This is a genomic window from Paenibacillus sp. FSL R5-0473, from assembly GCF_038004565.1.
GTDB classification, from domain to species: domain Bacteria; phylum Bacillota; class Bacilli; order Paenibacillales; family Paenibacillaceae; genus Paenibacillus; species Paenibacillus amylolyticus.
In genome coordinates, this window is record NZ_JBBORL010000001.1 from 576,715 (window position 1) to 692,057 (window position 115,343).

94 protein-coding genes, 1 pseudogene and 2 riboswitches (2 of these 97 only partly in view) are annotated in these 115,343 nt (G+C 46.5%); of the genes and pseudogenes, 74 read left to right on the forward strand and 21 right to left on the reverse strand.

Annotation, left to right across the window (positions count from 1 at the left end):
- The 5 genes from mltG to MKY28_RS02710 all read left to right on the forward strand — a co-directional run.
- Positions 1-283, forward strand: the 3' portion of a protein-coding gene (gene mltG, locus MKY28_RS02690) for an endolytic transglycosylase MltG (protein ID WP_243391439.1). The gene continues 758 nt to the left of window position 1, outside the view; the window shows 283 of its 1,041 coding nt (coding positions 759-1,041); the start codon falls outside the window, past its left edge; the stop codon is at positions 281-283.
- A gap of 14 nt (positions 284-297) precedes the next feature.
- Positions 298-1,227 carry a peptidase U32 family protein gene (locus MKY28_RS02695; protein WP_222215759.1) on the forward strand — a complete coding sequence of 310 codons (930 nt, stop codon included), beginning with the start codon at positions 298-300 and terminating at the stop codon, positions 1,225-1,227.
- Positions 1,228-1,244: 17 nt separating this feature from the next.
- Entirely contained in the window at positions 1,245-2,573 is a 1,329-nt protein-coding gene (locus MKY28_RS02700; protein ID WP_100529071.1) for a peptidase U32 family protein, read from the forward strand.
- Between the two features lie 234 nt (positions 2,574-2,807).
- Complete coding sequence (locus tag MKY28_RS02705) at positions 2,808-5,096, forward strand: methyl-accepting chemotaxis protein (RefSeq protein WP_340934722.1); 2,289 nt, start codon at positions 2,808-2,810, stop codon at positions 5,094-5,096.
- Positions 5,097-5,218: 122 nt separating this feature from the next.
- Positions 5,219-7,030: a peptidoglycan D,D-transpeptidase FtsI family protein gene (locus tag MKY28_RS02710; RefSeq protein ID WP_340934725.1), complete on the forward strand. Its 1,812-nt coding sequence runs from the start codon at positions 5,219-5,221 to the stop codon at positions 7,028-7,030.
- On the opposite strand, the gene MKY28_RS02715 is transcribed toward MKY28_RS02710, so the two are convergent.
- On the reverse strand, positions 7,009-8,205 hold the full coding sequence (locus MKY28_RS02715) for an AI-2E family transporter (protein ID WP_076319863.1): 1,197 nt from the start codon (positions 8,203-8,205) through the stop codon (positions 7,009-7,011). The two genes, MKY28_RS02710 and MKY28_RS02715, sit on opposite strands and share 22 nt — an antisense overlap.
- Before the next feature lie 174 nt (positions 8,206-8,379).
- On the opposite strand from MKY28_RS02715, the gene MKY28_RS02720 reads away from it, so the two are divergent.
- A complete protein-coding gene (locus MKY28_RS02720; protein WP_340934727.1) occupies positions 8,380-9,783 on the forward strand; it encodes a polysaccharide deacetylase family protein in 1,404 nt (467 codons plus the stop codon).
- Between the two features lie 85 nt (positions 9,784-9,868).
- Here the strand turns inward: MKY28_RS02720 and ilvD are convergent, their stop codons facing one another.
- The 3 genes and pseudogenes from ilvD to MKY28_RS02735 form a co-directional block, all read right to left on the reverse strand.
- Complete coding sequence (gene ilvD / locus MKY28_RS02725; protein WP_036616973.1) at positions 9,869-11,554, reverse strand: dihydroxy-acid dehydratase; 1,686 nt, start codon at positions 11,552-11,554, stop codon at positions 9,869-9,871.
- A 317-nt stretch (positions 11,555-11,871) separates the two neighbouring features.
- A pseudogene (locus MKY28_RS02730) lies at positions 11,872-12,114 on the reverse strand (KGG domain-containing protein); the annotation flags it as partial.
- Between the two features lie 123 nt (positions 12,115-12,237).
- Positions 12,238-13,278: an acyltransferase family protein gene (locus tag MKY28_RS02735; protein ID WP_340934728.1), complete on the reverse strand. Its 1,041-nt coding sequence runs from the start codon at positions 13,276-13,278 to the stop codon at positions 12,238-12,240.
- A gap of 222 nt (positions 13,279-13,500) precedes the next feature.
- Between MKY28_RS02735 and MKY28_RS02740 the strand changes: the two genes are divergently transcribed.
- From MKY28_RS02740 to mgrA, 6 genes are all read left to right on the forward strand, one after another.
- Positions 13,501-14,466, forward strand: a complete 966-nt coding sequence (locus tag MKY28_RS02740; protein ID WP_340934730.1) for a sugar kinase — start codon at positions 13,501-13,503, stop codon at positions 14,464-14,466.
- An 86-nt stretch (positions 14,467-14,552) separates the two neighbouring features.
- Complete coding sequence (locus MKY28_RS02745; RefSeq protein WP_017686833.1) at positions 14,553-15,218, forward strand: bifunctional 2-keto-4-hydroxyglutarate aldolase/2-keto-3-deoxy-6-phosphogluconate aldolase; 666 nt, start codon at positions 14,553-14,555, stop codon at positions 15,216-15,218.
- 94 nt (positions 15,219-15,312) lie between these two features.
- Entirely contained in the window at positions 15,313-16,077 is a 765-nt protein-coding gene (locus MKY28_RS02750) for an alpha/beta fold hydrolase (protein ID WP_340934732.1), read from the forward strand.
- Positions 16,078-16,146: 69 nt separating this feature from the next.
- Complete coding sequence (locus MKY28_RS02755) at positions 16,147-16,914, forward strand: HAD family hydrolase (protein ID WP_340934734.1); 768 nt, start codon at positions 16,147-16,149, stop codon at positions 16,912-16,914.
- Positions 16,915-17,148: 234 nt separating this feature from the next.
- On the forward strand, positions 17,149-17,889 hold the full coding sequence (locus tag MKY28_RS02760) for an NAD-dependent protein deacylase (protein WP_101314546.1): 741 nt from the start codon (positions 17,149-17,151) through the stop codon (positions 17,887-17,889).
- Positions 17,890-17,967: 78 nt separating this feature from the next.
- Positions 17,968-18,975, forward strand: a complete 1,008-nt coding sequence (mgrA, locus tag MKY28_RS02765) for an L-glyceraldehyde 3-phosphate reductase (RefSeq protein WP_036616991.1) — start codon at positions 17,968-17,970, stop codon at positions 18,973-18,975.
- Between the two features lie 80 nt (positions 18,976-19,055).
- Here the strand turns inward: mgrA and MKY28_RS02770 are convergent, their stop codons facing one another.
- Positions 19,056-20,030, reverse strand: a complete 975-nt coding sequence (locus MKY28_RS02770) for an AraC family transcriptional regulator (RefSeq protein ID WP_340934736.1) — start codon at positions 20,028-20,030, stop codon at positions 19,056-19,058.
- 153 nt (positions 20,031-20,183) lie between these two features.
- Here MKY28_RS02770 and MKY28_RS02775 point away from each other — a divergent pair, with 153 nt between their 5' ends.
- From MKY28_RS02775 to MKY28_RS02785, 3 genes are read left to right on the forward strand one after another with little or no spacing between them, the layout of a single operon-like run.
- Positions 20,184-21,365, forward strand: coding sequence for a galactokinase (locus tag MKY28_RS02775; RefSeq protein ID WP_340934738.1), 1,182 nt, complete (start codon positions 20,184-20,186; stop codon positions 21,363-21,365).
- Position 21,366: 1 nt separating this feature from the next.
- Positions 21,367-22,356 (forward strand): UDP-glucose 4-epimerase GalE, encoded by a 990-nt coding sequence (galE, locus tag MKY28_RS02780; protein WP_340934739.1) that lies wholly within the window; start codon positions 21,367-21,369, stop codon positions 22,354-22,356.
- Between the two features lie 14 nt (positions 22,357-22,370).
- Complete coding sequence (locus MKY28_RS02785) at positions 22,371-23,969, forward strand: UDP-glucose--hexose-1-phosphate uridylyltransferase (protein WP_340934740.1); 1,599 nt, start codon at positions 22,371-22,373, stop codon at positions 23,967-23,969.
- A gap of 84 nt (positions 23,970-24,053) precedes the next feature.
- Here MKY28_RS02785 and MKY28_RS02790 read toward each other — a convergent pair whose 3' ends face one another.
- Positions 24,054-26,054, reverse strand: coding sequence for a leucine-rich repeat protein (locus tag MKY28_RS02790; protein ID WP_340934741.1), 2,001 nt, complete (start codon positions 26,052-26,054; stop codon positions 24,054-24,056).
- Positions 26,055-26,293: 239 nt separating this feature from the next.
- Between MKY28_RS02790 and MKY28_RS02795 the strand changes: the two genes are divergently transcribed.
- From MKY28_RS02795 to ptsP, 8 genes are all read left to right on the forward strand, one after another.
- Positions 26,294-26,881, forward strand: coding sequence for an MSMEG_1061 family FMN-dependent PPOX-type flavoprotein (locus tag MKY28_RS02795; protein WP_235431604.1), 588 nt, complete (start codon positions 26,294-26,296; stop codon positions 26,879-26,881).
- Positions 26,882-26,974: 93 nt separating this feature from the next.
- Complete coding sequence (locus tag MKY28_RS02800; RefSeq protein ID WP_047844049.1) at positions 26,975-28,138, forward strand: iron-containing alcohol dehydrogenase; 1,164 nt, start codon at positions 26,975-26,977, stop codon at positions 28,136-28,138.
- Between the two features lie 277 nt (positions 28,139-28,415).
- Complete coding sequence (locus MKY28_RS02805) at positions 28,416-28,952, forward strand: protease (protein WP_340934742.1); 537 nt, start codon at positions 28,416-28,418, stop codon at positions 28,950-28,952.
- A 63-nt stretch (positions 28,953-29,015) separates the two neighbouring features.
- Positions 29,016-30,566: a flotillin family protein gene (locus tag MKY28_RS02810; RefSeq protein WP_340387308.1), complete on the forward strand. Its 1,551-nt coding sequence runs from the start codon at positions 29,016-29,018 to the stop codon at positions 30,564-30,566.
- 165 nt (positions 30,567-30,731) lie between these two features.
- Positions 30,732-31,586 carry a glucose PTS transporter transcription antiterminator GlcT gene (gene glcT / locus MKY28_RS02815; protein ID WP_047844046.1) on the forward strand — a complete coding sequence of 285 codons (855 nt, stop codon included), beginning with the start codon at positions 30,732-30,734 and terminating at the stop codon, positions 31,584-31,586.
- 287 nt (positions 31,587-31,873) lie between these two features.
- Positions 31,874-33,925 (forward strand): glucose-specific PTS transporter subunit IIBC, encoded by a 2,052-nt coding sequence (gene ptsG, locus MKY28_RS02820; protein WP_074096186.1) that lies wholly within the window; start codon positions 31,874-31,876, stop codon positions 33,923-33,925.
- Between the two features lie 77 nt (positions 33,926-34,002).
- Positions 34,003-34,278, forward strand: a complete 276-nt coding sequence (locus tag MKY28_RS02825; RefSeq protein WP_024633102.1) for an HPr family phosphocarrier protein — start codon at positions 34,003-34,005, stop codon at positions 34,276-34,278.
- On the forward strand, positions 34,271-35,983 hold the full coding sequence (ptsP, locus tag MKY28_RS02830) for a phosphoenolpyruvate--protein phosphotransferase (protein ID WP_340934745.1): 1,713 nt from the start codon (positions 34,271-34,273) through the stop codon (positions 35,981-35,983). The genes MKY28_RS02825 and ptsP overlap by 8 nt, the downstream gene beginning before the upstream one ends.
- A gap of 246 nt (positions 35,984-36,229) precedes the next feature.
- On the opposite strand, the gene gcvPB is transcribed toward ptsP, so the two are convergent.
- The 3 genes from gcvPB to gcvT form a co-directional block, all read right to left on the reverse strand.
- Positions 36,230-37,669, reverse strand: coding sequence for an aminomethyl-transferring glycine dehydrogenase subunit GcvPB (gene gcvPB / locus MKY28_RS02835; protein ID WP_340937805.1), 1,440 nt, complete (start codon positions 37,667-37,669; stop codon positions 36,230-36,232).
- Between the two features lie 137 nt (positions 37,670-37,806).
- A complete protein-coding gene (gcvPA, locus tag MKY28_RS02840; RefSeq protein WP_340934747.1) occupies positions 37,807-39,162 on the reverse strand; it encodes an aminomethyl-transferring glycine dehydrogenase subunit GcvPA in 1,356 nt (451 codons plus the stop codon).
- Positions 39,159-40,295: a glycine cleavage system aminomethyltransferase GcvT gene (gene gcvT / locus MKY28_RS02845; protein WP_036617019.1), complete on the reverse strand. Its 1,137-nt coding sequence runs from the start codon at positions 40,293-40,295 to the stop codon at positions 39,159-39,161. The genes gcvPA and gcvT overlap by 4 nt, the downstream gene beginning before the upstream one ends.
- Positions 40,296-40,512: 217 nt before the next feature.
- Positions 40,513-40,613, reverse strand: a riboswitch (glycine riboswitch).
- 3 nt (positions 40,614-40,616) lie between these two features.
- Positions 40,617-40,739, reverse strand: a riboswitch (glycine riboswitch).
- A gap of 344 nt (positions 40,740-41,083) precedes the next feature.
- Between gcvT and gcvH the strand changes: the two genes are divergently transcribed.
- The 5 genes from gcvH (at position 41,084) to MKY28_RS02870 (ending at position 47,064) form a co-directional block, all read left to right on the forward strand.
- A complete protein-coding gene (gcvH, locus tag MKY28_RS02850; protein WP_340934749.1) occupies positions 41,084-41,476 on the forward strand; it encodes a glycine cleavage system protein GcvH in 393 nt (130 codons plus the stop codon).
- A gap of 419 nt (positions 41,477-41,895) precedes the next feature.
- A complete protein-coding gene (locus MKY28_RS02855) occupies positions 41,896-43,350 on the forward strand; it encodes a PTS mannitol transporter subunit IICB (RefSeq protein ID WP_076319876.1) in 1,455 nt (484 codons plus the stop codon).
- A gap of 38 nt (positions 43,351-43,388) precedes the next feature.
- Positions 43,389-45,491 carry a BglG family transcription antiterminator gene (locus tag MKY28_RS02860; protein ID WP_340934752.1) on the forward strand — a complete coding sequence of 701 codons (2,103 nt, stop codon included), beginning with the start codon at positions 43,389-43,391 and terminating at the stop codon, positions 45,489-45,491.
- Positions 45,488-45,922: a PTS sugar transporter subunit IIA gene (locus tag MKY28_RS02865; RefSeq protein ID WP_282320444.1), complete on the forward strand. Its 435-nt coding sequence runs from the start codon at positions 45,488-45,490 to the stop codon at positions 45,920-45,922. Before MKY28_RS02860 ends, MKY28_RS02865 begins: the two co-directional genes overlap by 4 nt.
- Positions 45,919-47,064 carry a mannitol-1-phosphate 5-dehydrogenase gene (locus MKY28_RS02870; protein ID WP_340934755.1) on the forward strand — a complete coding sequence of 382 codons (1,146 nt, stop codon included), beginning with the start codon at positions 45,919-45,921 and terminating at the stop codon, positions 47,062-47,064. Before MKY28_RS02865 ends, MKY28_RS02870 begins: the two co-directional genes overlap by 4 nt.
- 62 nt (positions 47,065-47,126) lie before the next feature.
- Here the strand turns inward: MKY28_RS02870 and MKY28_RS02875 are convergent, their stop codons facing one another.
- Positions 47,127-47,378 (reverse strand): cysteine-rich CWC family protein, encoded by a 252-nt coding sequence (locus MKY28_RS02875; RefSeq protein ID WP_338706872.1) that lies wholly within the window; start codon positions 47,376-47,378, stop codon positions 47,127-47,129.
- A 138-nt stretch (positions 47,379-47,516) separates the two neighbouring features.
- Positions 47,517-49,520 (reverse strand): endonuclease MutS2, encoded by a 2,004-nt coding sequence (locus MKY28_RS02880; protein ID WP_340934757.1) that lies wholly within the window; start codon positions 49,518-49,520, stop codon positions 47,517-47,519.
- Between the two features lie 527 nt (positions 49,521-50,047).
- On the opposite strand from MKY28_RS02880, the gene MKY28_RS02885 reads away from it, so the two are divergent.
- From MKY28_RS02885 to MKY28_RS02950, 14 genes are all read left to right on the forward strand, one after another.
- Positions 50,048-52,384 (forward strand): helix-turn-helix domain-containing protein, encoded by a 2,337-nt coding sequence (locus tag MKY28_RS02885; protein WP_340028576.1) that lies wholly within the window; start codon positions 50,048-50,050, stop codon positions 52,382-52,384.
- A gap of 282 nt (positions 52,385-52,666) precedes the next feature.
- The gene (locus tag MKY28_RS02890) at positions 52,667-53,620 is read left to right on the forward strand and encodes an ABC transporter permease (protein WP_017686861.1); all 954 of its coding nucleotides are present in this window, start codon (positions 52,667-52,669) and stop codon (positions 53,618-53,620) included.
- Positions 53,621-53,665: 45 nt separating this feature from the next.
- Entirely contained in the window at positions 53,666-54,538 is an 873-nt protein-coding gene (locus tag MKY28_RS02895) for a carbohydrate ABC transporter permease (RefSeq protein ID WP_036617041.1), read from the forward strand.
- 61 nt (positions 54,539-54,599) lie between these two features.
- Positions 54,600-56,099: an extracellular solute-binding protein gene (locus tag MKY28_RS02900; protein ID WP_036674498.1), complete on the forward strand. Its 1,500-nt coding sequence runs from the start codon at positions 54,600-54,602 to the stop codon at positions 56,097-56,099.
- Positions 56,100-56,123: 24 nt separating this feature from the next.
- Positions 56,124-57,227 carry a glycoside hydrolase family 88/105 protein gene (locus MKY28_RS02905; RefSeq protein WP_340934760.1) on the forward strand — a complete coding sequence of 368 codons (1,104 nt, stop codon included), beginning with the start codon at positions 56,124-56,126 and terminating at the stop codon, positions 57,225-57,227.
- Between the two features lie 108 nt (positions 57,228-57,335).
- A complete protein-coding gene (locus MKY28_RS02910; RefSeq protein WP_051447457.1) occupies positions 57,336-58,847 on the forward strand; it encodes an extracellular solute-binding protein in 1,512 nt (503 codons plus the stop codon).
- A 346-nt stretch (positions 58,848-59,193) separates the two neighbouring features.
- Entirely contained in the window at positions 59,194-60,453 is a 1,260-nt protein-coding gene (locus MKY28_RS02915) for an S-layer homology domain-containing protein (RefSeq protein ID WP_340934762.1), read from the forward strand.
- Between the two features lie 114 nt (positions 60,454-60,567).
- Complete coding sequence (locus tag MKY28_RS02920) at positions 60,568-64,152, forward strand: DUF5704 domain-containing protein (RefSeq protein ID WP_445670880.1); 3,585 nt, start codon at positions 60,568-60,570, stop codon at positions 64,150-64,152.
- Positions 64,153-64,324: 172 nt separating this feature from the next.
- Positions 64,325-66,373, forward strand: coding sequence for a type I pullulanase (pulA, locus tag MKY28_RS02925; RefSeq protein WP_340934765.1), 2,049 nt, complete (start codon positions 64,325-64,327; stop codon positions 66,371-66,373).
- 483 nt (positions 66,374-66,856) lie between these two features.
- Entirely contained in the window at positions 66,857-69,733 is a 2,877-nt protein-coding gene (gene pulA / locus MKY28_RS02930; protein WP_340934767.1) for a type I pullulanase, read from the forward strand.
- Between the two features lie 280 nt (positions 69,734-70,013).
- The gene (locus MKY28_RS02935) at positions 70,014-70,643 is read left to right on the forward strand and encodes a 50S ribosomal protein L25 (RefSeq protein WP_036674494.1); all 630 of its coding nucleotides are present in this window, start codon (positions 70,014-70,016) and stop codon (positions 70,641-70,643) included.
- A gap of 163 nt (positions 70,644-70,806) precedes the next feature.
- Positions 70,807-71,328 (forward strand): hypothetical protein, encoded by a 522-nt coding sequence (locus MKY28_RS02940; protein WP_339195077.1) that lies wholly within the window; start codon positions 70,807-70,809, stop codon positions 71,326-71,328.
- A gap of 271 nt (positions 71,329-71,599) precedes the next feature.
- On the forward strand, positions 71,600-72,571 hold the full coding sequence (locus tag MKY28_RS02945) for a helix-turn-helix transcriptional regulator (protein WP_076212352.1): 972 nt from the start codon (positions 71,600-71,602) through the stop codon (positions 72,569-72,571).
- A 42-nt stretch (positions 72,572-72,613) separates the two neighbouring features.
- Positions 72,614-72,976: an HIRAN domain-containing protein gene (locus MKY28_RS02950; protein WP_047844030.1), complete on the forward strand. Its 363-nt coding sequence runs from the start codon at positions 72,614-72,616 to the stop codon at positions 72,974-72,976.
- Positions 72,977-72,996: 20 nt separating this feature from the next.
- Here the strand turns inward: MKY28_RS02950 and MKY28_RS02955 are convergent, their stop codons facing one another.
- The gene (locus MKY28_RS02955; protein WP_340934776.1) at positions 72,997-74,100 is read right to left on the reverse strand and encodes a glycosyltransferase family 4 protein; all 1,104 of its coding nucleotides are present in this window, start codon (positions 74,098-74,100) and stop codon (positions 72,997-72,999) included.
- 215 nt (positions 74,101-74,315) lie between these two features.
- Here MKY28_RS02955 and MKY28_RS02960 point away from each other — a divergent pair, with 215 nt between their 5' ends.
- From MKY28_RS02960 to msrA, 6 genes are all read left to right on the forward strand, one after another.
- Positions 74,316-74,627, forward strand: coding sequence for a DUF3817 domain-containing protein (locus MKY28_RS02960; RefSeq protein ID WP_036617062.1), 312 nt, complete (start codon positions 74,316-74,318; stop codon positions 74,625-74,627).
- A gap of 277 nt (positions 74,628-74,904) precedes the next feature.
- Positions 74,905-75,723: a TerC family protein gene (locus MKY28_RS02965; RefSeq protein WP_036617064.1), complete on the forward strand. Its 819-nt coding sequence runs from the start codon at positions 74,905-74,907 to the stop codon at positions 75,721-75,723.
- 502 nt (positions 75,724-76,225) lie between these two features.
- Positions 76,226-77,689 carry an RtcB family protein gene (locus tag MKY28_RS02970; RefSeq protein WP_340934779.1) on the forward strand — a complete coding sequence of 488 codons (1,464 nt, stop codon included), beginning with the start codon at positions 76,226-76,228 and terminating at the stop codon, positions 77,687-77,689.
- Positions 77,689-78,993: an AAA family ATPase gene (locus MKY28_RS02975; RefSeq protein WP_339195067.1), complete on the forward strand. Its 1,305-nt coding sequence runs from the start codon at positions 77,689-77,691 to the stop codon at positions 78,991-78,993. The genes MKY28_RS02970 and MKY28_RS02975 overlap by 1 nt, the downstream gene beginning before the upstream one ends.
- 307 nt (positions 78,994-79,300) lie before the next feature.
- Complete coding sequence (locus MKY28_RS02980; protein ID WP_062835823.1) at positions 79,301-79,558, forward strand: GlsB/YeaQ/YmgE family stress response membrane protein; 258 nt, start codon at positions 79,301-79,303, stop codon at positions 79,556-79,558.
- 178 nt (positions 79,559-79,736) lie between these two features.
- Entirely contained in the window at positions 79,737-80,252 is a 516-nt protein-coding gene (msrA, locus tag MKY28_RS02985) for a peptide-methionine (S)-S-oxide reductase MsrA (protein WP_340387270.1), read from the forward strand.
- Between the two features lie 80 nt (positions 80,253-80,332).
- Here the strand turns inward: msrA and MKY28_RS02990 are convergent, their stop codons facing one another.
- Positions 80,333-81,595 (reverse strand): hypothetical protein, encoded by a 1,263-nt coding sequence (locus MKY28_RS02990; RefSeq protein ID WP_340934782.1) that lies wholly within the window; start codon positions 81,593-81,595, stop codon positions 80,333-80,335.
- 271 nt (positions 81,596-81,866) lie between these two features.
- Here MKY28_RS02990 and MKY28_RS02995 point away from each other — a divergent pair, with 271 nt between their 5' ends.
- The 3 genes from MKY28_RS02995 (at position 81,867) to MKY28_RS03005 (ending at position 84,178) form a co-directional block, all read left to right on the forward strand.
- The gene (locus tag MKY28_RS02995) at positions 81,867-82,463 is read left to right on the forward strand and encodes a restriction endonuclease (RefSeq protein WP_282320463.1); all 597 of its coding nucleotides are present in this window, start codon (positions 81,867-81,869) and stop codon (positions 82,461-82,463) included.
- A gap of 119 nt (positions 82,464-82,582) precedes the next feature.
- Complete coding sequence (locus MKY28_RS03000) at positions 82,583-82,810, forward strand: hypothetical protein (protein WP_036617079.1); 228 nt, start codon at positions 82,583-82,585, stop codon at positions 82,808-82,810.
- A 120-nt stretch (positions 82,811-82,930) separates the two neighbouring features.
- Complete coding sequence (locus tag MKY28_RS03005) at positions 82,931-84,178, forward strand: DNA glycosylase AlkZ-like family protein (RefSeq protein ID WP_340934786.1); 1,248 nt, start codon at positions 82,931-82,933, stop codon at positions 84,176-84,178.
- A gap of 125 nt (positions 84,179-84,303) precedes the next feature.
- Here the strand turns inward: MKY28_RS03005 and fabV are convergent, their stop codons facing one another.
- A complete protein-coding gene (gene fabV / locus MKY28_RS03010; protein WP_340934788.1) occupies positions 84,304-85,497 on the reverse strand; it encodes an enoyl-ACP reductase FabV in 1,194 nt (397 codons plus the stop codon).
- Positions 85,498-85,700: 203 nt separating this feature from the next.
- Between fabV and MKY28_RS03015 the strand changes: the two genes are divergently transcribed.
- From MKY28_RS03015 to MKY28_RS03025, 3 genes are all read left to right on the forward strand, one after another.
- Positions 85,701-86,981 (forward strand): XRE family transcriptional regulator, encoded by a 1,281-nt coding sequence (locus tag MKY28_RS03015; RefSeq protein ID WP_340934790.1) that lies wholly within the window; start codon positions 85,701-85,703, stop codon positions 86,979-86,981.
- 457 nt (positions 86,982-87,438) lie between these two features.
- Positions 87,439-87,855 carry a hypothetical protein gene (locus MKY28_RS03020; protein WP_340934792.1) on the forward strand — a complete coding sequence of 139 codons (417 nt, stop codon included), beginning with the start codon at positions 87,439-87,441 and terminating at the stop codon, positions 87,853-87,855.
- A gap of 111 nt (positions 87,856-87,966) precedes the next feature.
- Positions 87,967-88,761: a hypothetical protein gene (locus tag MKY28_RS03025; protein ID WP_340937807.1), complete on the forward strand. Its 795-nt coding sequence runs from the start codon at positions 87,967-87,969 to the stop codon at positions 88,759-88,761.
- A gap of 100 nt (positions 88,762-88,861) precedes the next feature.
- On the opposite strand, the gene MKY28_RS03030 is transcribed toward MKY28_RS03025, so the two are convergent.
- Together MKY28_RS03030 and MKY28_RS03035 are read right to left on the reverse strand one after the other, a co-directional pair.
- Positions 88,862-89,677, reverse strand: coding sequence for a class I SAM-dependent methyltransferase (locus MKY28_RS03030; RefSeq protein ID WP_340934795.1), 816 nt, complete (start codon positions 89,675-89,677; stop codon positions 88,862-88,864).
- 73 nt (positions 89,678-89,750) lie between these two features.
- A complete protein-coding gene (locus MKY28_RS03035; RefSeq protein ID WP_340934797.1) occupies positions 89,751-90,692 on the reverse strand; it encodes a helix-turn-helix transcriptional regulator in 942 nt (313 codons plus the stop codon).
- 345 nt (positions 90,693-91,037) lie between these two features.
- Here MKY28_RS03035 and MKY28_RS03040 point away from each other — a divergent pair, with 345 nt between their 5' ends.
- Entirely contained in the window at positions 91,038-92,471 is a 1,434-nt protein-coding gene (locus MKY28_RS03040; RefSeq protein WP_340934799.1) for a glycoside hydrolase family 1 protein, read from the forward strand.
- Between the two features lie 165 nt (positions 92,472-92,636).
- On the opposite strand, the gene MKY28_RS03045 is transcribed toward MKY28_RS03040, so the two are convergent.
- Entirely contained in the window at positions 92,637-93,305 is a 669-nt protein-coding gene (locus MKY28_RS03045; RefSeq protein WP_340934801.1) for a phosphatase PAP2 family protein, read from the reverse strand.
- Positions 93,306-93,474: 169 nt separating this feature from the next.
- Here MKY28_RS03045 and MKY28_RS03050 point away from each other — a divergent pair, with 169 nt between their 5' ends.
- A complete protein-coding gene (locus tag MKY28_RS03050; RefSeq protein WP_340934803.1) occupies positions 93,475-94,053 on the forward strand; it encodes a hypothetical protein in 579 nt (192 codons plus the stop codon).
- A gap of 132 nt (positions 94,054-94,185) precedes the next feature.
- Here MKY28_RS03050 and MKY28_RS03055 read toward each other — a convergent pair whose 3' ends face one another.
- Positions 94,186-94,962, reverse strand: a complete 777-nt coding sequence (locus tag MKY28_RS03055) for an AraC family transcriptional regulator (protein WP_047844007.1) — start codon at positions 94,960-94,962, stop codon at positions 94,186-94,188.
- A gap of 19 nt (positions 94,963-94,981) precedes the next feature.
- Positions 94,982-95,563 carry a LysE family translocator gene (locus MKY28_RS03060; protein ID WP_340934806.1) on the reverse strand — a complete coding sequence of 194 codons (582 nt, stop codon included), beginning with the start codon at positions 95,561-95,563 and terminating at the stop codon, positions 94,982-94,984.
- A gap of 206 nt (positions 95,564-95,769) precedes the next feature.
- Between MKY28_RS03060 and MKY28_RS03065 the strand changes: the two genes are divergently transcribed.
- The 6 genes from MKY28_RS03065 (at position 95,770) to mmsB (ending at position 104,212) form a co-directional block, all read left to right on the forward strand.
- Positions 95,770-96,777 (forward strand): substrate-binding domain-containing protein, encoded by a 1,008-nt coding sequence (locus MKY28_RS03065; protein ID WP_036674465.1) that lies wholly within the window; start codon positions 95,770-95,772, stop codon positions 96,775-96,777.
- Between the two features lie 91 nt (positions 96,778-96,868).
- Positions 96,869-98,737, forward strand: a complete 1,869-nt coding sequence (locus MKY28_RS03070; RefSeq protein ID WP_340934808.1) for a cache domain-containing sensor histidine kinase — start codon at positions 96,869-96,871, stop codon at positions 98,735-98,737.
- An 8-nt stretch (positions 98,738-98,745) separates the two neighbouring features.
- Positions 98,746-100,044, forward strand: coding sequence for a response regulator transcription factor (locus tag MKY28_RS03075; RefSeq protein ID WP_445670918.1), 1,299 nt, complete (start codon positions 98,746-98,748; stop codon positions 100,042-100,044).
- Between the two features lie 363 nt (positions 100,045-100,407).
- Positions 100,408-101,493, forward strand: a complete 1,086-nt coding sequence (gene chvE / locus MKY28_RS03080; RefSeq protein WP_340934809.1) for a multiple monosaccharide ABC transporter substrate-binding protein — start codon at positions 100,408-100,410, stop codon at positions 101,491-101,493.
- A 21-nt stretch (positions 101,494-101,514) separates the two neighbouring features.
- Complete coding sequence (mmsA, locus tag MKY28_RS03085; RefSeq protein WP_047844003.1) at positions 101,515-103,080, forward strand: multiple monosaccharide ABC transporter ATP-binding protein; 1,566 nt, start codon at positions 101,515-101,517, stop codon at positions 103,078-103,080.
- Complete coding sequence (gene mmsB, locus MKY28_RS03090) at positions 103,049-104,212, forward strand: multiple monosaccharide ABC transporter permease (RefSeq protein WP_036674453.1); 1,164 nt, start codon at positions 103,049-103,051, stop codon at positions 104,210-104,212. The genes mmsA and mmsB overlap by 32 nt, the downstream gene beginning before the upstream one ends.
- 69 nt (positions 104,213-104,281) lie before the next feature.
- Here mmsB and mgtE read toward each other — a convergent pair whose 3' ends face one another.
- Entirely contained in the window at positions 104,282-105,652 is a 1,371-nt protein-coding gene (gene mgtE / locus MKY28_RS03095) for a magnesium transporter (RefSeq protein ID WP_340934813.1), read from the reverse strand.
- A gap of 190 nt (positions 105,653-105,842) precedes the next feature.
- Here mgtE and MKY28_RS03100 point away from each other — a divergent pair, with 190 nt between their 5' ends.
- The 11 genes from MKY28_RS03100 (at position 105,843) to MKY28_RS03150 (ending at position 112,941) form a co-directional block, all read left to right on the forward strand.
- Entirely contained in the window at positions 105,843-106,547 is a 705-nt protein-coding gene (locus MKY28_RS03100; protein ID WP_340934815.1) for a DNA alkylation repair protein, read from the forward strand.
- 42 nt (positions 106,548-106,589) lie between these two features.
- A complete protein-coding gene (locus MKY28_RS03105; protein ID WP_340934817.1) occupies positions 106,590-107,144 on the forward strand; it encodes a methylated-DNA--[protein]-cysteine S-methyltransferase in 555 nt (184 codons plus the stop codon).
- Positions 107,145-107,360: 216 nt separating this feature from the next.
- Entirely contained in the window at positions 107,361-108,590 is a 1,230-nt protein-coding gene (locus tag MKY28_RS03110) for an amidohydrolase (RefSeq protein WP_340934820.1), read from the forward strand.
- A gap of 128 nt (positions 108,591-108,718) precedes the next feature.
- Positions 108,719-109,129, forward strand: coding sequence for a GNAT family N-acetyltransferase (locus tag MKY28_RS03115; protein ID WP_340934822.1), 411 nt, complete (start codon positions 108,719-108,721; stop codon positions 109,127-109,129).
- Positions 109,130-109,161: 32 nt separating this feature from the next.
- Positions 109,162-109,611: a GNAT family N-acetyltransferase gene (locus MKY28_RS03120; protein ID WP_340937811.1), complete on the forward strand. Its 450-nt coding sequence runs from the start codon at positions 109,162-109,164 to the stop codon at positions 109,609-109,611.
- A 17-nt stretch (positions 109,612-109,628) separates the two neighbouring features.
- Positions 109,629-110,057: a GNAT family N-acetyltransferase gene (locus MKY28_RS03125; protein ID WP_340934824.1), complete on the forward strand. Its 429-nt coding sequence runs from the start codon at positions 109,629-109,631 to the stop codon at positions 110,055-110,057.
- A 41-nt stretch (positions 110,058-110,098) separates the two neighbouring features.
- A complete protein-coding gene (locus tag MKY28_RS03130; protein WP_340934825.1) occupies positions 110,099-110,800 on the forward strand; it encodes a DUF1361 domain-containing protein in 702 nt (233 codons plus the stop codon).
- Between the two features lie 39 nt (positions 110,801-110,839).
- The gene (locus tag MKY28_RS03135; protein WP_340934827.1) at positions 110,840-111,469 is read left to right on the forward strand and encodes a hypothetical protein; all 630 of its coding nucleotides are present in this window, start codon (positions 110,840-110,842) and stop codon (positions 111,467-111,469) included.
- Positions 111,466-111,705: a hypothetical protein gene (locus MKY28_RS03140; RefSeq protein WP_340934829.1), complete on the forward strand. Its 240-nt coding sequence runs from the start codon at positions 111,466-111,468 to the stop codon at positions 111,703-111,705. The genes MKY28_RS03135 and MKY28_RS03140 overlap by 4 nt, the downstream gene beginning before the upstream one ends.
- 38 nt (positions 111,706-111,743) lie before the next feature.
- Positions 111,744-112,688 (forward strand): GNAT family N-acetyltransferase, encoded by a 945-nt coding sequence (locus MKY28_RS03145; RefSeq protein WP_340934830.1) that lies wholly within the window; start codon positions 111,744-111,746, stop codon positions 112,686-112,688.
- A gap of 28 nt (positions 112,689-112,716) precedes the next feature.
- Positions 112,717-112,941, forward strand: a complete 225-nt coding sequence (locus MKY28_RS03150) for a hypothetical protein (RefSeq protein WP_340934831.1) — start codon at positions 112,717-112,719, stop codon at positions 112,939-112,941.
- 110 nt (positions 112,942-113,051) lie between these two features.
- Here MKY28_RS03150 and MKY28_RS03155 read toward each other — a convergent pair whose 3' ends face one another.
- Positions 113,052-113,954, reverse strand: a complete 903-nt coding sequence (locus tag MKY28_RS03155) for an ArsR/SmtB family transcription factor (RefSeq protein ID WP_340934832.1) — start codon at positions 113,952-113,954, stop codon at positions 113,052-113,054.
- A gap of 180 nt (positions 113,955-114,134) precedes the next feature.
- On the opposite strand from MKY28_RS03155, the gene MKY28_RS03160 reads away from it, so the two are divergent.
- Positions 114,135-115,343, forward strand: the 5' portion of a protein-coding gene (locus MKY28_RS03160) for a glycoside hydrolase family 43 protein (protein WP_340934834.1). It continues 282 nt past the right edge of the window; only the first 1,209 of its 1,491 coding nucleotides appear in the window; it begins with the start codon at positions 114,135-114,137; its stop codon lies beyond the right edge, outside the window.

Consider the following 115,343-nt stretch of genomic DNA (forward strand, 5'->3'; position numbering starts at 1 on the left):
GGAGATTGATGCTACCGTGCAATATCTGCTCGACAGACCGAAGGAACGATTGTTTTTCAAGGATCTAAAGGTGAAAAGTCCCTATAATACGTATCTGAACAAAGGCTTGCCACCAGGTCCAATTGCCAGTCCAAGTCTTCCGTCCATTGAGGCAGCGCTAAATCCGGAAGCTTCGGAGTATCTGTTCTATGTGACAAAAAAGGATGGCTCGTCTGGACATCTATTTGCCAAAACGTATAAGGAACACCAGCAAAATATAGCCAAAAGTAAGGCTGCGCAATAAGCGGAGGGGATTATATGAGTAAGAAACATGAACTGCTCGTTACAGCAGCGAATGTGAAAGAGGCAGAAGTGCTTCTCCAGGCTGGAGCAGATGCTCTGGTCATTGGAGATGATCGATTCGGCATGCGTCTTCCAGGCAGCTTTAGCGTGGAAGAGACTGCAGAGGTGGTTGCCATTGCAGCCAAACATCAGGCGCGTGTGTATGTATCCATGACTAATCTGATGTCCAACGAACTGTTGAAAGAATTGCCTGAATATGTTCAAGCACTTGGCAGAATCGGTATTGATGGTGTGGAGTTTAATGATCCATCCGTGCTGGCTACCATGAAGGAATACGCGCCACATGTGAAGTTGCACTGGAATGCGGAGATGACTTCAACGAACTATGCGACGGCCAACTATTGGGGAACCAAGGGAGCGAGTCGCGTTGTACTTGCCCGAGAGCTGAATATGGACGAGTTGACGGAAATGGTTCCTTTTTTGAAGGTGGAAGCTCAGGTTCAGGTGCATGGCATGACGAATATTTATCATTCCAAGCGCAGTCTGGTACAAAGTTACATGGCTCATCAAGGGCGGCCGGTTGAGGGACATCTGGGCAAAGAACGGGGATTGTTCCTGATCGAGGCTGAACGTCGGGATGAGAAATTCCCGATCTACGAGGACATTAACGGTACACACATTATGAGCTCAGAGGATATATGTATCCTCGAAGATCTTCATCTGTTGATGGAGGCGGGTGTGCACAGTTTCAAAATTGAAGGTATGTTAAAATCACTCACCTACAATGAAGCTGTTGTACGTGCATATCGGACAGCGATTGACAGTTATATAGCCGATGCTGATGCATATGCGTTCTCTGAAGAGTGGCTCGCTGAGGTGCGGAAGTTACAGGACCCTGAACGTGAATTGTCGTTTGGATTTTTCTATAAAGAACAAGTGTATTAATAGACGAGGTGAACAGAATGGAAACAGTGGCGGTACAGCGGAAGTTTTCGGGGAAACGTAACCGTCTGGACAAACCGGAGCTGCTAGCTCCAGCGGGTAATCTGGAAAAACTGAAATTTGCAATCCATTACGGTGCAGATGCCGTATATATCGGTGGACAGGCCTATGGACTGCGTTCCAACGCGGATAACTTTAGCTTTGAAGAAATGCGTGAAGGTGTGGAGTTTGCCAAAAAGTATGGAGCCAAGGTGTTCGTAGCGACAAACATCTATGCACATAATGAGGATGTTGAAGGTATCGAAACGTACCTGCAAAACCTCTATAATGCGGGAATCTCTGCAATCATCGTAGCTGATCCAGCTATTATTGAAGTAGCGCTTCGTGCTGTGCCAGGCCTTGAGGTACATCTAAGTACTCAACAATCCACACTCAACTGGCAAGCCGTGAAGTTCTGGAAAGATGAAGGACTTCCACGTGTTGTTCTCGGACGTGAGACCAGCTTTGAAGAGATTGAAGAGATCAAGGCCAATGTGGATATCGAAATTGAAGCCTTTATTCATGGGGCGATGTGTTCCTCGTATTCCGGACGTTGTGTGCTCTCCAATCACTTTACGGATCGGGACTCCAACCGGGGCGGCTGTTGCCAGTCTTGCCGCTGGAAGTATGATCTGTTCGAGGATGCGAGAGAAGATACGGTGTGGGTCAGCGAAGAGGACATGCAGATGAAGGCCCCTGCGCCATTCAAACTGGGTGAGAACCAGCTTCCCCTGTTCGAGGAACAGGATAATTCATTCTCCATGGGATCAAAGGATCTGTGCATGATTGGCCATATTCCCGAGTTGATTGATGTGGGTGTGGACAGTTTCAAGATCGAAGGACGTATGAAATCGATCCACTACGTGGCAACCGTGGTTAACGTATACCGTCAAGCCATTGACGCCTATATGGCAGACCCGGAAAATTATGTTCTGAAACCTGAATGGGTTGAAGAAATGAACAAAGCGGCAAATCGCCCGCTGAATACCGGATTTTTCTATGATACACCAGATCATGAAGATCATATCTATGAACCGGAAGAAAAGGCTGTACCTTTTGACTTCGCTGGATTGGTTATGGGGTATGATGCTGAAACAGGAATGGCAACCATTCAACAGCGCAATCACTTCAAACCAGGGCAGGAAATCGAATTTTTCGGTCCGGGAGGTCACTTTTTCAAACAGGTGGTCGGCGAAATACAGGACGAAGAAGGCAATGTTCTAGATGCTGCTCGTCACCCGTTGCAACTGATTAAAATGAAGGTAGATCAACCGGTTTCGTACTTCGATATGATGAGAAAAAAGAAGTAGGCTCAAATACCTACAATGTGTCAATATTGTATTATGATTTAACAACATAGTGTTATGAAATTTACATGGGGACCTCCGTTTATCGGCAGATGGGGGTCTTTTTTTTATAGAAAAATAGGAATAAAGTTGTAAAATATTTCTGGAAAGTGAAAGGGGAACGAAGAAAGCTGTCGAATACTACATATTTATAGGGGAGAGAAAGAAAAATCCAACAAGTAAATAACTGGCAGGTGAATGGGAATGGTTCAAAAGAAGCAGAAAGACAGTGGGGAGCAAGTGATAAAATCCGAGCAGGTTAACCCTGAGCAGGTTCAGAAAGTGAAGAAAGAAAAAGTAGGTAAAAGTAAAATTACAGGGAATGGGAAAAAATTACTTAAGTTTGACCGTAGTAAATTGAAGCTGGGCTGGATCAAGACTGATTGGGTGAAGAAACAATTTAAAAACCGGGATTGGAAAAACCTTGGAGGGTCTTCTTTCCAACAGATTAAGAAGGCAAATCCGGTTAAATCCGTAGGGGTTAAACTGTTTTTAATCTTTTTTGCGGGAATTATGATTTTTGTAGTAAGTTTAGGTCTATTATCCTATTCGAAGGCGAAAGGTACGATAGAGAAAAATGCCTCGCGTGCCAATCAGGAGACCATTGATCAGACCAAACAAAAAATGGACATTATTCTGGAGAGATTTGTCGATACATCCACACAGATTTTCTTTGATCCGGAAATGCAGTCCTTGCTACAAAAAATGTCAGATACGAATTTGACTGCGTATGATACATTCGTGAACTCAAGTTCAATCAACAAGCAACTGTCCAATGTTGCATTTACAAATAAATCTATGGAAGCGATTTATTTGGTACCTACGGACGATACAAAGTCCATTATGGGTACCGGCAGCAACAGTTCATCCATGGGCAGCATTCGCCAGGAAGCATGGTACAGTGAGTTAATTGAGGCGGGCGGTTATCGCTGGCTTCCAACAGAGGTCAAAGAAGATGGCTCAACGCCAACGTTTAAAATTGCACGTTCCATGAAAAACTTGCAGGGGACTACTCAGTCGTATGTTCTGGTTATTGAACTGAAACTGGAAGTTTTGGAGGAACAATTGAAATCGCTTGATCTTGGGCCAGGAGCTATTCTTCAACTAATTGCTCCGGATAATAAAGTGGTTGCATCCTCCATCTCGGATCGTACAGGACAAGAAACAGAGCTTGCATTTGTCAAAGAGTTGACCGAACCAGCAGGTAGTACAAATACGGAGTATACGGTAGATGGCAAATCTACGGAAATGCTGGCTGTATACAGTACGATGGATACATCCAGTTGGAAACTGGTTGGTATGATACCTACCTCTGTTTTGGTTCAGGACGCAAAAGGCATTCTGACTCTGACCCTGTGGATGGCGCTGATTGATGCGGGGATTGCAGTATTGATCGGGATCTGGATGGTGCGTATGATCGCTCGTCCACTCGGCAAATTGAAAGACCTGATGCAGGAAGGTGCGAAAGGTAATCTTAAAGTTCGTACACCATATAGCTCCCAGGATGAAATTGGTCAGCTCTCGACCGCCTTCAATCTGATGATGGAGCAGATCACTAAGCTGGTTGAACAAACCAATCGTTCTGCGCAGGAAGTATTGGATACGGCCTCTGAGCTGAGCAGTGCATCCAAGAAAACGGCTGTGTCTGCTTCGGAGATTGCCGTAGCTACAGAAGAGATCGCAGGCGGTGCAGGCAGTTTGGCAACCGAAGCGGAACGTGGCAATGAATTAACTGACAATATCTCTCGTCAGATGCAGAGTGTAATCGCTGCTAATGAACAGATGGGTGATTCTGCTCGTCATGTAGAGAAGTCCAGTCAGACAGGAACACAACATCTGAATCAGTTGATGACCAAAACCCAGAAGACAGAAGAAATGATTGGTGCACTGGTGAATAAGGTTGATTCACTGAAAGAGAGTACGTCTTCTGTTCTGAAAGTGCTTGAAGTGCTGCAAAACATAACGAAACAGACAAATATCCTTTCCCTGAATGCAACCATTGAAGCAGCACGTGCCGGTGCAGCCGGACGCGGATTCATGGTGGTGGCTGATGAGGTTCGTCAGCTCGCGGCTCAATCCAGACAATCCATTGAGATGGTTGGAGAGATTACAGACAAAATCATGACTGAAATGAATGAGACCGTGGATGCTTTGTCTGCAGCCTATCCGTTATTCAAGGAACAGATGGATGCGGTTAAAGACACCAACGTCATCTTTGCTTCCGTGCAGGAACAGATGGGTGCATTTGTGGAACGTCTGGGTATGGTGACAGGTTCTATTGGAGATTTGAACAAATCTCAAGGTACGTTGTCTGAAGCCATGAGCAATGTCAGCGCTGTAGCTGAAGAATCTTCTGCAACGTCCCAAGAAGTAGCTTCCTTGAGCAGTGAACAGCAAAATATCAGTAACCAGCTGGTCAATCTGTCTGGCAAACTGGAGAATGTGTCTACTGAACTGAAAGAAACCTTGTCACGCTTTACGGTGTAACAAGTCAAGGTTGAAATGAGGAGAACCTGTCCCGCACATGGGACAGGTTTTCTTTTTGTTTACCGGATAATTCCAAGCCATATCAGCGATAATATGTCAAAACGACAAAAGGTGAGATTGGGATGCATCTCCTTGCGAAACGGCGAATCTATATAACTTGTATTCTTCTAACTCTTGTCTTTGGATTGCTTATATTACGATTGGGATGGGTCCAGATCGTTCAGGTGAATCAGACGATGCCTGGATTTCACCGAACGGTACGTGAAATGTCTGTATTGCAGCGTGAACGCGGGGTGATGCTTGACCCGGGGCGGGGGCAATTTACGGATTACAAGGGTGAGGCGTTGACCGGTAAGCTGCAATGGGGACTGGTTCTTTTTCCACAGACAAGTCCATTAGAGAGATTACGCAAGCAAGGGGCTTTAGAAGGCTCCGAGATGATACAGTTGGCAGCTATATTACATACCGATCCGGATCAATTGAAGAAGGAATGGAAGCAGGAAAGTATACCTCATTTCTGGACAGCAGGTACACATCAGCCTGTTCATTTGAACGCTGCTCAGGTGGAGCGCCTACGTAGTTTGCACCTGCAAGGAGCTGGCATCTATCCGATGATGACAAGGTACCTTCAGGGGCACACAGGAATGCAGTGGATGGGTTATCTGGCTGAACAGCCTGAGTCCTCCAAAGTTCTAACTGGGCATCAGGATGAAGTAAAACAGCCATTTGCCATGAAATCAGGGGCGGCTGGACTGGAGAGGACACTTGAACCGTTGTTAAGGGGAATTGGCCCTACGCTTGTATCACGCATGGTTTCGGGTGGTGGGGAGATTATCCCTGATATTCAGCCGCACGTCATTGCACCGACCAATAGCCATTATCCTTTACGAGTAGAAACCACTGTGGATGCTGAGTTACAGCGTGGGTTGGAGGAGTTGACGCAAGAATCTGGATTACAAGAAGGGGCTATTGTTGTGTTAGATGCCGCTAACGCAGATGTTCGCGCCATGATCTCCCGCCCTTTCTATCAGCCACAACATGTGGACCCCAAGCAATCGGCCTGGGGGAATCGTGCAGTACAGGGAGCCGTACCGGGTTCCATTTTCAAAATTGTCACTGCGGCTGCTGCTTTCGAGTATCATGCGGTTTCTAACGGAGAAGAATTCCATTGTGGTGGTGAGTACGGAAGATATGGGTTGTCTTGCTGGAAGGAGCATGGTCATGGAGACTTGAATCTGGAGCAAGGATTCGCTGAGTCTTGCAACATCGTATTCGCAGAAACGGCGCGCAGGCTGAGTATGGAACAACTGGAGAACACGGCTGATCGTCTGGGACTCGCGCGTCCAATTGGCTGGGAAGGGAAGCAGATGGCAGGAATGCCTGTGTTACGACACTTTGATCATGAGGATCACGGGCGTGTGAGAACAGAGGCTGTTTCTTCTGCTGATGAAGGTGCAAAAATACAGACAGCAATTGGTCAGCGAGATGTCTTGGTCACACCGCTGCAAGCTGCCAATCTGATCGTTACACTGTTACATGATGGAAAGGTTAGTGCCCCACGTCTCGTTAAGCGCATCCGATATGCGGATGGTGGCACCATGTTGGAAATGCCCTTGCATGATTCACCTTCAGCATCAGGACAGATTGCTCCCGCAACAGCGCATAAACTGTTATCCTGGATGAATAAGGTAGTTCGTGAGGGAACAGGAAAATCCCTGCAGCGTGCGCGGTGGCATGTTGCAGGGAAGTCAGGTACAGCTCAGGTACAGAAACATGGAGAGAAGCGCAACAATCAATGGTTCATTGGTTATGGACCGGTAGAACAACCCCAATATGCTGTAGCTGTTCTTGTTCAAAATGTCTCTCCTGACAGCCAACATCAGGCGACGGCTCTCTTCAGGAAGGTGATGGACTATTTGGCGGAGTCCTCATGATCCTTCGCAGGAACGGGACGTTGTACAGTAGATTCGGCAGAATTCGCTGAGGCCTTATTAACGGGTGGGTCCATGACCAATGGAGAGGATTCAAATTCATCTTTTGGCAGGTGAATCCACTTTTGCAGGTAGCCTTGTTGTAACAGTTCTTTCAGAAGGATCAGAAGCACTGGAGATAACACTACACCAGCCAGGCCAAAGATCGAAAGGGAGATCAGCATAAACGAAAGCATCAAGTACGCCGAAGATACACCAATCGAGTTACCCGATATTTTTGGTTCCAGCAATTGTCTTGTCAGCATCGTCACTGCCAGAATCACAATCAGGCCAATCGCCAGGCTACTATTGCCAATAATGAATAAGTAGACGATCCATGGAATAAATACAACAGGAACGCCAAGCAAGGGTACCAGATCAAAAACCGCACAGACTGCTGCAATGGTAAAGGCGTTAGAGGTTCCCAAAATCAACAGCCCTGCATAAATCAATACAAACGTAATGAGCATCATGATCATCTGTGCCTTCAGATACGAGCGGATTGTTTTGAACACGTGATTACGCATGAATTCAATAGCTAACTTTAATGTTTTGGGCGTTTTCGCACGGGCGAACTTGCGCCAGGATTCAATCTCGATACTGAGGAAAAATGCCAGAATAATCGCAATTCCGAAGTTCGTAATAAACGAAGAGAATGAACTGAGGAAACCTACTACGAATTGCGCTCCGCTAGTTACCCATTTGGACAGGAACCCGGTCAGTGTTGCAAAATAATCATTCGCTTTTTCCATAACTCCATCAGGGAGAGCGTCTGACTTGTCCTGAATGAATAACACCAGATTGGTGAATTCACGTTGTATCATTTCAATGTATACGGGGAAATTATCTTGAAGATTGGAAATTTGTGAAATGATAATCAAGCCTACCCCAAAAAAGGCAGCGACAATTAATGCAAGAAACAACAAGACGGAGATGGCGGCTCCAAGTGTCTTGGGCAATCCTTTGCGATGTAAAAATTTGGCCAGCGGTTCAATCATCCAATACACAATGAATGATAGAAAGACCGGTGCAGCCACATGGTATAATTGACTGAAACCGTACATGATCACATACACGGTTAATACGAGCAATGCGATGTCAAAGACAGTTCGCCCGTATTTTTTGTACAGCGGTAGCATGGACATGGCTCCTTTGATGGCAATAATTAGATTGTATTTATTGTACACGATAGCTATCTTTTTGGGAAAACAGGATTCAAGAAAAGTCTGAACTATGATAAAATTAAAGGCGGTTTATTTTAGATAGTGCCATAGTGCACCGTAATTCAGCAGGAGAAGTGGGGAGCTTGCAACATGACAACGATACTTCAGAGTATTCTACTGTGGTTATTGTATCTTTCATCTTTTTACGCCTTTATTCCAAGTTTGATCAGCAGGCTTTTTGGTTTTCGTGTATTTCGACGGGGAAGAAGTGATACACAATTTGCGTTAACGTTTGACGATGGACCAGATCCACATTATACGCCAAGACTGCTCGATCTGCTTCGTCAGCATCAAGCAAAAGCCACATTTTTTGTCGTTGGAGAACATGCAGCGAGTCATCCTGAACTCATACAGCGCATACATGAGGAAGGTCATCTTATTGGCATTCATAATTATATTCACAAGACGAACTGGCTCATGCGGCCACGTACCGTTCGAGATCAGATTCAGCGAACAGGTCAGATTATTCATGAAGTAACCGGCGTGAAGACTTGTTATTATCGTCCACCGTGGGGGATTATGAATTTGTTTGATTTTTTCAGCAAAAAAGAACGAAAGATTGTACTGTGGTCTTCCATGTTTGAAGATTGGAGAAGCCGAGTAGGTGCCCAGAGATTGACTGAACGGATGCTGAAGGAACTGAGAGGTGGAGAGGTCATGCTGCTGCATGATCGAGGAACGACCCTTGGTGCTGATGCACACGCGCCGGAGCAGATGCTTCAGGCGCTGGAAGTCGTATTACAGGAAGCTGAACGGCTAGGCCTGCAAAGCGTACGCGTTGATACGTTGATGGGAGGTATCATAGTGAGCGAATCTCAGAACAAAACGCAATTACAGACACCATTGAAGCTATGGAAACGAATCGTTGTTGCCTTATGGTTGGGCTGGGAGAAGTTGTTCCACTGGGTATACCATCTACGGACGGCTTCGCCAGAGGACCCCATGCTGCACTTCAGATCACGTGTATATCACGGAGCACGGGTGGAGATGAATGATGGCCATGTCATTCAAAATGGAGATCCGGTGATAGAACTACATTTTGACAATCAGAAGTTGTTTGAACTTGGAGTGACATCACGTTCCAGTATGCATTTGGCTATTCGCATGATTCGGACGATGGAACAGCAATTGCCGGATCTGGCACGCATGGTGGCACTCGAACCTGAGTTACGCTCTGCCAAGGCGATATACGGTGTGAGCATGATTAACAGAGGCCCAGAAAAATTCGGATTTACCATACAAGACTTGCCTCCTGGACCGTTCAGTGCTGCATCCAAAGTATACTTGAAGCTGCTGTTAAGTGTAATCCACCCGGCAGGAACCAAACGTTTGAAACAGCGTACTGAACAACTGGTACCCAAGATGATTGCCATGCCGCTGGATCTATTATTGGAACGTTACGGTCAACATACGATGCAGGTAGCAGCAACGGTAGAAGAATCCAGAGATGAATCGTTGTTAATTGAACAAAAGATACTGCCAGAGCGGAACTAAACGGACTGATCACACCTACCAGCAAAAGAAAAGGGTTGCCCTTCGCCAGATTTGGCAGAAGAGCAACCCTTTATTTATTAGTGAATTAGATACTCAGTACGCCACCGTTGCTTGCGTTCGTAACCAGTTTGGAATAACGAGCCAGGTAACCAGTTTTTACTTTTGGTTCAAAGCCTTTCCAACCTGCGCGACGACGTTCAAACTCTTCGTCACTGATGTGCAATTCGATGATACGGTTGTTCAGATCCAGCTCGATGATGTCTCCTTCTTCAACAAAGGCGATTGGACCACCCTCAGCTGCTTCCGGAGAGATATGTCCGATACTGATTCCGCGGGATGCTCCAGAGAAGCGTCCATCGGTGATCAGACCAACTTTGGCACCCAATCCCATACCTACGATCTGGGAAGTAGGAGCCAGCATCTCAGGCATACCTGGTCCGCCTTTTGGTCCTTCATAACGGATAACAACAACATGTCCTTCTTTTACTTTGCCGTTAGCAATACCTTCAAGCGCTTGCTCCTGGGAGTCAAAGCAGATGGCAGGACCTTTGTGGTATCCGCCAACCGAAGCATCAACTGCACCAACTTTGATGATAGCGCCTTGTGGTGCAAGGTTACCGAACAATACAGCCAGGCCGCCTTTTTCGGAATGCGGGTTATCCAGGTGATGAATGACATTTGTATCCTGAATTTCTTTTCCTTCAACGTTCTCACGGATAGTTTTACCTGTTACCGTAATGCAGTCTCCATGAATTGCGCCTGGTTTCTTGAGCAATTCGTTCAGAACTGCGCTTACGCCGCCTGCATTGTGAACGTCTTCGATGTGAAGATCGGAAGCAGGTGCAAGTTTCGCCAGATGCGGAACGCGGTTCGCTACTTCATTAATACGTTCGATTGGATACTCGATACCTGCTTCATGAGCCAGTGCCAGCGTGTGCAGTACTGTATTCGTAGATCCACCCATCGCCATATCCAGTGCAAACGCATTATCGATCGCTTCTACAGTTACGATATCACGTGGTTTCAAGTCCATTTTGATGAGTTCCATCAATTGGGTAGCGGATTGTTTAACAAACTCACGACGCTCAGGAGCAACGGCAAGGATGGTTCCGTTACCTGGCATAGCCAGTCCCATCGCTTCAGCCAGACAGTTCATGGAGTTTGCAGTAAACATACCGGAACATGATCCACATGTTGGACAGCCGAACTGTTCAAGTTCAAGCAAGCTCTTATCATCGATTTTACCTGCTTGGTAAGCACCTACACCTTCAAATACGGAAGTCAGGGAAAGAGCCTTACCATTGCTGTCACGACCAGCTTTCATTGGTCCACCACTTACGAACAGGGTAGGGATGTTTACACGAAGTGCACCCATCATCATGCCTGGTGTGATTTTGTCACAGTTCGGGATACATACCATGCCGTCGAACCAGTGTGCAGATACAACGGTTTCCACGGAATCCGCGATAATGTCACGGCTTGGCAGCGAGTAACGCATACCAATGTGTCCCATGGCAATACCATCATCTACTCCGATGGTGTTGAATTCGAATGGAACGCCACCGGCTTCACGAATAGCATCCTTTACAATTTTACCGAATTCCTGAAGGTGGACGTGGCCGGGCACGATATCGATGTATGAGTTACATACGGCAATAAACGGCTTGCCGAAATCCTCTTCTTTAACGCCCGCTGCGCGGAGCAAACTCCGGTGTGGTGCACGGTCAAAACCTTTTTTGATCATATCGGAACGCATCTTCTTGGCTGACATGGTGTATTCCCCCCAAATATATAATATTGAGCAACATGAATGGAAAAGTAAATGGCAGTGCATCTGTCGTTTAATTTCATCCGTACTCTAAAAAAAAGGACCGGCATGCCGGTGTCGAGCTCCCCGTAGTTTGTGAAATTCTTTGCTGCTTTAAACCCGTGAACACCCGGTTTTTCTATTGAGTCTATCACAACCGTCGTCATATTTCTACAATCAATAGAAAGAAGCCTCAAACCATTTTCATGGAATTAGACTTCTTGATTTACGGGAAAGCTATGATCATGTTTCGATGTGGCGAGCGGAATTAATTAGTTGCTTCCGCCTTTGCGTCCAATCTCACGATAGAATTCCTTATTATGAGTTTCGGAGGTTGCTTCGCCGCCCTTGCGACCAATCTGCTTGTAAAAGTCAGTGTCATGGGCATCTGAAGTCGCTTCTCCACCTTTTTTTCCAATCATCTGGTAGAAGCTTCGGTCATGGTTTTTGGAAGTCGCTTTGCCACCTAATCTGCCAGCTTCCTCACGGCTCATCTTGTGTTCTGACGTCTGTTGACGTGCCATTACAAATCACTCCTTACAACGATAAGTTGTTTTTTGTAGCGCGTATCCCTAATTTACCACCTTATTTCCAGCCTGAAACAATTCACTAGGATAGAATCGATGGTGAAGAGATCCGTCAGAGCATTAGGCCGACCGTTTAAACACCTCATGACGATTGAAAGAAAAGCGGGATATATCTGGTTCAATTACGGGTTTGAACGTGTGACGTACAGCCGGCAGAGCCAGTGTGACTGCGAAGAGTATGGCAATGACAAGTATGACTGGAATATACGCCGAGCTTCCCATATAACTGTAGACTCCGGACCAGATTGCGAGACGAACGAGAAACCCATGCAGCAGGAACACATAGAGTGTGCGTCGTCCAAGGTCCGTCAGTCTGGAAGTCAAGGAAGGTACCCAAGCCAAGAACAGTGCTGCAGATGCGATTTCCAGCAAGTAGACACCCACCCGGAAGATGCCGGCATACCATTCGTGGTGACCCAATTCGGCGTACGTCATGCTTCCGAGTAACCATCCGGATGAAATATTCAAACCCCCATACCCGATCCATACCAACAGTGCTGCAGAGAAGATGGCTGCGGTTTTTCGCCCCCAACCGGATAATAAACGTGAACGGATGGTTGCTCCATAGTCATAACCGATGACAAAAAACGGCAGAAATACAAACGTACGGCTGAAGCTGAGCCAGAACCCGTCGATGGGCAAATACCCGGCAATTACACCGAGCGCAATTGATCCAATCAGCCGATATATCGGTTTCCAGGAAATCGTCAGACGAAGCAACAGTCGCCAACAGAAATGACTCGCGAGAAACCATAACAGCAAGTAAGGTGCAAAGAAGGATAGCCGCATATGGGGTGTGTGGAATACGGTAAAGTCCATCAATGCGTATAAGGACTGAAACAGTACATACTGTAGTGCAATCTGCTTCAGAACGTTTCGTCCAGATGCACCTTGGAGTGAGTGTGTCGCAAAATACCCGGTTACCCATACAAAGAGTGGCATGTGAAACGTATATATCCACAGGAACAGAGCTTCCGCTGCTGCAAAACGTGTAATGAGTGGTTCAAGTGCATTACCAGCTAGGACACAGACGATAAGCATAAAGCGCAGATTGTAAAAGAAAGATTCCTGATCATCCCGGATCAGTGTCTGATTTTTCATGGTGTAGCCCCCTTATAGACCCTGTTTGCAAGGTCATTTGCATCTGTAATAAGGGTAATATGGATGTTCATTATCCATAGTGATTTAATTCACATTAGTAAGCGTTATCTTTTATCAAAGCTGTGACAACAAAATGAACGCAACGGGATTGACAACGGTTGCATAGAGGATGACAATAGAAAAAGAAGATGAGGGAATGTAACTATAAGGAGGGAAGAAATCATGTCAACGAGTCCCTATCCAAGCCCGGAAATTATTACGTTTGGGGAGAGTATGGGTTTGCTGACTGCCAAGGATACAAGAGGGCTGGAATATGCAGCCACACTGGACAAGTCTTTCGGGGGTGCTGAGAGCAATCTGGCTATTGGTGTATCCCGCCTGGGGCATACCAGTGGTTGGTTTGGACGCTTGGGCAATGATCCGATGGGCAGTATGATTCTGAAAGCCATTCGCGGTGAAGGCGTAGATGTATCCCGAGTACGTTTAAGTGATCACGAGCCCACTGGTTTGATGATTCGTGAGAACGCTTCCGGGAAAGCTTCGGTGCATTATTATAGGAAGCTATCTGCTGCAAGTGCGATCACACCTGATGATCTGGATCCTGATTATATTGCCGGGGCGAAGATATTGCACGTTACGGGGATAACGGCAGCGATAAGCCCGTCCGGACTTGCTACGGTAGAGGCTGCCATACATATTGCCAAACAGGCAGGTGTGAAAGTAAGCTTTGATCCAAATCTGCGTCTCAAACTATGGTCTGCGGATGAGGCCCGTCCGGTTATACTGCGTTTAGCTGAACGGGCGGACTACTTTTTACCGGGTCTGGACGAGATGAAACTTCTATATAACGAAGAAAATGATCAAAAAGTACTTGAGCGTTTATCTGCCATGAATGCTGTGTGCATCGTGAAGGGTGGCCCTGATTTGACCTACGTATTGGCGAATGGTACCCTAACTGAAGTTCCGTACTTTAAGGCGGATAATGTTCTGGATACGGTAGGTGCAGGAGATGGATTCTGCGCGGGATTTTTATCGGGTATATTAAAAGGATACTCCCCGCAGGAAGCAACCCGTCTCGGCAATTTGACCGGTTCCATGGTTATACAGGCTGTTGGCGATTGGGAGGCGCTCCCGACGTGGGGGCAGGTCGAGGCCAAGCTGAACAACGTTGCCCATGTTGAGCGTTAGTCGCTCTAAATCATATATGGCTCATCTTCGTTCTTAAATGTAAGGCTTGTATACACAACCACCACATTGACAAGGGAGAGAATGAAATGAAGAAGCTTCAGCTGTTGCAAAAGATTACGGACAATGGGGTTGTGGCAGTTCTGCGTGCAGATTCTGCGGATCAAGTCATTGCCATGGCCGAGCAAGCGATTGCGGGTGGCATTAAAGTTATCGAGATTACGATGACAGTACCCAGTGCCCTCAAAGCCATTGAAAAATTAAGCCGTGTATACCATTGGAACACACAAGATCCAGAGAAATTCGCGATTATTGGTGCGGGAACGGTGCTTGAACCGCAAACGGCAAGAGCGGCCATCATGTCGGGTGCCGAGTTTGTAGTTGGACCTTCCCTGAATCCGGATACCGTTCAGATCTGCAACCTGTATCGAATTCCGATTCTGCCTGGTGTGATGACGATTGCTGACGTTCAACGCGCATTGGAACTCGGCGTGGACATTGTGAAGTTGTTCCCGGGTAACCTGTATGATCCTTCGATTATCAAAACGATGAAGGGCCCTATGCCGCAGGCGAATTTTATGCCAACTGGCGGGGTATCCTTGTCTAATCTGGGGGATTGGATCAAGGGTGGAGCAGTGGCTGTAGGGATCGGTTCCGACTTGACATCGGAAGCTGTGAAGACGGGTGACCTGAGTCATGTCCGTCGCAAAGCGGAACAATATATGGATGCTTACCGCAAGGCCAAGGCTGAATAATATTTTTTCAATTCGTAGAAGGGGAGCCTGATAAACAAAGGCTCCCAATTCTGTGAGCCGCGGCACCTGCGGAAGTGAAGAAAGGTGATTAACGTTGAGAAATCGGTATAATACAGGGCGCAAGAAGAGGGGCATCGGGAAATTCCTGCTCGTACTTCTGGCGCTCATTGTCATTGGATGTGGATTTGTTGCGTGGAAATTATTCACACCATACGGTCCACAGGAAACAGCTCAAACAGCTATGGAAACAGCCAATCCGGTGACGGTGAGTGAACAAGAGAACTGGATTGATTTTGTGCCAGATAAACCGACGGGGAAAAGTGTGCTTTTCTACCCTGGTGGACTGGTAAAACCGGAAAGTTATGCACCACTTGCGCATGAGCTGGCAGCTGCGGGTCATCACACCATAATTGCCAAGATGCCGGTTAACCTGGCAGTGCTTAAGCCAAACTTGGCAGATGAGATTCTGGCCGCCTATCCAGACGAACAATTTGTTATGGGTGGACACTCTCTCGGCGGGTCCATGGCTGCACGTTATGTAGCCGCACATCCAGATGCACTTCACGGGATATTCTTCTTGGCATCTTACCCGGATGAAAAAGGAAGCGTAAAGTCACTTGGAATACCTGCTTTATCTATTCTGGGTACTAAAGATGAAGTCGTGAATGCTACGAAGTATCAGAGTGGACGGATGTATCTTCCAGAAGACACGGTATATTACACCATTGAAGGTGGAAACCACGCCCAGTTCGGTGATTATGGTCATCAAAAAGGAGATGGCGAGCCGGAAGTGAGTGGAGAAGAACAGCTGAATCAGACGGTCAAGACGGTGCTGTCTTGGTTAAGTACCATCAAGTAGGTTTTGATTTAATTATTCTGCATTAAGGGCTGTATGCATTAATAGCATAACTTGATGGAGGTGATATGGATGACCATGCTTCAAGTGAATGGAGCGCAGATCCCATGTAAAGGGATCCTGTTCGATAAAGATGGAACACTGCTGGAATTCCTTCAGCTATGGGGGCCGTGGGCAGAGGCATTACTGGATCAGTTGCAATCACGTATGAATGAACTCGGAGCTTCATTTACAGTTGAACGGGAGCATGTTCTGGGCACTACCCATAATCCGCAAGGTCATATTGTTGGATATGATCCGCAAGGCCCACTTGCCATTGCGACTGTGGATGAGTGCACGGGATTGCTTGCTGGGCAGCTATATGCAGCAGGCATACCATGGAATGAAGCGATCACAACGATACGCCAATTTTCAAGTGTAGCCATGAGATCGGTAAGAGAGCGCAAATCCGCTGAACCAATGTCAGGATTGCTGGATTTCTTGCAGAAATGCAGGGCTGCAGACATACCACTGGCAGTCGTCACTTCAGATAGTACAGCGGCAGCAGAAACACATCTGGATTGGATGGGGATTCGTTCCTTTTTCACATCCATTGTGGGCTGTGATCGGGTGACCCAGGGCAAACCGGATAGAGAAGCAGCACTCTTGGCTTGCCGTGAATTACATATCGATCCTGCGGAGGCCGTTGTAATTGGAGACAGCAATGGGGATATGCAGATGGGGCGGCATGCAGAGGTATCCTATACCCTGGGTTACTGTCCACAGTTAGATCAAGGATCTCATCTGGTTGATGCCCATGCCATTATTCGTCATTATAATGAGATAAGCGTGATTATATAAGTCACCCTGACCTGATTGGACTATATAAATTGAACTAACATTTACACGAAATGGAGAGGACAGAAATAACCTGAAGAAACGGAGTGTTCGCCTTTATCCTCGGATTTTCCCCTTAGGAAAGGAATCAAAAAAAATCTGGGGATAACAGCGATCGGAAGGTTGTTCTGTCATCGGAGTGGTCAGTGTAAATATTCTTTAGTTCAATTTATATAGTAAATAAAAGGAGGAGAGAGGATGAACGCAACAGAACAACTGGCTGCATGGATTCAGGAAAGCTCCCGGATTGTTTTTTTCGGAGGGGCCGGGACTTCAACGGAAAGCGGGATTCCCGACTTCCGCTCGGCTGCGGGTCTGTATCAGACGGAGCAGCATTCGCCTTATCCACCGGAAGAGTTATTAAGCCGGCATTTTTTTGATCAACATGCCGATATTTTTTATGATTTTTATCGTGGCAAAATGCTTCATCCAGATGCGGAACCGAATGGGTGCCATCGACTATTGGCCCGTCTGGAGCAGGAAGGAAAACTTCAGGCAGTGATCACGCAAAATATCGACGGACTACATCAGAAGGCAGGCAGCAGCAATGTTTTTGAACTTCACGGTTCAATTCATCGTAATGCCTGCATGGATTGCAAGCGGTATTATACGCTAAATGATATTATACAGTCCAAAGATACCGTGCCTCGCTGTACCACATGTGGTGGTGTGATCAAACCGGATGTGGTGCTGTACGAAGAGGAGCTGGATCAGACGACATTGTATCGTTCCATTGATGCACTGTCTTCTGCAGATCTGTTACTCGTGGGAGGCACGTCACTGACGGTATATCCGGCGGCCCAGTTAATTACGTATTTTCAGGGAAAACATACCGTTCTGCTCAACGCTACACCTACCGCTTACGACCGCAGGGCTGATTTGCTGATTACAGAGCCGATTGGCGAGGTAATGAATATTGTGGACCAGCTTCTTGGTTGAACGTATGTACTGAATAACCGCATTCTCCGGTATAGACCGGATACAAGAGGCGGAACCTGGGGAAAGAAGGGATTCATAATGGTCTACGTAGCAAGCGATACTCGCTATGAAACGATGAAATATAACCGCGTTGGACGTTCAGGTTTGAAACTGCCAGCGATTTCACTGGGGCTGTGGCATAATTTTGGCGGTATCAATAACGCTGAGAATGGTCGTAATATGATTACCCGATCATTTGATCTGGGTATTACACATTTTGATCTTGCCAACAACTATGGCCCACCGGCAGGTTCGGCAGAGCAGTTATTTGGACAGGTACTGGCCCAGGATCTGAAACCTTATCGTGATGAACTGGTGATCTCCACCAAAGCGGGGTATTATATGTGGCCCGGACCGTATGGCGAGTGGGGTTCACGCAAAAATCTGGTATCCAGTCTGAATCAGAGCTTGAAGCGTATGGGCCTGGATTATGTAGATATTTTCTATTCACATCGTTATGATCCCGAAACACCTTTGGAAGAAACGATGATGGCACTGGATCATATTGTTCGCTCGGGCAAAGCCCTTTATGTAGGGATCTCCAACTATCCCGCAGAGCAGACGAGACAGGCTGCCGAAATTCTGAAAGGTCTGGGTACGCCCCTGTTAATCCATCAACCGAAATACTCGCTGCTGGACCGCTGGATTGAAGATGGTTTGCAGGACGTGCTGGATGAGTATGGAACAGGCAGTATTGCATTCTGTCCATTGGCACAAGGTGTGCTCACGAACAAATACTTGAATGGTATCCCGGAAGACTCACGTGCCAAAGGACCGTCGGTATTCCTGAATGAAAACAACATCTCTCCAGAGACGCTCCGCAAAGTGCGTGCGCTGAACCAGATTGCAGCAGCCCGTGGTCAGAGTTTGGCCCAATTTTCACTCTCATGGGTGCTGCGTAATGGCAGGGTAACTTCCGCGCTGATTGGCGCAAGTCGTCCTTCCCAGATTGAAGAGAATGTGGCTGCGCTCAGTCAACTGGATTTCTCTACAGAGGAATTGGAACGGATTGAATCCATCCTGTCTCCAGAGCCTGATGACAAATAAATAAAGTGCAAAAGGTGCATCTTAGCCATAATGGCGGAATGCACCTTTTTTTGTCGTACGTGTTCCGTCCGTTGTGTTGCTCACCGTTTGATTTGTTGAGCATTCTGCTGTAAACCCTGATGTAGTGGACGGGACAATATTTTCTCTCGATACAAGCTAGGCGCTTCACCGTGAAATCGTTTGAACTGTTTGGAGAAATATAGCGCGTCTGGCAGTCCCACTGATGCAGATACCTGTTCGATGGACAGATCCGGGCGTTCTCTCAGGAGTTGGCGCGACTTGTCGATCCGAAGTTTCAGCAGATAGGTGACTGGGGAAAGACCGGCTTCCTGTTTGAAAATACGGGATAGATACGCACGATTGTATCCAAGACTCGCAGACATTTGTTCAATGGAGACAGGATAGGCATATTGAGTGGACATATATTGAATCATTTGTTTCACCGTACGTCGGATGGAGGATTCACCTGGAATTAAGGTTTGGCCCTGCGAAAGGTGATTCTGTGCTTCGGCTAGAATCATATATAACGTACCCAGTGATGTGAAATGGGAGCTTTCTTTGCGCTCGGCAAAAGCATCCTGCATCACGGATAGCCAATCGGATATTCCACAGGATGGTCCAGCATGAAAAACAGACTTCTCCGGGCGGAACCCGGCTTCCTCGGTATGTTGGCCAGCCTGGCTGCCTGTGAAGGCAATCCAGCGATATTGCCATGGGTTGCGGGCGTGAGACTGGTAACTTACCAGTTGCCTAGGATGAATGAGGAAACAATCACCTGTGGATAACTCGTAGGTGTGCAGTTCGGTACGGAACGTACCCGCCCCTTTTTCTACATAATGCAGCAGATAATAATCAAACAATTTAGGACCGAGGGCGTGACCCGGAAGGGTCTGGCTTGCTCCGGCAAACAGGACATGCAGTGCGCCTTGTTCATAATAGACCGGATTGGAGGCAACCGAATAACTGAGTGCTCCGCTTTTACCGGAAGGTGATTCCTGTATTTTTTCGTTAGAAGATGCAAGGGATTCTTTCTTGGGGTTGGATTGATCTGACATGGTCGTTTCCTTCTTTCCGGGATGCTCCGATCATTATACGCCTTAAGGTCACATTTATCCATATGAAACACACATGGTTGCATTACAAGAGGCACCGCTTTCTTATATAATAACATTAAGAAAACCACAACAACGAGGCGAGGTGCACCAGCAGTGAACGTAACTGAATTGAAACAAAAGTTTATTGAGAAGTACGGAGAGAGTGGAGCGGACATCCGTGTATTTCATGCCCCTGGGCGTGTGAATCTGATCGGTGAGCACATTGACTATAACGGTGGATACGTGCTTCCGGCAGCACTTGAATTCGGAACAACATTGATCATTCGTGAGCGTGAGGACAACAAGTTGCAACTGGCTTCCACGAACATGTCTTATGAAGGGGGACTAGACACTTCCTCCATCGGTAAGGAAAAAACCGGAGAATGGACCGACTATCCTGTTGGTGTCATGGTTGAACTGCAAGGCAAGGGCGTGAATGTAACAAAAGGGTATGACTTCCTGTACCACGGGGAGATTCCGAACGGGGCAGGACTTTCATCGTCTGCATCACTGGAGGTACTCACGGGCTTCGCGATTCAGTCTCTGGAGGGCGTAGCGGATATTGATACGGTTCAACTGGCGCTTTTGTCCCAGAAAGCGGAAAATGAGTTCGTAGGTGTCAACTGTGGAATTATGGATCAGTTCGCTGTAGCAAACGGTGCACAAGATCACGCGATCCTGCTGATGTGTGACACACTGGAGTACGAAAAGGTTCCTTTCCGTACAGGCTCCTACAAATTGGTCATCGGTAACACGAACAAACGCCGCGGTCTGGTGGATTCGGCATACAATGAACGTCGCTCTCAATGCGAGCAGGCACTTGCCATCTTGAAGGAACAGCTGCCTGCACTGAATTACCTGGCTCAATTGACGCCAGAGCAGTTCGTAACACTACAGGATCAGATCAAGGATGAGAAAGTAAGACAGCGCGCACAACATGTTGTGGAAGAGAATGCTCGTGTGCTCGCATCGGTTGAAGCATTGCAGGGTAACGATCTGGAAACCTTCGGCAAGCTGATGAACGCTTCTCATGAATCGCTTCGTGACTTGTACGAAGTAAGCTGTGATGAGCTGGATGTTATGGTTGAAGAAGCTCAGCGGATTCCAGGCACGCTTGGTGCCCGGATGACTGGCGCAGGATTTGGCGGTTGTACCGTATCACTTGTGCATGAAGATGATGTCGAGCGTTTTGTAAGTGAAGTGGGCGCTGCATATGAAGCGCGTACCCGTCTCAAAGGTGATTTTTATGTATGCGGTGTAGGCGACGGTGTTAAAGAATTGAAGGAGGCGAAGTAAAATGGCAATTTTGGTGACAGGTGGAGCAGGGTATATTGGTTCTCATACGGTAGCAGCATTGTTGGAACGTGGGGAAGAGGTTGTTGTACTGGATAACTTGCAGACAGGGCATCGTGAGGCGTTGCTCGGCGGTAAGTTGTATGAAGGGGATCTGCGTGACAAAGAAATTCTGGCGAAGCTGTTTGCTGAGAATTCAATCGATGCAGTCATTCACTTTGCAGCCAACTCACTCGTAGGCGAGAGTATGAAAGACCCGGTTAAATATTATGACAACAACGTGTTTGGTACACTCTGTCTGTTGGAAGCGATGAATGCAGCGAACGTACGCCGCATCGTCTTCTCCTCTACAGCAGCTACCTACGGTGAGCCTGAGAAAGTGCCAATCGAAGAGAGCGATCGTACAGAACCAACCAACGTATACGGCGAAACAAAGCTGATGATGGAGCGCATGATGTCATGGTTTGATAAAGTTCAGGATATCAAATACGTTTCCCTACGTTACTTCAATGCAGCCGGTGCTCATGACAGCGGAAAAATTGGTGAAGATCACCAACCAGAGAGTCACTTGATTCCACTTGTATTGCAAACAGCATTGAAACAACGCCCGCACATCGCCGTGTTTGGTGACGACTATGCAACAGAAGATGGGACATGTATCCGTGACTATATCCACGTGAGCGACTTGGCTGATGCACATCTGCGTGCAGTAGATTATCTTCGCAAAGGTGAGAACAGTAATGTGTTCAACCTGGGTAACGGTACAGGATTCTCGGTAAAACAAGTGATCGAAACAGCCGAAAAAGTGACTGGCCTTGATATTCCGGTTGTACAGGAACCACGTCGTGCAGGTGACCCGGCTGTGCTGGTAGCTTCATCTGCAAAAGCGAGATCTGTCCTGGGCTGGAATCCAAAATGGACCAATCTGGAAGATGTTATTCAAAGCGCTTGGAGCTGGCACCAATCACGTCCTGACGGCTACGGAAAAAACTAGGAGGCGAACACCTTATGTCACAGACTCATATTGCAGCAGGTGCCACAGAGCGGACACCGGAGCAGCAGGAAGCACTGCATGCCATTGAACGTCTGGTTGCATTTGCCTTGCAGAAACAATTAATCGAGGAAGCGGATTGGGATTATAGCCGCAACCTCTTGCTGGAACAATTCGGATTCTCAGAGCCTTATGCCGGCGAGTTGGACACGAATGTGCCCGATGGCCCACAGGCTATGCTGGATACGTTGATTGATTATGGATTTTCCATTGGACTCATTCCTGAAAATAGTGATACATTCCGTGACTTGCTGGATGCCAAAATCATGGGTCATCTGATGGCACGCCCATCCGAGGTGGTACGCGCATTCCGCCACACGGAGCAGACGGAAGGCATTGAGGCGGCCACATCTCAATTCTATGACTTGTCGATTAACTCCAACTATATCCGTATGGATCGGATCTCGAAGAACGTCTACTGGACACAGGACACGGCCTATGGAGACATGGAGATTACTATCAACCTGTCAAAACCGGAGAAAAGTCCAAAGGAAATTGCCATGGCGAAATTGCTTCCGCCGCCGGTATATCCTAAATGCCAGCTGTGTCGTGAAAATGTAGGTTACGCTGGTCGGGTGAATCACCCGGCCCGCCAGAATCTGAGAGTTATTCCGCTGGAACTTAACAGCGAGCCGTGGTTGTTCCAATACTCGCCGTATGTGTACTACAACGAGCACTGCATCATTTTCCATCATGATCATGTGCCGATGAAGCTGACCAAAGATACACTCCGCAGACTGCTTGCCTTTGTTGGGGAGTACCCGCATTACTTTATCGGATCTAATGCGGATTTGCCGATCGTAGGTGGATCCATTCTGACACATGACCATTTCCAAGGTGGTCGTCATACATTCGCTATTCAAAATGCACAGCCAGAGGCGGTCTTCCGCCATGCGGATGCACCTGGACTTACATTGAGTCTTGTGAAATGGCCAATGTCTGTGATGCGTCTGGCTTCACACGATCCTGCAGAGCTGCTTGAAGCGGGCAACGCCGTATATGAAGCGTGGAAGGTCTACAGTGATTCTGCTGTGGATATCGAAGCATTCAGTGAAGTGGACGGGGAACAAGTACCACACAATACGGTAACACCAATCGTTCGTCGTAGTTCAGATGGTGGTTATGAGATGGATCTTGTATTGCGTAACAATCGTACAAATGATGTGCATCCAGAAGGCATTTTCCATCCGCACCGTGAAATGCACCATCTGAAGAAAGAAAACATTGGTCTGATCGAAGTGATGGGGCTTGCCATCCTGCCAGGTCGTTTGAAAGAAGAACTGGACAGTATCGCGGATATCCTCGCTGGAGATGCCAAACTTGCTGAATCTGCCAAAGCTTCTGATCATGTGTTGAACAAACATCTGGGCTGGGCGGAAGAATTGATTGAACGGTTTGGTCCTAACCTGGACAAAGAACAAGCCGTTGCCATTGTACAGCAGGAAGTTGGCTTGAAATTTGCCGAGATTCTGGAACATGCAGGGGTCTACAAATATGATGAAGCAGGACGCCAGGCTTTCCGTCGTTTTGTAAGCAGCATGGGATACACTGAATAGACATGTATAACGATGAACACCAGCCCATAATCAAGGGCTGGTGTTTTTTGAATATGATAAGTAAAGGAGTTGTGAGCCAGTCGTTTATTCTGTTGGAATTGAACGATAGATCAGTGCAGCCAGCTCGGCTCGGGTCAGGGAGTCATCCGGCCTGAACTGTCCGTGATATCCCACAACCATTCGAGTCTCGGCCAGTGTGGCTATGTAGTCATGAGCCCAGTGGGAGGAGGGCACATCCTTAAAAGAACTCGTTTGGATCAGCGGTAGGTCCAGCGCGAGTACCAGAATTTTTGCTGCCTCAGCCCGTGTAAGTACAGCATCCGGATGGAAGAAATCATTTAAGCCGTTCGAAATATGGAATCCATCAATAAGGCCAACCTCCTGTAGTCGGGATATAGCTTCAAAGTAGGGATGTGTGGGCTCTACATCTTCAAAGGGAGCAGCCTTTCGGATTATCGGTAGCTCAAACGCTCCGTTGACTATACCAGCCATGTGTTTACGCAAGATTGGCTGATTAGGCCTGAATGTGGCATCGGGATAGCCCGTTATTAGACCACGTGCAGCGATACTTTCAATCATCAAGCGTGCCCAATGGGTTGAAATATCACTGAACACAACTGGGGTCCAAGGTGTTGTTGGTTCTTTAGGTTTAGGTTCAACTTTAAGTTTAGGTTCGGTTTTAAGTTCCGTTCCTGTATCAGGTTCCTGGGATGATGCGTCAGTAATAGAGCTACTGGTCCAGAAAGAAGGACTGCCACCATGGTTTTCAGAGCTATCAGTCTTTACCCATTTGGCATATAGTGTTATGTCCCGACTTACGGTATCTCGGTCAAAATTCCAGGGAAGAGATAATGCCGAATCTATGTACCATCCATCAAATGAAAACCCGCTCTTGCTGGGCTGAGTGGGAGGCGCTATTGCTTGATTATTCCTAGTAATAGTAGAGGAAACGGGGCTTCCGCCTTGAGAATCAAAAGAGACGGTCAAAGCGGAAATGGGATCTTCCTTATTCGTATATTTGGACGCAGTTGTCACTGAACTCGTCCACTTGGCGTACAGCGTGATGTCCCCAGTCACGGTATCTCTGGCAAAATCCCAGGGAAGGGAGTATACCGAATCCATGTACCAGCCTTCAAACAAAAACTGGTCCTTGGTAGGCTGAGTGGGAGGTACAATGGTTTGCCCATAAGTGGCTTGAGTGACCGCAACCGGGGTCCCTCCATTGGAGTCGAAGGAGACGACCATATTCAATTTGTGAAAGGGAATGCTATAAAAGTTAGCGAAGTTTTGAGCCTCTGAAGGATCAAAACCCGTAATAATAAGGGATGAGTTACCATCAAACGCTAAGAAACCAATAGACGACACGCTAGCTGGAATGAAGACAGTCGCCAGCCGATTGTCCGCAAATGCCATCGCCCCGATAGAGGAGACACTATCCGGAATGACGACAGAAGTCAGTTGATTGTCCATAAATGTAGCATGTCCAATGGAAGAGACACGATTTGGAATAACAATGGAAGTCAGCTGGTTAGATGCAAATGCCCAGTATCCAATAGTTGAGACATTCTCTGGGATAACGATAGTAGTCAGTTTATTGTTTGTAAATGCACTATTTCCGATCGACATAACAGTCTCGGGAATAACGACAGAGGCCAGTTGGTTGTTAGTGAATGTGGAGTTCCCAATTGTGGATACACTGTCTGGAATGACGACAGAGGTCAGCCGGTTGTATGCAAATGCCAAGTCTCCAATAGTCGTGACAGTCTCTGGAATAATGACAGAGGTCAATTGATTGATTTCAAATGCCCTTTCTCCAATAGAGGAGACGGTATGCGGAATAACTACAGAAGTCAAATGATCGCTGTAAAATGCTTTTTCACCAATAGAAGTAACTGGTTGACCTCCAATGTTTTCGGGAATAATGACATCTTTCGAAGTGCCTACATAGTCGTTTATTGTGATTCCATGAGCATTAGCGCTCGTTATGAAGTCTTTTTCTTTATTCGGCTCAGCATACATAACCATCTGTCCCCAGGGTACGAGGAACATTAACAGAGCAAAGACGAAGATGCTTGCTTTTTTCAATCCAATAACCTCCTTAATATTTATTTTAAGAATTTTGAAGTTCTTTTGGTTACAGTACAACTGTTCGATGAGATTAACAATACTGAATCTTCAATAGGTGACCCGAGGGGACATGGGGGCGCGGTATTTGAATGACGGCACTCATATTCGTTCTCAGAAATGGAAGATGTCAGTTCCCGCATGTATAATGGTGGAAAGCCATTGAATACATAACTCAATGAAGAAACGGGGACGAATAATTGGAAAAGAAGGCATTGAATATTCCGTTTATTACAGATGCTGAGGAACTGCAAGGCATGGTGGGTGAACCGCATGAACATGTGCGTAACAAGGCAATTTCATTTGTGGATTCACATGTTCAGAACTTTATATCCATGTCACCATTATTTTTCCTCTCCACCTCCGATCGTGATGGAAAAAGTGATGTGTCACCTCGGGGTGATGGAGCAGGATTTGTGAAAGTCTATGATACATATCGGCTCGTTTATCCCGAACGCCCAGGCAATCGGCGGATAGACTCGTTGTTGAACATGTTGTCGAACCCTGGTATTGGTATGCTCTTTTTGATTCCGGGTATGAATGAAGTGTTGCGTATTAATGGCACAGCATCCATTACCAAGGATGAGGAATTCATCGCCAGTATGGGCTGGAGTGGTAAAACCATAGGTGCGGCTGTCATTGTAGATGTGGAAGAGTGTTTTATCCATTGTCCGCGGGCATTCAAACAGGCTGGATTATGGGCCTCAGAAACATGGGTAGATGCTGACAATTTGCCTTCAACGAGCGAGATGTTTCGAGCCCATTTGGAGATTAACGGGTTGTTATAAAGTGAGTGACTATCGATTTGTTTTTCTATAAACAGGGTACTATAATTGGAGTTGCACTAAAAATTCTAAACTCCATTGGAGGCGACAATAGATATGAGATCTTTCCAATTCTATAATCCAACCCGGCTGATTTTCGGCAAAGGACAACTGGAAGCATTGAAAACAGAAGTGCCGAAATACGGTAAACGGGTTCTGCTTGTATATGGTGGCGGCAGTATCAAACGCAGTGGTCTGTACGATCAAGTAATCGGTTTGCTTAAGGAAGCTGGAGCAGAAGTGACTGAGCTGGCAGGTGTGGAACCTAACCCGCGTCTTTCTACGGTGCATAAAGGGGTAGACCTCTGTAAAACAAATAACATCGACCTGATCCTCGCTGTAGGTGGAGGTAGTGTACTAGACTGCTCCAAAGCTATCGCTGTAGGTGCCAAATATGATGGCGATATGTGGGATTTTGCTCAGCGCAAAGCCGTTGCACAGGACGCTCTTCCACTGGGTACGGTATTGACGATGGCAGCAACGGGTTCGGAAATGAACTCCGGTTCGGTTATTACGAATCAGGATACACAAGAAAAATTGGGCTGGGGTAGCGCATACTCATTCCCTGCATTCTCTATCCTGGATCCGGTGAATACATACACTGTTCCGCTGGACCAAACGGTATACGGCATGGTGGATATGATGTCCCACGTATTGGAGCATTACTTCCATCTGGATGCCAATACACCGGTTCAACTCGGTTTCTGTGAGACGATTCTGCGTACTGTCATGGAAGCAGCGCCACGTCTGGTTGAAGACCTGGAGAACTATGAACTGCGCGAAACAATTCTGTATTGCGGAACAATGGCACTGAATGGCGTACTGAATATGGGTCTCGCAGGAGATTGGGCAACACATAATATTGAACATGCGGTTTCCGCAGTGTATGATATCCCACACGGCGGTGGACTTGCAATCTTGTTCCCACACTGGATGAAACATAACCTGGACGTGAATGTGGATCGATTCAAACGTCTGGCAATTAATGTATTCGAAGTGAACCCTGAAGGCAAGTCGGACAGACAGATTGCTGAAGAAGGTATCGATGCGCTCAGCAAATTCTGGACATCCATTGGTGCACCTAACCGTTTGGCAGATTACGATATCGATGACAGCCAGATCGACGTAATGGCTGACAAAGCGATGCTGTTTGGCCCATTCGGTAATTTCAAGAAACTGCAACGGGAAGATGTTGTATCCATCTACAAGGCTTCTCTGTAATTCTATAATCACTGCAAAGTGAAAGGACACATTCTGTTGTCCAATAACCGCAAGTCTCCTTCATGGGGGCTTGCGGTTTTTTCGTGTATTCGGCTGTACACGTGAATAATGGAGGAACTTGAAGCAAGGCGAACAGAATGTCGTGATAATACCCATTATCGGGTTCAGAATACAATTGAGGAAAGATTTTGAAACATTTCCCCCCTTGCTACGTATTTATTTACATGTGGAATGCTCAGTTAGGATGAATTTGCGGCAGAGAGAGGAGGAACAGGGGATGGAAACAATTTATTGGGGGTGTCTAATCGGAGGGGCGATATTTGCGGTTGTCAGCCTTGTGCTGGGTGACTTGATTGATGGCTTGCTGGACGGAGCCTTCGAAATGCCAGGTCTTGATTTTTTCAAACCCGTTGTGTTAGCTGGTTCCATTACAACCTTCGGTGGGGCAGGTATTTTGCTGACACGTTATAGTTCATTAAGTGCGATGTCGGGTCTAATATTATCCCTGCTTATAGGTATTGCTGCAGCCATGCTGGTATTCTTCGCATATATCAAACCGATGCGTAACAGCGATGTCTCGATTGCATTTTCAATGAAAGAGTTATCTGGGAAAATTGGGGAAATCACCATTCCGGTGCCGGAAAAAGGTTTTGGCGAAGTGATGATTCGTTTTGCATCCGGCAGTACGATTCAAACGGCATCCAGCTTTGAACAGCTCCCCATTGCGGCGGGAGCACGTGTAGTTGTGGTGGATGTTGTAGATGGTGTACTGCGTGTGTCGGAATGGGATGAAAATGTACTTAAAGATTTATAAAGTATTCTTATCACCTAAGTAGTTTAAGCACTCATCATGAATGAATAAGGGGAGAGATGTGGAATGGAAAATTTAGATTGGGATGTTTTGTTGATTCCGATAGTTGTGGTCGGTGTCATTCTGATTTTGGGATTGGCTTTCTGGGCGAGATACAAAACGGTTGGACCGGATGAGGCGATGATCGTTACGGGATCATTCCTGGGTAGCAAAAATATCTCCGATGATGATTCTGGACGGAAAATTAAGATTGTTCGTGGTGGCGGTGCATTTATCCTACCGATATTCCAGCAATCCGAGTTTATCTCCTTATTGTCCCACAAGCTGGATGTCTCCACACCTGAAGTGTACACGGAGCAAGGGGTTCCGGTTATTGCTGACGGTGTAGCTATTATCAAGGTTGGAGGCGCTGTAGAAGACGTTGCTACGGCAGCTGAGCAATTCATCGGTAAACCTGTAGAAGCGCTGAGAAGCGAAGCACAGGAGGTACTGGAGGGGCATTTGCGGGCCATCCTCGGTACAATGACGGTGGAAGAAGTATATCGGAACCGGGATAGGTTTGCGCAAGAGGTTCAAGGTGTAGCAGCTAGAGATCTGAAGAAAATGGGCCTTCAAATTGTTTCATTTACCATCAAGGATGTTCGTGATAAACAGGGCTACTTGGATGCTCTCGGTAAACCGAGAATTGCTGCTGTGAAGCGTGATGCCGAGATAGCTGAAGCGGAAGCGATGCGTGATGCACGTATTCAGAAGGCCAATGCGGAAGAGCAGGGTCAAAAAGCAGAGTTGCTGCGTGATACCAATATCGCTGAGGCAGCCAAAGAGAAAGAACTGAAAGTAGCCACGTTTAAGCGGGATCAGGATACAGCCAAAGCGGAAGCCGACCAGGCGTACCATATCCATGAAGCTCGTGCGAGACAGACCGTGGTGGAAGAAGAAATGAAGGTTGAACTCGTTCGTAAAGAACGTGAGATCGATCTCCAAGAAAAAGAAATCGTCGTACGTGAGAAACAATACGATGCCGAAGTGAAGAAAAAGGCAGAAGCGGATCGTTATGCGGTAGAGCAGGCTGCCGAAGCGGATAAAGCCAAAAGAATGCGTGAAGCCGATGCAGTACAGTATTCCATCGAAACACATGCCAAAGCAACAGCTGAGCAGAAGCGACTTGAAGGTCAGGCCATGGCGGATGCGGAACTTGCCAAAGGTACAGCAGATGCAGAAGTTATTCGTTTGCGTGGTCTTGCAGAAGCAGAAGCAAAAGAAAAACTGGCCGAAGCGTTCCAGAAGTTTGGCGAAGCAGCTGTACTCGATATCATTGTCAAAATGCTGCCTGAACTGGCTGGTAAAATTGCAGAGCCAATTGCATCCATTGATAAACTGACGGTGGTAGATACAGGTAAAGGTGAAGGTGCGGCACGAGTGAGTAACTATGTTACTGAACTTATGGCGACCGCTCCAGAGATGCTCAAAAGTGTATCCGGCATCGATGTAGAGCAGCTGATTAAAGGCCTTACGAAGTCTAAAACACCTGCGCCAGTTGCCATTCAACAGAGCGAGGCTGTTACAACTCCTTCTATAATCGACAAGATTGTGGAAAGAGCTGGAGTTGACGAGTAAGAAGCACTTCGATTCTTGCATGGTTGCTCTATTGACCTTAAGGCGAATTTTTGTTACTTTTTAAGCGAGACGTCCGGCGCGGTTTGCCCGCTCCGGGTGTCTTTTCGTTCGTAACAGGGTGTGACTTAATCACACCTAAGATGGTGTGAAAAAGAGGTGCAAACAATGAGCAGCTTGCATGTAGATAAAGCGCTAAATAATAATGTAATCATTGCACAGCATCCAGAACACGGGGAAGTCGTTGTTATTGGTAAAGGCATTGGCTTTAACCGAAAACCGAGTGATCACATTCCATTGATGGCTGTGGAGAAAATGTTCATTTTGAAAAACCAGCAGGAGCAAGAGCAGTACAAACAGCTTCTTCCACAGGTGGATGAAGCACTGATCGAGATTATTAACGAAGTTATTACGTATATTGCAGAGCGTACGGACGTTCCTCTGAATGAACATATCCATATTGCATTAACCGATCACATTTCTTTCGCGTTAAAACGCAAGGAGCAGGGCATTATCATACAAAATCCATTTTTATATGAAACCCGCGAGATTTATCCTGAAGAATATCGAATGGGAGAATACGCTGTTCGTCTGATCAAAGAGAAAATGGGTGTAGATCTGGGGATGGATGAGATTGGTTTTGTTGCCCTCCATATCTATAGCGCAATGACCAATCAAAATATATCCCAGGTACGTGAGCATTCACAATTGATCACTGATTTGGTGAACCTGGTGTCTGATCAACTCGATTATTCGTTTGAAACGGAATCGCTGGATTACTCTCGTTTGCTGACGCATCTTCGTTTTGCCCTTGAGCGTGTTCGCCGTGGAGACAAAGTGGAAGAGCTTCATAAGTTGGATTCCCTACTTAAGTTAGAGTATCCCGAAATGTACTCGCTTGCATGGAAACTGACCAAAGTAATGGAGAAAAGACTGAAACTGCCGGTTTATCCTGCAGAGGTAGGTTATCTGACCATTCATCTGCAAAGGCTGAATCAGCGGAAGGAAGAAGAGAATAAGTGAGATCATTCCAGTGATGGAATGCGGAATTTATTTTTTTGGTGTAAAGGCTTGCAATAGATTAGAACTGGTGCTACAATGGTTTCCGTAATCAAGCAACTGAATAAACATAAGCGACGTGTTACTGACTCGATCAGGCATGAGTTAATTAAAGTGTGATTGTTCTTTCCTTGTACAGGGTATGCTATACCCCAAGGTTGGCACAGTTTACTTTATTAATTCATGCCTTTTTTTGTGTTCCCTTGCTTGCATCACAACATATAAATTAGACGAAAGGGAGAAACGACGCGATGTTCAAAAAGCTTTTTGGTGTATTGCAAAGAGTAGGTAAAGCTCTCATGTTGCCTGTAGCCATTCTACCTGCGGCAGGTTTGCTGCTCGGAATCGGTAACATGTTGGTTAATCCAGATTTCTTGCAATATGTAACGGCGCTCGACACCCCTTGGGTGAACTCGATCGCAACAATTATGATGAACGCAGGTCAGATCGTATTCGATAATCTGGCATTGCTGTTCGCCGTCGGTGTAGCCGTCGGATTGGCTGGTGGCGAAGGGGTTGCAGGTCTGGCAGCGATCATCGGTTATCTGGTCATGAACGTCACACTGGGTACCGCAGTAGGGGTTACTCCGGCCATGATCGGTGAAGTACCGGGTTATGCCAGCATCTTGGGCATCCCAACATTAAGTACAGGCGTGTTCGGAGGTATAATCATAGGTATTGCCGCCGCGCTGTGTTACAATCGATTTTTCAAAATCGAACTGCCGTCTTACCTCGGTTTCTTTGCAGGTAAACGATTTGTACCGATTATCACTTCGGTTGTTTCCCTCTTAATCGGGTTGCTTCTGGTGATTATCTGGCCGCCGATTCAAAATGGATTGAATACTGTATCTCACTTCATGGTAGATACAAGCCCGACATTGTCGGCATTCATCTTCGGAGTTGTAGAACGGTCATTAATTCCGTTTGGTCTTCACCACATTTTCTACTCCCCATTCTGGTTTGAGTTTGGTGAGTATGTGAACAAAGCTGGAGATGTCATCCGTGGTGACCAGCAAATCTTCTTCAATCAATTGCGTGATGGTGTGAACCTCACAGCGGGAACATTCCAAGTTGGTAAATTCCCGTTCATGATGTTCGGTTTGCCAGCAGCGGCACTTGCGATGTACCATGAAGCAAGACCGGAACACAAAAAGTATGTTGCAGGGATCATGGGTTCAGCTGCGCTGACCTCGTTCCTGACAGGTATCACAGAACCACTTGAATTCTCGTTCCTGTTTGTAGCACCAATCCTGTTTGCAGTACACTGTATCTTTGCAGGTTTGTCTTTCATGACCATGCAAATTCTGGGTGTCAAGATCGGTATGACCTTCTCCGGTGGGTTCATTGACTTCCTGATCTTCGGGATTATTCCGAACCGTACACCATGGTGGGACGTTATTATTGTCGGATTGATTCTTGCGGTGATCTATTACTTCGGTTTCCGGTTTATCATTCGCAAATTCAATCTCAAAACACCAGGACGAGAGGATGCAACGCCTGAAACAGAATCTGGCGGAGGCTCTGGTTCAACGGATGACCTGCCACATAACATTCTCGAAGCTTTTGGTGGCAAAGAGAATATCAAACATCTGGACGCTTGTATTACTCGTTTGCGGATTGAAGTTAATGAGAAATCCAATGTGAAAAAAGATCGTTTGAAACAATTGGGTGCATCTGGTGTACTTGAAGTGGGTAATAATGTTCAAGCCATCTTCGGAACACGTTCCGACACGATCAAATCTCAAATGCAGGATATTATTGCAGGTCGAACACCAGCACCAACGCCAGCAGCTGCCAAACCAACTCCTGAAGAGGAGAAGGCACAAGGTGAGCAGGGCGAGCGCATCGTTGCTGAGGATATCGTCATGCCAGTTAATGGTGAATTGCTGGACATTACAAACGTACCTGATCCAGTCTTTGCTGAGAAAATGACAGGTGATGGATTCGCAATTTTGCCACATGATGGTACGATAACTTCTCCTGTGTATGGTAAAGTGTTTAATGTATTTCCAAGCAAACATGCCGTGGGCATCATGTCCGATGGTGGTAAGGAAGTGCTTGTTCATATAGGTGTTAATACGGTGAAGCTGAAAGGTCAAGGCTTTAACGTACTGGTACAGGAAGGTGATCTGGTATCGGCAGGTCAGCCGATTATGGAAGTGGATCTGGAGTATGTCAAAGCAAATGCTCCTTCGATCATTTCACCAGTTATTTTCACTAACCTGCCAGAGGGCTCCACAGTAACTCTGAAGAAGAGTGGAGTGCTGAAAGTTGGCGAACAGCCAATCATTGAGATAAAATAAGAAGTGTTACGACGATGGCAAGCAAGTGTAAATATATGCAATGCCTAAACCAAACTACTGAAAGTGAGATGATTGTAATGCAACAAACATTCAGAATTACAGACGAAGATGGTATCCACGCACGTCCGGCGACAGCCCTGGTTAATACAGCAAACAAATTCAAAGGTGCAGAATCCTTTGCAGAAGCTAACGGTAAAAAAGTAACTTTGAAATCCATCCTGGGTGTTCTTTCCCTCGGATTGGAACAAGGCGACACCATCAACATCATCGTTGAAGGCGAAGGCGAAGCTGAAGCTCTTCAAGCTTTGACTGACGTTATGGTTAACGAAGGGTTGGGCGAAATTAATGCTTAATGTCTCCGGGATCGCGGCTTCGGCGGGTATTGCTATCGCCAAGGCGTTTATCTTGGAGCATCCTGACTACTCTGTAGAAAAACGCCAAATCAACGACGTTGACGCAGAGATCGCGAAACTCGACTCAGCTCTGGGTAAATCCCAGGCTGAGCTTGAGGCGATCAAAGAGCGTACTTTACAAGAGCTTGGCGAGAAAAAAGCTGAGATTTTTGCTTCGCATTTGCTCATTCTGAATGACCCGGAACTGATTGATCCGGTTAAAGCTAGAATTGCGGATGACATGATCAATGCAGAATTTGCTTTGAACGAAACGGCATCGCAATTTATCTCCATGTTTGAGAACATGAAGAGTGCATACCTGCAAGAACGTGCAGCAGATATGCGTGACGTTACCAAACGTGTGCTAAATCACTTGCTTGGTATCGAATTCATGAGTCCGGCTGAGATCAATGAAGAAGTAATCGTGCTTGCGGAGGATCTAACACCTTCCGACACGGCTCAATTGAACCGCCAATTTGTTAAAGGTTTTGCAACCAACATTGGTGGACGTACTTCTCACTCGGCGATTATGGCTCGCTCTCTTGAAATTCCAGCTGTTGTTGGAACCAAGGACATTTTGGCTCAAGCGAAACAAGGCGATATGATCATTGTTGACGGTCTGGATGGTCACGTACTGGTTAACCCTACTGATGAAGTTATTGCTGAATACCGCGCCAAACAGGAACAGTATGATGCACAACGTGCAGAGTGGAGAAAACTTCGTGATGAGCCAACGGTAACGGTGGACAACGTTCATGTTGAACTTGCAGCCAATATCGGTACACCAAATGATGTAACGGGTGTTCTGGAAAACGGCGGCGAGGCTGTAGGCCTGTACCGTACCGAGTTCTTGTACATGGGCAGAGACAAGCTTCCTTCCGAAGACATTCAGTATAATGCTTACAAAGCGGTACTGGAAAAAATGGAAGGCAAACCTGTCGTTGTTCGTACACTCGACATCGGTGGAGACAAAGAGCTTCCATACCTGGATCTGCCAAAAGAAATGAATCCATTCCTCGGCTTCCGCGCAGTTCGTCTGTGTTTGGACCGTCTGGATATCTTCCGTACACAATTGCGTGCATTGCTGCGTGCAAGCGTACATGGAAACCTGCGTGTCATGTTCCCAATGATCGCAACACTCGGTGAATTCCGTGAAGCAAAAGCTGTCTTGCTCGAAGAGAAAGAGAAGCTGGTTGCTGAAGGTATTGCTGTTTCTGACAGCATTCAACTCGGAATCATGGTCGAAATTCCTTCGACTGCAGTTCTGGCGGATCAATTTGCCAAAGAAGTGGATTTCTTCAGTATCGGAACGAACGATCTGATTCAATACACGATGGCTGCTGACCGCATGAACGAACGAGTGGCTTACCTGTATCAACCTTACAACCCAGCCATTTTGCGTTTGGTTAAAATGGTTATCGATGCAGCGCATCGTGAAGGCAAATGGGTTGGCATGTGTGGTGAGATGGCAGGAGACGAAACAGCAATTCCATTGCTGCTTGGTCTTGGATTGGATGAGTTCAGCATGAGCGCAACCTCCATTCTGCCAGCTCGTAGTCAGATCACCAAGCTGTCCCGTGCGGATATGCAGGAACTGGCTGCTAAAGCTCTGGATATGCAAACGGCTGAACAAGTCGTTGAATTGGTTCAAAGCATTCAAGCGTAATTTTGCCGGGGTTTCCTCCGGATTTGAGGTTTTTTCTTTTTCCGATAATGAGCTGCATTGATGTAGCGATTTTGCCGGTATCCGCGATTCATTGTGGATATCGGCTTTTTTTGTTATAAACGTTGAGAAATACTCTAACAGGATGATGGTGAGCTGTAAGATTGACATCAGTAAAAGGGAAGGCAACACAAAAAGCTCTTGCTGATTGGAACATCAGCAAGAGCTTTCGTGATAACAATGATTTGATTAACTGCAAGCGCAGTTCAGTACAGGTTTGCGAGCGGCGGTGGTTTCATCCAGACGAGTGACCGGTGTTCCGTAAGGTGCGTTGAGTACCAATTCTGGTGTCTCTTCCGCTTCTTTGGCAATCCGTATCATCGTATCAATGAACCCATCCAACGTTTCTTTACTTTCGGTTTCTGTCGGCTCGATCATGATGCATTCCTCCACGTTGAGCGGGAAGTACACCGTAGGCGGGTGATATCCAAAATCAAGCAATCGTTTGGCAACATCAAGTGTGCGCACACCGTATTGCTTCAAACCCCGACCAGACATGACAAATTCATGTTTACATACGCCTGGATACGGAATCTCGTAGTAAGGTGCGAGACGGGCCATCATATAATTAGCATTCAGTACCGCGCATTCAGAGACTCGGCGTAACCCTTCCGGTCCATAGGTGCGAATGTAGGCATAGGCACGTACCAGAATACCGAAGTTGCCGTAGTAGGCTTTCACCCGACCAATGGATTGATCGCCTTCACGATCGAATGCATACATACCGTCATCATTTTTGATAACCATGGGCTTAGGCAGGAACGGAACCAGGCGATTCTTCACACCAACTGGTCCGGCACCTGGTCCACCACCGCCATGAGGCGTACTCATCGTTTTGTGCAAGTTCAGATGCACCACGTCAAAGCCCATATCACCTGGACGGGTAATGCCCATAATGGCATTGGAGTTGGCTCCGTCGTAATACAACAAGCCACCAGCCTGGTGTACGATGGATGCAATCTCCTGAATGTCTTTCTCGAACAAACCAAGTGTATTCGGGTTTGTCAGCATCAATGCTGCTGTATCGGAGCCAACGGCTGCACGGAGTGCGTCCAGATCGACCAGTCCGTCTGCGCGGGATGGAATCGTCACAGTTTCAAATCCTGCAACGGTTGCACTTGCCGGGTTGGTACCATGCGAAGAATCGGGCACGATGACTTTGGTACGTTGTTCGCCACGACCTTCGTGGTAGGCACGAATCATCATAAGTCCAGTCCATTCTCCATGGGCACCAGCTGCTGGTTGCAAGGTCACAGCGTCCATACCTGTCAGACCTGCAAGGTCGTTTTGCAACGTATATAACAGTTCTAGTGCACCTTGAATGCTGGATTCATGCTGGTACGGATGGATTTTGGCGAATCCATTATAACGAGCAACATCCTCATTGATCTTTGGATTGTATTTCATCGTACAAGAGCCCAGTGGATAGAATCCGTTATCTACGCCGAAGTTGCGACGGGATAGCGCGGTATAGTGTCGAATAACATCTACCTCAAACACTTCCGGCAGTGCCGCTGCTTCCGAACGGAGCATTTCCCGGGGAATCAACGTATCGGCAGCCTGGCGAGGAACGTCACATTGTGGCAAGGAATAAGCGACACGTCCAGGGCTGCTGAGTTCAAAAATCAATGATTGTTCCGAAGCAGGAGATAAGGTCTGTGCACTAAATGTTGTATCCTTCTCAGGTTGAACCGAAGTGGAGACAGGGGTACCTGTTTCCGATTGTCCTTGTACCGATGTTGTCGTTGTCGTCGTCGTTTCCTGAGTCACAGCGATCCCTCCAATGCTCGTGCGAATTCGTCAATCTCTTCCTTACTGCGTCGTTCGGTAACAGCAATCAGCATATGTCCGGCAAGCTCAGGATAATCACGTCCAAGTTCATAGCCACCAATAAAGCCTGCATCCAGCAGTTTCAACTGAAGAGCATCCACGTCTGTTCCTTCAGGAAGCTTAATCACAAATTCATTAAATGTTGGTGCATTAAAAGTAAGGCTAACTCCAGGAATTGCAGTTAATGTATTCAGGGTGTAATGACCCTTTTGCAAATTCAGATCCGCGACATCGATCATACCCTGTTTACCCATGATGGACATATACACAGATGCGCTGAGTGCAAGCAAAGCTTGGTTGGAACAGATGTTGGATGTCGCCTTTTCGCGGCGGATATGCTGTTCACGTGCTTGCAGTGTGAGTACAAAACCACGTTTGCCGTTGCGATCCGTGGTCTGGCCTACAATTCGGCCAGGAATTCGGCGCATATGAGGCTGGGACACGGCGAAATATCCGCATGTCGGGCCGCCGAGTGAAGCGGCGATGCCAAGGGGTTGCGCATCACCTACAACGATGTCGGCACCCAGCTTGCCTGGGGCTTCCAGCAGACCCAGCGATAGCGGGTTTGCACTTACAACGAGCAGGCCCTTGTGCGCATGCACGAGGTCGGCAGCCTGCTTCACATTTTCCACAGCACCAAAAAAGTTCGGACTCTGGATCATGACAGCAGCGGTATCGTCCGATATGGCGGCTTGCAGGGCATCCCAATCAGTGACGCCATCCTTATAACCAATCTCGACAATCTCCAGACGGAGTCCGTGCGCATACGCCTGCAATACCTGACGGGCTTCCGGATGAACGGTACGGGATACGATGAGCTGTTTGCGACGAGTTGCCGCTGCGGCCAAATTACCGGCTTCCGCAAAAGCTGTTGCGCCGTCATACATACTGGCATTGGCTACAGCCATACCGGTTAATTCACAGATGTAGGATTGAAATTCGAAAATGGCCTGTAGTTCACCTTGGCTGATCTCAGGCTGATAAGGTGTGTAGGCAGTGTAGAACTCGGAACGGGAAATGACATGATTGATGACGGAAGGAACATGATGATCGTATATGCCTGCGCCGAGGAAGCTGGCGTGTGTTTCGAAATTGGCGTTGGCGCCGGCTTGTTTGGACATGTGACGTGTCAGCGCATATTCATCGAGTTTGGAGGATACAGGTAGCTCGCCCTGATAACGAATCTCTTTTGGAATGTCCTGAAACAGATCTTCCAGCGTATCCACACCGATGGTTGCGAGCATGGCGCTCTGATCTTGTTCAGTCATGGGAATGTAACGGTGCTTGCTCATGCTTGATCAGCTCCTTGAGTAGGTGTCTTCGACGTACGTGTCCGTTTATGAAAAGGGGTCTTCACGACCTCGGCTTTTAGTTTCTTGCCGCGGATCTCAATCTCAAGCGGGGTTCCCAGCGCAGCGTATTTGCTGTCGATGAGGGCAAGCCCCAGATTACGCTTCAATGTAGGTGATTGCGTGCCTGTTGTCACTTCACCAATCTGTACGCCTTCGGCGTAAATCGGATAGTGGGGGCGGGGAATACCGCGCTCCAACACTTCGATGCCGACCAGTTTGCGGGCGGGCCCGTCAGTTTTTTGCTGTAACAAGGCTTCGTGTCCGATAAAAGGTCCGGCATTCAGCTTCACAAACATGCCAACGCCAGCTTCAAGCGGAGAGATAGTTGCCGACAATTCCTGTCCATACAGAGGGAGCTTTGCTTCAAAGCGCAGTGTATCCCGAGCACCGAGGCCTGTCGGTACAAGTCCGTGACCTTCACCGGCTTGCATTAATCCATTCCAGACCACAGCAGCCTGGTCCGCAGGAACATATAGTTCAAAGCCATCTTCACCGGTATATCCGGTACGGGACAACAGTAATTTTACTCCACATACTTCAGCATCCTGCACAAAACGAAACGGTTCAATCGAGCTTACATCCGTATCTGTAACTTTCCCGATAATATCTACAGCCAGTGGACCTTGCAAGGCGAGCAGCGCCGTTTGCTCCGAATCGTTGGTCATACTTACGCCGGGGATCAAGTGCTCTTGCAGCCACGCCCAATCCTTGTCGATGTTGGAGGCGTTAACCACAAGCATATAATGCTGATCTTCCAGCTTATACACGAGCAGATCATCCACCACACCGCCATCTGGATAACACATCAGGGTGTACTGGGCTTGACCGGGAACTAGCGTGGTCACATCATTAGTCATCATTTGTTGCAAAAAAACTTCAGCCTGCTCACCCTGTACCGTGAATTCGCCCATATGGGATACATCGAACAGTCCCGCGCGCTCGCGTACCGCTTCATGTTCTTTCTGGATTCCGCTAAATTGTACCGGAAGCTCCCAGCCTCCAAAATCAATGCACCGTACGCCTTCGTATTGCTGATATAGTGGGAAGAGTGGTGTTCTAAGCAAATCGGACATCAAATCACCTCGTCATGGGCCGTGAGCCGGCCGGATATACAATCGTGGATCAATGAACCAGGGTATTTTTAAATTTTTAGCTAGATATTTTCATCACATAAGTATGGTAAGGGCAGCTATGGCAGCGCCGTTCTACATCCTGTTTTTCGTTTTTTGGGAAAAAGGAAAAGGACAGGCCAAAGAATCGGCATGCCAAGTAGCACGCTGTATTCTAAGGCTCTGTCCCTTGTACCTGAGAGTTACCCCGCTACGTTGTGCAGCAGGTTTCCCCTTGGGTGATCATAACGCCCGCACAGGGCGAATAGATGCTCTCCAGAGTTGCGTCCCGTAAAAGTCCTTTTGCCTGAGAGATTCACCCCCGCTTATCGGTGGTTTACTCCTTCGGCGTTACCTCATGTACATCCCGAATCGGGTGTCACGGGTAATCTCTCCCTTTACATTCATCCGCGGGTATAACATAGTCCAATAAACACATTTACTCCTCTCATTAAAACGTGAATCCACTACCGATGTCAAGAACGATATCATAGATAATGATTTAAAACCGAATATTTAATTTAGTTTTTATGTTATTGTTCGTGTATTTATAAAGAGTACGCTTACTATTCTAATATTCACCAGTATATGAAGAAAGAGTGTAATCCGGTTACAGGATTTAGAGGTGTTCAGCAAATAAATTGTGAGGTATCTTGACATTTGATTCAAAAATGTCATACGCTATGTTCTGGGAAAAAGGTTAAGGTCAAAGAACGCATGCACTCATTTAATGAAAAGCGAGGCGGATATCGATGAGCGAATTGAAAAGTGATTTCCTGTACAGTGAAGAGCACGAATGGGTGCAAACCGTAGGGGAGGATACTGTACGTATTGGCATTACCGAGTTCGCGCAGCATCAGCTGGGTGACATTGTGTTTGTGGAATTGCCTGACCTTGAAACCAATGTAAAAGCAGAGGACAGCATTGGAACGATCGAATCGGTCAAAACGGTGTCGGACTTGTTCTCTCCCGTCACAGGTTCAATTATTGCAGTGAATGATTCGTTGCAGGACTCCCCTGAACTTGTGAACAGCTCTCCTTACGAGGAAGGCTGGATGATTGAGATCCGTGTTGAGGGAGAACTGACAGCAGCATTGTCTACATTGATGAATGCAGACGCGTATCGGAAACATACGGAAGAATAGTTTTAACGAACTTGTACTTATTAACATATATTTTATAACCAAATGAAATGAGCTTCATATTGTTTTGACCTGTGTGAGCCGGATGCTTGCACAGGTTTTTTGTGCTTTAAAAGAATGGTTTTGAATGTGGATTGTAACAGATTGTGGATGTGAATCACCTGATTGGACCAAGCTATAGGTTAGAAAATGATTCTGGAAATGATAAAAGTCATAGGCGAAAAAAGTCTTGTGTACCAATGGGTTCAGCCATTATGCATCAATTAAAACGATTACATAACCTAATGTTGTCATCATTGTTCATGACGAAAGTACGCTTTCATTTCATTGAACAGGAGAGCATTCTCGCTTAGGATTACAGCAGGGGAGAAATGATACCCCTTTCATAAATCATAATCACTTGATCCAAGGAGGATAATACAATGAGTAATTTGGACCAATCGTCCAATTCCAAAGGTGGGCTACGGGTTGGTGTTCAGCGTTTTGGCCGATTCCTGAGTGGTATGGTCATGCCAAATATGGGAGCGTTCATCGCCTGGGGATTAATTACGGCTCTGTTCATTCCAACAGGCTGGTTCCCTAACGAGACGCTTGCACAGCTAGTTGATCCGATGATCAAATATTTGCTGCCACTGTTAATTGGTTACACCGGAGGTACGATGGTGCATGGTCAGCGTGGTGGTGTCGTCGGTGCCATTATGACCATCGGGGTCATCGTGGGTAGTGATATCCCGATGTTCCTCGGTGCCATGATTGCCGGACCACTGGCAGCATGGATTATCAAAAAGTTCGATAAATCCATTGAAGGTAAAGTTAAAGCCGGATTTGAAATGCTTGTTAACAACTTCTCAGCCGGTATTATTGGCGGGATCTTGGGGATTTTTGCGCTACTGGGCATCGGGCCTGCTGTAGAAGCGATTAGCAAAGTATTATCTGCCGGTGTACAGGGCTTAATGAATCTTGGTTTGCTGCCGCTGGTCAACCTAATCATTGAACCAGGTAAAGTATTGTTCCTGAACAATGCAATCAACCACGGGATTCTTACACCAATTGCAACAGATCAAGCGAGAGAATTAGGAAAATCCGTATTATACATGCTTGAATCAAACCCGGGTCCGGGACTTGGTATCTTACTTGCTTACTGTTTCTTCGGACGCGGAATGGCCAAATCTTCTGCACCGGGTGCCGTAATCATTCATTTCTTCGGGGGAATTCATGAGATCTACTTCCCTTACATTCTGATGAGACCGATTCTGATTCTTGCCGCAATTGCGGGTGGCGTCGCAGGTACATTAACATTCATGCTCACCGGAGCAGGACTTGTTTCAGCACCATCACCGGGTAGTATTATCGCGTATTTCTTCTTAACACCAAAAGGTGGATACCTGCCGATGTTCGCAGGGGTGCTTGTAGCAGCCGTCGTTTCTTTCCTGGTTGCAGCAGTGTTGCTGAAAACGGGTAAACAAAAGGACGAAGATCTGGAGTCCGCATCCAGTCGGATGAAAGACATGAAGAGTCAAGGAACCCTGCCAAACGCTGGTATTACGGCTAATCAACGTGAAGCAGACAGAGCCGCAGATATGGCTTCTTCTACCGTCAAAACAGACGTGAAGAAAATTGTCTTCTCCTGTGATGCAGGCATGGGGTCAAGTGCCATGGGTGCTTCCATTCTACGCAAGAAGATGAAGGCAGAGGGGATTGACGTAACGGTGACCAATACGGCTATCAGTGATATCCCGCCGGATGCAGACGTGGTGATCACACAACAAGTATTGACCGATCGTGCCCGCTCCGTTGCACCGAATGCAGAACATATATCCATCGACAACTTCCTAAAAAGCCCGGAATACGATGCGCTCGTTGAACGTCTAAAGTAATTGCACGCATTTGTTTTCCCTGAGCCGGAGGCTGAGATATGAGTATTACCAAAAGACAACGTGAAATCGTGGAGTTTCTGCTAGAGCATCCACATGAAGTAACTGCCGGCGAAATCGCCGTTGAAGTAAAGGTCAGTACCCGAACGGTTCACCGTGAGCTGCAAATGATTGAACAATGGCTTGAACCTTTGGGCATGAGGCTGGAAAAAAAATCAGGAACCGGTATCCGAATCGATGCCAGTTCCGATGATCTGGCTGTATTGCGCCAGCAACTAGAGGGTAAAGAATATGTAGAGTTTACGCCAGAAGAGCGTAAGCTCTTCATGCTTTGCATCCTGCTGGATGAACCGGAGCCTGTAAAGTTACTCGCCTTGGCTTCGGATCTGAAAGTGACCGTATCCACCGTAACCACTGATCTGGACGATCTGGAGTCACGGATTCGTCAGGCGGGACTAAAGCTGGTTCGCAGACGTGGATATGGCGTCAAGATTAATGGAAGTGAGACGATTCATCGCACAGCCATAGCTGCACTTGCTCTCGAATTTTTGGATGAATCCGACCTGTTCGGAAGACAACCTGAACAAGGGGGCTCCATCGTAAACCAAAAATTGTTGGATATGATTGGACATGGTGATGTACTTACGGTCGAAAATGCGTTATGGCAACCAGATATCGAATGGCTGGAGAACATCCCGGAACGCCAATACATGAAGTTGCTGATTCAATTATCCGTAGCGGTTGTACGTATTCGTAAAGGCTTTGGCATTGGCCGTATACCTCCCCTGGAGAACAAGGGAGATGAAGTCGCAGAGCAGGATGAGATGAAGGTTCCACCTTATATGGCTTCCCGCTTGTGTGGTGTGTTATCGACCCAGCTGGGGCTGACATTCTCCCAAGATGAGCAAGCTTATTTTCACAGACTATTAGTTGAGACAGAGCAGCGGATTCATTCTTCGCGGCTGTTGCCAATAGACGATTTAATTTTACTGGATAGGGTACATTCACTGATTGATCAGATGCAGGCGAGAACGCATTACGCCTTTCATGAGGATCGTTTGCTTCGTGAAGGTCTGCTTGGTCATATGCAACCTGTCATGGAGCGGATTGAAGGGCAACAGATAATTCGTAATCCGCTACTGCAGCAGATTCGCAAGGATTATGATTCACTTTTTGAAGATGTCAAAAAATCTGTAGGGCAAGCTTGGCCAGGCACAGACGTTCCGGATGAGGAAATTGGTTTCCTGGTCATGCATTTTGGCGCTTCCATCGAGAGATTACGTGCACTGAAACGGGAGATCAGGGCGATCATCGTGTGTACAAGCGGAATTGGATCATCACGCATGCTTTCCAGCCGATTATCCAAGGAGATTCCCGAGATTCGGATCATGGACAGCGTGTCCTGGTATGAAGCTGCCCGTATACCTACAGATCAATATGATTTGGTGTTATCCACTGTTGATCTGCCGATGGATGAGCATCAGTATTACAAAGTGAGTCCATTGCTCACAGCAGAAGAGAGCGAAAGTCTGCGTCATTTTATCCGAACAACAACGTTACAACGACAGCATAATAAGCCCCGTGAAATAGAGGTTCAGACGACAAGTCGTTACTCGGATCCTGACGGAATGGAAGCTATCTTAGTTGAAATCGTCCGAATTATTGGCAAGTTTCAGGTGTATCCGCTGGATAACCAAGATGTCGGATTCTATAAAACGGTGTATGCGATGTGCAACGTACTCCATGGATCTGGTGTGTTGAAGGAACCGGAGGAGGTCGCAAAACGGTTGGAGGCACGTGAGGCAGTGGGGAGTCAGAAGATTCCCGGCACAAGACTTGCGCTGTTTCATACACGCAGTGAGGGGATCTACAGGCCGTCCATTAGCTTGTTTCAGCTCACTGAGCCACTCCTTCGTACGCCGGATGATCCGGCAGGAGTTACCCATGTCCTCTTGATGCTTGGTCCCAGAGAATTATCCAAGGAAAGCCTGGAGGTTCTCAGTGAGATCAGCGCACTGTTATTACAGGAAGAAATGATTACATTGCTGGAAAAGGGAATCAGGGATGAACTCATTCATTACCTGTCCCAGGAACTGGTAGGATTTTATCGCAGTAAAACCGAAATTGGAGGTCAACCATTATGAGTATGTTAACAACAGATAAAGTCATCATGAATGCGACGGCTCAGGACAAATACGAAGCGATTCGTATGGCAGGGCAGATTCTGAAGGATGCGGGACATATTACCGCTGATTACATTGAGAAGATGATTGAACGGGAAGAGATTGTCTCGACCTATGTAGGGAACGGCTTGGCTATTCCGCACGGTACAAAGGAATCCAAAGCTTTCATTTTATCCACAGGTATCTCTGTCATTCAGTATCCACAAGGTGTTGATTTTGGCGAAGAAAAGGCTTATATGGTCATTGGTATCGCGGCTCAAGGCGGGGAACATATGGAGATCTTGACTAGCATCGCGGTGATCTGTGCTGAGGATGAGAATATGGAGGCTCTGCGTCTGGCGAAAACAGCCGAAGAAGTTATAACTATTCTGGAAAGTGAAATGGATCTATGAAGGCCCTACACTTTGGCGCAGGTAACATTGGACGCGGGTTTATCGGCTTGATCCTCTCCCGTGCAGGGTATGAGGTTGTTTTCTCCGACGTGAATCAGACCTTGGTAACGGCTCTCCAGCAACGGGGGCAGTATACGGTGGAACTGGCCAACGAGAGCAAGGATCAGGAGACCGTTACAGGTGTAAATGCAATCGATGGAACCCAGCTGGAGACGGTTGCCCAAAACGTAATGGAAGCTGATCTGATTACAACCGCGGTGGGCGTAGGCGTGCTGAAACATATTGCACCAGGTATTGCAAAGGGACTTGAGAAAAGACTGAATTCGGGTCCGGTACAAAACCCGCTTCACATTATCGCTTGCGAGAACGCCATTGGAGCCAGTACGCAATTGAAAGAGCATGTATATGCTCTGCTTAATGAAGAGGTACGTTCCCTTGCAGATCAGTACATTTATTTTCCCGACTCGGCCGTAGACCGGATTGTACCTATTCAGCATCATGAAGATCCTCTGCATGTACAGGTGGAGCCTTTTTACGAGTGGGTGGTAGATCGTTCCCAGATGGCTCCTGCATTCAAACCGGTTGAGGGCATTGTATATGTCGATGATCTGGAGCCGTATATCGAACGGAAGCTGTTCACGGTTAATACAGGACACTGCGTTGCAGCATATATCGGTAATGTGCACGGTTATGACACGATTCAGAAGGCTGTTGCCGACGAGAAGGTGAAATCGATTGTATACGGTGCTTTGCAGGAAACAGGAAAAGTTCTAGTGAAGCGTTTTGCATTCAACCCGGAAGAACATGAGCAGTATATTGTCAAAATATTGGGACGGTTTGTCAACTCGTATCTTACCGATGAGGTTACTCGTGTTGGTCGTTCCCCGCTGCGCAAGTTGTCTCCGAATGATCGTCTGGTTCGCCCGGCCCTTCAGGCATATGCGGATGGAACTGATACGACTTATCTGGCTATGGGTATGGCAGCAGCCTGCAAGTTCGATGTCTCCGATGATCCGGAAGCAGTTGAACTGCAGGACATGATCCGCCAGAAGGGGATTACAGCTGCACTCCACCATTATACGTCCATGGATGAGCATCATCCGGTGCTTGAACAGGCTGTTGCCCAGTATAACCAAATGTAAGAGCAGTGGTAGCGAGGCTAACAGTCTAGATAATGCATAATAGAAGAAGAGCCATACAGTTGTTAACTGTGTGGCTCTTCTTTTGGTTGGCTTTTATTGGCATAGTCGTCCAAACAGCGTTGACATATGCACGATTTTCGGCGCTGCTCTGCGGGAATGCGGTCAAATACACCTTCGGGGAAAGTAGCCCGGTTACACCAGCATTCCGAATGAGGATGTCCTGCGGCATAGGAACATCGATTAGCTTCCCCGCATAATGGGCAGACAAGAACATCGATATTGCTGCGCTCTTGGTTGTCTTGTTCTGCAGACATTGGGTTCTTCCCTCCCTGTGAATAGCTACGAGCTGAAGTTAAACATACTGGTCCCAGTATAACAGAAATACGCCGGTGATTATGGATTTCACTCTGTATATATGACTTCCAGTTCACCACATCTGTTTCTACCATCGGCTACTCTTCAGACGGTAATTCGATCTGTAGGCCTTCCACATGTTTGCGTCCCATCAACTTACGCTTCTTACGATTTTCCTTTGTTTCTAGCACAATGTCCAAGTCATAATCGTCACCTGGATAAAGCTCATTGGCAGATATATGCAGGGTCAGGCGTTTCTTATGGATTTTGACTTTGCGTCCTCGCAGCATGACCCCGATATTTCCACGGCTATCCTCGACATCACAGACGATGCCCGACTGATTGAGATAGGCCGCATACACCCGATCCCCTTTGCGAAAAGTTTTGGCAGAAGCAGGAGAATCCGACTCTCTGGGTGTTGTTTTTTTGTTGAGACGAATTGAATCCTTTGACTGTTTCGACTGGTTCTTCCTGGATAACTCTGCTGGGCTGACTGATTCTGCAATCGATTTTGCAGGCGTCAGGGCCGGTATTTCCAAAGGAGGTGACGTGAACCCTAATGTACGATCTCTCGAAATATTTTGATCGGACAGGGACTTGGATCGCTCTATAATTCGCTGTGGCATGCCCAGCTTTAATGCGATGGAGTAAGCATAGCTCTCACCAGCTTCTCCGATACGCAATCGATACAGCGGCTGGAGAGAAACGATGTCAAATTCCATGCGGGCATTTTCAAATCCTGGGGTGGCAGCTGCAAAATGTTTGATCTCACCAAAATGTGTTGTCGCCACAACGGTTGCTCCGCGGCTGTGAAGTTCCTCCAGCATGGCGATAGAAAGTCCAACACCTTCACCGGGATCTGTGCCGGAAGCCATCTCATCAATGAGCACCAGAGTCGACGTATTGGCCTGTTCCAGTATGCCAATCATATTGCGAATATGTGCAGAGAATGTACTGAGCGCTTGTTCCATACTCTGTCCGTCACCAATATCAACCGCTACCTCGTTATAAACGGCCATCTCGCCACCTTCCTCTACCGGAATAAGCAAACCGGATTGCATCATCAGGGTTAACAAACCAAGTGTTTTGAGTGCGACCGTTTTACCACCGGTATTCGGGCCAGTAACAATGAGCGACGAGTATGTTCTGCCGATTGCAAAATCAAGGGGAACCATGGAAGAACCCATGAACGGATGACGTGCACGTTGAAGGCTAATGTGGCCCTGAGTATTGACTCGAACGGTACGCCCATCCATGGTGGCCGCATATTTGGCTTTGGCAAACAGGAAGTCCAATACACCTACCGTTTCGGTGTTGAGGGCGATTTCACGGTTATACGATTCGGCCAGGGAGGTTAAATCACCGAGAATTCTCATCTCCTCTCGGGACTCCTCGGCTTGTAGAGCAGCCAATTCCATCTGCAGACTTACTAATTCAACGGGTTCAATATACACGGTTTGCCCGCTCCCCGATTCATCCAGCACACTGCCTTTCACCTGTTTGCGAAACTCTTTCTTAATGGGCAGCACCGTTCTTCCTCCCCGTTGGCTGATGACATATTCCTGCATAATGGAGCGATGTTTACTCACCAGAGAATCAAGTTTTCGTTTCATGCGTTCCGCATTCACCGTTATTTTTTTACGAATTCGAATCAATTCTTTGCTTGCCTGATCCTGAATGCGTCCACTATGGATGCAGCGCTCGATCTCACTCAGCAAAGGTTCGATCAGAATCATGGATGCTGCATAACGACTGACAGTGGGAGCGGCCCCGGATTTGCCCTCCATGTATTTCATAAGTTGTGCACAGCTTCGCAGGAACTGAGTGAGATGACTGAAGTCGCGTTCACTGAATAGATAACCGGTGCCAAGCAGATCCATAATGGTTTCCATTCCGTCGAGTGAAGGGAGGGGGATGCTGGCCCCGAAGCGAATCAACGCAGCAGCTTCTGCTGTTTCTTCCAGGCGAATCTCGATCAGGTGAGCATCTACCATCGGTTTTAGTTCTCTCGCATAACGTTTGCCCAGATAAGACAGGGCGCAGTCTGTAACATTTTTTTGAATTTGTGGATAGCCCAAACTGTTTAATGTGTTCTCATTCATGCGTAATCTCTCCTTGAATTTGAATTGGGATTTCAGTTGACGCGCTGAAACATATTCCTGGAAAACGCAAAAAGGGCGGAGAATGAACAAACGTCATTCTCCGCCCTAAACGTATGGGAAAGCAAAGTCCACTACAGGTCTATATTAAAAAATCCGCGCTGAACTCAGCGCGGAAATAGACCCGGACAATTACAATCCCGGAGGCGATTTATGATATCCGCTGTTCTTAACTAAGTACAGGGATCTGGCGCATCATGAAACACACGTATGCCATATGGGCACAAGCGCAATGAAAGGCCAAACTCCTGAATATGAAACTTGGTTAGTTAAGAACATTCACCGACATTAAAAATCTCTCCTTTGATTGAGGAATATGCAACCAATATAAACTGGAAATTGGTTTGAAGTCAACCTTTAGAATAAATGAGTGGACTTGAATAAGAATGGGTTTTAAAATAACAATAGTAAAATAATCCAATGAAAGCGATTTATTTTAATAAACATACGTATAAAGGAGGATGCTCTTCTTGCCGAAGTATTTACTGCGTTTGCTCTGTTTTACCCTGATCCTCGGAGCCCTTCCGGTCATTGTTATTGGTTCGGTCTCGTATACGATTGCATCACGTGACATTGAACAGAAAGTGCGTGAGAGCAATCTTCAGATATTGCATCAGACCCAAATGAGGGTGGAACAAGTTCTGCGCAGCCTGCAATTATCCTCCATCCAGTATGTTAATTCGCCCTTGGTACTACAAGCGATGAAGAAACCACTAGACAGCAGCGAGTTTCAGGAGATTCGTGATCTGACCTCCGGTTTTAACAACTTGCAAGCGGTTACGAACATTGACCAAGCCTATCTGGTTAATCTGGATGAAGATTGGGTCGTTTCGATGCGTTCTTTTGGCAAATTGGATGATTTCAGCATTCGAGACCGAATTGGCTCCTACCTAAGTTATACCAACAGCCTGTTCTGGGTCACTCAGAATGCCAGTTCAGCCAAAGAAAGTGTACCTGTGTCAGCAGGTATGGGTGAACTAACACCCGAACAGGCACCTGCTCTTATATCATCGGATAATGTGGTCAGTATGGTATTCAAAATCCCGATGATACCAACCAATGTGAAACCAAAGGGATTTCTTGTAATTGATATCGCCGATACGGAACTGAGTACATACTTGAGCCGAAATACGAATTCTGGAGATATGTACGTTCTGGATCGGGAGCAGAAGTATTTTCTGAACGATATGCAGCAAGGCGGGAAATATGACGCGCTGAATAAGGAAATTCAGGAAATGGTGCAAACGACGGGCCAGCCAGAGGGTTTCTTCAGTGCGGAGGTTGAAGGTAATCAAGTGGCGGTTAGCTATAGGCAATCTCCGCTCAATGGCTGGTTATACGTGTCCGTTGTATCTCTTGGACAGATCACGGCCCAGTCACAGAAAATTGCATTGGTTACCGGTATCGCTACACTGGTCATGTTGTGTGTAACGGGATTGTTCGCCATATACGGCAGTCGGCGGATGTACTCACCAATCTCCAGACTGCTGCAATTTACGAAGGGTTTGGATTCCCCAGTTGCCCCGTCAGGACGCCGTCAAGATGAATTTATCTATATTGAGGAGCAATTGTCAACCTTGTTCAGTTCGGAGAAAACGATGCGTGAGCAGATGAAGGGGCAGCATGTGCACCTCCAGGAGTTTTTTATGACCAAACTGCTGACAGGTAAAATCTCGGAAGAAGATTTCAGATATCAGGGAGAATTGTACGATTTCCCGACAGGCTGGGCGAGTCTTGGTGTACTCATGCTCCAGATCGATACCTTGGAAGGGACCCGATATGAGGAACAGGATCGCGATCTGCTGCTGTTTGCTGTCAACAATATGGTAGGTGAGCTCCTTCCTTCGGCAGTTCGGTTCACCCCGGTCATGCTGGATGATGCTCAGGTCACCGTACTTGCCTCCGAACTGACGGATGAGGTGCAGCTGAAGGAATGGATGCATACCCAGGCAGACTGGATTCGTGAACGTGTCGTAACTTATCTTAATCTGCCCGTAAGTATCGGCATCAGTCGTTACTACTCTTGTATTGGCGATACGCCAAGAGCGGTTCAGGAGAGCCGAGAGGCTCTGCAAGGCCGGGTCAGTCTGGGCAGCCGTATTATTTTGCATTACGAGGATATACAGCCACGTGGTCAGATGGAAGCCGCGTTGTATACCCAGTTACGTATGATCGAGGATCAGCTTGCGTCTGCGCTCAAGCAAGGAGATGAGGAGAAGACGGACGCCTACTTTAAGCAATATTTGGGACTGCTTGCAGACAAAAAGCTTCATTTCAGTGAATACCCCGTCATTATGGTTCAGTTATTGTCTCGTGTATATCAGCTTGTGCAGGAGCAGGGCGGGGATGTAGCTGAAGTACTGGGTGAAAAAGCATCGATGTCACATTTGCTGAAGTTGTCCACATTGGACGAAATGACCAATTGGTTCCGCAAGCGGCTGTTCTTGCCCGTCATCCGTTTCTGGCGAGAGCAGGAAGAGTCCCAATACATGAATATTGCGAGACGTATGATTCGTTTGATTGAGGAACGTTATGATCGTGAATTATCGCTGGAAGCCTGTGCCGCTGAGCTTAATTTTCACCCTGTTTACCTAAGTCGGGTATTCAAGAAGGAAGCAGGAGTCAATTTTACGGAATATCTCGCAGAGTATCGTATGGAAAAAGCAAAGACCTGGCTGCAAACAACAAATCTTAAAATATCGGAGATTGCCGAGAAATTAAACTATACCAACCCAACCGCATTTATCCGTACGTTTCGCAAAATTACAGGAACAACCCCCGGCAAGTACCGGGAACAGCAGCGATAAAACAAACCTGCTCTGCCCGCCATGGCAGGCAGGCTTTTTTATGTTTGGATGAAGGAAGAAGACCGCTTTTCTCCATGAAGTTAAGACAGGAATATGGAGGTTGAAAGCAGTTCATTTCACCTTTAGATTTTGTGGGGGAAATGGGCTAAAGCCTTGCTACATAAGGGAAAACAAAAGGCTAAAACGAGACGATAGCCAGTCATTCGTTTATCCTCCACAATGAAGACATGAATTCAGGAAGTGATATTTTGTAATCGTTTCCAATGTGGGGAGGAAGACAATATGAAAGCCGAAACGGCGGCTCGAACACGGCCCGCTACCCGCAGTGACAAAAACCTGCTGTGGAGGGACATTATCAAAAACCGGTGGCTGTATATCATGTTAATACCGGGTGTGCTTTACTTTGTTATTTTCAAATACATACCCATGTATGGCATCACGATGGCTTTTCAGGATTACACGCCTTACAAGGGCATCTTGGGAAGTGACTGGGTAGGGTTCAAACATTTCCAGCGTTTCTTCGGAGAACCGCAGTTCTGGACATTATTTCGAAATACGTTTTTACTTGCCATTTATAACATCGTGTTCTTTTTCCCACTGCCGATTGTACTGGCACTCATGATGAATGAAGTTCGCCGTGAACGGTTCAAACGATTTGTACAAACACTTGTTTATGTTCCACACTTTGTTTCCTGGGTTGTTGTTGTCGGTGTGTTCTACATGCTGTTCACAACTGAGGGTGGTGCGATTAATGAATTGCTCTATAACCTGACTGGACAAAAAGTGGCGTTCCTGCTTGAACCCGGTTGGTTCCGAACGATGATTGTTGGACAATCCATCTGGAAAGAAGTTGGTTGGGGCACAATTATCTTCCTGGCGGCGCTTTCCGGTGTTGATACACAGCTCTATGAAGCTGCACGGATTGATGGTGCCAATCGGTGGCGCCAAACCTGGCACATTACGTTGCCGGCCATTCGCAGTACCATCGTCATTTTGCTCATTCTGCGTCTGGGAAATTTCCTGGATACAGGCTTTGAACAGATCTTCCTGATGCTAACTCCGACAAACCGGGATGTGGGCGAGGTATTTGATACCTACGTGTACACGAAGGGTCTTACCCAGGCACAGTACAGTTACAGCGCTGCTGTCGGGTTGTTCAAATCGGTTGTCGGGCTGGCGCTTGTTCTTGGTGCCAATACGCTGGCCAAAAAATTCGGGGAGGAAGGCGTCTACTAACCCTCGGGAGTAGACGTTCTTCACCAGACAGGAGTGAACATTAAAATGCAACAGGATAAAACGTGGGGCAACCGGATCTTTGATTTTCTCAATCACGGCTTGCTGCTGTTGATTGGAATTGTGACGGTCATCCCGTTCATTTATATTTTGGCTGTCTCATTTACCAGTCCGCATGAAGTGGCTAAGGGAGGATTCATTCTTTTTCCAAAAGAGTTCTCTCTGGCTGCGTACCGTTACATTTTCTCTACAGATACCTTGATTCGCAGTCTGGGTGTATCGGTCTATATTACCGTGATCGGTACTTTCATTAACCTGCTGTTTACGTCACTTATGGCGTATCCGCTCTCCAGAAGATATTTGCGTGGACGCCAGCCTATTTTGCTCGGTGTATTGTTCACGATGCTCTTCAGTGGCGGGATGATTCCAACATACTTTGTCGTGAAATCTTTGCACCTGACAGATACGTTGTGGTCGCTGATGTTACCTACTGCTATAAGTGCATTTAACTTGATCGTACTCAAAAACTTCTTCCAGGCCATTCCCGACGAACTGGAGGATGCAGCCAAAATTGATGGATGTAACGATGTCAGCGTATTGTTCCGGATTGTTCTGCCGTTGTCCATGCCAGCCATGGCGACATTTTCACTCTTTTACGCGGTGGCCCACTGGAACAGTTTCTTCAGCGCTGTTATCTATATCAACGATAGTGAGAAGTGGCCTGTCCAAGTCTGGCTACGTGAGATTGTCATTCTGGCACAGAGCCGAATCGGAGACACGAGTATCGAAGAGACAGAAATCCAGCCGCTTACCATTCGCATGGCCGTTATCGTGTTCTCCACGATCCCGATTATGCTGGTATATCCATTCCTGCAAAAGCACTTTGCAAAAGGCGTGATGCTGGGTTCGGTGAAAGGTTGAGTCGGCACATGGTTCAAAGTCAGTTCACTATGACTGCATAAAAAAGGGAGGTTTTCATGTTATGAAAGCAACAAAAAAGAAAGCCGTAGCTGTCTTGAGCACACTGGCACTGGTGACAGGTTTGCTGGCAGGATGCGGATCAGACGAGGGTCAGGCTGCCGAGGGCGGCGTACAAAATGTGTCCATAGCCATTGCACAGGTGGGTGATGTGCCAAGCAAAGGTAATGAAGTTCAGCAAAAGATTGAAGCGTATACCAATACCAAACTGGATATCCAGTGGATTCCGGCTTCGGCCTACAATGACAAAATTAACGTGATGATCGCTTCAAGTGATATGCCAAAAATTGTGAAAGTGCAGTATAACCCTACCGTGACCAGCGCGATGCGTAATGACGTGTTCTGGGAAGTGGGGCCATTGCTGAAAGACTACAAAAATCTGTCGGCACAGAACGAGCGTTTTTTTGACAACATCAAGGTAGAGGGCAAAATCTACGGGGTTCCTGTATTCTCTGATATTGCGCGGGCTACGGTAATCTATCGCAAGGATTGGTTCGAGAAGCTGAATCTCAAGGTGCCAGCCACACCGGATGAATGGTATGAAACGATCAAGACACTGGCAACCTCCGATCCGGATGGAGATGGTCAGGATAATACGTTTGGACTGATGCTTTTCAAAAAATATAATGAGGATCAATATTCCTTCACGACGCGCCTTGGCGTAAGTTTTGGTGCACCTAACAAGTGGAAGGTCGAAGATGATGGCAGCTTCACGCCGGAATTCATGACACCGGAATATATGCAGGTGCTGGATCTGCTGAAACGTTTGTACGATGAGAAACTGCTGAATCAAGATTTTGCGGTATTCGACTCTACGGAAGCGGAGAAAAAGTATGATTCCGGTGTTGTTGGTATCCGTGTTGGTGTTGCTCAGAACGGAAAAAGTCAGCAAGAGCGTCTGTCCAAAAACAATCCGGATGGTGTGGTAGACATCGCTGGTTTGCTTGGCGCGAACGGAGATCGTGTTGCAGGACAGACGGGTAACTCCGGGATTCTGGCATTCCCTAAATCAACGGTGAAATCGGAAGAAGAACTCAAGAACCTGCTCTCCTTCCTGGATAAACTGATGGACCCTGAGATGGCGACCCTGTTGATGCGTGGTATGGAAGACAAACATTACACCAAAGTGGGCGAAGATCAGGTGGAGATGAGTGACTTCGATGCATTCCAGCGTGAAGTGAAACCTTATCGTGACAACCTTCCTTATGTGGAAGGATATAACGTACCGAAATTGAAGGATACCGAACTGGGTGAAAAAGGTACGGCACTTGCCAAGGAACTGGCGGAGCACGCTGTGCCAAACCCTGCGCTGACGTTATATTCTCCAACGTATGGTGACCGTGGGGCGGATCTGGATCAGGTGATTGCCGATGCACAAACCAAATACATTATGGGCAAGATCGATCAAAGTGGCTGGGAAAAGGAAATCGAGAATTGGGGCAATGCGGGTGGAAACAAGATTCGTGAGGAATATGCCGAAGATTACAAAAAACAGGCTCAATAAGGAGCCGGAAGCGGAGGCTTGATCATGAAGGAAACACTGCAACTCACATCGGTGCGCATGGCACAGCAATTCATGGAAAGTTATCGCAACCATGAGCTGTATTCCACTTGGCATTATGAGAACGGCTGCTTACTGAAAGCGCTGGAGGAGCTGTATACGTACACGGGGGAGCAAAAGTATTTTGACTATATCCGTGAGCTGATGGATCATTTTGTTCAGGAAGATGGCTCTATTCGCTCCTATACGATCGAGGAATATAACCTGGATCAGATCAATCAGGGAAAATCACTGTTCCTGCTGCATGAGAAAACGGGAGAAGAGAAGTATCGCAAAGCTGCGGAGTTGCTTATGACTCAGCTTAAGGGACAGCCACATACGAGTGAAGGGGGATTCTGGCATAAAAAGATTTACCCTTTCCAGATGTGGCTGGATGGATTGTATATGGCTACTCCGTATCTGACCCAGTATGGGGCAGTGACGGGGGAAGAGAAGTGGTTTGACAAAGCGGCTCTGCAGCTCTTGCTGGTGGAGCAACGTACACGTGATCCGCGTAGTGGTCTCTTGTACCATGCCTGGGACGAGAGCAAAGAGCAACGCTGGAGTTCGGGTGAGACGGGATGTTCACCACATGTCTGGAGTCGGGCGATGGGCTGGTATGTGATGGCGGTTGTGGATACCTTGGATTATCTGCCGGTAGATCATCCGCAACGCGGGCAGATTGTGGGTATCTTCGAACGGGTAGCAAACGCACTAGTGCATGTGCAGGATCAGCAGACCGGACTATGGCCACATTTGTTGGATCAACCGGGACGTGAGCGGAACTATCTGGAGGCTTCCGGGACCTCGATGTTTGTCTATGCATTGGCCAAAGGTGTGCGTAAAGGATATCTGAGTGGCAAGTTCAAAGCGGTTGCGGAAAAAGGATATCAGGGTCTGGTGCAGCATCTGCTGCAAACGGACCGTGAAGGCGTGCTGTCCCTGACGCAGTGTAACGGCGGAGCCGGTCTTGGAGGAAGCCCGTATCGTGACGGGTCCTATGAGTATTATGTGACTGAGTCCATTCGGATCAATGATCCGAAGTCGGTCGCTCCGTTCATTTTGGCGGGAGTGGAGATTGAACTGGCGTAATGCTGGTTCTTCTTTTTAGAACACTTATGATAGCGCATACATGGTTGGTTTGAGTAAAGTGAGGCAAGATTGCTGAACAATTTGGCTATCAAAAAGGAGAGATGGTTCATGAGTCCAAAAGGTCCAATGTCCCGTTTAGGCGGAATCGTTGTAATTGGTGCAATGTCCGCTGGATTGCTTGCAGGTTGCGGGGGAGAAAAAGCACCTGCTGCAGGGGAAGGTAAACTTCCCATTTCCATCTCTTTAATGCAGGTAGGAGATATACCGGCCAAGGAGAACGGGATTGAAAAGAAGATTGAGGAATATACAAATACGGATGTTAATGTACAGTGGATTCCGCAGTCTGCTTTTGATGATAAGGTGAATGTTATGGTTGCTTCAGGCGAGATGCCGACCATTATGCGTGTGAATTATGTACCGACCACATTTAATGCCGCCAAAACGGGACTGTTCTGGGAACTGGGGCCTTACTTGAAGGATTATAAGAACCTGTCTGCCCAATCCGAAGCTTATTTTAACAATATCAAAATTGAAGGCAAGGTCTACGGTATTCCGAACTTCCGGGATATTGGACGGACTGCGATCGTATATCGCAAGGACTGGTTTGATACGTTGAAGCTGGATATACCAAAAACGCTAGATGACTGGTATGAAGTGATGCGCTCTATTCGTAAGGATGACCCTGACGGGAATGGTAAGGAAGATACGTACGGTGCACTGCTTTTCAAAAAGTATAATGAGGGTGTCTCGTCCCCACTGACGCGGATTGCTGTAAGTATTGGGGGCGTCAACAAATGGGGTGTGGATGATGCCGGGAAACTGACCCCGGAGTTCTTGACCACCGAATATGTGGATACAATGAAGCTCTTCAAGCGACTGTTCAGCGAGGGACTGATTAATAGTGATTTCCCTGCTCTGGACCCTTCTGATGCGGACAAAAAAATGGATTCCGGCCTAGTTGGCATGAAGCTTAACGGTGTGGCCCAGAACGGAAAGTCCTCTCAGCAACGGCTTACGCCTAATGCTCCGGACGGAGAGATTGATGTGGCTCCATTCCAGGGAACCGATGGTATTCGCATCGCCGGCGAGCCAGGAAACTACGGAATGCTGGTCATCCCGAAGGCATCCGTAACGGATGAGGAGCAATTGAAGCAGGTGCTCACGTTCCTGGATCAGTTGATGGATGAGGAATTAAGTGCGTTGCAGCTCCGTGGATTGCTCGATGTGCACTACACCAAGACTGCGGATGGGAAAACCGAACTTAAGGATTTTGACGCTTATCAGCGTGAAGTGAAGCCATACCGGGATAATCTGTTAAGTATTGAAGGTTATAACGTGCCTGAACTGGTTGATGTTCCAATTGGTATGAAAGGTACAAAGATGGCGCGTGAGAATGAGCAATACGCCATCGCCAATCCGGCACTCACCTTGTCTTCGGCAATCTATACTGAGCGTGGTCAGGAGCTGGATCAGATGATCTGGGATGCACAGACAAAGTACATTATGGGTAAAATCGATGATGCAGGCTGGGAGCAGGAAATCGCAAGCTGGAGAAAAGCTGGTGGTGATCAATTGATTACGGAATTGGAAGCTTCCTATAAGGAATTGAACGGAAAATAAAGCTGGGTGAAATAAAAAAAGGTTGATCAAATGGAATGATATGGTTTATTCTATGAGTGAATTCATTTTCCAATATCATAAGAAAGACCACACCCTTAAAGCATAAGGCTATGAATCTGCGGATTCATGGCCTTTTTTTGTGTTTTAGGCGAATGAAGTGGGTCTATGGAAGGAGGGGCGCACGCCTTAACGTGATGGGGATGGACGAAAAATAATACCAATAGCCTAGTACAACATGGTAGAATATTGATTATTATGGCAAATTTAGGTTTTGGTTATGAAGAGAAGTGACTAGGCTGACCAAGTAAAGCATCCCCATACTAAGGTACATAGGAGCGTGAGTAGATTGAAGAAGCAGATTAATGGACACGAGAAGAAGAAAAAACGGAACGGTTGGATTGTCGGTTTGTTAGCGACAGCTGTATTGGCAGGAACACTATTGTCCGTTGGACCCGTACATTTGACGTCAAAAGCGAATGCCGCATCGGGAACAAGTGATACTGCTCTTAGCAAGTTCAAAGATATCAAGGGCCACTGGGCTCAAGCGACAATTGCCAAAGCTTATGAAAAAAATCTGATCTCAGGTTACCAGGACGGAACGTTTCGTCCTAATGGCAAAATCACGCGTGGGGAATATGCGACCATACTTGCCCGTGCGACTGGACTGGAGAAGGTAGAGGGACAGAATCCCTTTGCTGATCTCAAGGGACATTGGTCTGAAGCGGCGGTTAGCCAACTTGTCGGACAAGGATTCATTAACACTGATGATTATGCCAAAGGGTTCAATCCAAATGCGGAACTGAAGCGTTACGAGATGATGAAATGGATTGCCAATGGACTGATTAAGTCCGGGAGCAGCTTTCAGGATGCTTTTAACGATACAAAAAATACGCTGCTCCCCACACCGGAAGTGAACCGCGGCACCATTCGTGCTGAGCAGATTCCGTATCTTGCCCTTGTCCGTGGGACAGGCATTGTCGATGGATTCCAGGATGGCACATTGAAACCTGCAGATTCCACCACTCGTGCAGAAGTATCGGCCATTTTACTGCGTTATATGGACGTAGAGGGCACGGATGCCGGGAAGTACAGCGACCTGAATGAGATGAGAGAGGTCGGCACGACGGGTACGAATTTAACGACCATTAGTAATTATAAGTATAGTTCAGGTTCGATCATGATATCCGATTTATCCAAAGGGAATATCAATTTAAGCAATAAATCCGGTGTATTAAAAATTCATCGTTTTATCGTTGTAGACGCTACTCAAAATAAGTCGAAGGGTATTTACGCGAAGCTCTTTCTTCCGGATAAGTACGCAAGTGGCTCCTATAGGACTTTTGCAGATGTGTCATTTACATCTAACTTAGAAACCTCGAATTTAATTACATTTAACCAAGGTCTATCGGATTCGTTAATACAATTTAATCGTCTTGATTTAGACTTGGCTAAGAAACAAAGTAATGTGACAATTCCTATGGACTCAGGAGAACTTATAAAAAAAGGATTACAGAAAAGATTTTGGACTACATCGACTTTAAGGAATAAATCTTGGTCTTATTTTTTGAAATCAGATGCAGAAGGAGAATTTAAAATTCAAAGGTAGCCTTATCAGGATGGTGAGCAAGTTGTAATGAAAAAGCTTAATTATTTTTCTACTATTATTTTAGTGAGTATATTTATCTCACAAATATTATTATTGTTAGCTTTGTACTTACCTATGAACGTTGTTCATGCTGCTACAGATGAGTATGGACCTAAATCTATGAAAAACCCTCGGAAGGTTACAATATTAGCCACTCCTACTGTAGGGAGGCCAGGGGTATATTGGTACCAAGTGGATAGCGGACAATTTAGAGCTGACCATGCTGGGGGACCAACTTATGCGAATAATGCAGGGAGTTGTTCCAGTCCATTTCCTGCTGCTACAGAAGTTCCGGATAGTGTAGATTTCAGTAGATGGCCTGCAGAAAACTGGCCTGATTATAATTCCAGACGAGTCGATGACTCAAGTATTTTTAATGTCCGAATCCATGATGTTAATTATCAGGGGAGAGCAGATCAAGATTCATATACTGGTGTGGGAGACCCTACCCCACCTTTTCCTTCAACAATTGTTGCAATAAGAACAATTACTGGAGGGTACCATATACCAACCGAGAAGAGTCCATTCGCAAATGGTGGGCAAACAACGGCGGGCTGTCCTAAATATAATGCTTCTTATTTTACGCCCATGGACATCATCTGGGAAGGTGATCTGGTTGAAGAAAAAGAAATCGATGTAACCCCAGATTCAACCCTTACCATAGGGAAAACCCAGCAGATGGAAGCCAAGGTGAAGACGAAAGGTTATGGTGCGACAGCCTTTGGTGAGGGCATTGACGTATCCCGCAGGGAAGCAGAGATCAAATGGTTTTCTTCTGACGAGACAATTGCGAGTATAGAGTTGAAAACAGGGATGTTAACGGCCGAAAGTCCGGGCACGGTCACTGTGCGTGCAATCTGGAACAATGGTACATATCTGATCTCGGATACAGCCACCATAACCGTTACGTCTGAGCCAGGACTCGTGGTGAATTTGCCGAATGCTTGTAAAGCCAATACAACACCACTACAGGCAGAAGCCGTTCTAACCAAACTGGATCGCTCTGTTCATAAACTGACGGCTCATCCCAAATTGACGTGGCAAAGCTCGAATCCGGCTGTGGCAACAATCGGCGCTGATGGCAAAATCACGACAAAAGGGATCGTGGGTAGCACTACCATCAAAGCTCATTTTCTTGATTCTGCTCAGCAACTGGATGAACAAGGGACTCAGGTGCTTGAAGTGAAGGACTGCACGGATAATGGAGAAGGTGGTAATGATGGTGATCCGGGGGGTGACCCTGCGAACACTTGCCCTGTGACCATCAGCCCACCGAGTAGAGGTACGGTTATTGAAGCATCGGTTATGGACCCGTCTGTTCGGGGTGTGTTGAAGGCAGACGAGCGGGGATCTGAGAAGTTCGATGTTACCCGTGGTATTCCAACTTCGGAAGATCTCTATGCCAATGTTTTAGCCAAGGAATATCTGTTTCAGCACCGTTGGGTTAACATGACAGGAACGGTGACTTACACCGTTAAGGTGAAAAGGGTTTATCATAAAACCTGGACGGTCCCGGGAAGAGCGTCTAGTGGTGAGGGGGATCCAGGAACACCTCCTGAGCCCAAAGAACTTGATGTGCCTGGGGATAAAAATATGCAAGTAACACGGACATATAGCTATTGGCAGATCGATAACCTGGAGGTATACAAGTTAAATGAGGCAAAGGTATCTAACTATGCGCTAGGCGGTTATGGTGACACCGTGACCCTTATGCCCAATGCATATACACCACCGACTTTGCAATCGGCTATGGATACTGCGGTTACCAATCATGTGAAACCTGCGCCATGTCGAGAAATTGATCTTGGCATCAAAGGGGTTCCTGGTGGTTCGGATGAACCGCCTATGCCAGATGAGACATCATTGTTTCAATCCAAAGCTGAAGCGGAGGTTAGAGAGAACACCGTTAATAACGACAAGGTAACCTTTAATGGAGCGACAATTATGGATCCTGCCCCGGTGGAAAAAACAGCTCCAAGACCTGGGACGATCCCCCAGCCTGGCATGATCGGAGACGATGTTCTGTACCAGAACCGTCTGACAATCAAAAACACATTGATGAACAAAGCTAACCAGCCAACCACGGGTGAGATAACGTATGGACTGCTCCCTGGTAATGTTAACGGAGGTCAGGATCAGAAGTTCCCCATTCTGGACATCAACTCGGTGACAGTACATACTCCAGTTGTGAACTATGCCTGGGTGTCAGATGATCAGCCGCATAACCAGAAGACCACGCCTGATCCGACAAGAGCTGCACTTATTTTAGAGCGTCCGTTTATTGTACGCATCCCAACTTCAGGGCAGCATCTGGATGTAGCGAGTTACCCTGGTTATGGAAACCATGATTATGCGAAATATTTCCGGATCAAACAGGTTCGTTTCCCATTTGATGTCTATAACGGTGCCAGAAGTCAGTTTATTCCGGCCATGACATGGGTGGATATTCCGGTAAATCAGTTGGACACTCCTTTTTATCTTCCTGTATGGGTAGATGAAGGGAATTACCAGATCGAGTTTCGAAATATCGCCGAAAATGCACCTGCAAACTTCACAGAACAACAGGATGCGAACACCAATCTGACCCATCATGTCGCAGCAGATACCGTTGCTGTAGAGGTTATCGGACGATTGTATGATTTTCACATCACCGATATTTCAGACTACAACTGGGAGAACGTGTTCCGTAAGCGGATGGGCAGCCCCGAACCAACGGGTGTGAGCTACTGGACCGGAGGAAACGGTATTGACGGAGATCCCCGAGGTAATTTGGCTCCCTATGTCCTGCCTATTCGTCCCGGTAGTCATCCGGTACAGGGGTTCCGAAATGCTGCAGTGAAGACGGGTTACCATTTCAAGTTTGATCTGAAAACCAAGGGTAATATGTTTGGGAAACAGGATGGTATCCGAATCACGCCGACGTTCTCTTTTGTGAGTAAAGATGGCACCACCCGGCAAGAAGTGGATTTATACTACCATCGAGGACAGGAACGACTCATTCGTATCGGATCGGTACAAGATTTAGAAAAACGCTTTGTTGTGCTGAACTCACGGTTGCGGAATGTCGAAAGTACGGAGTTAGGTGATACAGCGCGTTATCAGTATACCTATGAACTGTCAGCGGAGGAACGCAATCAGGGTACAATGACGGAACATATGGTTCGTTTCGTGGATCAGACCTCTCATCATAAAACGTGGGTAGGTCGTTATGACTGGATGATTCTTCCTTCACAGATCCGTACACTCATTGGCCCAAAAACAGATATTCCCTCCAGTGTTAATGTGGATCGGGCGAATGCAGCGATTCAGCGCTGGTATGGGGAATATAGCTTGCCAGCAGATGTATATGCAGTACCCAAAGGAACCGATCTCGAGTCACTTGCCAGACAAAACCAGTTGGATGAGAAGACAATGGTATTTCTGAGGGACGGTTACATTGTGGTTAACTTCAATATCGAAACATTGCGCAGTGGCAATACGAATGCACCGCATCTGCAATATATTTATGCACCGTTGATGAATCAATGGCAAATGGAAGGTTTTGATAACAGCCCGGTAGATGGTCAGGGGAGAAGCTGGCCGATGCAAGATGGGGACGTGGTTTTGTACCATGCGGATCAATCCAGCCGGAATGATTTCCAATCCCAGGTACCACATTAGAGAGATATCGTTTTACCCATAAAGAAGGCAGGCGTCATGTGAATCTACATGACATTTGTCTTCTTTTTGTGTAATTCGGATTATGGTTGGGCAGCGGAACGGGTATAAAGGGTAAAGAGCACTCGTACCATCCATATTCATCAATTTTCTCAACGAGAGGGGAACAACACACATGATTGAAGAGGATAAGCAGGAACTATTGATTTCAGAAGATACATACCAAGGAAGAGATTTAGGTGTCACATTAGAAGCACAAACCTGTCACTTCAAAGTCTGGTCACAGTTAGCTGTTCAGATGGAACTACTTCTGTACCCACCTTTGACAGGGGGGAGCCCGGAGGAAGAGCCCAATCAACGGAAACAGCAGGCGCTACCTATGCAAAAGAAAGAACAAGGCATCTGGGTTCTGGAACTGGAGGGTGATTTAAGTAGCTACCGTTACATGTACAAGCCTACTTTCGAAGATGGACATTCAACTACTGCTGTAGATCCCTACGCACAAGCAGTGACCATGAATGGAGAAATGGGTGTAATTGTGAGACTGGAGCAGACACATCCGAAGGGATGGAGTGAGGATATTCGCCCGGAATTGACCAGTTCTGTAGATGCAGTCCTGTACGAACTGCATGTACGTGATTTTTCCATTCACCCATCATCTGGTATAACGAATAAAGGCAAATACATGGCTTTTACCGAGACGGGTCTGCGTGATTCGGAGGGCAACACACTGGGGATCGATCATTTGGTTGAACTCGGGATTACCCATGTGCATCTGCTCCCAGTATTTGATTTTGCGACGGTGGATGAATCCAGGGTGGATGGTGATACGTCTGATGCCTCCAACTATAACTGGGGATATGATCCGCTCCATTACAATGTACCGGAAGGTTCCTATGCATCACGTGCAGATGATCCGGAGACACGAATTCGTGAGTTCAAATCCATGGTGCTTGCCCTTCATAACAAGGGAATAGGTGTCATTATGGATGTGGTATATAATCATACGTTTGATACGGCAGGCAGCTCTTTTGAGAAACTTGTACCAGGATACTACTATCGTCAAAACGCCGATGGGACCTATAGCAATGGTTCAGGTACGGGCAATGAGGTGGCTACTGAACGCACCATGGTTCGTAAGTTTATCATCGACTCGGTCCGTTACTGGGCAGAGGAGTACCATGTGGACGGTTTTCGATTTGACCTGATGGGTCTGATCGACACAACTACGATGAAACAGCTTGCAGCGGAGTTGCACACCGAAGTGTCACCTTCCATATTGTTATATGGTGAACCATGGGGCGCACTGGATTCGCCGCTTGGAGATGATATGACCCTAAAAGGAACGCAGCGCGGGGCGGGTTTTGCTGTGTTTAACGATAATTTTCGCGGAGTGATCAAGGGAGACAGCGATGGCATGGGTACGGGATTTGCGACGGGCGCGGACGGGAAAGAAGACGAATTGTGGACTGGCGTCCGGGGAGCCATTCAGGATTTTACGGATGGTCCATCCGAGACGATTAACTATGTAACGGTTCACGATAATCTCAACCTGTGGGACAAAGTCGCACGTACACAAGGACTCCACGATACCTTGAATTTCCTCACCTATGACGAGGATGGAAGTATTCGTGGATGCCAGAGTGTGGAAGAGGCCGTAGAGAAGGCTAAGCCGTACCTGCAGATCGATCCGGAACACATTCTGGAGAATGAGACCGTTAGGCGTTGTCTGCTTGCCATTGGTATTGTTCTAACCTCCCAGGGTGTTCCCCTGATCGCGGCTGGAGATGAGCTGCTTCGCAGCAAATATGGGGATGCCAACAGCCATCAGAGTGGAGACGTGGTCAATGCCATACATTGGGAGCAAAAGCAGCTGTTCAAGCTGGTGTTTGACTATTATCGTGGGCTGATCCTTCTTCGGCGAGAACATCCAGCCTTTCGGCTTCGTACACGGGAAGAGATCGAGAAGCATGTTCGTCTAATAGAAAAAGGCAATGGGCTGTTAGCCTATGAACTGAACGGTACAGCAGCCAGCGATTCTTGGGAACGTATTGTTGTCATCTATAACGCGGCAAAAGAAAACCGTGACATCTCTGTCCCCACAGAGACATGGAATGTGATTGTAGAAAAAGGACAAGCAGGCGTTGATACGATACGCACCATACAGGACGGAAAGGTAAATGTGAATGCGATATCCCTAACGGTGATGTATTCGAATTCCTAATGAACGCAATGCTTGCCAAGAATTGAAGGGTACCAACAAACCATTAGTAAAATCGCTAACAAGGCCACGTTCTAGATATCCAATCAAATCTAATCAAATAAATTGAGATAAAACAAATCCCCCTTTCCCGTAAGAAAGGGGGATTTGTTGATGCGTCAGAAACCAATGCCTTGGTCGCAGGGCTATACATCGTCATGTCCGGAGCCTTTTTATGCTGTGCACCTGTTGGTGCATTTTAATCTCAACCAAATGACATCCTGCAATTTATTCTTGTATATTCCAAACTTTTTTTGTCAGGACAGGTACAAATGCTGTCAATCTATGGCGCTTGTTTTCATATCCTATATTTTGAAAGCGATTGCTAATTGAATACGCAAATTGAACCGATATGATGAGTACAGACAACCCCGGGTTGACAAAACACGTCCCGCTCCGTAACATCGGGACAACACGAAATCAATGGATATAAAGGCGGTGGGAACGATGCCGGAATGGACTTCTTTTTGTTACGAAGGCAACGATCTTGGCTTAACATATACTCGTGCTGCAAGTACTTTTAAATTGTGGGCACCTACGGCACAACAGGTTTATATATTGATTTTTGACGATGAAGGTCATTACAACGATAGTGGCAAAGTACATGATCATGAAGGTGGACAGGAACATTTCATGACACGTGATGCGGACGGAATATGGAGTCTGAAGCTCAGCGGCGATTGGGCAGGATATTATTATATGTACCGAATTATTCATGATAATCAGCAGATTGAAGTGGCTGTTGATCCTTATGCCAGAGCGGTAACGGCTAATGGGCAACGAACGGCTATTATAGATCCGGAGACCACCAATCCGGTCGATTGGGACCTGGATGTCAAACCTGCTTTTCTGCGTCCTGTTGATGCCGTGTTATATGAGTTGCATGTCCGTGATTTCTCCTCAGACCCACATGCAGATATTCCGTATAAGGGAAAATATCTGGCATTCACGGCTTCCGGTCTGACGGATAGAGCAGGCAATAGTATTGGCGTAGACCATCTTGCCGAACTGGGAGTTACTCATGTACATCTTCTGCCTGTGGCGGATTATCAGACGGTGAATGAACTTGCTACTGCAGAAGTGGGTTCAAATGTCAGAGCACCATACAACTGGGGGTATGATCCCCAGCATTATAACGTTCCCGAAGGTTCGTATGCTACCGACCCTCGTGATCCTGCAGTTCGAATTCGGGAGCTCAAATCACTCGTTCAATCGCTGCACAGACAAGGCATTCGCGTTGTACTTGATGTTGTCTATAATCACACGTATAGCGTGGAAGAGGGACCTTTTGAACGGATTGTACCAGGCTATTATTACCGTTATCGGGAGGATGGCACCCTCAGTAATGGTTCTGGTGTAGGCAATGAATTGGCGACAGAACGTCCAATGGTGCGAAAATATATTCTGGATTCTCTCCGATATTGGGCAGAAGAATATCATGTGGACGGATTTCGATTTGACCTCATGGCCCTGATTGATACGGAAACGATGAATGAATTGACACGTGAATTGAAGGAACAGATCGATCCGGCGTTTCTGATCTATGGGGAACCCTGGATGGGTGGAGATTCACCTTTGGACCGTAAAACATTAAAAGGAACCCAGCGAGGTCAGGGGTTTGCAGTATTTAATGATCATTTTCGCAGTGCAATCAAGGGCGATAGTGATGGCAGTGGCAGAGGGTTTGTTACGGGTGCCGGAGGGCAGGAATATGAGCTTATTAGGGGATTAGCAGGAGCATTGGATGATTTCACATCTTCACCTGTGGAGGTTGTCAATTATGTAACTGCCCATGACAATCTCAATCTGTGGGATAAAATTGCGACAACGATGAACCTTAGACAGGAATTAGGGTTTCCCGTATGGAAGGACGGACAGCCCGTGGGTGGAGGGAGTGCTGAGTCCGCGGTAAAAGCAGCAGATCCTTATCGGTATGTGGATGCAGATGATGTTTTGAATCATGAGATGGTTCGTCGCTCTTTACTGTCTTCCGGTATTCTGCTTACATCTCAGGGAATTCCGTTTCTGCATTCAGGGGATGAGATGCTCAGATCCAAAGCCGGTGATCATAACAGTTATCGGAGCGGGGATGCGGTGAACGCCATCACATGGGCCAACAAATCACGGTTTAGACCAGTGTTCGACTACTATCGTGGTCTTATTCATTTGCGGCGAACACATCCCGCTTTTCGTATGATTGATGCTGAACAGGTACGAAATCACCTACGTGTGATTCGTGCGGATGGCAATGTAGTTGCCTTTATACTTCAGAATGGTGCGAATCAGGACACCTGGAATCAGATTATGGTCATCTATAACGGAACAGAACATGAGCAGCATGTTGACCTGGGGGAAGGGGACTGGCATGTTGTAGTCAATGATCATCAGGCAGGCACAGACGTGATCAAGACTGTTCGTGGTACTGTTCAGGTAGAACGATGGTCCTTAATGGTACTGTATGACACAGAGCATGCTGGAGGCGCTGAACCATCAACAGTGGAGATTAGTTTTCCTCGCCACGTATATAGTCCGAAGGAGACTACTCAACTGCGAGCGATCGTACGGGACAGTATTGGCAATGTGGTGGAAAAAGCGCCAGTTACCTGGACTTCTTCTGATCCGGATATTATTCAGATCCAGCCTGATGGAACAATCCATGCACTGGAACGAGGAGAAGCTTCGATTACAGTGCACTGTGGGGACATAACGGCAAGTTGTATGTTACAAGTGGATTATCGTCATGCTGAACGAATTGAAATTGTGGGTGAACCTGTCATGTACATGACTCGAATCAGTCGCTTCCGTGCCTTGGTTCTGGATCAATTTGGTCAGCCGCTTCAGGATTCGAATATACGCTGGAGCTCTTCTCATCCAGAACTTGCAGCGGTGAGTGCAGCAGGGATCGTACGTGCGATGACACCTGGATTAACCCATATTATTGCTGAGGCTGGAGGAATCCGGGCAACGCTTGGCGTAACGATTCATAAACAGATTTCGCGAACCGTCACGCTTCGATACGAACGGGAAGACCAGCATTATGAAGGTTGGGATGTCTGGGTATGGGGCACAGGTATGGAGGACGGAGCAGTACGGCTGGAACAAGTCGGTAATGCCGCCGAAGCCCGCTTCCGCGTTGCTCCGGGTCTGCATCACCTGGGATTGATCATTCGATTGAACGAATGGGAAGCTAAAGATACGTGCGGGGACCGTTACGTGGACATTGTACCTGAAGACGGGGATGTACACATTATTGTCCGTAGCGGATCAGACGAGATGCAGATCATTCGTGAAAGCGAAAAAACAGAGGATCGTAATAGCGCATAGTTTCTTTATGTATAACTTTAAATGTAGTTCGTCAAAACCTTGATAAATCAGCAGTTGGAAGAGATTCCGACTGCTTTTTTGGTCTGATTATATGCCTTATAACTTGCCAAAAAATAATTAATTGTCCTGTTTCGTGTTTGAGATCCTCTATCATTGGGGTAAATATAGATATGGCCCACGATTCGGCCAAAGGAAAAAAGACCATTATGGTCTATGAGATAAGCCTCAGTGCTTTCCAACAAATATAATGTAGTGATCCCTTGAAGGAGGATGTTCAATCATGAAATCCAACGGAAAAATGGCTCAACTTACAGCAACGCCAAGAACGGAAAAGAAAGGTGCAGCACTGCGCCTGTTAAGACAAGGCGGACGAGTTCCCGCAGTCGTTTACGGCCCGGGACTTGAAGGTGCTTCAATACATGTAGATGAAAAAGAAATGCTGAAAGTGGCACGCACAGGCCGCTCCGAAATGTTCAACCTGAATGTGGAGGGCGGTAAAACGCTTCCGGTGCTGATCAAGGATCAGCAAGAGCGTAACGGACGTTTGTTGCACGTAGACTTTTTGCAAATTTCCAAGAACAAGCCGATTAGCGTAAGTGTATCGATCGACTTCCAGGGTACAGCGGCCGGCTCGAAAGCTGGCGGTGTATTCCAGACACAGGAGACACAGCTGGAAGTAGAAGGATTGCCTGCGGATCTGCCAACGTCCATTGAGGTGGATGTCAGTGGATTGGACATTGGTGATCGTTTGACTGCTGCGGATATCAAACTCGATAAAGGTTTGACACTCGTAACATCACCTGAATCCATCATTGCGTCCGTCATGCCGCCACAAGCCGCTGAGGAAGAGCCAACAGCATCTGCTGAGGAAGCTGAACCGGCAGCTGAAGAAAAAGCTACAGAAGAATAAACCAAGCTACGGGATCTTGCCAGATCTCATGCTTAACCAGAGCCCAGTCCTAGTGACTGGGCTTTTTTTGCTGAGCAAGAGAGTTCAATAGGCACATCGTTCGCATGAAAAATGAGAATGTACTACAATACATGTTAAAGGGTAAGAAAGTAGGTTTAATTCAATGTTTGATCCAACAGTGTATGACAATCTGAAAGTCGGGTTTGAGAATTATCTCTATGATATGGATAACCTGGACGAACGTATTCAGATTACGGGGCGTAAAGATCGGCTGGAGATGGCAGTGATGTCCAGAGAGTTCACATTACAATTTTGTCTCAGGGATCGTCCGGAAGTAACAGGCGAGGTTGTGTTAAGTAGTTCCCTAAATGAGCTCGCAGCGGAGATCCTGGAGACGCCTGGCGCTCATCCAGGTTGTCGTTTGGAAATCCGGTTTGGCATGGTTATGAAAGAGCCTGAGAGGCAGTGCCCAGCCATTCGTTCGATATTACAGGAGAGCTGGCCTGAGCAGAGGATATGCCAGACTATCCAGTATATCTTTGATGAACAGCCAATCATTTATAACGTCATGGCTCACGTTTGTTTTGACCGCAGTGTGAATGAAGACCAGATGGGGGACATTGCTGAACTCTGTGAGCATATGGCAAATGTGATGAATCAATTATTACAGTTGCATAACCAGTAATTCCGAGAAAAGCCTTGTCTCTTTGTGGAGATCAGGGCTTTTTTGTATTATTTTTAGAAAATTGTATAGGCTTTCAGGCTTAGGTTTAAGGTCTTTTGGGTTAATGTTTTACGCAAGCGAGTAAGAGAATGTATATTAAAAGGGGGTAAGAGTGCAATTGGACTATACAAAAATGGTGAAATTGCGAAAATAATATTGGGACTAAAGATTTAGTTCTGTACTAAAGGAACTAGTTTTCCTTGCCGATAAAATATCGAAGGGGAGAAACTACATGACAGAGAAATTAATTCGTCTGCTGCGTATACTTCAGGCTATACAAGCAAATCCTGGAATTTCGGCCAAGGAATTGGCGCTGAAATGCGGTACGACTGTACGCACGATTTATCGTGATCTCCGGATTTTGGATAGGGTCGCCCCGATTATGAATGAAGGATACGGCAAAGGTTACCGATTTATTGGTGAGTTTGCGATGTATCCATTAGATTTTACTGAACAGGAAGCAATGGTTTTCTCCTTGCTCCCGTCCGTAGTTGATACCTCCAAGTTACCTGCTGAGTTTGATTCAGCGTTTGACAAGGTTATGTCGGCTCATACCAAATTAAAATCAAGAAACAGTGACATTGTAGAGAATATTGCGGGAATTATTCGGATGGGCACGCCAGCTTATCGCGAGGAAGGAAAAGACCCTAATTTGCTGATTCCCATTATCGAATCTATTCTAAGCCAGCAAACCATTCGTACTCAATATCATACGCTGACAAGAAATGAGATCACAGTCCGGGATATCGATCCCTATTATCTCATTCCACGTGATCAACGTTTTTATTTGATTGGATACTGCCATTTGCTGCAGAAAGTTCGATTGTTTCGGATCAGCCGTTTTTTGGATGTGACACGAACAAATGCCGGTTTCGACAAGGGTGATTTCAACATAACGCAGTATATGAAGAACACATGGTCTATTGACCGTGGCGACGAAAATATCCATTTCAAGGTAAGATTCTCTGAGAAAGTGGCCCCCTACATAAAAGAAGAAGAAATGTTTGTTCGCCCGCGAATGACGAATATGTCCGATGGGGGATTGTTATTTGAAGTGACACTGAATAGCAGCAGAGAATTTTTGAAATGGTTGTATCAATTTGGACCCGAGGCAGAGGTACTTGAACCTCGTGAGTTCCGTAGAGAGATACGCAGGCAACTTGTCGAGTGGTTGGAACATTATGAAACCGATGTATCTTTGTAAAAATTTTAATCATGGAGAAGTACAGGAAAAGGAGCAGGTAATATGAGCACCAAATTATTCGCAGCTATGTATGGGATGGATCACTACCATGGAGTACAGGCTCTACATGTGGGGGATACCGTGTATCTCGTCAAAGATCCAGATAATCGTTTGGATCATCAAGCAATAAAGGTTGTTATCCCCCCGATTGGAGCCGTAGGTTATATCGTTAATGATCCCCTGATCGTACCTCATGGATGTTGGGCCGGGACGGCATTCTACGATGTATTTCATCAACTCACGTGTGCCAAAGTACGATTCATGATGAGAGATATGGTGATTATGGAGTTAATTGAGATGAGTCACATTCCTGTTCCGCAGATGGATTCTTTGATTAAGGGATGGCAATTTCGTGAAAAAGCTTGATCATCGTAACAAAAGAAGGCTCATTTACGGATGAGCCTGGTATAGGTCGCTTCCAGATGCATGGCTGTTCTTGCCCAACTGAAATATGCCCTTGCGCTGTCTCGGCCAGCCTTTCCTAACTTCTCGGCAAAAGTGGGATTGCTTGCAAGTTTGTACAGGTAAGAGGTGAAACGTTGAGGACGCTTATAAGCAGTGACAAGGTATCCATTGATACCTGATTCAATAATCTCGCGAATACCTCCGTTATCCGAAGCAATAACGGGTAATCCTGAAGCCATCGCCTCAACATTAACCAGGCCAAAAGCTTCATGTTCTTGAGACGGACAGACCAGACAATCGACTGCCCGATACAACTGATCGATATGCTCATGGTTTATCTGACCACGGAAGGAAACATGGACCTTATGTTTTTGGGCAAGTTCGCGAAGTTTACGCATGTAATACGGAGGTCCTTTGCCTGCAACAACCAGTTGAACAGATACCTGTTGCTGAAGGAGGGCAGTCGCACGAATTAATACGTCTACACCTTTTCCAGGGATCAGCCTGCCGACATACAGAATAGAGAATGGTTTAGTTACTCCAAATTGTGTACGCAGATGAATCTGTTCTTCGCTGGATTCAACAGGTCTGAAGCGGCTTAGATCTGCACCCAATGGAACAACACTCATCCGGTGTTTTACCAACGGAAATCTGCGGCCTAACCTTTGTCGCAGGGAATGACTGTTGACGGCAATCCAATCAGCTTTTTTCATTAATGTGAGTTTGGAAGGCCCGGGCTGAGCAAACGTTAATGAGTGAAGATAGAGTACAACGGGAGTGCGTGGAAAAGCTCGTTTGATGGTAGCCATACTTCGTGGCCTGTTATCCACTTGAATTACATCGTAGGGTTGTTGGGATAACAAACGTATGACTGCTTTGATGTACATGACAGGACTCGTTGCAGGGATACGTTGAAAAGTGATCCCATCGATCTGTTCTGTGGCGGCGAGACCTTGCATTTGACGACTTATAATGGTCACCTGATGGCGATGAGCTAGTTCACGAGCGATGCCCAGGATACAGATTTCCACGGAACCATTACCGGGCAAAGGCAATTTCTCGGGTGCAACCATAGCTATTTTCATGATCCGGCTCCTTCTTGTCCGACATCTGTAACAATCTTCGTCATATATCTTATGAGAAGCTGAAGCATTTGGCTCCTGCGAAATGGTAGGTGAGCCAACCATATAAGCGTGCAGGAATAATCTGCTACATGGCATTAAGCGAGATATTCAGCTTTTGTGATATACTGTACGGGAACAATTGAATTCGTTACATGTATAAAAGCAGGAGGAAAATAATGTTACATTCTACGCTGGGGCGCTTCCGGCTGATGTTGTGGTTGCAGGGCATTTCGTACGTGTTGTTACTGTTTGTTGCTTTTCCGTTGAGAGATGCCGGGGTTATGCCACAGGCTGTCACATGGTTTGGGAATCTGTACGGTTTTTTGTTTTTAATGTATTTGTTATTTATGGTGACTATGTACACCTCACAGAAATGGCGTCTGCGCCGTCCAATTGCTCTGTTCTTTGTTTCTTTCATTCCACTGGGGAATATGATCTACGATGTTGTCGTATTCCGTAAGTTGTATCGTCAGCTAAATAAAGCTTGACTTTATTTAACGTTATGAAATATGATGAGTACAGGTTAAACAACCCGTTCCAACTAAAACTACATATTCCTGTTAAAGGGGAGTAGCTTTTACAGTAAAGTCGTCAGTTCGGGATTATATCCCCGGCTTTATTGGCAGCAATTTTGTTGTTAGCGAGACCTTTACCAAGTTTTCATGCTCGGTAAAGGTCTCTTTTTGTGGATATAAAAGGACCTTACCAGTGATGGTAAAGGTCCTTTTTTTTGTACATCATAAGAATATTAAGGAGGAGTCAATTTTGGATGTTTCATTATTATTAGAATATGGGTGGGTGCTTGCTGTCTTAGTGGTCCTTGAAGGATTACTCGCAGCAGATAATGCATTGGTACTCGCAATCATGGTTAAACACTTGCCTGAAGATAAGCGCAAAAAAGCGTTGTTCTACGGTCTGATGGGTGCATTTGTTTTCCGTTTAGGTTCATTGTTCCTGATCTCTTTCCTCGTCGATGTATGGCAGGTGCAAGCGATCGGTGCCCTGTATCTCCTGTACATTTCGATTAACCATATCGTTAAAAAGATACTGGGTAGTCGTAATAAGACAGATGAAGCAGCTGATTCAACGCCTAAGAAACCGAAAAAACAATCCGGTTTCTGGATGACCGTTTTCAAGGTCGAAGTAGCGGATATCGCATTTGCAGTTGATTCCATTCTGGCTGCTGTTGCTTTGGCCGTGGCGTTGCCACCAAGTGGATTGCCTCCAATTGGCGGACTCGACGGTGGACAGTTTATCGTTATCTTCCTCGGTGGATTCATCGGGCTTGTGATCATGCGTTTTGCAGCCTCATACTTTGTGAAATTGCTTCATTCCCGTCCAGGACTTGAAGTTGCGGCATTTGTAATCGTAGGTTGGGTAGGGGTTAAGCTGGCAGTTATTACACTCGCACACCCTTCATTGGGTGTTCTGGATGAGCATTTCCCGGAAAATAAAATTTGGAAATTCGGATTCTATATTGTACTGATCACCATTGCGGTATGTGGTTGGTTCCTGTCTTCCAAAGTTCCTGAAAAAGAAGACGAAAATCCGGTTGAAGAGTTGGAAAAACAAGCAGGACTGTAATAATCATGTTACGCTAACAACATCATTATTATTTGGAAAACAGGAGATTGTCCTAGGACAATCTCCTGTTTTTGTTTACATATGCAATCTACACCATGGACAATTTCCAAGAAAAGGGTTGACACATGAATTCTAGTCCCCTTAATATAAGACTAACATTAACGAAGGGAGGCCGAGAGACATGATGCTTGGTTATGATTTGATTCAAACAGGGCGTAACGTAGACACAATAGCATATCCGGCTCATCGTTTCATTGGCCTCATACGGTCGACATAGGGGATAGGCATATCGTTTAGCAGGTTTTATAATCGATATGCGTTCTTCGCTTATATTATAGCGATGGATGACAGACACACAGCATGTTTATGCTGTTCTGTTCTCCGTTATTGTCATTCAGTAGAAGTCATGGGCGACTAGCCTATGGCTTTTTTTAATATTTATTTTACAGATGAATCAGCAAACCGAATTTGCTGAACGTACAGGAAGGAATAATACACTTTTATGAATACAGAATTTAATTTATTTACTAATCCAAATGAAATCGCAGGTGCCTACCGGCATGAAGTAAAATTGCCTGCAGGTGATCTAACCGTATATGCGGCGCAACAACTCTTCTCCTCGCTCGATTACAAGGTATTCGAGATGGCAAACAATAATCTGCAGATTCCGGGAATCTCTTATATGAGTTACACGCCAGACGTACACGTCGGTGTAGGTACGTGCATTGGAACGACAGCCGTGTGGCATGCACAGAGCGGATACGTTTCTCCCTCCATCGTGGGCAGTGACATCGGCTGTGGCATGCGAGTGCATATGACAAACTTGCACAAGGACGAATTGAAAGACATCAAGCTTCGCCGCAAACTCGTCAAGGCCATTGAGAAGGTGTTGCCGATGGAGGCGAACCAGCGAGGTCATTACTCGGATATCAGACTGGAGCATATTGTTCGTAAAGGCCTGCATGGTTTACCCAAAAAGTATATTCCAGACAGCTATACACCGAAAAAATCAACCGCGATGACACATGTGGAAAGCAGCAAGTTCAGTTACGATGAGGATGTGTTAAACCACGTTCCTGATATGACATGGCACCGTTCGCATCGTCAGCTCGGAACACTGGGTGGGGGGAATCATTTTGCCGAGATCCAGGCGATTGAGATCGCTGAAGAGAATCGTGAAATCGCCGAAGCTTGGGGATTGTATGATGGACAGGTCGTGGTCATGATTCATTCCGGCTCTCGTGCATGGGGTGGGTATGTAAGCCAGACGAGTTCGTCAGCGATTGCCAAAGTCATGCAGCGGCTTAACCTGGGTACATCCGATCCGAGACTGGTATTTGCTCCACTTGAGCATGCGGAAGGTCGTCATTATGTGAACATGATGTATTCTGCATTGAATTACGCTGTTGTCAATCGTCACCTGATTGCGTATGCTATTCGCGAAGCATTCCGGGATGTGTTTGGCTCCAAATGTGAATTTCGTACGTTATACGATCTGATGCACAACTATGCCTGGGAGGAATCTCACGCAGACCAAGGTTCCGTTTTTGTGCATCGCAAAGGGGCGACACGTGCGTTGCCGGCAGGTCATCCGGACAATCCAAAGCCCTATCTGGCAACAGGGCATCCGGCGCTTATTCCCGGTTCCATGGGAACTGCTTCATATATCATGGTAGGTCAGCCACAGGGTGCTGATAATTATTATTCAATATGTCACGGTGCGGGTCGAATCCGTTCACGGACGGCAACAAAACGATTGATTAGCGTGGAGGATTTTGCTACGGCACTGGGTGTGGGTACAGAAGATGAGATCGTGGTAAATCAACGCTCACTTGAGTCCATTATTGATGAATCACCTCAGGCTTATAAAAATGTAGATGAAATTATAGACAGTGTTACCGGCGCAGGCCTGGCTCAAGTTGTAGCCAAATGCAAACCGCTTGTAGCGGTAAAGGGAGCGAAATAATGACAATAAACGAAAAACAAACAGATCCAACCCAGGCGATCTATACTTATGACGAACAACATGATACCCGAATTCGAGTGGAGGGGTACGCCATCTATTCAAGGCTGATTCGTGGAATCAGTGAGGCACTTCATCAGCGCTATGGAGTTGAGTACAAGCTGTATGCCAGTTCCGACCCGAACAATGAATATTGGGAGTTACTCCGGGAAGACCTGCAAAATGGCAGTGACGAAGTGGAATTGGTCGCCCGTATATTCGAAGATCTGGAGCTTCAGACCTTGCATTACGACGATGATGGAGATGTGCCTACTTATGGTGTGCATTACTCCATTCGCAACAACGTATTTGCTTATCCGAAATGGGGCGTAGCACTTGTGCGGGTTCCATTTTTCAGAGAGAACGGGATCTACAGTGAAGACTTTGTCTTTGCCATCGGTGATGAGGAGATGAAGCAATTTCTGGGAAGTGTCCGGGAACGGGAACGTCAGCAAAATATGAAAAAAGTAACGGTCTACACCGATGCCCGCAATGGCAGCGATCGTCATGTGGAATCCATCACTCGCTCCGTGGGAAGAGAGGATGTTGTTCTTTCGGCACAGATCAAGCAGGATATTTTCCGTTCGCTGGATCAGTTCTTCGAAGCGGATCGTTCCTTCTACAGAGATTATGATATCCCGTACAAACGGGGCATTTTATTGTATGGGCATCCGGGGAATGGCAAGACCACGTTGGTGAAATCCATTGCGGGAAGTATCCCGGGCCCGGCTGCGTATTGGCAGATTACGGAGTATACCAACAGTGAGTCGGTGCGTGAAGTGTTCGAGGCTGCCAAGCGGTTGGCACCGATGGTACTGATCATTGAGGACATCGATTCGATGCCGGATGAAGTCCGTTCCTTTTTCCTGAATACACTGGATGGAGCTACGTCAAAAGAAGGCATTTTCCTGATCGGGACAACGAATTATCCGGAGAAAATAGATCCGGGCCTCATGAACCGTGCTGGACGGTTTGACCGGGCTTATGAAATTCCGTTGCCAGATGAAGCGTTGCGCCTGCAATATTTGCGCCAACGAGGCTTTACCGTATTTGCGGGTGAAGAAGGCACGGTAGAAGCAGCTCGTCTGACCGAAACGTTTTCTCTTGCACAGCTAGGTGAGTTGTATGTGAGCGCTGCGCTGGAATGGCATCAGAATGGACAGACAGACATTGTGAAAGTCATTCAGTCGATGCGTGGCGAGCTGGACAAGAGCCATAAACATACTTGGCTGGCGCAGCCAGGTAAGGGCCGTGCAGGCTTTTATTGATCAGACCTAACCCATCCATCCTATAATATGACGCAATTTTATAAATAATCCTACCTCAATTGGTGATACTAACCTTGTCTGCTCTAACATACAATGACTTTCGGGAGGTACATAACGCAGCCCTGAGCTGGTGAGATGCCGGAAAGTAACGCGAACTGTTCCATACCTGACTAAGGTTGTTTTGCAGAGGAAGATGCATGGGGACAAAAGGTAATATGCAAAAATTTTTATGCCAATTGTTTAAATGCTTCTGTAGCGGTTAATAGTAGACAGACAACAACAAAAACTTTAATTAGAGGTGAATGATATGGGTTGGTTATGGTCATTAATTATCGGTGGTATCATTGGATGGTTGGCAGGTTTGATCGTTGGTCGTGACATTCCAGGTGGTGTTATTGGTAACATCATTGCTGGTTTTATCGGTGGATGGTTAGGTGGAGTAATCTTGGGCGATATGGGTCCTGAGATGGGCGGATTCCACATTGTACCTGCATTGATCGGTGCGATCGTTCTTGTAGCCATCGTAAGCTTGATCTTCCGTTCGATGGGACGTAGTCGCGGGTAACTTAATCAAGATAATTTCTTGAATTAGTTGTCAGCCAAATGCATTACCAATGAAGAGGTTGATTGAGAGCCATAACCATGGCTTTCAATCAACCTCTTGTTGTTTTAAAATATAAGAATGTATGCGTAACTTAGCATCAGTATTCTATAGATAGTTTCGATAAGAGGGGATGAACGGAATGGAAAAAGCTACATTCGCCGGTGGATGTTTCTGGTGTATGGTTACACCGTTTGAAGAACAACCGGGCATTCATGGTATTATATCGGGTTATGCCGGCGGTCACGTCGAGAATCCAACATATGAGCAGGTCAAAACCGGGGAGACCGGTCATGTCGAAGTGGTTGAAATTACATTTGATCCAGATGTATTCCCTTATGAACGACTGCTGGAGCTATACTGGCCGCAGATTGATCCGACGGATGACGGAGGTCAGTTCCAGGATCGGGGGACGCAGTACCGTACGGCAATCTTTGTGCATAATGAACGTCAACGTGAGCTTGCTGAACAGTCCAAACAGGAACTGGCAGCCAGCGGACGATTCACTCAACCCATTGTTACGGAAATTCGGGATGCAGCTATATTCTATCCGGCTGAAGACTATCATCAGGATTACCACAAGAAAAACGAAAAACATTATAAGGAAGACCGTGCGTTATCCGGACGGGACGAATTTATAGACGAGAATTGGAAATAGGATGATATTCTAATTTGCCAATGTAATAAGCCGGGAGAGCTCCTTATGGAACTCTCCCGGCTTATTATTAAATCGAGTAATTATTTTGCAGAATTGGACTTCAGTACATATTTGGACAATGTCTCATCGTTCAAGGAATAGATGACATCATCGACATAGGTTGAAACACCTTCTAATGAAGGAACCGAGGCACTGGTCGTGTAGATATGCACGTCTTCCAGCGTCTGTGGATCAAGAATGTATCCTGTTTTGGAAAAATCAAGCTGATACTGACCATCCTGTGTCTGGTCAACACGCATAAGTGCAGGCTGTGCGTCCTTGAATGTACGCTCAGTCACTTTGCCTTTCATCGTGTACAGTTCCAGCTTCTGCCCTGTAAAGACTGTATAACCGTTGCGAGCCGTCTGAATGTAGGCATCACCAGCAATGGCACGTCCCCAAGCAAGCTTGCCATCGATGCCAAAGCCCATCAGTCTGTTACCGGTGTTCTCAAAATTGGCGCGCATAATGATGGAACCATCGTCGAGAATGGCCAGCGATTCACCGCCGCCATCTCCTAATGTATTTGCATTGGCAGGGAATTGATAGAAGGACAGACGATTCAACGTACGATCATAGATCTCTACTTTGGGATTCGCAGCTTGTTGCCAGAAGTTTCCTACCTTGGTTTGTTTACTGGCATCCACTACAATTCGACCATGGTCAGCCTTAAGCACGTTACCGTTAATGGTCTTTTCGGTAATCAACTTGCCCTTTTTGTCATATAACGAGATGGCGGAGCGAACCGAACCATTCGATTGCACGCCCTGACTTGAAGCAACCATCAGCGTATCGTTATCCAATAGGGATATGCTTGCAGGTGAATTCACCGTTTTGACCCAGTTGGTTTTACCGGATGTATTGAATGAGTACAATTTTTTGGTTTTGTCCGAATATTCCATATACACATAAGCCGTACCGTTGCTGGCATATACCGAATCAGAGTAGGTGGTATAAGGACCACTTTTCTCATGGAATATCGTATTCCACTTCAATTGTCCAGTTGTAACATCGAATGCTTGGAGAGAGTCCAGTTGCCAGTCGAGTGTTGTTTTGCTGCTTGTTTTGGTCACGGGCTGGGAGGCATGTACATATACAAGATTTTTGGATGGCACGGCATGAATTCCCTTGATCAGGACATCTTTCTCCGTATTAGCCTCAGATAACATCAGGGAAGATGACGTCCACGCCGGTTTGGGCATGGATTGGGTTGAAGCAGCGGCGTAACCTGTTGTATTCATGGTGAAGAGGAGCATGCCGCTGAGAATGAGGGCAGCCCATGTTTTGGACTTGTGTTTGGTCAATGTATGCAAGTGATAAACCACCTTTCTTCTTCGGTTCAAAATAGAACCGATTGTTGAATTTTACCATTAAAGTCAAGCTGAATTCAACCGAACGCACTGTAACCTTTTATCATTGGTTTGTCGAAACGACTATGTTTGGGGAAGTATAAGGGTTACAGGGAATTCATCTTCTTTCGATGAAGGTAGAAGTTTGATATATTTAGTGCGGTGACAAGCCATATCTGCGTAAGAGGTTGGATAGAACATAGGAAATGAAACAAGGAGAATAGCTATGAACTGGAGTGAAAATGTGACCCTATGGGTCATTGGATGTATCATCATATTGTTGCTGATGGCCTGGATTATTCGGCGTGTTATCGGGCGCGGGCAGCGGATCCGAAGTGAAGCAAATCCTCGTAAGATCACAATAAAGGACATCGACAAGATGGAGGATGGTTCGGAGTTTGAATTATATCTCTATCATTTATTCGAAGAACTCGGGTACGATGAGGTGCATAAGACAACAAGCAGCCGGGATTTTGGGGCAGATCTGGTGTTTGTTGATAGACTCGGCAGACGAAGTGTGATACAAGCGAAGCGATATGGTGCGAACCATCCGGTAGGGTTGAGTGCTGTGCAGGAGATATATACATCGATGCGTTATTATGAAGCCGACCGGTCGATTGTATTAACGTCCGCCCGTTACACCGAAGCCTGTCGAACGCTTGCAGCGGTTAATGGAGTGAAGTTGCTGGACCGGGAAGACCTAATGGAATTAATTCTGTTATTCAAAGCCAGAAGAGTGGAAGAAGCACTGGAACTGATTGAAGAAGATGACCACGAACCAATCGAGACGTGGCAGTCCCGACGAAAGCGGCAATCCCGCTAAGTACTTGGGTGGAAGCCTTTTTAATGATGTACATCTCATTCCAGTAGGAAGCACCTTCACTTGCGTAGCTGCACATGATATATTGAGTGTATATCAACCAAAGGAGTGTGTGATCCATTATGGCACGTACACAAACACAAAAAGCATTACGCAAAGCAGAGCGGTCAGGTCAATGGTGCTCGGAACAGAGCCGAAGAGTTAACGGAGATTATGGTGCGTTATCCCAGCATGTACGGCTCATGCCTACGAAGCAGGAAAAATTGCAAAAGGTCAAACACAAGAAGCAGATCATCCAAGATGGTGGTGCTTCTTTTTATTTTGTCCATAAGGAACGGATTGCTGGATAAGTAAGACATTGAATTCTTTCTTTGGTTGGAAAGTAATCATGTGGACTGTTAAAATCAAGGTATCTTGATAAATTGGACTATAAATCCTTGTATATTTAATGAAGGGAAGAACCTATACATATGACAACAGCGCTGCACATGAATAAAAAAATCGTTCGGCGTTTTTTGCTGCAAACGCAAGCTTTACTGGGACGTTGGCCCGCAGTTTCCTTACCTTCGGGACCTGACCAAGTTTTGAGTTTGATTCGCTCCCTTGGTTGCGTGCAGATCGATCCTGTGGCTGCTGTAACTGGAAACCAGCATTTGGTGCTGGGGGCTCGTGACCCTGGTTATACTGCTGACAGCTTAAATACACTGCTGAGTGATCACAAGGTGTTTGAATATTTTGCAAATGCTGCCTGTGTCATTCCAATGGAAGACTATGCTCTCTTTGAACCTGTGCGTGCCCGATTAAGGGAGCGTCTGGCTCCGTCCTTGCAAGGTTTGGAGAAAACAGTGCAGCATGTGTTACAGCGTTTGAAGGAAGAAGGACCTTTACCTTCAAGGGCCTTTCGTGCTGTAGAAAGGGTAAGTGGTTATTGGGACAGTGCAGATGTGCCAAAGACAAAGGATACCACACTTGCTCTGAATCTGCTGTTGGACTCCGCTGTGATTCGTGTGGTGGCGAGGCAGGGGAATGAACGCTATTTTCATATTACCGAATCCGGATTGCAGCAACAGGGACTTACGATAAAAGAAGACATCCATGTGTTGGCCCAGAGACAGGCTCTGCTGGATAAATACGTTCATGCGTATCGTGTCGTAGATGCCCGTGATCCCCGTCTGGGTTGGCTGAAATCTACAGCGGCTGAAAGACGCGCCGATATTGCTGCCCGTGTGTCAGATGGGCAAATGATCCCGCTTAAGGTGGAGGACGTGGCCACGCCTTATTATATTCGTGCTGAAGATGAGGATTTGCTGCTACGCATGGAAAGGGAAGAGCCACACTATGATCCGTCTGGCCCGGTACGTTTCCTGCCGCCGCTGGACAACCTGTTATGGAGAAGAGAACGTATTGTTGATTTATTTGATTTTCATTATAAATGGGAGATTTATACGCCAGAGGTGAAAAGAACCTACGGTTATTATGCCATGCCTATTCTTCACGGTGATCGGTTGATTGGACGTATGGACCCACGACTTGATCGCAAAACTGGAGTACTTACCGTTCGTTTGTTATCGATGGAAGAGACTGCTCCACCTGTGGAGGAATGGATTACGAATTTTCGGGAGGGGCTTCAATTCTTTGCGTCCATGCATGGAGCACGTTCCATTACTATTGAGAAGACGGTACCAAAAGAGCTGAAAAAGCTGCTTAAATCGATTTGATTAGGGGATACATGAAAGAATGTATGGACACGGAAATTGGAATTGTTGAGCGGAATTAAAAAGGACAAAAGAAGGAGGGGCCAGAGGCCCCTCCTTCTTCATTTGATTTTAATATCCAAACTTCTTTAGTTCACCAGATGAGGCATTTCAACGTTGGGATCAACATCTGCTTCATAATCCACACCATCGGTTTCAAAACCAAACAGCTGGAAGAATTCGCGACGGTAACCTTCCAGATCGGACAGATCGTAGATGTTCTCTGTGGTCAACTCATTCCAGAGCTTCGCCACTTCTTCCTGAACGTCAGCTCGCATCTCCCAATCGTCAATGCGAATACGGCCTTCGGCATCGGTTGGAACTTCTCCCCCCGCATACAAACGATCAGCGAACAGACGTTGCAATTGCTCGATACATCCTTCATGCAAGCCTTTTTCTTTCATGACTTTGTACAATGCTGAGATGTACAGCGGCACGACTGGAATCGCAGAACTGGATTGAGTCACCAGCGCCTTGGCTACAGTTAAGTACGCACGTCCACCTTTTGCACTCAGACGATCATTCAGCTTGTGTGCAGTCGCTTCCAGATGATTCTTGGCTTGACCGATGGAACCATCACGATAAATGGCATGCGTAAGTCCAGGACCGATATAAGAGAAAGCGATGGTTGTTGCATCATCAGCAAGCACGCCGCCTTGTTGCAGGGCATCCATCCATAGTTCCCAATCATCTCCACCCATAACGGTTACCGTCTGACGAATTTCCTCTTCGTTTGCCGGTTCAAGGGTAACGGAGCTAATTTCTCCTGTGTGGAAGTTCACCGTTTTGTTCGTGTAGGATTGTCCGATAGGCTTCAGCACAGAGTTGAACACTTCACCCGTGTTCGGATCGGTACGGCGTGCCGAGGCGACGCTGTATACAACCAGATCGACTTGACCGAGTTCACTGCGAATCAGTTCAACGGCTTTGTCTCGTGTTTCGTTTGCAAATGCATCACCTGTAACGCTGTACGATTTCAGGCCTGCTTCCTCCGCGGCTTTTTCGAATGCAGCGGAATTGTACCAGCCTGCAGAAGCCGTACGTTTCTCTGTGGAACTGCTTGGACGATAAATGCCGACTGTATTCGCTCCCGCTCCAAAGGCAGAAACAACGCGTGACGCCAGACCGTATCCAGTGGAAGCACCGATCACGAGCACATTACGCGGTCCTTTCAGCTTAGGCTGGGATTTCACATAATCAATCTGTTCCTGCACTTGCGCAGCGCAACCTACAGGATGGGAAGTGGTACAAATAAAACCACGTGTTCTTGGTTTAATAATCATTTATTTGCATCCTTTCATATTCAGCTCATGTTTCAGCATTTCGATAAAATGCTCTTACACATACTTTCTTATTGTAAAACAATTACCTCGGAAACGGAAACCGTTTCGTTTGATTTCGCCGGAAGGGTGGCGTTATATCTCTAATTTTGCGATGATGTGAATAGAATGTACTCGCTTGTTAGGATAGAAAGGACAGGGATACCATGCTGAAGGAACGCATTGAACTGCTAAGCAAAAGAAAACAAATCTCCCGTAAAGACCTTGTGGAAGGTCTGGTCACGCAGGCCCACTTTGCCAATATCCTGGCGGATCGTTATCCGCTACCTGAGGACTTGGCAGAAGCCATCGCCGGGCGTCTTGGGGTATCCCCTACCTATATTCTAAAAGCTGCGGCTCAGGACGAGGATACAATTGAACGGGCAGAGGTCGTTTTTGAACAAATGTCTGTTCCAGCGTCGGCGATATCCGAAGATACGGTGCATGCACTGGCAGATCGGGATGACACGCTGACCGTTGAGCTGACAACGGCCTTGATGAAGGCGGTCTATTATCAGCAATTAAACGATGCAACGGCTCATGAGTATATACATACGTCCTACCTCAATTTTTACCTGGAGAAATACGGTCGTCCAGACGATATCGATTTGCCGCGTCCGTTAGTCAAAGCACTTTTATTCTATAAAATACAATATTATCGCTCCAAAATGGCTTTTGTGGATGTATTAACTCACGCAACCAGGCTCAGTGAGCTGGCGCTTCCTGGCAGTGAATTCTGGCTGTCTGTGCAAAATATCAAGATGGAAGCCTACATCCAGGTTAAACAGTATGAAGAGGCGAAACAGGTATTTGAGCTTACGATGCGGCATGTCTATGATCAGCGGATGTTTCATCGGTTGTCCGGGTTATATGTAGCATATAGTGGGTATTGCTTCGCAATGGGGCTGGTTCAGGAGGCACTCTCGGCATTAACCATGGCGGAGGCAAACCTCGTGTATGCGGGCAACCAGGGAGATCTGGTAACGGCGATTGCCAACAATCGCATTGTCATGTTAACAATGACAGGTGAACTGGATCAGGCACAGACGGAGATTGAACGATTTGAATCGCTATTGCAGCAGGAAACGGAAGAAACACAGCAGGCCATGCAGCCGCTCGTCAGTGTGTATCGATGCGAAGTGGCTCTGGCACGGAAGAACTGGGGCGTGCTCGCGCAGAGTGTAGATCAACTTTTGAAATGTGCAACAACACAGGACCAGCAGATGAGCGCAACCTTCTACCAGAGCCATCTGGCTCTTGCGCATGGAGATCGCGAAGTTTTCATGGAGCGGGCACTTGCGTGTCTGCCTTATTTTGAATCCGCGCAGCATGTCATGCGGCTTGAACCGTTATATGAGGGGATGGCCGTAGTATCGGAGGATCAGCGGAAATACAAAGAAGCGGCGATGTATTATCGGAAACTGGTCTATCTGTTACGCAAAAAATAGAGTGAGAATCGGCTTGGAAGAGCCTAATGATGACATGATTTTGTGCATTGCCAAAGCACTTGGCACAAAATATGGCCGCCAATTGTGAAATGAAGATCGGATTAGCAGATCTTTTTTTGCGGAATTAGCATCATTCTTTACCAAAGAAACGATTATCCCGTAATTCATTTGCCGGATTTTTCGTTTTTTTTGTATGCCGCCAGAAGGGTATTCAAGGACAAGCCGCGGTGTTTATAATTTAATTATAAATACGTGTTCAAAAAGTCTGGTTTTCAGTACCGAGAAGATGGAATGAAGCTAGAAATGGAGTAGCGGAGCGTAGGAGACCTACGTGAGCAACGGACATTTCGGTTGAATTTCATATTCGATGCTGATGATGCCGCTAGGCATGATTCGTAATCAAAAGTGGACTTTTTGAACAACTTCTAAAACAAATAAAACAAATGAGGTGCTTGATATGGGATGGTTCGGTAAAAAGAACAAACAAGAAGATGCGATTGCTAAAGCGGATAAAATGATGAATAAAGGACTCACTGGCATGATGATGAAAGGTTTTGTATCAAAGGAACATCGGGAGGCCATCAACCAAAGTCTGGATTCGGCAAAGCAGGCACAGTTGGCGGCAAGTGGTTCTCTGCCTTTAACAGCTACGGCTACGGTGGTGACAATCACCGATACAGGCAAACTGATCAACTTTGATCCGATTGTTGTGCTTGTATTGGATGTGACAGAAACGAATGGCAACCAGTATCAGCGAACATTAGAGACACTGGTGTCCAAAATGCAGATTCCACGAGTAGGCGATCGAGTGGGACTGGGCCAGAATCCAGCGAATTCCTCCGAACTGATCTACATGGGGCTAATGTCCATCTAGAAGGTATTTGGTTATAAGACAGTCATAATCTATTTATATAATGCTTATAACAACGCTAAATAGATATATTGATAGAGATATTAAGAGAAGGATTAAGAAAGGGTGGATCATATGATAGGTTTCCTGAGATTCATTGGCGTATTAACGGTATTCGGGGTGGGGTTCTCCCCATTTCTGGCACAGCAGCTGTGGAATGATCCCTTTATGATTATGCAGGCATGGTGGTACACTCCGGCGATCTTTGCCGGGTTTGCACTGATCTTTGTTCCTGCGATTTTGAGCAATATTTTTGGCGTAGGTCGAGTGAAGACAGGTTTACCAGCAGTTGGGGTCATTAAGACTATACAACAGACGGGGACGTATATTAATGAACAGCCTGAGGTTCGATTGGGTCTGACGGTGTCGCGTAAGGGGCGCGAGAAATACGATACCGAGATGAAAGCCGTCATTCCGCTGACCTCCATGGCACAGTTTCAGCCGGGCAGTTTCATTCCGTTAGTAGTCTCCGTAAAGGATGAGCGCAAGGTAGGGTTTGATATGAAGGGGCAATTATCACAGGAAGATATGCAGCAATTGCTGGATGAAAAGATGGTACAGCAAGGGGTATCACCTGAAATGATGGATATTGCAAGAACAGGGGAAAAAGCAATGGCCAAGATCCTTGATGTCACTCCACTTGGAAGTGGTGGCAATAACAAGATCAAGCTTCAGCTCAAACTCAGCATAACAAAGACGGACGGTGAAACCTTCAATGTGACAACGCAAAAAGAAATTTTGTCATCTGCCCTGCCGCAGGTGCAGCAAGGACATATCATTAATATCATCTATTCAAGACAAGACCCAACAAAATTGGTGTTGGCATTAAATGTACAGGAGCGACAATTAAGTGACTTATTCTCCTCTTGAAGATGTATACAAAAGGAGGTCCTACAGATCATGTTTATGACGTGTAGGGCCTCCTTTTTCATTTTGGTATGTATGAGAGATACAAGCAACGAACGTTTTTTCAAACAATACCAAGGCGCATGCGATAAGAAAAGAGTACTTTTTTGGATTCTCCGTCAAATATACGATTAGCCAGCGTTCTGAACTCGTCAGCAGCTGTTAATAGATCATCCGCTCCGAGTTTCAACGCCGTTTGCAGGCCGCCTTGGCTCAGGGCGAGATTGACATATCGATCGGCAGTGAATGTCTCGTGGTGATGAAATACGATTTCCCGGACATATCGGAACAGCCCGGACTGCTGAATCTGCTGCAAATGCCCATCCTTGCTCCATTTGTGTGCCTGACTATCTTGGGGAGCCAGACTGGCTGCTCGTTGATCTGCTTCCTTATTCAGCTGCAGATAGGCTTGTTCTAACTGCCAGTCTAACATTGGCGGCCAGTCGCAATCGTAGGCTGCAAATATGCCCCCTGTACGAAGTACACGTGCAAACTCGCGTAGTGTGGGTTGCGGCTCCATCCAGTGAAACGATTGGGAGCAGGTCAGCACATCCACACTGCCATCTGGTAGTCCGAGGTCGTGAGACAAGCCGGACACAAACCGCAGGTTATCCGGCTTCCCGGCAGATTCCCACTTGGATTCAGCTACAGACCTCATGTCATCGCTGGGTTCAAAGCCGATGATACGTTCTGCCTCATTAAGCCAGATCCACGAGGACAAGCCGGTGCCACAGCCAATATCTGCGACCATACGCGGTGTGCTGCCAAGATATGTCGTTAGAATATCCACCACTTCAGTGGGAGCAGCTGGTCGGTTCTGATCGTATAACGTACCAAAACCTTTGAAACGTTCCACATTGTTGCGTCTAATGTCTTGCATGGATAAACCTCCTTCGGGCAGATGGATGACGGAGAGTCAGCTGTGATCAAAAGTTGTATAGGCCTATATTATATCATTCATTGTTGGGAAGTTTGTTCATGACGTTCTGCAAATGTTCAACGGCTTTGATATGACGTCTGAGCAATTCCTGTCCAACATGAACAGGCTCGATTACGGTCAGCTCGGAACCAAACGACAGCAGGAAGGAGTAGAGCCATTCCCCTACATTCAGTTCGAGAGAAACACGGAGCCTGCCATCAGGCTCTTTTTTAATGAGGGTGGGTTCGAAAAAATCATACACTCGGTATGCAATATTGCTGGAGAACGAGAGTGTAAGAGGAGTCAGGATAGGAGCTGCTTCTGATTCAGGGTCGTTTGATCCGGCAGTAACAGAGTGATCGTGTTTTCTCGCCAGAAAAGTCAACTGGGTGATCCGTTTCATCTTAAATGTCTCGAATTCTTTCCGATCAGGGTCATCATGGATATATCCTTTGAAGTACCACGTACTGTTTTTGAATATAAGTTTCTGTGGCTCCACGGTCGGAATGCTCTTCTCACCATCCGAATTAACATAATGAAACGTAATCAGTTGATTCGTTAATATAGCCTGCTTCACCTGATTGAACAGTTCTCTCTCCTGCAGAGGGATGCTGCCCCATGGTGAGAAATTGAATTCGATCCAATCCAGCTTGTGATCAAAAAGGGCGGTTAACCGTTGCAGCATATGGGCACTGTTAAGATGGGGGATCGCACTGATGCTATATAGTCCCATCAAAATTTCATTCTGGTCTTCTTCCGACAACAGGGACTTGTCCATGACATAGTTGTCCATCAGATGGATACCGCCATGCTTGCCGGTCGTTGTATAGACGGGAATGCCCGCAGCACTCAACCGATCGATATCACGGTACACCGTGCGTACAGAAATCTCGAACATACGGGCGAGTTCTGGTGCAGCGGCTTTCTTTTTCTCCAATAACAAAAGCAACATTCGAAATAGTCGGTTATTTTCCATGCTCTGATTATACCATGACAATAGGTGTCAGGGTATGGGTGGTACACTGGTGTAAAAGTCTTACCAAGACATTTTGACTCAGATTTATAATTTGTTCTTCATTTATTGGGGAGTAGTGAAGGGGACGATATCGATTCTGAAGAAACGAAGTGTTCGCTAAAAGCTTTCTGTAAGAAAGCTACTTCGGAAGCAAACGCTATCATGGGATTTTTCCATTTAGAAATGGGGATAAAAGAAATCCGAGGATAACAGCGATCAGAAGAACGATTCGTGACCGGAACGGCTACTCGCATAATATCAAGCACTTTATACCGAAATGAGTTAATTATTAAGGAGGAACTGGTCATGACAATGAAAGAAGGATTTTACTGGGGTGGCGCTACGGCTGCCAATCAATTCGAGGGTGGATGGAACCAGGGTGGCAAGGGGCCAAGCACGTCTGACATGATGACAGGGGGAACCCACACGATTCCACGCCGGATTACGCCTGTACTGGAAGAGGGCACGTATTATCCGAGCCATGAAGCGGTTGATTTTTACGGACATTACAAAGAAGATATTGCCATGATGGCAGAGATGGGTTTCAAAATGTTCCGCATGTCCATCAACTGGTCCCGGATCTATCCAAACGGTTATGATCTGGAGCCAAACGAAGAGGGATTGCAGTTCTACGATAATGTTTTTGCCGAGTTGAAAAAGTACAATATTGAGCCGCTCGTAACGATCTCCCATTATGAAACGCCATTCGGTCTGACACAGAAGTATAATGGCTGGGCTTCCCGTGAAGTTATCGATTGTTATATCCGTTATTGTACAACCCTGTTCAACCGTTACAAGGATCAGGTCAAATACTGGCTGACGTTTAACGAAATCAACTGTCTGACGATGCCGATGGGTGCATATATGGCTGCAGGTATTCTGTTTGAAGGCAAAGAGACACTGGTCGACGGAGTGGATGATCCACAGACTCGTTTCCAGGCATTACATCATCAATTCATTGCGAGTGCCAAAGCGGTGAAGCTGGGACATGAGATCAACCCTGATTTCAAAATTGGCTGTATGGTTGCGTTCATGACCACCTATCCAAACACATGTAACCCGGACGACATGTTGCTCGCACAGAAGAAAGACCAAATCTCCAATATGATCTGCGGTGATGTACAAGTTCGTGGAGCGTATCCTGGATTCGCCAAACGTTTCTTCGCCGAAGAAGGTATCCAGATCGAGATGCAACCGGGAGACGAGCAGACTTTGCGTGAAGGCTGCGTAGACTTCTATTCCTTCAGTTATTATATGTCTTTGGTTGAAAGTGCGGACGAGTCCCTCGAGAGAGCAGAAGGTAATCTGCTGGGCGGTATCAAAAATCCATATCTCGAAGCTTCCGACTGGGGTTGGCAGATCGATCCAAAAGGACTGCGTTACACGCTGAATCATCTGTATGATCGTTATCAGATTCCACTGATGGTGGTTGAGAACGGTCTGGGTGCTGTCGATGTGGTAGAGGAAGACGGCTCCATTCAAGATGACTATCGCATTGATTATCTGAAAGGTCACATTGAACAGATGAAAGAAGCGGTAGCTGACGGCGTAGATCTGATTGCCTACACCATGTGGGGATGTATCGACCTGGTTAGTGCATCCACTGGAGAGATGAAGAAGCGTTATGGCTTCATTCATGTCAACAAGGACAACGACGGTAACGGAGACTTGAGCAGAACACCGAAGAAGAGTTTCCACTGGTACAAAAAAGTCATCGAATCCAATGGTGAAGAGTTATAAATTGGCTAAAAAAAACCAGACCCGCCTGTTCTCTTAAATGGGACAAGCGGTCCATGTAGTCCTGAACGAGTTCAGGACGACTATATATGAATATAAAAAAATACCCGGCTATCCTTCCGTTAAGGAAAGCCGGGTATTTCTTTGTGTAGTTTAATAGCGGGCCGCCTATGCCAGTCTTCTGCTTTGCAGTTGGGACATGCGCTCCAAATGACGCCGGTAAAACCATATACATGTGGAGAGCCAGCAACCACTTAAGAAGTATCCGCCTACGATATCACTTGGATAATGCACCCCCAAGTAGATACGACTTATACCAATGGTCAGTATAAATACAGCGCTGGCAACAATCATCAGCACACGTCCTGTGACGGTGGGTACATGTTTCCAGATTAGAAAGGCCAGTCCACCGTACAGGCTAAATGCTGCCATAGAATGCCCACTGGGGAAGCTATAGCCGCTCACTTCGATAATCCGGTTAATGGTAGGTCTGGCACGCTGGAATACCAGCTTGAGCAATGCATTTAACAGGGTTGAACCTGCGAGCACACAAGCCAGGAAGAGCAGTTCGCGTTTGTGTCGCAGATAGACGTATAACACAATCATGGCGATGATGGTAATGAAGACCACTGGCATTTCGCTGCCGATCCAGGTGAAAAGGTGCATGAATTGTGTCATACCAGGGGATTCCAACCCCTGAATCCATCCGATTAAGGTATCATCAAATCGATGAATTTGGTTTTCGCTGATGGACAGGGCGATGCTTATAAAGGCGATCATGCATAACGCTGCAACGAGCAGCGGGAAGGAGATATTCTTTTTCCAGTTGTGTATCAAATGTTGAGTTCCTCCGTGATGGTTGATTTCGTATGTTGTGTCCTTGCGTATGTCGGACATAACGATATTTGTATTGTGCTATAATTTTACAATAAATATAGCAGCAATAAAAATATGTAACCTTAACCACGCTTATTCAAGCAGAGAATGTAGGAGGGGAGCGGTCGAAATGAAACGACGTTTGGTGATGTGCATGTTGATCTTACTGTTGGTTACGTCTGGGTTAGCTCTATTTCCAGGAGAGAGAGTGTATGCTTGCAGTTGTGTCGAGAGTGATGTTCAGGAGAGATTGAAGACAAACACAACTGTATTTACAGGAGAAGTGTTGGAGAAGGGACGTTCTCAACAGTCGAAGCATGATGGCTTATTAATAGAGTATACCTTTGATGTAGATACTGCATGGAAGGGGGTTAATGCCAAAAAGATGAAAATCCTCGCGAGTGACGGTGGATCTGAATCCTGTGGCATTCAATTTGAAAAGAATCAGTCCTACCTGATCTATGCTTATCAATATGAAGTGGATCATAAGCTTCATACGAATCTGTGCAGTCGCAATGTTCCAATTGAACAGGCTGGAGATGATCTGAAATTGCTGGGTGCGGGAAAGCTTGTAAGTAAAGAAGATTTTGGAGAAACCAATGATGGTGGTGGGCGAACTGGGCCTTTCTATCTCATCTTATATGGCGGAGTCATTTTATTAGCAGCATTGGCAGTACTGTGGCTCTGGAGACGAAAGAAAAGAATCTGATTGCAGGTCTGATATAAATTGAAAGTTGGATCGTATAACATAAGGTTTGTATGACGGAAAAAGAAACTAATCCCCGTACAGAACGTTAAGAAACATTGACGTTCTATACGGGGATTTTCAGGATTGTTGCAACTAGTTTAACTGCAACATGTATTCATAAGCTGTGACACCAAATACCCGTTTGAAATGTCGGTTTAGATGGGTCAGATCGACAAATCCGCAATCGGCAACAGCAGTATATACGTCCTTCTGCATTTCGATGGATTGACGGGCACGCTCTACTTTGCAGTTTAAGAAAAACTGGTAAGGGGATATGCCTGCTTGTGCTTTGAATTCACGGATAAATTGAAACTTGGACATGCCAAATTCGGAGCTCAGGTTGTCCAGCTTGAGCACATCTTCAGTGCTGCAAAACATGATTTCCTTGGCTTTGCGGACCAGGTTGTCCTGAGGCAACCAGAGCTTGGTGTCCATTTCCTTCTGAGCCAGCAGGTGAACGAGATCGAAGACCCGTTCGCTGCACTCGGCTTCGTCCTGTCTGAGTTGAACGGCATCGTTCAGCATCAGGATCTTACGTGCAAGCTCGGGATCATAGACGATGGGACTTCCAAAACGCAATTCCTTTTTGCCGATAATCTCCTCTACCAATTCCGGCTTCAAATACAGCATCACATAGTCAATGCCAGCCTTATCATAGGAGCTTCCATCATGGGACTGTTCACGGTTAAACAACATGACACCATTTTGGTGAGACGCCTGATATTGTCCGTCCAGGTTATATTGTTGAATGCCACGCAAGGTTACGCCAACTGCATACTCTTCATGGCAATGTTTTTTGTATGCAAAATCAGTAAAGCTGGCGGATAGTGCCAGCACGTCTTGCGACTTTTTATAGTTAAACCGTTCCATGCAGCACACCTCCCAAGCTTTAGATTAATCCGGATACTATAATGGCTGAGTATAACAAAAAAAGTGCCATGAGAATACTCAGTAATTTTTGGTGGCGATTCAGCAACGTTCTGAAAACCGTGCCAAAAACAACCCAACTGGAATAGGCCAGAAAACCAATGAAGGTAATGAGCAGCACGAACAGGAACGAAGAAAATAAACTTTGATAAAAGGGCAATACATAACTTGGAATGACAGTGAAAGTAAACAAGACGACCTTTGGATTCATAAATTGCATGATGAAACCGTTCCAGAATCCGGTAACTTGTTTCGGTGCATCCTCGGTGGTACCCATCTTGTAGATCTGGTACGCCAGATACACCATGTAAAGGCCGCCGACAATCTGCATCACCTTCAGAATTCCGGGTAACACTCCCGCAAGAAGCTGATTAAGAAAAGCTGAGGCGGTAAGCAGCAGACCAAATGCCAGCGTAGCTCCCCATACATAGTGCATTGTTTTTCGTGCGCCAACTATCTGTGTAGAAGAAAGAATTACGATATTGCTGGGGCCGGGGGTAAATGTTACGACGATGCAGTAGATTAAAAAAGATGCAAGATTCATAAGGATGATGCTCTCCTCTGGTTGTAGTTTAGTCCCATGATCATACGTCCAGAGGGAGAAACCATATAGTACATTATTGCAGCAGGTACACGGTTGGCAACAGGAGCGTGCTTATAAAAACTAAGGGGGAGTTTTCTTTTTGAATGATTGCGTTTACAATTTAGACGATGTACAAGGTGATCAGACGACTTGAGGAAGTGAACGGAATGAAAAAAATGCTGCTTGTTTACATTTTGCTAATCTCAGCATTTGCGTTGTATGTATTGAGATTCGAATACACCAGTCAAGTAAACAGTTCGTGGGAGGACCGTGGGCTGCGCGGTGATATCGGAGAGACGTATATCATGATTACATTCCAGTCCGGGCTGGAGTATTGGAAGAGCCCGCTCAAAGGTTTCGAGGATGCCGCGGATGCACTTGGCGTGACCGTAGAATATCGTGGGGCTACCCGGTATGATGCGAAGGAGCAGACCATGGTGATCGAGCAGGCTATCGCTCGTAAACCCGCGGGCATTGCTATATCTGCAATCGATCCTCAATCGTTAGTTCCAGCGATTAACAAGGCAATCGACGCAGATATCCCTGTTGTATTATTTGACGCGGATGCACCCGATAGCCAGGCCTATTCTTTTCTTGGGACAGATAATTACAAGTCGGGTGTAATGGCTGCCGATAAAATGGCTGAACTGCTGGGTCGTGAGGGAGAGGTCGCGGTATTAACCTTGCCCGGACAACAAAATCATGAAGAGCGCACGAAGGGATTCCGCGATACGATCAAGGAGAGATACCCTTCCATGCAGATTGTTGAAGTTGCAGACGGACACGGTGATGCGATGGTATCCAGAGACGAAACAATCAGAATGATGAAGGAACATCCCGAGCTGGCGGGAATTTTTGTGACTGAAGCTACCGGAGGGGCAGGAGCGGGGGAAGCCGCTCAAACTGCCGGGGACAGACATCCATTGCAGATTATTTCGTTTGATACAAATAAGACTACATTGGATATGATCAAGAACGGTACGATCTCAGCTACAATTGCACAGGGAACCTGGAATATGGGATATTGGTCACTCCAATATCTGTTCCATCTGCATCACCAGTTAACGGTTCCTGCCCCATCCTCATCCGGTGAAAATGCACCGCTTCCCGTGATGGTGGACACAGGGATCTCTGTGGTGACACGCTCGGATGTGGATGATTACTATGCCAAATAACAAGGAATATTTCAAGAGTCCAAGGCCTTGGAGCAGGAGAACAATTCTCTCCACTTTCAGGAACGGGATTCGGCGTTTACGCTTGCGTAATATGCCTCTTCGGTACCAGCTGATGCTGCTTTTTCTGTTATTCGCCATTGTACCTTCCGTAGGGCTTGGGTTGCTTGTGAACTGGACGGTGGAGCGGGTTGTTGAACGACAGGTTGAAGGGCATACCATGCAACTGATTGGCAAAGTGAATGAAGCTCTTAACAGCAAAATGGAGAATTTGCAAAACATGACCTATCTGATTGCATTTGACCCGGAGATTGACGCTTTTATGAACGACAAAATGCCACCGAATGATGATGCAGGCATTGAACCGATGAACATGGACACCAATGCCGAAACGGAGCAAAATCGGTTATATGGCATCAAACAAACCTTGCAGGGATTCACAACATTGTATCCTGAAATCGCCGGGATTGTTCTTGTCAATGCAAGTGGTGACTATATTAGCAACGAGATGTATCCCCGAGCGGAACAGAGCCTGATTCAGGAAAATTGGTATCAAAAAGCTTCGGCCAATCCGGGCATCTTCATGGTGTTGGGTCAGCCGAAAGAGCGTAATCTCACGACACATGTACGGTACAAGGATGATGAGATTGTATCGGTTGCGCGTTCCATAACGGATGAAGCGTCAGGACGTGTGCGGGGCGTTATTATGATTGATCTTAAACTTAGGTCCGTCTCTCAGGCTGCCCGTAATGTAACCTTGGGGAAATCCGGTTATGTGATGGTGACGGATGCAGAAGGTCAAAGTGTATACAAGCCGGAGCATCCGCTAATAGAACACATTCCCACAGACTGGTTCCCCTCCGGTGAGAGTGGAACGTTTACCGCCGATACAGAAGGTGGAACGTTATTATTCATGTATCAGTCGTCTACCTTTACGGGTTGGAGAACGGTAGGGGTATTTCCCACAAGAGACTCGATATCCGAAGTACGCCAAATCCAGTTTTACGTGGTTAGCTTTGTATTTGTGGTTTGTTTGTTTGGCCTGAGCGCCTCTTTATGGTTCTCCCGTTCAATTGCTCAGCCTATTTTCCGGCTCATGTCCTATATGCGCAGGGCGGAGACCGGCAATCTCAGACCAGGTCGCTGGAGCGATCGCGCTGATGAGATTGGCATGCTTGGCAACAGTTATAACCGAATGCTGGCACAGATTCGACAACTGATATCACTAAATGAATTGCGGGAGCGGCAGAAGCGCGACGCTGAAATGCGAAGTTTGCAGGAGCATATCAAACCACACTTTTTGTACAATACCTTGGATACGATTCATTGGATGGCACGCAAAGAGGGGGCAGAAGATGTATCCGGCATGGTTGGTGCGTTATCTCGATTATTTCGCATAGGGCTTAGTAAAGGACAGGATTACATTCCGCTGCATTCCGAGATTGAGCATATGACCAGTTATCTGCAAATTCAGCAGACACGATACCGCGATCGTCTTCAGTATACATTGAATATTCCAGAGGAACTGCGGGACCTTTTGGTGTTAAAGCTGCTGCTTCAGCCCCTGATAGAGAATGCAATCTATCATGGAATCAAGGGCAGGCGTGGGCCGGGACACATTCGGGTGGAGGCCAGATTGGAGCATAACAGACTGCTGCTGACCGTTCAGGATAATGGAGCAGGCATGTCCAACGAACGGCTTGCCGAGATGCAGCATCTGCTCGAAGCTCCTTTGGCAAGTTTGGAAGCGTCTTCGCCGGGGATAACAGGCAAAAGTTATGGAATGTTGAACGTGCAAGCCCGTCTTCGGCTGTCCTTTGGCGATGAGTACGGTATTGAACTGGATAGCCAGGAAGGGGAAGGAACGAGTGTGACCATTATTCATCCGTTGATGCGAGAGCTCCCACCAACCAAGCAAATCAATAACGAAGAGAGGCAGGAGAGTGAATGGGAAGATTCATGAAATCAGCCGTGACAACTTCCACTGAAACAGATGAGACATCCGCATCGACCAGAGTAATGGGGATTACGCCGGATAGCCACATGGCTAAGAAATACCGCGTGCTCATCGCTGATGATGAACCGATCATTCGTGAGGGGATTCGGGATGCCATTGACTGGACAACTCTCGGGATGGAGGTTGTTGGTGAAGCGGAAGATGGCGAGGAAGCGCTGGAACGGGCGGCTGACTTGGGTGTGGATATTGTTCTCGTTGATATGAATATGCCATTCCTGAACGGAATCGAACTAATCCGTGCCCTTCAGCAGCAGTGCCCGGGCTGTCGTTACCTGATCATCTCGGGACATGATGAATTTGCATATGCGCAGGAGGCGGTTCGTCTTGGCGTAGAGGATTACATCTTAAAACCTGTGCAAGCAGAACAATTATATGCTGCACTTGATCGATTGCATCAGCGACTTACTGAAGAGCACCAGAGGACGGCATATGTACAACAGGCAGCTCATCAGATTGAACGTAATATCCCGCTACTTCGCCAACGATTTATGCTGGAGTGGCTAGAGGGGCAGGCCGAGGGCAGGGATCTGACGGAGCAGCTTTTGTTTTTGCGGTTGCCCGCCGTCCCACCTGTGCAGATCGGGGTCGTGCGTTGGCCTGCCGCTGAAGCTCGTCAGACGATACTGAGAGAGAATGATCGTCAGTTGTTTCTGTTTGCAGTGGAAAATATAATCAGTGAACTGCTGGCAGACCTGCCGCATGTCCTGTTTCGGGACGTAAGCGGGTTGATCGGCATGTGTCTGTGGCAGGAAACCCCTGAAGAAATAGAGTCCCTTATGGAACAACAGATTAGTTCTTGCCTGAATATTGCCATTCATGCTCATGTGGAGACACATGCAGGGACACTGGAAGAAACGCCGGATACGTACCGTCATTGCCGTGAACGGGTATACGAAGAAATGCAGTTGTCCCCTCTGGTTCGCCGGGCGAGACAACTTATTCACGAAGAGTATGCCGAACGGGAACTGACCTTGGAATCGCTCGCTTCCCGTCTACAAGTATCTGCCGTATATCTTAGTCGTGTGCTGAAGAAAGAGCTGAATGATTCCTTCGTCACGCTTGTCACGCATGCTCGCATTCGCAAGGCTATACAGTTATTAGATTCAACAACACTGCCGATTCACACCATAGCTGAGCGTGTAGGTTATGATACCCAGCATTATTTCAGCACTGCATTTAAGAAAACAATGGGCATTTCGCCTGTGCAGTATCGAAAGAACGGGGGGACGGCTTATCGTCCTTCAGCGAATTAAATATAATATGTAGCATTTGAGGCCAATCAAAAGACTTACCTCAACAGATAACCGCAATACTTGATCATTAAGACGTGTGATAAATGAGATGGATATGTTCTACTTCGTGTGAAGCGAAGTGGAGCATGTCCTTTTTTTTGACTCTGGTATGGTATCTCGTGGATCACACTTATACTTTAAGCGTTTCCATCAAAAGTTAAATTTTTATAAAAAAGGTTCAAAACGTGCAAAGACCTTGCGGCATCTCCAATGCTACCATAGTCTCAGACAGGAACAGCAAGCAACAGGATGCACTACATGTATTGTAAGCGTTATCTTATAACTCATTCAGAACCGTATGACGTGAGGAAAGGGGAACTTCATATGAAAAAAGGAGCAATGCTCATCTGGCTTCTGGTGATGACCTTGATGCTTTCGGCCTGCAACCTGGCAGAGAGTGGCCCAGGCAGTAAAGAAAAGGGATATGTCGGTATATCGATGCCAACCAAATCATCAGAACGATGGGTGGGAGACGGGGAGAACATGGTCCGTCTGTTTCAGGAGCAGGGGTACAAAACCGATCTTCAGTATGCTGAGGATGTGGTCGAGAATCAGATTTCACAGATTGAAAACATGATCACCAAAGGTGTGGATGTGATGGTCATCGCGTCCGTGGATGGCAACACATTAACGGATGTAATCAAGAAAGCGCATGACGAAGGGATACAAGTGATCTCGTATGATCGGCTCATTCGCAATACGCCATACTTAACCTATTACGCCACGTTTGACAATTTTAAGGTGGGTGTGCTTCAAGCCTCCTACATTGAACAAAAGCTTGGACTCAAGGATGGAAAAGGACCGTATAACATGGAGCTGTTTGGTGGCTCTCCTGATGATAATAACGCCTATTTCTTCTTCGACGGTGCGATGTCTGTGCTGAAGCCGTACATCGATTCCGGCAAACTGGTGGTACGCAGCAAGCAGATGACGATGGCCCAGATTGCGACCTTGCGCTGGGACGGGGCACTGGCCCAGTCACGGATGGATAACCTGCTGAGTGCGTATTACTCGGGTGATAATCTGGATGCAGTATTATCTCCTTATGATGGAATCAGTATTGGTATCATCTCATCCTTGAAAGGGATTGGTTATGGTACTTCGAACAAACCGCTGCCCGTTATTACAGGACAGGATGCCGAACTTGCCTCGATCAAGTCGATTGTGGCCGGGGAACAGACGCAGACGGTGTTCAAGGATACACGGAAGCTAGCGGAGAAGACGGTAGAGATGGCCAATAGTATTTTGCAAGGAAAACAGGCGGAAGTTAATGACAAAACATCATATAACAACGGAATTGAGGTTATTCCGGCGTATCTCTTGGATCCCATCTCGGTGGACCGTACAAATGTGGAGCAGGATATCGTTGGTACACAGTATTACACGAAGGAAGAAATCGGACTGAAATAATAAATGAAAGGAGCACATCCCATGGCCGGAATCATTCTGGAAATGAAAAACATCACCAAAACCTTTCCTGGCGTCAAAGCGCTGGAAAATGTCAATCTGAAAGTCCGTGAAGGCGAAATTCATTCCATATGTGGTGAAAATGGCGCAGGTAAATCTACCTTGATGAAGGTACTGAGTGGTGTATATCCACATGGCACGTATGAAGGCGACATTTTATTTCAGGGCAAAAATTGTGAGTTCAAGGATATTAAGCAGAGCGAGGATCTGGGAATCGTCATTATCCATCAGGAGTTGGCCCTTATTCCCTACCTTTCAATCGCGGAAAATATATATCTGGGCAACGAGCGTGCGAGCAGAGGAATTGTCAACTGGAAGGAAACTTTTGTGGGTACACGAGAACTGCTCTCGAAGGTGGGACTGAGCGAAAATCCAAACACGCTGGTATCCAGCATCGGGGTAGGCAAGCAGCAACTGGTCGAAATTGCGAAAGCGCTCTCCAAAAAGGTGCGGCTGCTTATTCTGGATGAGCCAACCGCTGCGCTGAACGAGGACGACAGTGAAAATCTGCTGCAGTTGATGCTGGAATTCAAGAAACAGGGCATCGCCTGTATCCTGATCTCACACAAGCTGAATGAGGTATCCAAGGTATCCGATTCGGTGACTATTTTACGGGATGGCAAGACAATTGAGACATTGGATATGAAGAAGGAAAAAGTGACGGAGGACCGGATTATTAGCGGAATGGTAGGACGTGATCTCACTAGCCGTTATCCGGAGCGTCATGCGACCATTGGTGAAGTTATCCTTGAGGTAAAGGACTGGACGGTATATCACGAACATCATGCCGAGCGGAAGGTACTGGATCAGATCCATATGAATATCAGACGTGGTGAGATTGTAGGTATTGCCGGGCTGATGGGCGCTGGGCGTACCGAACTTGCCATGAGTATATTTGGCAAATCCTATGGCCGGAATATTTCGGGTCAACTCATTAAGAATGGTAAACCGATCCACAACAATACCGTCACGGAGGCCATTCAGAACGGGTTTGCTTATGTGACAGAAGACCGCAAGGAATACGGACTCATTCTGATGGATGACATCAAGCGCAATATTTCCTTGACGGGTCTGAGCAAGCTGACGCGAAACGCGGTAGTGAACGAGCGTGAAGAAGTACTGGTAGCAGAAAAGATGAAGAAAAGCATGAACATCAAAGCACCAAGTATTTTGCAGAAGACCGGTAATCTGAGTGGAGGCAACCAGCAAAAAGTGGTGCTCAGCAAATGGATTTTTGCCGGACCAGATATTCTTATCCTGGATGAACCTACCCGCGGTATTGATGTGGGAGCGAAATTCGAAATCTATACGATCATTCATCGGCTTGCTGCTGAAGGCAAGGGTGTACTGGTAATCTCATCCGAGCTTCCGGAGGTTCTTGGCCTGTGTGACCGGATCTATGTGATGAATGCAGGACGAATCACCGGTGAAGTCAGCCGGGAGCAAGCATCACAGGAAACGTTGATGAGATATATGACCAAGTCTGGAGGCGGCAAGCATGGAAATGATAACAAAACTGTTCAAAAATAATATCCGTCAATACGGCATGATTATTGCCCTGGTAGTGATTATGCTTTTGTTCGAGGTACTTACAGGCGGGCTGTTGCTCAAGCCGATTAATATTACAAATTTGATTTTGCAGAACAGTTACATTCTGGTGCTGGCGATTGGAATGGTGCTGGTCATCATTACCGGGCATATTGACCTGTCTGTTGGTTCCATTGCTGCCTTTGTTGGTGCCGTTGCCGCAATAATGATGGTTGATTGGCAGCTTCCGGCTTGGCTTGCCGTTATCGCTTCCTTGCTGGTTGGTGCTTTGATCGGTGCATGGCAAGGCTTCTGGATCGCCTATGTGCGGATTCCAGCATTTATCGTGACGTTGGCAGGGATGTTGCTGTTCCGCGGCTTAACGATGATTGTTCTGGAGGGGCAATCGATCTCTCCTTTCCCGGGTGGATTCCAGAAAATAAGCTCTGGCTTCCTGGCGGACATTCAATTCTCAGGTTTTGGTCTGGTATCTATCATTGTGGGTCTTGTGCTCACTGTCTGGTACATTGTCAATGAATTGCGGGAACGCCGTTCCCAGCGAAAATATGGATTTGAAGTCGTGTCACAGGGACTGTTTTTGCTCAAGTTGATTGTGGTGGCTGTTGTGACAAATCTGTTTACATTTGTACTCGCAAGTTATGCAGGTATTCCGAATATCCTGGTCCTGCTGTTTGTCCTGATCGTTGTGTACTCCTTCGTTATGAATCGTACTGTCATGGGACGGCATGTGTATGCGCTTGGAGGTAATGAGAAGGCCGCAGGTCTGTCTGGGGTCAAAACAAAAAAGGTAACCTTCTGGGTTTTCGTGAACATGGGTACACTTGCCGCGGTATCCGGGTTGATCTTCGCCGCACGTCTGAATGCGGCTACGCCAAGAGCAGGTACCAACTTCGAGCTGGATGCCATTGCGGCCTGCTTCATCGGTGGTGCTTCTGCTTCAGGGGGCATAGGTACGGTATTTGGTGCCATCATCGGTGGTTTGGTTATGGGTGTGCTGAATAACGGGATGTCCCTGATTGGTCTCGGTATTGACTGGCAGCAGGGGATTAAGGGATTGGTACTACTGCTCGCTGTAGCTTTTGATATCTATAATAAAAATAAAAGATCAGCGTAACACTTGGTAAAATGAAAAAACAGACCTTGATCTCAGGATCAGGTCTGTTTTGCTGTATGCACAACTTATTTACATTAAGGCATCGAGGAAACGTGTGGCGATGCCAAAATAGATAAACAGGGACAAGATATCATTCAATGTGGTGATTAACGGGCCAGAGGCAACAGCCGGATCGACTTTGAAACGACTAAGCAGAAGCGGGATGCATGTACCGGTCAGTGTACCAATGACAAGAGTGAGGAACAGAGATACCCCAATAATGGCACCCAGCAGCCAGTCCCCTTGCCAGAAATAAGCGATGACAGTAATCAGCAATCCACATACCAAGCCAATCATTATGCCTACCTTGATCTCCCGACCAATCAGTGCGAGTACGGTGGCTTTGTCGAGTTTGCGTCCGATCAGTCCGCGTACCACAACAGCCAGAGACTGCGTTCCTGTGTTACCGGTCATACCTGCGATCATCGGCATGAAAAATGCCAATTCCACAACCTGATTGAGTGTATCCTCAAAGAAATCCACAATACTTCCCGAGATTAGACCAATCAATAGAAGCAAGATGAGCCAGGGAAGCCTGCGTCTGACGGCCACGAGTGGTTTGGTATCAAAGTCGATATCCTTGCTACCGCCCCCCATCTTGGCCAAATCTTCACTGGCTTCATCCATAATAATATCGATGACATCATCCATCTGAATGATACCGCATAATCTGTGATTTTCATCCACCACCGGAAGTGCAATAAACTCATAACGCTGTAGAAGCTGTGCTGCTTCTTCCTGGTCCATATCTACCGTTGCATGGATCACCCGCCGGGTCATCAGTTCTTCAACCTGGGTCTTATCGTCAGCCAAGGCAAGGGATCGATAACTCACGACACCGACCAGTTTGCCTTCATTATCGGTTACATAGAGATAACTGGAGGCTGAGATATGCATGGTACCTTGCGATTGTCGTAAGGCTTCCTTGGCTGTCTCATGAGCGAGCAGGGTCCGATATTGATCTGTCATGATGCGTCCTGCCGTTTCCGGCGGGTAATTAAGCACGGATCGGATAATGGCAGAGTGATCCAGATTCATATTGGACAGCAATTCTTCTCTGCGTTTGGCGGGCAAATCGTGCATGAACCGAATCAGATCACTTTTGTCCATCTGCTGCATGACTTCAAGTGTTCGTTCCGGCCCAAGTCGTTCAAACAGTTGAATCTGTTCGTGTAGCTTCAAGGTCTCGGCGAGATCCGCCAGAGCATCAGGTTTGAACAGGAGCAGAAACCGATTGGTTTCTGCTTCAGGGAACTTTTTATATACAAGTGAGAGGTCGTAGGGATGCAGTTCTTTCACCAATTTATAGAAATCGGGAAGGTTCCGGGATTGTACATGTTGCACGAGTTGTTCGGTGATCTCCTCCACGGAGAAATCTTTCTTGGTATGAGGTACGTTCATATCGACACTCCTTTCTATTCAGTCAGCTTCATATTTTTAAACGAAATGGGTTGGGAATTAAACAAATGGAGAAAAAATGAGAGTCCCAAAATGATATTGTAATCTTGCTCAAACATTCGATATGGGCTTACAAACAGCCACTTCAAGGATATACTTGTTGTACAGCAACAGACGAGGAGGACATGCGCTAGTGGAAGTAGATATCAGAACACAATTGCTCAGCATGGTTGAGCCGGAGTATCAAAAATTCTCGGCCGCACTTATTCCCAACATCACGAATGTACTTGGTGTAAGGTTGCCAGCCTTACGAAAAATTGCCAAGCAGCTTGCCGCAGGGGACTGGCGCACGTATCTGGAAACGGCAGAGGATGAATATTTTGAAGAAGTGATGTTGCAAGCGATGGTCATTGGGCATGTACAGGCTGATCTGGACGAACTGTTAAAGGCTATTGAAACATTTGTACCGAAGATTGACAACTGGTCGGTGTGTGACAGCTTCTGTGCGGGACTGAAATATACGAAGGTCCATTCGGAGTCCATGTGGGCGTTCTTGCAGCCGTATCTGAGATCAGATCAGGAATATGAAATCCGGTTTGGTGTGGTAATGCTGTTGAATTTTTATCTGAATGAGCGATATATCGATCAGGTTCTATCTGCATTGGATCAGATTAGGCACGAGGCGTATTATGTGAAAATGGCAGTTGCTTGGGCCATCTCAATGGCTTATGTGAAACAACCTGAAGTGACCATACGTTATCTGCACCATAATAGCCTGGACGATTTTACGTATAATAAGGTACTTCAGAAAATCACGGAATCTTATCGTGTTGATCCAGAGAGCAAGCAAATGATCCGCAGTATGAAACGTAAGGTGAAGAAGCAGATTACCTCCTAGTTCTAGCATTAAGCATTCCACCAGGGAGAGGGCGGTAAACGAATGAGAAAAAAGTTGATGTATACCACGATGCAGTTGGACGGTCGTCCATGGGTGCTACTCGCTACGGAACAGGGATTGTGCCGAGTGGTCATGCCAAACGAAACATTGGAAGATTGGAACGGCTGGATACAGAAAGTTGCACCTGGCGTGGAACTGGAAGAGAACGAGGATGCTCTGAAACAAACAGGTATGATGGACTGGTTGCTGTCCTATTTTGCAGGAGAACCCATGGCTTATACAGATGCGATCCCACTGGACTTGATCGGAACGAACTTCCAGCAGGAGGTATGGAGAGAGCTAGGGCGTGTGCCTTATGGTGAAATTCGGACCTATGGTGATATAGCTGTTACAATTGGCAGACCTTCGGCTGTGCGAGCAGTTGGGGCTGCCAATGGGGCCAATCCAATTCCGGTTCTGTTACCATGCCACCGCATTATTGGGGCTAATCGCAAGCTGACCGGGTTCCGTGGAGGCCTGGAGATGAAGCGCAGACTGCTGGATATCGAACAGATTGGAGGCGTGACCGATGGAGGGCATGCGCGGTTTCATTTTTAATAGACTCACGTAATCAAGAAGATTAAGGTGAGTGGACGGGGCAGGCACGTATTGTGCCTGTTTTTTTACATGTATTAAGGTAGAGTAATACAAACGTTCCGCATATGGAACACCAACGTTTTACGTATTTTTGCCCTGTGAAACCGTATGGTACCATGGATCATAGATCAATCGGTATCCGGGGGACGTAATGCCGGGTAAGAAAAGAGGGATGACATGATAAAGCAGGCTTATTGGTTAACAAACGTGACTGTGGAGCGGAGTTATGTTCGGGAGGGAGAACAGGTGATGGGGACACGGACAAGCCCCGCTCATCTGCGGATTAAAGATGGAGTGATCGCGGAGATTGTGGAAGGAAACAACCCGTTATCTAGGGATCTACCACAAGTAGATGGCAAGGGACTTCTGCTGTTGCCTTCGTTCGAGGAGGCACATATTCATCTGGATAAAACTTACTACGATGGGCCGTGGACAGCCGTTAAGCGTATCTCCAGTATTTTCGAACGTATTGAAGAAGAGAAGGTTCTGTTGCCCAAGTTGTTACCAGATGCCAAGCGTCAAGCGGAGAGTATTCTGACCTTGATCCAGGGGTACGGCTCCACTCATGTTCGTAGTCATTGCAATATTGAACCCGTCAGTGGCTTGAAAAGACTGGAAGCGACGCGGCAGGCTCTGGAATCATTTTCGGGCAAAATCGCTTCGGAGATTGTGGCTTTCCCGCAGCATGGACTGCTTCGCTCCCATTCAGTGGAGCTTATGGGCCAAGCGATGAAGGAAGGTGCAACGCATGTGGGCGGACTTGATCCTCATACGGTGGACGAACAGATCGAGAAATCACTGAACGCCATGGTTGAACTGGCTGTTCAGCACCAGGCGGGCATTGATATACATCTGCATGATGGCGGGCAGGCTGGCAAACAAACGCTGTTGGAACTCGCAAATCTGACCGAAGCAGCAGGGCTTCAGGGTAAAGTTACGGTAAGTCATGCGTTCTGGTTCGCCCGCGCAGAGCACCAGGAAGCAGAAGACATGGCGCAGCGAATGGCCTCGCTTGGGATGAGCATTGCTTCCACGGTGCCTATTGGCAGAATGATGATGCCTCTTCCCATGCTCCACCGTATGGGTGTGAACGTGAAGCTGGCCACAGACAGCCTGACGGATCATTGGTCTCCTTTTGGCAATGGGGATATGCTTGAGAAAGCGGGACGATTCGCAGAACTGTACGGATATAGCGACGAACTGTCCTTGTCTCAATCTTTGGCATGGGTAACAGGCGGGATTACACCGCTGGATTCACAAGGGGAACAAGTCTGGCCGAAGGTAGGCGACACCGCGAGTTTTGTATTGGTGCATGCGAGTTGTTCGGCGGAAGCTGTTGCGCGACGATCTGCGCGGCAGGCCGTATGGTACAAGGGGCAATTGGTCAGTGGATCAACAGCGGATTGAGGAAAATAGAGCGGGTGCAGCCACGGGAAACCGTGGTTTTTTGGCATGGGAGAAAAGGAGGAAAGAACTGTTCGCATATACCACATTTTGGGTTATGATGGACGTAGTTAATGAAGGGAGTATTACAAATGAAGATTGAGTATGCAACGGAAGCTGACTACGACTACATCATTGAAAGAGATCGGCATATCCATCAGCCACTTGTGAAAACGAAGATTAGTGAGAAAGAAATATTCATCCTGTGGGACGAGGACGAGGGATCAAGAGTTGGATGGATGAGGTACGGTTACTTTTGGGACAACCTTCCCTTCATGAATATGATCTGGATTGATGAACCCTATCGAAACGGCGGATATGGCAAAGAAGTGGTGCATCACTGGGAAAATTTAATGAAGCAACAAGGCTTTGATACGGTGATGACTTCAACACAATCAGACGAACATGCCCAACATTTCTATCGAAAGCTGGGGTATGTTGATGCAGGGGCTCTGTTGTTGGATACACAACCTTTGGAGATTATATTGATCAAGAAAATTTAGTAAGTAAGCTGCAAGGAGAGAGGATTGTGGGTATGGAGCAAGTGACGTTACAACCTATAACCAAAGAAAATGAACTTGAGTGCATCCATCTTAAACCACGGGAAGATCAGCTGGATTTGGTTGCAAGCAATACGGATTCATTGATTCATGCAACGAAGGAGATTACGTCCAAACCATACGGTATTTTGGCAGAGGATCAGATGGTTGGTTTTATTTTATTTGATAACGAGATCTACAATGACGGGTATTACTGGATTCTGCGCTTCATGATTGATGAGAAGTACCAGGGGAAGGGTTACGGCAAACTTGCTATTCAAGAAGTGGTTCGTATGTTGCAAGAGAGAAGTGACTGCCAGCAAATCAGGGTATCCCATGTTCCACATAACATTGCGGCAAATGCGCTGTATAAACGTTGCGGATTTCAGGACACGGGTGAATTAGAGGACAACGGTGATATCATTTTAAGTTATCAAGTGAGGTAACAGGGAGGGGAAGCTTGATGATAAGAGAGGCAGAAGCTAGGGATGCAGCGGTTATTGAAAGGCTGTATAAAGAATTATTGCCGAACAACTTAAACACGAAGGTACTGGCAGAACGGATTGAAGAGGTTCGGAATAACCCAAACAGTTTCTTGTTTGTGTATGAACTGGGTGATCAGGTGATCGGCACGGCTCATTTACATATTTGTCTGGATGCTTTGGTGGAAAATAGACCATTCGGCGTGGTTGAGCGGGTTATCATTACGGAACATGTGCAGAGCAAGGGATATGGATCTGAATTGATGAAACATATAGAGCATGTATGTGAGCAGAAAAATTGTGTGAAGGTGTTTCTTACAAGCGGATCATCCAGAAACGAAGCACATCACTTTTATACGAAATTGGGGTACAACGGAGAATCAAGCAAGGCATTTAAAAAGTATTTATAACTTATAACATTCATCAAGGAAAAGGAAGTAGAAGCAAAGAAATGAAAGATAACAAACATCCGGTTCAAGATCTCCGACTCATCGTTACCTTGCTCGTGGCTACTTTATGTTGTCTAGGTATTGTGATGTATTTACGTGCCCAATCAGATACAAATATGTATCGATTTTTAAGTTGGGACATGTTCCTGGCATGGGTACCCTTCATCATCTCATCCTGCATTAGATACATATTCAATAAGAAATTAACCACAACGAGCATGATATGTATGGGGCTGATGTGTGGAGTATGGCTCTTTTTTCTGCCCAATGCGGCCTACCTTTTTACGGAGATTCTGCATTCATTCAGATATTTTGATGCTCAAGGGGAGGTTAGATTTTGGGTTAATATTGAATTTTGGTATGGACTCACCCTGACGTTTGCCGTAGCGATCATCGGATTGCTGCTCTCGACTTGTTCGATCATTCAAATCCACGGAATGTTAAACAAATTAGTAAATAAGTACATTAGTATGATGGTTGTCGGTGTTATTTTGCTATTGAGCAGTATAGGGGTCTACATTGGTAGATTTAATCGGTGGAATTCGTGGGATATATTATCCCGACCTGGGAAGATCTTCGTGGATCTTGTGAATGATTTTAATGCAGCGAAGAGCATAATGGTTGAGTTTGTTGTCATTGTATTTGCGGTTCAACTTTTTGGATACGTTATTATATCCTTGCTAACCGCAAGGTCGGGCAACTAATTATTCCATTTGAAAGGGTAAAGGAGGCAATATCAGACGATGGGTAATCTTAATTTTATCGATAAACTTCCTCACATTAGTGAATGCAAACAGATTCTAAAGGCAGCAGCTATGCTGGATGCCATTTTGATGCCGGAATGGGAGTACAGGTATTACTCGTATAATTCCCAGTGGGACACGAATGAGCAAATGGCATCCATGAGAGATGGGCAAGGAGATCATTATTTTGCAATATTCAGTCCGAATGGGCTGATTATTAAAGGCTTTGATAAAGAGTATACACTTCAGCATAAGGTTGATAGGAGTGAGGTGGTAAAAAGCGTTCCAGAAGCATTTAATACTTTTGTGGTAGAGCCGGCATTTGTAATGGATCAGACGACGTTCTGTATCTGGAGTGTGGCGGATCAGGAAGGGTGGTCTGCGGGCACGGAGCTTGGGGATCATGAATACGAACTGTTAGAGATTTTGGTAGGCGGCGCGAAATATTATCATGCTTGGGCACAGGATTACTACGAGATAGGGTTGGATATCAAACTGGTTGAACAGGTATTTGATATGAAGCCGATCGATGAGGTCTTACTACAGCAATTAAATGATGAACTGAAATTAAGTGATATCGAAGGTGAAATTGCAGAAATTGGATACCCGGATAAGGATATGAAGGTATGAAGGCGATAACCCAAGAAATCACGGAAGAATTGTTGGCTGTGATGGATATGTACCAAAGAATCGCGCGGCAATTGATCGACCAACTGATATTGGAAACCGATCAGCCTGATCGGGCGGAAATTCTCGAAGGTGCGTACCATTTGCTGACCAATGCGGATGTAATCCACGGAGAAGAAGAATTAACGGGAAATTGGTATTTTGATGTTCACGGGGTGGCGTATAGAAAAATGATTTGATTGCTTGCCATTTAATTAAAACTGAGGAGGAATTACATATGGGTTTAACTGAGTGGTCTACAGATATTCTTCAATATGATCTGTCGGATGAATATTCGATTCGCAAAGCTGATTTTGCTGAATGGGGATTATATTGCACGGTTTATTATGATATGCGTTATGTCGGATTTTTCAGAGAAGAAGAGTTTAGTTCTTCCAAGATCAGTGCGTACTGGATTTACAAGGGGGAAAGCAAAATAGGTGGCGTGAGAATGGAGCCTAACCGGATGTATCATTTGTTTTTTGTCCCGCCATTCCAGCAGTGCTTTGATGTATTGAAGCTTCTGAAGCATAAATTATTACAGTGGTCGGATCGCACGAAACGCATTCTGACCTTTGAGATTCTTCCAGACCAAGTCGATCTATATGCAAGAGCTGGATTCTGGCCAGTGGAGTTCAGATGTCGCTGGATGCAGCGGCCTACAGATCATTTTGAAATCGAATGGGACAGCAGGGTAACCGTGAAGAGTCCAGAGATTATTGAAAGTGAAACCGGCACCAAGAAATATGTGAATGAAGATGAAATTGCTCAATGTGACCTGGAGAGTTTTGCAGGAAGTCTTGAAGCTACACGAAGAAAACATACCACTCTTGCAGATTTTATACCAAGTGATGACCCTAATTATACCAATGAAATTCTGACCCAAGCGTCCACGCTTGTATACGACAAGGAAACGGGACAGCTTATTGCAAATTGTCGCTTGTGCTTGCAAGATAATCAGGCTGCTGTGTATAGCATAGGTGTTCGTCCGGCATATAGAGGAAGAGGGCTTGCTACACTGATGTTACAGAGAGCATTAAATGAACTTAAAGGTAAGTATCCCGTGCTGCGATTGTATGTTATGCAAGGAAATGATGCGGAGTCCGTGTATCTGAATCTGGGCTTTATTCCGGGTGTGCAGGAGATTCAAACGATGTATATTCCTGAGGAGGAATCACAATGAAGGTTGCCATCTATTTTGAAGGCATTCCATGGCAAACAGTTGGAGAGAGAGGATAGTGAACGTTCGTAGCAATGTGCTGCTACTTTGGAAAGGAGAGATGTACTTGGGAATGATCATTATGTTGGTGGTGTATCTGTTCCTCGGTATTTATGTTGTGAAAGTTGGAATAGATAACTCCAAAAATAGCCAGCACACCAAAGAAATATTATCAGAGTTAAGGGAGATTAAGGAACTGTTAAAAGAGCAAAGGTAAGGATTGATTAGGCTTGTGCTTTAAAATTTGCTAAGGAGCAGCATTTTTGGGTGCCTCCCTCTCCTGTAGGTCAGGAAAGGGAGGATTCTTGTGCAGCACAGCTAGCCACTTTAACCCAATACACGAATAACAATATCCTGATCATGATTACCAAAACCAGCACCATAGATCGTTAATCCCCCTACATTGGGGCTTTCCTCGTCAACTGTAAAGCGAAGCGTCCAGAACGGTTCGCTAAGCTTAATATCCGCGAGAGTAACGTCTGACATCTGCTCACCATCCATATAGGTACCGTAGGCATCAATACGAATAGTCTTCAACAATCCATACTGATTTACATTACGATGCCACCATTCCGGCGTATATTTGCCGCGTGCTGCTCTGCCAAAGTCGGCAGGGCTTGTCCACGTTCCAAGAGAAATGCCATTGAAGGTGAAACGAATATCGGAAGGCCAATGATCCCGTAAACCCGGAGCTTCAGACGCCAGTTCCATCGATATTTCAATAGCATCGGTTGTCTGGTCGGGAAGTACAAAGTTAGGTGTTTTATATTCTACATAACCTTTCCCAAACCACAGGATAGCGGCGTGTACCCGCTCAGGATCAAGGAAGTAACGTGGATCGTCCCATACGCCGATTTCTTTCTCGAGTGTTCCTAGACCACTGGTAGGGTGAATATCAAAAGCAGTGTAGTGTCCAACGGCTATCGTCTGTTCTCTGGTTCGTGAAGTTTGGCTTGGGGATGGCAGCTCGATCTCAATCTGATTTTGCTTGAGGTAACATAATTTGTGCGTCCCTCCGTTGATCCGAACTCGTCTGCTGCCAATTAGACCCGCATCCTCCAGTTTGCGAATATGCATCGTGACAATGGAGGGGCTAAGCTCTAATACTGCGGCAATATCCTTCACATTCATTTCGCGATCTGCAATCATATCCATGATTCTCCATCTGACTTCGCTTGCAAGCGCCTCATATAAAGGAAGGAACTGGGGCTCCCCATTTGCTTTGATCATCTGTACAACTCCCTATCCTCAATCTTCTAAAATCACATATATATTAATTTAATAAAATTAACTCCAAGATGCAATTCAGATTCATTGCAAGTTTACACCCGATGGTGTTTAATTTTTGTAGTTGTTACAAAGTTGAATTCTTATATTTGTGAATTTTATGATAAGAGATGGAGTGGAGTAATGAAATACAATAACCCTATTGTGAAAGGTTTTTATCCAGACCCTAGTGTGATTAAGGTGCACGATACCTACTATATGGTGTGCAGTTCTTTTCAATATTTTCCGTGCGTACCGCTCTTTGAAAGCAAGGATCTGCTGAATTGGAAGCAGATTGGTCACTGCCTGACTCGTAAAAGCCAGATTCAGCTCGAGACGGTGAACAGCTCCGGGGGTGTATTTGCCCCAACCATCAGGCACAATAACGGGCGTTTTTATATGGTCACAACGAATGATACGACGCATCAGAATTTCTATGTCTGGACGGACGATATTTACGGAGAATGGTCTGAGCCTATTTATGTGGATCAAGGCGGGATTGATCCCGATTTGTATTTTGAAGATGGAAAAACCTTGTTTATGAGTAACGGGGTGGATGATGAAGGCGTTGGCGGAATTGTTCAGTGCGAGCTTGAGATTGAAACTGGCCGCAAACTTAGCCCAAGTCGTTCGATATGGAACGGAACAGGTGGACGATATCTGGAAAGTCCGCATCTCTATAAAATGAACGGTTATTATTACCTGCTTGCAGCTGAAGGCGGCACCGAATATGGTCACATGGTAACGTATGCCCGGGGAACTTCATCCTCAGGACCGTTCGAAGCCTATGCGCACAATCCGGTTCTAACCAACCGTAATCTGGGTGGGTATGAGCTCCAGGGTGTCGGGCATGGTGATCTGGTTCAGGATGATCTGGGGAACTGGTGGCTTTTCCACTTGGGATTCCGACAGATCGGCAGATGGGCTACGTACCATCATTTGGGCCGAGAAGTATTTTTGACTCCGATTACGTTTGATGAAGACGGATGGTTTACAGCCGGGCATGAAGGCACAACACTGACGAGTTTTGAGACCAATCGTATCCCGGATACGGTGATCCAGCAGGATAAGAAGAATTATACGTTTGAAAATACAGACTGGAACCTCGACTGGTGTTATCTTCGTCATCCAAATACAGAGCATTATCAGCTTGAATCAGATAAGCTTACGCTAACAGGAACCGATGTAACGCTGGACGTTCCAGCATCCCCAACGTTCATTGGGCTACGTCAAAAAGACTTTAATGCAACAATTTCAGTTGATATTAGTCTGATGAGTGGAGAAGCCGGTATCACGATCTACATGGATGAGAATCATCATTATGAAGTGGCTATTCGTCAGGAGCAGGACGGC

Excerpts from the sequence above, each read along its gene's own strand:
- MKY28_RS02720 (WP_340934727.1), top strand. The coding sequence starts at position 8,380 with ATGACAACGATACTTCAGAGTATTCTACTGTGGTTATTGTATCTTTCA.
- MKY28_RS02710 (WP_340934725.1), top strand. The coding sequence starts at position 5,219 with ATGCATCTCCTTGCGAAACGGCGAATCTATATAACTTGTATTCTTCTA.
- MKY28_RS02715 (WP_076319863.1), bottom strand. The coding sequence starts at position 8,205 with ATGCTACCGCTGTACAAAAAATACGGGCGAACTGTCTTTGACATCGCA.
- MKY28_RS03060 (WP_340934806.1), bottom strand. The coding sequence starts at position 95,563 with ATGAATCTTGCATCTTTTTTAATCTACTGCATCGTCGTAACATTTACC.
- MKY28_RS02695 (WP_222215759.1), top strand. The coding sequence starts at position 298 with ATGAGTAAGAAACATGAACTGCTCGTTACAGCAGCGAATGTGAAAGAG.
- MKY28_RS02810 (WP_340387308.1), top strand. The coding sequence starts at position 29,016 with ATGGAAAATTTAGATTGGGATGTTTTGTTGATTCCGATAGTTGTGGTC.
- pulA (WP_340934767.1), top strand. The coding sequence starts at position 66,857 with ATGCCGGAATGGACTTCTTTTTGTTACGAAGGCAACGATCTTGGCTTA.
- MKY28_RS02800 (WP_047844049.1), top strand. The coding sequence starts at position 26,975 with ATGAGATCTTTCCAATTCTATAATCCAACCCGGCTGATTTTCGGCAAA.
- MKY28_RS03050 (WP_340934803.1), top strand. The coding sequence starts at position 93,475 with ATGAAACGACGTTTGGTGATGTGCATGTTGATCTTACTGTTGGTTACG.
- MKY28_RS03040 (WP_340934799.1), top strand. The coding sequence starts at position 91,038 with ATGACAATGAAAGAAGGATTTTACTGGGGTGGCGCTACGGCTGCCAAT.
- gcvPA (WP_340934747.1), bottom strand. The coding sequence starts at position 39,162 with ATGAGCAAGCACCGTTACATTCCCATGACTGAACAAGATCAGAGCGCC.
- MKY28_RS02945 (WP_076212352.1), top strand. The coding sequence starts at position 71,600 with ATGACAGAGAAATTAATTCGTCTGCTGCGTATACTTCAGGCTATACAA.
- MKY28_RS03145 (WP_340934830.1), top strand. The coding sequence starts at position 111,744 with ATGGGTTTAACTGAGTGGTCTACAGATATTCTTCAATATGATCTGTCG.
- gcvT (WP_036617019.1), bottom strand. The coding sequence starts at position 40,295 with ATGTCCGATTTGCTTAGAACACCACTCTTCCCACTATATCAGCAATAC.
- MKY28_RS03155 (WP_340934832.1), bottom strand. The coding sequence starts at position 113,954 with ATGATCAAAGCAAATGGGGAGCCCCAGTTCCTTCCTTTATATGAGGCG.
- ilvD (WP_036616973.1), bottom strand. The coding sequence starts at position 11,554 with ATGTCAGCCAAGAAGATGCGTTCCGATATGATCAAAAAAGGTTTTGAC.
- MKY28_RS03130 (WP_340934825.1), top strand. The coding sequence starts at position 110,099 with ATGAAAGATAACAAACATCCGGTTCAAGATCTCCGACTCATCGTTACC.
- MKY28_RS02855 (WP_076319876.1), top strand. The coding sequence starts at position 41,896 with ATGAGTAATTTGGACCAATCGTCCAATTCCAAAGGTGGGCTACGGGTT.
- MKY28_RS02920 (WP_445670880.1), top strand. The coding sequence starts at position 60,568 with ATGAACGTTGTTCATGCTGCTACAGATGAGTATGGACCTAAATCTATG.
- glcT (WP_047844046.1), top strand. The coding sequence starts at position 30,732 with ATGAGCAGCTTGCATGTAGATAAAGCGCTAAATAATAATGTAATCATT.
- MKY28_RS03065 (WP_036674465.1), top strand. The coding sequence starts at position 95,770 with ATGAAAAAAATGCTGCTTGTTTACATTTTGCTAATCTCAGCATTTGCG.
- MKY28_RS03140 (WP_340934829.1), top strand. The coding sequence starts at position 111,466 with ATGAAGGCGATAACCCAAGAAATCACGGAAGAATTGTTGGCTGTGATG.
- MKY28_RS03030 (WP_340934795.1), bottom strand. The coding sequence starts at position 89,677 with ATGCAAGACATTAGACGCAACAATGTGGAACGTTTCAAAGGTTTTGGT.
- MKY28_RS02770 (WP_340934736.1), bottom strand. The coding sequence starts at position 20,030 with ATGTCAGATCAATCCAACCCCAAGAAAGAATCCCTTGCATCTTCTAAC.
- MKY28_RS03005 (WP_340934786.1), top strand. The coding sequence starts at position 82,931 with ATGACAACAGCGCTGCACATGAATAAAAAAATCGTTCGGCGTTTTTTG.
- MKY28_RS02785 (WP_340934740.1), top strand. The coding sequence starts at position 22,371 with ATGTCACAGACTCATATTGCAGCAGGTGCCACAGAGCGGACACCGGAG.
- MKY28_RS02875 (WP_338706872.1), bottom strand. The coding sequence starts at position 47,378 with ATGTCTGCAGAACAAGACAACCAAGAGCGCAGCAATATCGATGTTCTT.
- MKY28_RS02745 (WP_017686833.1), top strand. The coding sequence starts at position 14,553 with ATGAAGAAGCTTCAGCTGTTGCAAAAGATTACGGACAATGGGGTTGTG.
- mgrA (WP_036616991.1), top strand. The coding sequence starts at position 17,968 with ATGGTCTACGTAGCAAGCGATACTCGCTATGAAACGATGAAATATAAC.
- MKY28_RS03105 (WP_340934817.1), top strand. The coding sequence starts at position 106,590 with ATGAGAAAAAAGTTGATGTATACCACGATGCAGTTGGACGGTCGTCCA.
- MKY28_RS03110 (WP_340934820.1), top strand. The coding sequence starts at position 107,361 with ATGATAAAGCAGGCTTATTGGTTAACAAACGTGACTGTGGAGCGGAGT.
- MKY28_RS02760 (WP_101314546.1), top strand. The coding sequence starts at position 17,149 with ATGAACGCAACAGAACAACTGGCTGCATGGATTCAGGAAAGCTCCCGG.
- MKY28_RS02940 (WP_339195077.1), top strand. The coding sequence starts at position 70,807 with ATGTTTGATCCAACAGTGTATGACAATCTGAAAGTCGGGTTTGAGAAT.
- MKY28_RS02705 (WP_340934722.1), top strand. The coding sequence starts at position 2,808 with ATGGGAATGGTTCAAAAGAAGCAGAAAGACAGTGGGGAGCAAGTGATA.
- gcvH (WP_340934749.1), top strand. The coding sequence starts at position 41,084 with ATGAGCGAATTGAAAAGTGATTTCCTGTACAGTGAAGAGCACGAATGG.
- MKY28_RS02865 (WP_282320444.1), top strand. The coding sequence starts at position 45,488 with ATGAGTATGTTAACAACAGATAAAGTCATCATGAATGCGACGGCTCAG.
- MKY28_RS02880 (WP_340934757.1), bottom strand. The coding sequence starts at position 49,520 with ATGAATGAGAACACATTAAACAGTTTGGGCTATCCACAAATTCAAAAA.
- MKY28_RS03000 (WP_036617079.1), top strand. The coding sequence starts at position 82,583 with ATGGCACGTACACAAACACAAAAAGCATTACGCAAAGCAGAGCGGTCA.
- ptsG (WP_074096186.1), top strand. The coding sequence starts at position 31,874 with ATGTTCAAAAAGCTTTTTGGTGTATTGCAAAGAGTAGGTAAAGCTCTC.
- MKY28_RS02870 (WP_340934755.1), top strand. The coding sequence starts at position 45,919 with ATGAAGGCCCTACACTTTGGCGCAGGTAACATTGGACGCGGGTTTATC.
- mmsA (WP_047844003.1), top strand. The coding sequence starts at position 101,515 with ATGGCCGGAATCATTCTGGAAATGAAAAACATCACCAAAACCTTTCCT.
- chvE (WP_340934809.1), top strand. The coding sequence starts at position 100,408 with ATGAAAAAAGGAGCAATGCTCATCTGGCTTCTGGTGATGACCTTGATG.
- MKY28_RS02910 (WP_051447457.1), top strand. The coding sequence starts at position 57,336 with ATGAGTCCAAAAGGTCCAATGTCCCGTTTAGGCGGAATCGTTGTAATT.
- fabV (WP_340934788.1), bottom strand. The coding sequence starts at position 85,497 with ATGATTATTAAACCAAGAACACGTGGTTTTATTTGTACCACTTCCCAT.
- mgtE (WP_340934813.1), bottom strand. The coding sequence starts at position 105,652 with ATGAACGTACCTCATACCAAGAAAGATTTCTCCGTGGAGGAGATCACC.
- MKY28_RS02975 (WP_339195067.1), top strand. The coding sequence starts at position 77,689 with ATGACAATAAACGAAAAACAAACAGATCCAACCCAGGCGATCTATACT.
- MKY28_RS02755 (WP_340934734.1), top strand. The coding sequence starts at position 16,147 with ATGACCATGCTTCAAGTGAATGGAGCGCAGATCCCATGTAAAGGGATC.
- MKY28_RS03135 (WP_340934827.1), top strand. The coding sequence starts at position 110,840 with ATGGGTAATCTTAATTTTATCGATAAACTTCCTCACATTAGTGAATGC.
- MKY28_RS02955 (WP_340934776.1), bottom strand. The coding sequence starts at position 74,100 with ATGAAAATAGCTATGGTTGCACCCGAGAAATTGCCTTTGCCCGGTAAT.
- mmsB (WP_036674453.1), top strand. The coding sequence starts at position 103,049 with ATGGAAATGATAACAAAACTGTTCAAAAATAATATCCGTCAATACGGC.
- MKY28_RS02895 (WP_036617041.1), top strand. The coding sequence starts at position 53,666 with ATGCAACAGGATAAAACGTGGGGCAACCGGATCTTTGATTTTCTCAAT.
- MKY28_RS02960 (WP_036617062.1), top strand. The coding sequence starts at position 74,316 with ATGTTACATTCTACGCTGGGGCGCTTCCGGCTGATGTTGTGGTTGCAG.
- MKY28_RS03015 (WP_340934790.1), top strand. The coding sequence starts at position 85,701 with ATGCTGAAGGAACGCATTGAACTGCTAAGCAAAAGAAAACAAATCTCC.
- MKY28_RS02950 (WP_047844030.1), top strand. The coding sequence starts at position 72,614 with ATGAGCACCAAATTATTCGCAGCTATGTATGGGATGGATCACTACCAT.
- MKY28_RS02935 (WP_036674494.1), top strand. The coding sequence starts at position 70,014 with ATGAAATCCAACGGAAAAATGGCTCAACTTACAGCAACGCCAAGAACG.
- MKY28_RS02905 (WP_340934760.1), top strand. The coding sequence starts at position 56,124 with ATGAAGGAAACACTGCAACTCACATCGGTGCGCATGGCACAGCAATTC.
- MKY28_RS02700 (WP_100529071.1), top strand. The coding sequence starts at position 1,245 with ATGGAAACAGTGGCGGTACAGCGGAAGTTTTCGGGGAAACGTAACCGT.
- MKY28_RS02980 (WP_062835823.1), top strand. The coding sequence starts at position 79,301 with ATGGGTTGGTTATGGTCATTAATTATCGGTGGTATCATTGGATGGTTG.
- msrA (WP_340387270.1), top strand. The coding sequence starts at position 79,737 with ATGGAAAAAGCTACATTCGCCGGTGGATGTTTCTGGTGTATGGTTACA.
- MKY28_RS02825 (WP_024633102.1), top strand. The coding sequence starts at position 34,003 with ATGCAACAAACATTCAGAATTACAGACGAAGATGGTATCCACGCACGT.
- MKY28_RS03020 (WP_340934792.1), top strand. The coding sequence starts at position 87,439 with ATGGGATGGTTCGGTAAAAAGAACAAACAAGAAGATGCGATTGCTAAA.
- MKY28_RS02900 (WP_036674498.1), top strand. The coding sequence starts at position 54,600 with ATGAAAGCAACAAAAAAGAAAGCCGTAGCTGTCTTGAGCACACTGGCA.
- pulA (WP_340934765.1), top strand. The coding sequence starts at position 64,325 with ATGATTGAAGAGGATAAGCAGGAACTATTGATTTCAGAAGATACATAC.
- MKY28_RS02735 (WP_340934728.1), bottom strand. The coding sequence starts at position 13,278 with ATGAAAAATCAGACACTGATCCGGGATGATCAGGAATCTTTCTTTTAC.
- MKY28_RS02970 (WP_340934779.1), top strand. The coding sequence starts at position 76,226 with ATGAATACAGAATTTAATTTATTTACTAATCCAAATGAAATCGCAGGT.
- MKY28_RS02805 (WP_340934742.1), top strand. The coding sequence starts at position 28,416 with ATGGAAACAATTTATTGGGGGTGTCTAATCGGAGGGGCGATATTTGCG.
- MKY28_RS03115 (WP_340934822.1), top strand. The coding sequence starts at position 108,719 with ATGAAGATTGAGTATGCAACGGAAGCTGACTACGACTACATCATTGAA.
- MKY28_RS03035 (WP_340934797.1), bottom strand. The coding sequence starts at position 90,692 with ATGGAAAATAACCGACTATTTCGAATGTTGCTTTTGTTATTGGAGAAA.
- MKY28_RS03055 (WP_047844007.1), bottom strand. The coding sequence starts at position 94,962 with ATGGAACGGTTTAACTATAAAAAGTCGCAAGACGTGCTGGCACTATCC.
- MKY28_RS03025 (WP_340937807.1), top strand. The coding sequence starts at position 87,967 with ATGATAGGTTTCCTGAGATTCATTGGCGTATTAACGGTATTCGGGGTG.
- MKY28_RS02890 (WP_017686861.1), top strand. The coding sequence starts at position 52,667 with ATGAAAGCCGAAACGGCGGCTCGAACACGGCCCGCTACCCGCAGTGAC.
- MKY28_RS03120 (WP_340937811.1), top strand. The coding sequence starts at position 109,162 with ATGGAGCAAGTGACGTTACAACCTATAACCAAAGAAAATGAACTTGAG.
- MKY28_RS02995 (WP_282320463.1), top strand. The coding sequence starts at position 81,867 with ATGAACTGGAGTGAAAATGTGACCCTATGGGTCATTGGATGTATCATC.
- MKY28_RS03150 (WP_340934831.1), top strand. The coding sequence starts at position 112,717 with ATGGCAAACAGTTGGAGAGAGAGGATAGTGAACGTTCGTAGCAATGTG.
- MKY28_RS02860 (WP_340934752.1), top strand. The coding sequence starts at position 43,389 with ATGAGTATTACCAAAAGACAACGTGAAATCGTGGAGTTTCTGCTAGAG.
- MKY28_RS02740 (WP_340934730.1), top strand. The coding sequence starts at position 13,501 with ATGTCAACGAGTCCCTATCCAAGCCCGGAAATTATTACGTTTGGGGAG.
- galE (WP_340934739.1), top strand. The coding sequence starts at position 21,367 with ATGGCAATTTTGGTGACAGGTGGAGCAGGGTATATTGGTTCTCATACG.
- MKY28_RS03125 (WP_340934824.1), top strand. The coding sequence starts at position 109,629 with ATGATAAGAGAGGCAGAAGCTAGGGATGCAGCGGTTATTGAAAGGCTG.
- MKY28_RS03070 (WP_340934808.1), top strand. The coding sequence starts at position 96,869 with ATGCCTCTTCGGTACCAGCTGATGCTGCTTTTTCTGTTATTCGCCATT.
- ptsP (WP_340934745.1), top strand. The coding sequence starts at position 34,271 with ATGCTTAATGTCTCCGGGATCGCGGCTTCGGCGGGTATTGCTATCGCC.